Below are 104,248 nucleotides of genomic sequence, written 5' to 3' on the forward strand. Positions count from 1 at the left end.
CGTCAGCCGCTCGCTGGGGCTGGACCTCGCGGCGCCGCTGTTCACCGAGCCGCTGGTGCGGACGGTGGTGATCACCACCGAGGACGCGCCGGCGCGCAGCCGCCGGGCGGTGGCCGAGGTGGCCGACGTGGTGGTGGCAGGGAAGGGCTCGGTGGACCTGCCCGCCGCGGTCGCGGCCCTGGCCGAGCGGGGGTGGACGAGGCTGCTGAGCGAGGGCGGTCCGCGGCTGCTGGGGCAGCTGGCCGCCGCGGACCTGCTGGACGAGCTGTGCCTGTCGGTGGCACCGCTGATCACGGCCGGCGACGCGCCGCGCATCATCCACGATGCGGAAATGCCTGACGTGCAGCGGATGCGACTGGTCTCATTGATCGAGCAGAAAGGATTCCTCTTCACCCGCTACCTGCGTCTTCACCCGCAAGCCGCGTCACCGGCCCCCGTGACCGCCGGACAGTGATCCCGCTCTCCTTCGGGAGCTCCACCCGCGTGGCCCGCAGGGTCGCGGGGCAGCATGCGGAAAGCTTCCCGCCGGGCAGTATGGGATGCGATGCCGGGGCCCGGGGGCCGGTCACTGGAAGGGACTCACGTGTTCAAGACGGTACTGATGATCGAAAAGGCGCTCTCCGACGCCGATGTGGAGCTCGTCACCACGCTCCACAGCGACGAGAAGGTGTCCTTCGTCGTCCTGATGCAGCCGCGCGGCAAACAGGACGAGCTGCTGAGGGCGCTGGACGACGTCGCCCTCGGCCACCTCGACAAGGTGGTGCGCGAGCACGACGAGTCCGAGCACGAGCCGACGGTGGCCGGCGAATCGCTCGCCCACAGCCTGCGTCACCTGCGCCAGGCCGGCGCGGAGGCGATCGGCGAGCTGGTCGAGGAGAAGCCGCTGGACCGGCTGCGCGCGGTGGTCGAGGAGCACCGGGCCGACGAGGTCGTGGTGCTCACCTCGCCGCACTTCGTGGAGGAGTTCTTCCACCGCGACTGGGCCTCCCAGGCCCGGCACAAGGTGGGTGTCCCGGTCCTGCGACTGTTCGCCAGCGACTCCTGACCCGACCCGCCGGTGGTGCAGAATCGTCCTTGCGGCCCGTCCGCGAGGACGATTCGCCCGTTGGTCCGCCGACCGACGTACCCGCTGTACCCGCTCTGCCCCTTGTCTGCCCCCGCCCGTACGGAGCCTTGCCTTGAACGACGCCGCGCACGACCTGCACGCCCCGCACTTCATCGGTATCGGCGGCGCCGGGATGTCCGGCCTGGCGAAGATCCTCGCGGTGCGCGGCGCCAGCGTCTCCGGCAGCGACTCCAAGGAGTCCGAGACCGTCCTGGCGCTGCGCGCGCTCGGCGCCGTCGTGCACATCGGCCACGCCGCCGAGCACGTGCCGGACGGTGTCAGCAGCGTGGTCGTGTCCAGCGCCATCCGCGCGGACAACCCGGAGCTGGCCACCGCCCGCGAGCGGGGCGTCCCGGTGGTCCACCGCTCCGACGCGCTGGCCGCGCTGATGGGCGGCCGCCGGGCGCTGGCCGTGGCCGGCACGCACGGCAAGACCACCACCACCAGCATGCTCGCCGTCGCCCTCGGCGAGCTGGGCCTCGACCCCTCGTACGCGATCGGCGGCGACCTCGACGCGCCCGGCTCCAACGCCCACCACGGCACCGGCGAGATCTTCGTCGCGGAGGCCGACGAGAGCGACCGCAGCTTCCACAAGTACGCGCCCGAGGTGGCGATCGTGCTCAACGTCGAGCTCGACCACCACGCGAACTACGCCTCGATCGAGGAGATCTACGAGTCCTTCGAGACCTTCGTCGGCCGGATCGCCCCCGGCGGCACCCTGGTGGTCTCCGCCGACCACGACGGCGCCCGCGAGCTGACCTCCCGGGTGGCCGGCCGCGAGGGCCTGAACGTCGTCACCGTCGGCGCGGCCGAGGACGCCGACGTCCGCGTGCTGTCGGTGGTCGCGCACGGCATGACCAGCGAGGTCACCGTCCGGCTGGACGGCGCCGAGCTGACCTTCACCGTCTCGGTGCCCGGCCGGCACTACGCCCACAACGCGGTCGCGGCGCTGGCCGCCGGCGTCGCCCTGGGCGTGCCGGCCGCCGACCTCGCCAAGGCGCTCGGCGCCTACACCGGCGTGCGGCGGCGGCTCCAGCTCAAGGGCGAGGCGGCCGGCGTCCAGGTGATCGACTCCTACGCCCACCACCCCACCGAGATGACCGCCGACCTGGAGGCGATCCGGGAGGGCCTGGACGGCGCCGGGCGGGTGCTCGTGGTCTTCCAGCCGCACCTGTTCAGCCGCACCCAGCAGCTCGCCGAGGAGATGGGCCGGGCGCTCGCCCTGGCCGACGCCTCGGTGGTGCTGGACATCTACCCCGCCCGCGAGGACCCGATCCCCGGCGTCACCAGCGAGCTGATCATCGACGCGGCGAAGCGGGCCGGCGCCGAGGTCACCGCCGAGCACGCGTTCGACGCCGCCCCCGCCCTGCTGGCGGGCCTGACCCGCCCGGGCGACCTGCTGCTCACCATGGGCGCCGGTGACGTCACCAACCTCGGGCCGGAAATCCTCCGGCACCTCGCGAGCGTTGGCACCGACGTCCGAGACCTGCCGACCGGGAGTCTGCGATGAGCTACGAGATCGAGAAGAGCGACGCCGAGTGGCGCGCCGAGCTGAGCCCCGACGAGTACCACGTGCTCCGCGAAGCCGGCACCGAGCGCCCGTTCACGGGTGAGTACACCGACACCAAGACCGTCGGGGTCTACAGCTGCCGCGCCTGCGGGTCGGAGCTGTTCAGCTCGGAGACCAAGTTCGACAGCCACTGCGGCTGGCCGTCCTACTACGCCCCGCTCGCCGGGGACCGGGTGCAGTACATCGAGGACACCACGCTCGGCATGCGCCGGGTGGAGGTCCGCTGCGCGCGCTGCGGCGGGCACCTGGGCCACGTCTTCGAGGGCGAGGGCTACGGCACGCCGACCGACCAGCGCTACTGCATCAACAGCATCTCGCTGACGCTGCGCCCGGCCGACGGCAGCTGAGCACGGCACGGCACGCGGGCCCGGGAGCCGGTTCGGCGCCCCGGGCCCGCGGCTATCCGCCGACCGGCTGGAAGCGCACCGGGAGGTGGAGCAGGGCGCGGTGGAACGGGCCCGGGCGCCAGAGGAGGTCCTCGGCGCCGGTGCTCAGTTCGAGGTCGCTCAGCCGGCTGGTGAGCTGCTCGATCGCGGTGATCGCGATCAGCAGCGCCGGGTCCCGGGCCGGACAGGCGTGCGGACCGGCCGCCCAGGCCAGGTGGGCGGACTCGCCGCTGCGCAGCTCGGTGCCGTCGGTGGGCGGCGCGGCCTGCGAGTTGGCGGCCCCGTAGGAGACCAGCACCAGCGAGCCGGCGGGGATCTCCCGGCCGTGGAAGGTGATGTCGTAGCGCGGGTAGTGGGCGGAGAGGTTGGCCAGCGGCGGGTCGTGCCAGAGCACCTCGTCGATCGCCTGGTAGGCCGTCATGGCGCCGCCGAACAGCGATCCCGCGTACCGGGCGTCGGTGAGCAGCCGCATCAGCGCGTTGCCGATCAGATTGGTGGTCGGCTGGTTCCCGGCGATCATGGTGAGGGTGATCTGCCGGACCACCTCGTCGTTGTCCAGTCCGGCGGGGTGGGTGAGGAACCACGAGGTGAGGTCGTGCCGGGGGCGCTCGCGCCGCTCGGCGACCATGCCGGTGACCACGGAGACGAGGTCGCCGTAGGCGGCGACGGCCTTCTCGGTGGACTCCATCATGCCGGCGATGCCGGCCACCAGCCGGGCGCTGTGCTCCTCGGGGACGCCGAACCAGGTGTTGAACACGGCCACCGGCAGCTGCCGCGCGTACTCGTCGATCAGATCCGCCGAACCGGTGGCCACGAAGGCGTCGATCAGCCGGTGCGCGACCTCGGCGACCCGGCGCTGCAGCAGGTGCGGTTCGAGCAGGGCCAGGCCGTCGGTGATCACCTGGCGGTAGCGGGCGTGCACCTCGCCGTCGCTGAAGAAGGCGGTGGGGCGGTAGCCGAGCACCGGCAGGAGCGGGGAGGTCGGCGGGACGGTCTGCTGCCAGGCCCGGGAGTCCTTGGAGAAGGTGTCGGTGTCGCGCAGCAGGTCCAGCGCGGCCTGGTAGTCGGTGACCAGCAGGGCCTCCACGCCGGGCGAGATCTCCACCGGGGCGACGGCGCCGTAGCGGCGCAGCCGCTCGTAGACGAGTTGCGGGTCGGCGGCGAAGGCAGGGCCGTAGATCGGCACCGGCCGGGTGCCGGGCACGCCGCCGGAGCCGGCGGCCGGGCCGGCGGCCGTGGGGGCCTCGTCGGTGGCGGTCGCTTCGTCGGTGGCGGTCGCTTCGTCGGTGCTGGTCACGGCTGCTCCGGGGCGGCGTCGGGTGTGGCGGGCAGACCGTGCAGCACGTGCTCGGTCAGCGCGATCAGTGCGTCGAGGCTGGAACCGCGCTCACGGGCGTCGCAGAGCACCAGCGGGGTGGCGGCGTGCAGGTCCAGGTGGGCCCGGAGCACCTCGATCGGGTGCGCGGGCGCGCCCGGGAAGCAGTTGACGGCGACCGCGTAGGGCAGCCCCTGCTCCTCGACCATGTCCATGATCTCGAAGGAGTCGGCGAGCCGGCGGGTGTCGGCCAGCACCAGGGCACCGAGGGCGCCGCGGGCGATGTCCTGCCAGAGCGGGAAGAACCGGCGCTGCCCAGGGGTGCCGAACATGTAGAGCACCACCTGCCCGGGCAGCGTCAGGCGACCGAAGTCGACCGCCACCGTGGTGGTGGTCTTGCCCGGCAGACCCTCCGCGTCGTCGACGGGGGCACCGGTCTCGGTCATCGCCTCCTCGGTGTGCAGCGTGGGGATCTCCGACAGGGTGCGGATCAGCGTGGTCTTCCCGACGCCGAACGGGCCGGCGACCACCAGCTTCATCAGCGTCTGGTCCCGGTCGGGCAGGTAGCCCACCCGGTCGGTCCGGCCGGTCGGGCTACCGGAGCGTGCGGAGTCCAACGAGGAGCCTCTCGACGATGGAGCGGTCGGTCTGCTGTGCGCGGGGGATCGGGGCACGGGCCTGTAAGCAGCCCGCCTCGACCAGGTCGGCCGCGAGGAAGACGGTGGCGCTGACCGGCAGGCGCAGGTGGGCGGCGGCCTCCACCACGGTCAGTGCGCCCGGTCGCAGCAGCTCCCAGAGCCGCCGGTGTTCGTCCTCCACGTCCTGCGGCGGCTCCGCACCCGCCGCGTACAGGACGGTGAGCCGTTCGAAGCCCGCCGTGCCGGGCCTGGTCCGGCCGCCGGTGGCCAGGTAGGCGGGGACCATCCGCCTGCGGGGTACGGCGGTCATGACCGGGCGGTGGTGTCCTGCTGCCGGGCCGGGCTCGCCAGCGCGCGGCCCAGGGCGGCGACCTGCACCTGCATCTGGTAGGCCACGTTGCCGAGTTGGGCCTCCGGCGTGGTGAACACCGCGAGTGAGGTGTTCTCCCCGGCCGGGACGACGATGGCGAAGCCCAGCTCGGACTCCACCACCGTCTGCGCCAGCCGGGGCTGCTCGACGTCGGTGAAGGCGGTGGTGAACGCGCGGGCGGCGGCGTGCACGGTGGCGGTCATCGCGGCGACCCGCTCCGCCGAGGCTCGGCCGAGGCCGGCCGAGGCGCCCTCGACGAGGCCGTCACCGGTCGCGATCACCGCGTGCAGGACGCCCGGCAGCTCCAGCAGCGGGGTCAGCACCCACGAGATCTCATCGGTGGCGGTAGGGCTGGGCGTGCTCACTGCTCGGCTCCTTCGGAGGTCTGGGCGGGGTGGCGGCCGGTCCGGTCCGAGCGGTCGGCGGAGCCGGTGTGGTCGGCGGCCTCCGCTCCGGTGGCCTCGGCGCGGGTGGTGCTCGTGGGGGCGGCGCTCGTGGAGGTGTCGCTCGTGGGGGCGGTACCCGTCGTGCCGGTACCCGCCGGGTCGGTGGCGGCTCCGGTGGCGGTCGGGTCCGGGGCCCCGCCGGGCGAGGCGCCGGCGGCGGCCGCCTCCGCGACGGCGGCGCGGCCGGAGCCCGTGCCCTGCTGCAGGGCGTCCCAGCAGGCGGCCGCCCGCTCGGGCGTCCGGGCGGACCGGCCGGTGGCCGCGGACCGCGCCGCGCCGTCCGCGGCATCCGCCGGCGCGGCCGCCCCGCCGGAGGGCCGGGCCGCCTCCGGCACCTGCGGGCCGAGCGGTCGGCGTCGGCGCCGGCTCGGCAGACCGCTGTCGTCGGCGGTCACCCCCCGTACCAGCGGCACGACGTGCATGGCCGGCGCCGGGTGCCGGGTCGGCGTGTCGTGCCCGTCCGGCACGTCGTGCCACTCCGGCACGTCCTGCCCAGTGGGATCATCGGATCCCGCACGCGGGGTCGGCACCGCCTGGACGGTGGGCGCGGGAGCCGGGCCGGCGCCCGCCCGCAGCGGCAGCGGGGTGAGCACCGAGAGCGGCTGCTCCTCGTCCACGACCGTCAGCAAGGCGGCCGGGATCCGCACGATGGTCCGCATGCCGCCGTACGGCGAGGGCTCGATGTGACAGGAGAACCCGTACTGCCGGGCGAGCTTGCCGACCACCGCGAAGCCGGTCTTCGGCGGGTTGCCGAGCTCCGTGAGCAGCACGTCCGAGGGACCGGCCAGCAGCCGGCGGGCCCGGCGCAGCTGGTCCTCCTCCATCCCGATGCCGCTGTCGTCGATGATCACCAGGGCGCCGCGGCCGCCCTGCTGGACGGTCACCGGCACATCGGTCTCCGGGTGCGAGTACGACGCGGCGTTGGCGAGCAGCTCGGCGATCGTGATGGCGAGCGGCTCGGCGGCCCGGGCGACCACGGCGAGCCGGTTCTCGCGCAGGTGGTTGGCCACCTTGATCCGGGCGTAGCCGGGCACCCGGGAGAGCGCCCCGACCACCACCTCGGCCAGCGGCGAGTCGGTCCGGGCCAGACCGGGCCAGGCCTCGCAGAGCACCGCGATGGTCTGGATCCGGCGCAGCGCGACCTCGTTGCGGAAGTCGACCTCCAGCAGCCGCGGGTCGTCGTTGTCGTGCTGGAGCTGCTGGACCAGGCTCTGGATCTGGTACAGCAGGGTCTGGATCTTGGAGGTGGCACCGCGCATCGCGGCCCGGGCGGCGGCGTCGACCCGCTCGCGCTCACCGGTGACGGCCGCGACCGAGGCGTCCAGCACGGCCTGGAGGGCGCGCACCGCCTCCGGACCGGCGGCCCGCGCGTCCAGCGGCCCGGTGTCCGGCGCGTTGGGGTGGCTGAGCCGCAGCGCGGCGGCCGCCACCCGCTCCTCGGCCAGGTGGCCGACCTCGGCCAGCAGGGCGGCCGACCGCCCCTGGGCGGCCGAGAGCTGCCGGCCGGCCTCCGCGGTGCGGTCCTCGGCCGCCCGGGCGTGCAGCTCCGCCTCGGCCGCACGGTGGTCGGCGGCCGCGGTGCGCTGCTCGGCCTCGCGGACCCGGCCCTCGGCGGCGAGCGCCCTGGTCTCGACCCGGCGCGCCTCCTCGTCCGCCCGCCGGGCGGCCGTCTGGGCCTCGCGCAGTTGCTGCTCGACCCGGGCCAGCCGGCCCTCGGCGGTGCGGGTGCGCTCCTCGCTGTGGACGGTGGCCGCCTCGGCGGCGGTGGCCCGGGCGAGTGCCCGGGCGCGTCCGCGGGCCAGGACGGCGGCCGCCGCGAGCGCGGCGACCGTGGCCACCGCGAGGGCCAGCAGCGCGATCTGGGTCATCGAAGTCCTCGGAAGTCCTCGCTCGAAGGGGTGGGGAGGTGCCGGTGGCGGAGCCTCGGCGACAGGTGGTCAGGCCGGCGAGGAGGGGAACCGCCGGGGGCGGGAGGACGGCACCCGGCCCGCGTCCTGGGCCAGCTCCCGCGCCACCAGGGCGACCTGGCCCATCGCCTCCAGGACGTTCGGCACCGCGCTGCCGTCCAGGTGCCGGTACTCGGCCGCGACGGTGAGCACCAGCCGCTCGGGCAGGCCGAGTTCGGGGTGGCGCTGCTCGGCGATGATCCGCCGGGCCGCGTCCAGGGCCGGTATCCCGGCGCGGTGCAGCGCGTGGGCGCGGCCGCGCACGTACCCGAGGTAGCCGATGTGGGCCTCCACGCCGGACCGGTCGAGCACCGGACCGTGGCCGGGGACGAAGAGCTCGGCGCCGGTGGCCAGTGCCTGCTCGCAGGCGCCGATGATGTTCTCCAGCGGTCCGGCCCAGTGCGAGGGATGGTCTCCGGGCTGCTCGGGCGTCGAGCCGAAGATCACGTCGCCGGTGAACACCACCCGCTGGTGCGGCAGGTGGACCAGCAGGTCGCCGCCGGTGTGCGCGGCCGGCAGCCCGGTGATCCGCACGGGGTACTCCCCCACCCGCAGCTCCAGTTCACCGGTGAAGACGGTGTGCGGGTGGACGGGATCGGTCTGCGACCAGTCGAACGGGCCGAAGTGCTCCCGGAGGTAGCCGCCGAGCGGCGAGGCCGGGTCGCTGCCCGCGACCAGCGCGTGCTGCTGCTTCGGCGTCGGCTCCCAGTGGATGTGCTCCAGCGCCTCCCGGGTGGCGATCACCTCGGCGTCGGGCACCACCCCGGCGCCCCAGAGGTGGTCGCCGTTGGCGTGGGTGACGATCACCCGGTCGATGTCCACCCCGTCGGCCAGCCGCTGCCGGCTCTGCGCGAGGAACTCCGCGGCGAGGGAGGGGTCGTAGGGCGTGTCGATCCAGAGCGCCGTCCGCGGTGAGGTGAGCAGCCCGCAGTTGGCCAGGCCCCAGCCGCGCTTCGGCGGAAGCCACACATACAGGTCCTCGGCAATCGCGCTCACGTTCGCGCGGCTGATCGTCATGGGCGCGATTATGCCGATGATGTGATGACAGTGAAGCAAAACACCGGCGATTCAAGCCACTTCCCGCCCCAGACCCTCCCGACCTGTCCCGTTTCGCACCCATGCGGTCTGGACCACTTCGTCTCAAGGGGCAGGACGGGAAGGCCGCCCCGAGCTGCCGGAAAGGCCGGCGGCGCCGCACCCGGAGCGCCGTCCGCTCACACCACCGGCAGCAACCGGCAGACCTCGACGGTCACATCGACGGTGTCCAGACCGATCACCCGGCCCTCGACCGCGACGAATCCTTTCTCCCCCGCGCGGAAGATCGCCGCCAGCGGCGACTTCCGGGTGGCGGCCGCCAGCGCCTCCACGGCCATCGCCGAGCCGAAGGCGAAGACCCCGCAGAGCACGACGCAGGGCGCCTGCCGCGACGTCCGGGTCACGAAGACGAAACCGTGGTCCCGGATCAACTCGTCGGCCGCGTTGTACTGCGCCTCGAAGGTCATTCCGCCCCAGCGGGCCCGGGCCGCGTCCGGGTACTCGATGCAGAAGTCCGGGAATCCCGCGCCGAGCACGGTCGCCGAGTACGGATTGACGCTCGGTCCGCCGATCGAGAAGGTCGGCATCCTCGGGTCCTGCGCCCCGGCGGTGACCAGTTCTATCGTCGCCTTCCGGTTGATCTTCCGCAGCAGATCGGTGAGTTGGGCTATCGCCCGGGCCTCGGCCATCGGCATGAAGAGGACGTTCTTCGGCCCCCGGCTGATCAGCGGGCGGCCGTCCTTCGCGAACGCGAACGCCGCCGCCTCGATGCTGGGGGTGACGATCTGGACCCGGCCGTACGGGGCGAGCAGCACCCGGAGGAAGCCGTACCGCAGGAACAGTCTGGTCCGGGCGAGGGAGCGGGCCGCGAGAAAGCCGATCACGGCCGGAACGAACCCGACCAGGACCTGAAGCAGGATCTCCATAGCATCCCCCACCGAGGAAGACTCGGGCACGAACTGTCTGCCGTGAGGTGATGCCCGCACAGAACGCCGGGGACTCCCGACACGGCGGTCCACCCGGCGCAGCGTGGGGGAAGTGCACCGGATTCACTCTTTCGAGTGACCGAAACCGGCCGCTCCCTCCCGAGCCGTCACCCCTGGGACCGCTTGGTGAACTTCCGCTCGCTCGCGCACCGCTCGTACCCGAGCCACGCGTTGATCGCGAGCATCGGCGCGTTGGTGGCGTCGTTGCTGGTGTAGGCCCACCGGAAGCCGGCCGCCCGGGCCCGGTGCAGCGACTCGGTCTTGGCCAGCTTGCTCAGCCCCCGACCCCGGAAGGCCCGCCGGCAGGCGGTGAACGCCGACCAGTAGCGTTCCGCGCCGTCCGTCTGCACCGCGCTGAACGCGGCCGGCTCGCGGTCGACCACCGCCACCACGGTCAGCTCGCGGTCGAGGTCCGGGCGGGCCCAGTCCCCCGTCAGGAACGCCTCGTAGTCGGCGGCGTCCATCGCGATCTCGCCCGGCTCGTCCAGGGCCGCGTCCGCCTCGATCACGAAGATCGGGTACGGGTCGTCCGCCCAGTCGGTGGCCGGGCGCAGCTCGACCCCGGGCGGCAGTGCCGGGACGGCGGGCAGCGGCCGGGCGAGGTCCCGGCCAGCGAAGTGGGCCGGCCGCCCCTCGGTGAAGCCGCGGGCGACGGCGAAGGCGCGCGACGCCGGCTCCTCGTCCACCCAGCTGTGCAGCTCGACCACGCCGTGCCCGGCCAGGTGCCGCTCGGCCGCCGCCAGCAGGGCGGTGAAGACCCCGCGGCGCCGGAAGGCCGGCAGCACACTGCCGTTGGCGTACCCGATGCCCCGGGTGGCGGTGCCGACGACCACACCGCACCGGACCGAGCCGACCACCTCGCCGTCCAGCTCGGCGACGAAGGTGCGGAAGTGCTCCCCCGTGGCCCGGCGGGCGTTGAGCCAGGTGAAGACCTCGGGGGTGAGGAGCAGGTGCTCGCGGCCCGCCCGGTGGGCGGCCGCGGCGGCCTCGGCGTCGGCGGGGCGGAAGTCACGCACGGTCAGCGTCGTCATGGGCGGGTACCGTAACCGCCCCGCCGACCGGTTCGCCTCCGAATTTCCGCCCCGTCCGGGGGGCCGGTGACAGGGACGGGACCAAAGTCCCTCATCACCGGGTCGACAAGCTCAAATAATGCTCTGAGAAGACCGGATGGGGCTTGGCAGCCGCCCCCACCGGGGACATCCTCAGCAGCACGGCCCGGCCCGACCCTGGCGACGATGCCCGCGTCGGCCGACGGCTTCCCACCCAGCCCTCCGAAGGGGGCGAACCCATGACCTCTCCTGCCGTCCGGCGCAGGACGCCCGCCGCTCCGACCAGGGCCACCGAACGACCGGCGGGTACGGCCGGTCCCGCACCCACCGCGCTCGGCGTCGGCCTGGGCTGGCGCGGCGAGATCGACACCGTCGTGGAGCGCCAGCCCGGCCTGGACTGGGTCGAGGTGGTCGCGGAGAACGTCTGCGCCGACCACCTCCCCGAGTCGCTGCGGATCCTGCGGGCCCGCGGCGTCACGGTGGTCCCGCACGGCGTCTCGCTCGGCCTCGGCGGCGCCGACCGGCCCGACCCGGCACGGCTCGACCGGCTCGCGGAGGCGGCCGGCGCGCTCGGCTCCCCGCTGGTGACCGAGCACCTGGCGTTCGTCCGGGCCGGTGGCCTGGAGGCCGGGCACCTGCTGCCGGTGCCCCGCTCGCGCGACGCCCTCAGGGTGATCGCCGAGAACGTCCGGATCGCGCAGGACCGGCTCCCGGTGCCGCTGGCCCTGGAGAACATCGCCGCCCAGCTGGCCTGGCCGGACGACGAACTGACCGAGGGACAGTTCCTCGCCGAGCTGGTCGAGCGCACCGGTGTCCGGCTCCTGATCGACGTCGCCAACCTGCACACCAACCGGGTCAACCTCGGTCTGGACCCGGCCGCCGAACTGGACCGCCTGCCGCTGGAGGCGCTGGCCTACGTCCACGTCGCCGGTGGCACCATGATCGACGGCGTCTGGCACGACACCCACGCCCACCCCGTCACCGAACCGGTGCTGGAGGTGCTGGCCGAACTCTGCGACCGGGTCGCACCGCCCGGCGTCCTGCTGGAGCGGGACGCCAACTTCCCGCCGCCCGCGGAGCTGGCGGCCGAACTGGACGCCATCCGCCGCGTGCTGGACGGGGGCCGGGCCGGATGACCGGCCCGACCGGCGAGGCCCACGGCCTCACCGCCGCCCGCGCCGCGCTGGCCCGGCGCCAGGAGGAACTGCTGGCCGCCCTGGTGGCCGGCGGGCCCGTCCCGCCCGGCTTCGACCCGGCCCAGGTCCGCGCCCAGTCGGCCGGTCTGGCCGCCAAGCGCCGGGACACCACCGCCAAGGTGGCCCCGGAGCTGCCCCGCCTGCTCGGCCGGCGGTACGGGCCGCTGTTCCTCGCCTACGCGCGGACGCACCCGCAGACCGGCGGCTACCGCGCCGACGCCCGCGCCTTCGCCGCGTGGGCGCTCACCGACGGGCCGGGCACCCGCCCGGACCCCGGGCGGCCCGGCACCGAGCCCGGGCCTGCGCTCGACCTCGCGCTCGACCCCACGCTCGACCCCCAGCAGCGGCAGGCCCTGGAGCGGTGGCTCCACGGCCCCGCGCCCGAGCGCCCGCCGGGGCCGCTCGCCCGCCTGCGCCGGGCCCTGCGGCCCGGTCCGCGGCACTGAACCCGAACCACCCACACCATTCCGGGGGAACCGCCCATGTGGCACAACACCTTCTTCGTCGTACCGGCGTTGCTGCTGGTCGCGGCCGCGTCGTACGCCTCCTACACCAAGGGCCGGGTCCGGCGGGTACCGCAGGTCAAGGGCCTGCCCGGTCGCGGACTGCCGCTGCTGGACACCGCGTTCCTCTCCGGCGGCCCCGGCCGGGTCTTCGACACCGCCCTGGTCCGGATGCACCAGGCCGGCCGCGTCGTCGTCAACCGGGCCGGCCTGGTCACGCTGACCACCCGGAAGGCCTACGACGCCGTCGACGAGGCGATCATCGAGGCGGTCGGGCCGACCGGGCAGCGGGAGCTCGCCCCGCTGCGGCGCGCGGTGATGCGCGCCCCCGCCGTCCAGCAGCTCGGCGACGGGCTCGCCAACCGCGGGCTGCTGCGCAACCCCGCCCTGATGCACCGGGCCAAGGTGGCCCGTCGGCTGCTCTGGCTCGCCCTGCTGAGCGTGGTGGTGACCACCGTGGTCGCCCACGCGGTCGATCACGGGGAGGCGGACCGCCCCGTCCTCTGGCTCCCGTCCCTGCTGGTGGTCCTCGGTCTGGTGTCGCTGCTGGTGACCTGGCCGTTCAAGGGGCGGATCACCCCGGCCGGCCGCCGTCAGCTCGCCCTGATGTCCATCGGCAAGCCGTGGAAGCCCAGTGCCGGCCTGGCACCGCGGGCGGCCGGCGGCGTCCTGCTCGGCGCGGTCGCGCTCAGCGGGCTGGCCGCCTCCGGGCTGGACGACGCGGAGCTCCAGGAGGCGATGCTCGCCGCGGCGGCGGCCGACCTGGCGACCGCCAAGGCCGCGGCGACGGGCGGTTCCTCGTCCTCCACCTCCACCTACACCTCGTGCTCCTCCGGCTCCTCCGGCACTTCCTGCGGCGGCGTCACCTGGTGCGGCAGCGGCTCCGATTCGGGCTCGGGCTCGTCCGGGTCGAGCTGCGGCGGAAGCAGCTGCGGCTCCTCCTCGTCGAGCTGCGGCGGCGGCTCCAGCAGCTGCGGATCCTCCTCCAGCTGCGGCGGCGGGAGCAGCTGCGGATCCTGAGGCCCACCGCCCTCCCGAGTCACAGTTCGATATCGCGCACCGGAAAGGCGTTCCGCCCGGAGCGGGGGCAGGTCTACAACGGGCCCATGTGGTTGCTCTTCCTGATCCCGGCCTGCGTCAGCGCGGTGCTCTCCTGCATCCGGCTGGTCCGGATGACCGCCACCGCCGACGCGCTCGCCGGACAGGAGGGGCCCCGGCCGCCCGAGGCGGTCGGCATCGGCCTGTACGAGACGGCCTACCTGGCGGGCGGCCCGGACCGGGTGGTCGAACTGGCCCTGGTCCTGATGGCCTCCCGGGGCCGGCTGCACCTCGCCCACACCGGCTGGACCACCGTCGTCGACCCCAGGGGCCGCAGCCGACTGGAGCGGGCGGTGGTCGCCGCCGTCGGGCCCAGGGGCCAGTGCCGGACGGACGACCTGCGCCGGGTGATGTCCGTCCACCCGACCGTGCTGGAGATCGGCGGCCGCCTCGCACTGGCCGGTCTGGCCACCCCGGCGCCGGTGCAGCGGCAGACCGTCCTGGTGATCCGCCAGGTCCGGCAGGCGATGCTGCTCACGCTGGTGCTGCTGGCGGCCGCGCTGGCGGTCGGCGGCTTCTCCGGCGGCGACGCGCTGGCACCGCTGGCCTGGTTCTCCCTGCCGCTGGTGCTGACCGCGGGCACGCTGCTGATGGCCCGGGTCGACGTCTACCCCTACACCCGCTGGGCCTCCCCGGTCGGCCAGGAGGTGCTGCGCGAGGTCCGGCCGCCGCGCCAGCACGGCCTCACCGACGACGACGAGCGCGAGCTGCTCACCGCCGTCGCGATGATCGGCTCCGCCGCGCTGCCGGACGCCCGCCTCCGCGCGGCCCTGCGCCCGCACCGGAGCTGACCCGCCGACGGCCGAGGGGCCGGCCGCTCCCCTCGACGGGAACGGCCGGCCCCTCGGGCGGAGGCGTCAGACCAGGCCGTTGAGCAGCTCGCTGACCGGCTTGCGGCGACCCGTGTAGAAGGGGACCTCCTCGCGGACGTGCAGCCGGGCCCGGGAGGGGCGCAGGTCGCGCATCAGGTCGACGATCCGGTGCAGCTCGTCCGCCTCGAAGGCGAGCAGCCACTCGTAGTCGCCGAGCGCGAACGAGGCGACCGTGTTGGCCCGCACGTCCGGGTAGCCGCGCGCCATCTGGCCGTGCTCGGCGAGCATCGCGCGCCGCTCGGCATCCGGCAGCAGGTACCACTCGTAGGAGCGGACGAAGGGGTAGACGCAGACGTAGTCGCGCGCGCGCTCGTCGGCCAGGAAGGCCGGGATGTGCGACTTGTTGAACTCGGCCGGGCGGTGCAGCGCCATGTTGGACCAGACCGGCTCCAGCACCCGGCCGAGGCCGGTGCGGCGGAAGCGGTTGTACGCCTCCTGGAGGTCGTCGGAGTCCGCCGCGTGCCACCAGACCAGGATGTCGGCGTCCGCCCGCAGACCGGAGACGTCGTAGGTGCCGCGCACGGTGACGTCCTTCGCGGCGAGCTGCGCGAACAGCTCGTCGACCTCGGCGGCCAGCGCCGTGCGGTCCTCGGGCAGCTCACCCTTGAGCTTGAACACCGACCACATGGTGTAGCGGATGACCTGGTTCAGGTCGCGCGCCTTCTTCTTCTCGGGCTGCTGCTCCGGCTGCTGCTCAACGGTCTCAGTCATGCGCCCATTGTCCTCTCCGTGACGTTCTCCCCGGTCGCCGGGGTCAACAGTTCGTCGAGCGCGGCGACGGCCGCCCGCGCGCTCCCGACGCAGGCCGGGATGCCCACGCCGTCGTAGGCCGCGCCGCAGACGGCCAGCCCGCCCACCCGGCCGACCGCGGCCCGGATCCGGGCCACCCGGTCGAGGTGGCCGACGGGGTACTGCGGCAGGCCGGCCCGCCAGCGGGTCACCGCGGTGTCGTACGGGCGGGCGGTCAGACCGATCGCCTCGCCCAGGTCGGCCAGCGACCGCGCCACCAGCTCCTCGTCCGACAGCTCCAGCGGCTGCTCCTCGCGCAGCCGGCCGAGCGAGGTGCGCAGCACGAAGCTGTCGGGGGCCGAACGCGCCAGCCAGCCCCACTTGTTGGAGGAGAAGGTGGACGCCTTGATCCGGCGGCCGTCCACCGGCGGCACCAGGAAACCGCTGCCGGCCGGCGGCGTGGGCAGCTCGGTCCGCCGAAACGCCAGGGTGACCAGTGCCATCCCCGCGTACTCGACCGCGTCCAGCTCGACGGCCGCCCCCGGCGCGTCCGCGCGCAGCAGCCGGGCGGCGGCGGGCGCGGGCACCGCGAGCACCACGGCGTCCGCCTCCAGCGCCCCGCCGCCGGCGGTCACCACCCGCCAGCCCCCCGGGGTCCGGTGCAGCCCCTCCACCGCGGTACGGGTGCGCAGCTCGGCACCGGCCCGGGCGCAGGCCGCGGCGACCGCCTCGGGCAGCGTGCCGAGACCGCCGCGCAGGCCCTGGAAGACGGGGGTGCCGACGGTGCGCGGCCGGTTGGCGAGCTCGTGCACGCCCTCGACCAGCGAGCCCCCGCCGCGCGCGATCTCCAGTAGCTGGGGCACGGCGGCGCGCAGCGAGATCTCGTCGGCGTGCCCGGCGTAGACGCCGCCGAGCAGCGGTTCGACCAGCCGGTCGACCACCTCGCGCCCGAGCCGGTCCGCGACGTACCGCCCGATCGCGACATCGTCCCCGACCTCGGTGGCGCCCTCGTGCCGGGCCCGCTCCAGGCCCTCGGCGCTGAGCACCCCGGAGGCGGCGAGCGCCACCAGGTCACCGGGGACGCCCATCACCTGGCCGCCGGGCAGCGGCCGCAGCGCGCCCCTGGTCCAGATCGCGGCCTTGGCGGTGGTGGGCGGCTCCAGCTCGCCGCCCAGCCCGACCGCCCGCGCCAGCTCGACCGCCTCCGGCCGCCGCGCCAGCATCGACTCGGCCCCGAGGTCCACCCGGACCCCGCCGACCTCTCCCCCGTACAGCTTCCCGCCGAGCCGGTCGGAGGCCTCCAGCAGCGTCACCCGCGCCCGCGCGGCCCCGCCGGCCGCCCCGCTGAGAAAAGCGGCCGCGGCCAGCCCCGCGATACCGCCACCGATCACGACGACCTGTGCTTGCGACATGCCCCGCAGTCTCGCAGGTCCTTACATCAATGCCTCAATCCGCCCGCTTCCGGACAGGCACGAGACCGTCGAGGTCGAGATCGACGGCGAACGGCACCGGCCGCCGCAACCGCCCCCGGAAGATTCCCGCCGGCGCGTAGGAGGAGGTACTGGCTTCGAGCTCGAAGACGTGCACCACCGGCAGGCCGTTCTCCTCCTCGACCACCCAGTAGTGGGGGATCCCGGCCTCGGCGTACTTGCGGACCTTGACCACGCGGTCCCGATGGGCCGACTCGGGCGAGACGACCTCGACGACGAGCGACACCTGCTCCGGGGCGAACCAGGTGCGGTCAGGGTCGAACTCCGCGCTGACGGCCAGCAGATCCGGCTCCGGACGGTTGCGTCGGTCCAGCTTGACCGTCATTTCGCGCTCCACGATGACCCCGTCCGGCACGAGCGCCTCCAGCGCTCCGGTCAGGACGGTGACGACCCGGCTGTGCCAGGAGCGCTGCGGCCGCGTCCTGAAGACCAGTGTTCCGTCGATCAGCTCGGTGTGGCGCGGCGCCCAGGACAGGTGGTCGAGGTCCTCGGCGAACCACCCCTCCGCGCGGGGCGCGTCCGTCCGGTCCGGCAGCTCACCCATGGGGCCACGCTAGCGGCGGAGGCGGCCCGCGGCCCTCCGCTCACCCGAACGAGCGACTGCGGGCCGGGCCCTTGACCGGCGTACGGCCGAGTCGTGATCGAGCTGCGACCTCCGGGGCGGGTCCGATCGCGGGCGGCGGCCGTCGAATGGTCCGGGCGCCGGAGGACGCGGCGCCGCAACCGTGGACTGGGAGGGGTCGGTCGTGGGACGAGGACGGCGCGGAGCGGGGGCACTGGCGGCGGTGGCCGTGGTGGCGGTGCTGGCCGGTGGGTGCGGCGCGGACGGTGGCGGGGCGAGGGAGAGGTCGGCCGCGGCCCCGGCGGGCGATGCGGCGGGCCCGGGCGTGGCCGCGTCGGCGGCGCCGAAGGCCGCGCCCGCTCCGGGCGCCGCCGCCGGGGCGTCGGCCGCGGTGCCGGTGGTGGACACCCGGCAGATCGCGTACAGCGCGCAGCTGTCGGTACGGGTGGCCAGGGCGGACGCCGCGCTGGCGCGGGCGCGCGAGCTGGCGCTGGCCGCCGGCGGGTACGTGGCGAGCGAGACGGTGACCGGTAGCGGCGGGCAGCCCGCCGACGGCGTGGCCGGACCGCAGAGCGGTCAGCTGACGCTGAAGGTGCCGTCGGCGGCGTTCCAGCAGACCCTGGACCAGCTGGCCGGGCTGGGCGAGGTGCTGTCCCGCCGCAGCCAGGCGGACGACCTGACCCAGCAGGTCGCCGACGTCGGCAGCCGGGTGCAGACCCAGCAGGCGAGCGTCGACCGGGTCCGGGCGCTGATGGCGCAGGCGAAGACGCTGGCCGAGATCACCAGCCTGGAGGGCGAGTTGAGCCGCCGCGAGGCGGATCTGGAGTCGCTGCAGAAGCAGCTGAAGGAGCTGTCGGCGAAGACGTCGCTCTCCACGGTCACGCTGGACGTGCGGCAGAGGACGGAGACCAGGGCACCGGACGGGGAGGCCGCCCCGGCGAAGAAGGACGGCTTCTGGCACTCGGTCGGCTCGGGCCTCGGCAGCGGCTGGGACGTCCTGGTCGCGATCGTGCGCGCACTGGCGGTCGCGGTCGCGGCGGCGGCGCCGTTCCTGCTGGTGCTCGTGCCGGTGGTGGCGGTGCTCCGGCTGGTCCGGCGGCGCCGGACGCCCGCGCTGCCGCCGAAGCCCACCGAGCCGCCGCGGCGCGGGGAAAGCGGGGAGAGCGGGCACGGCGGGCAGAGCGGGGAGGCCGCGAACGAGGAGGAGGCGCAGCGGCGGGAGGCCTGAGCACGACGGTGGCGGGCCCCCGACACCCGGGGACCCGCCACGCGGTCGGTCAGCGCGCGCTGGCCTCGTGCACGAAGGCGACCAGCCGGCTGAGCGCGTCCGGGTCCATGCTGGGCAGCACGCCGTGGCCGAGGTTGAAGATGTGGCCGCTGGTACCGAGCGCCTGGGCGGCGTGCAGCACCTCGCGGGCCTTGGTCTCGACCGCCTTGGTGGGCGCGAAGAGGACGGCCGGGTCCAGGTTGCCCTGGAGCCCCTTGCCGGGGCCGACCCGCTCGGCGGCGACGTTCAGCGGCACCCGCCAGTCCACGCCGACGATGTCCGCGCCGGCCTGGCCCATCAGACCGAGCAGCTCACCGGTGCCGACGCCGAAGTGGATCCGCGGCACGCCGTACCCGGCGACCGCGTCGAAGACCTTGGTGCTGGACGGCATCACCGAGCGGCGGTAGTCGTCGGGGGCGAGCGCGCCCACCCAGGAGTCGAAGAGCTGCACGGCGGAGGCGCCGGCCTCGATCTGCACCTTCAGGAAGGCGGAGGTGATGTCGGCCAGCCGGTCGAGCAGGGCGGCCCACAGCTCGGGCTGCCCGTACATCATGGCCTTGGTGTTCTCGTGGTTCTTGGACGGCCCGCCCTCGATCAGGTAGCTGGCGAGGGTGTAGGGCGCGCCGGCGAAGCCGATCAGCGGGGTGCCGCCGAGCTCGTCGACGAGCAGGCCGACCGCCTCGGTGATGTAGGGGACGTCGTCCGGCTCCAGCGGGCGCAGCCGCTTGAGGTCCTCGGCGGTGCGGATCGGGTCGGCGATCACCGGGCCGATGCCGGGCTTGATGTCGACGTCGATGCCGACGGCCTTGAGCGGCACCACGATGTCGCTGAAGAAGATCGCCGCGTCGACCTTGTGCCGGCGGACCGGCTGCAGGGTGATCTCCTTGACCAGCTCGGGCCGCATGCAGGAGTCCAGCATCGGGATGCCCTCGCGGACCTTCAGGTACTCGGGCAGCGAGCGGCCGGCCTGGCGCATGAACCACACCGGGGTGTGGGGCACCGGCTCGTGCCGGCAGGCCCGCAGGAACGCGGAGTCGTGCGCGGCGCCGCGTCGCACGGAGGGCTGCTGACCGGTGGGGGTGCCTGCCTGAGTGACTGCCGTGGTGTCTGCCGTTGTCTCGCTCACGGTTCAAATCTTCGCACGCGCCCCGGACCCGGCTCCCCGCCCGGGCTCGTCGGTTCCTCCAAGATCTGGTCGGTTTGCCGTCCCGGCACGCCGCGCGGGCAGAAGTTGCGGCGATTACCCCGGCCTTCGACCTAGTCTTCGGGGCATGGCAGCGGTCGGCGGGCACCCCGCACAGGGTGGCGGAACAGGTGGCGGAACGGGTCGGGAGGCGGCGCCGAGCGAGTTCCGGGCCGCGGTCGAGGCTCTGACGGCGGCGCGGCTGCGCCCCGAGCTCGAACTCTCCCCCGCCCCGGCGCCGCGCCGGCTCGCCCCCCACGCGTTCGCCCTGACCGCCTCGGTGGAGGTGGACGGCGACGAGCTGGCCGACGGCCGGCTGGTGCTGCTGTACGACCCGGCCGGGCAGGAGGCCTGGAACGGGGACTTCCGCGTGGTGACCATGACCCGGGCCGAGCTGGAGCCGGAGATGGCCGGCGATCCGATGCTCTCCGAGGTCGGCTGGGCCTGGCTGATGGACGCGCTGCAGGCGCACGGCGCCGGGTACGCGGAGCCGTCCGGGACGGTGACCAGGTGCGCCTCGCAGTACTTCGGCGCCCTGGCGGACCGCGAGTCGTCCACCGAGATCGAGATCCGGGCCTCCTGGACGCCGGCCGACGGCCGCTTCGAGCGGCACCTGGCCGCCTGGGGGGACCTGCTCTGCATCAGCGCCGGTCTGCCCCCGGTCGCGCCCGCGCCGCAGCCGGCCGTCGACGTGCCGTCACTCGGTGGGGTGGTCCCGATGCCCGCCCGCCGGCGCCCGCGCTCGCACTGACGGGTGGTCCGCGGCCACCGGCGGCGGTACCGGACCCAGCGCCACCCCCAGGGCTGACGGAGTGTGGCTTCGGACCCGCTCTGCGGCAATTTGTCCGGCCTGACGTGATGCCTGACGTGACCGATTCATGCCGACTCTGATCGATTTTGTACGAATTCCAGGCATGTCGTATCAGTCACCTGCGCGATTTGTCCGTATTGTTACTCACTAGATCGTGATCTTTCGCTAAAGCCGGGCACGGTAGCTGCCGAAGCAGACTGTGACCCTTTCCAAACGCGGAACACTCCGACCGCCCCATCGGGGTTCCGTCCGCCACTCCCCGCAGGAGGCCTGGTGTCGGTCCTTCTTGAGCACCCCGCAAACGTGGTCGCCTACCGGCCGACCAAGCCCACCGCCATGGTGGTCATCGCTGACCCCCGTGTCCGAAACACCGTCACCCGCCACCTCTGGGCGCTCGGCGTCCGAGACGTGATCGAGGTGTCCTCGATCGCCGAGGCCCGCCCCCGGGTCTCCACCCCACGCGACATCTGCGTCGCCGACGTCCACCTCCCGGACGGCTCCGGGCTGACCATCCTGGCCGAGACCCGCGCCGCGGGCTGGCCCAACGGCCTCGCGCTCTCCGCCGCCGACGACATCGGCGCGGTCCGCAGTGCGCTGGCCGGCGGCGTCAAGGGCTACGTGGTCACCGGTACCCGCACCAACGTGGCCATGCCGGGTCGCCCCGGCCTGCCGCTCGGCGCGGGTGGTCTGGCCGGCCGGATGCGCCGCCCCGGCATGCCGGGGATGCCCGGTGCCGCCGGTGCGCCGGGCGCCCCCGGAGCTCCCGGTGCGCCGGGCGCGCCGGGTACCCAGCAGTCCGCCTACCGCGAGCTCTCCGGCCGTGAGGTCGAGGTGCTGCGGCTGGTCGCCGAGGGCCAGTCCAACAAGGCCATCGGCGTCGCGATGGGCCTGTCCGCGCTCACCGTGAAGAGCCACCTGGCCCGGATCGCCCGCAAGCTGGGCACCGGTGACCGGGCCGGGATGGTCGCCGTCGCGCTGCGCACCGGCATCATCCACTGAGCGATCGGTGGGCCGCTGCGGCGGTCCTGGAGGAACGTTTCCTCCAGGACCGCCGCAGCGGCGTCCGGACGGCCCCGCGGCGGCGTCACCGCGACCCCCCGCCGCCGCTCCGGACCGCCCCCGGTCCCGGACCTCGGGAGCGGGGACGGCGCAGGCCGCCCGGTGGCATAGTCACGAACCCGGTCTGACCAGTCCGACAACACTCCTGGCCCCGAGGTCCGTCGTACCCTTGGTGAGTGACCGACGCCGTAGCAGCCACCCAAGAAGAAGCAGCCCCGGTCCCGCTCCTCGAACCGAAGGAGGGGATCCCGCCAGTCGTGGCGGACGAGGAGGCGCTGGCCGCCACCGTCGCCGCCTTCGCAGCGGGCACCGGACCGGTCGCCGTGGACGCCGAGCGAGCCTCCGGCTACCGCTACGGCCAACGGGCGTACCTCATCCAGCTGCGCCGCGCGGGCGCCGGCACCGCACTGATCGACCCGATCGCCTGCCCCGACCTCAGCGGGCTCGGCGCCGCCCTCGCGGACACCGAATGGGTGGTGCACGCCGCCACCCAGGACCTGCCCTGCCTGGCCGAGGTCGGGATGCGGCCGCAGCGGCTCTTCGACACCGAGCTGGCCGGACGGATCGCCGGCTTCGCCCGGGTCGGCCTCGGACCGATGACCGAGAGCGTGCTCGGGCTGAGCCTGGCCAAGGAGCACTCCGCCGTCGACTGGTCCACCCGCCCGCTGCCGGAGCCGTGGCTGCGCTACGCCGCTCTGGACGTCGAGGTGCTGGTCGAGCTGCGGGACGCACTCGAACAGGAGCTGGACGCCCAGGGCAAGCTCGGCTGGGCGCTGGAGGAGTTCGCGGCGATCGCCGCCGCACCCCGCCCGGCCCCGCGCACCGACCCCTGGCGCCGCACCTCGCAGCTGCACAAGGTCCGCCGGCGCCGCCAGCTCGCCGTGGTGCGCGAGCTCTGGCTGACCCGGGACCGGCTGGCGCAGGAGCGCGACGTCTCGCCCGGCCGGGTGCTCTCGGACGCCGCGATCGTCAACGCCGCGCTGGCCATGCCGCTGAACATCGCCGCCCTGCAGGCCGTCCAGGGCTTCGGGCCCCGGGTCCACCGCCGCCAGCTGGAGCAGTGGCTGGCCGCCGTCCAGCGGGGCCGGGAGGTCCCGGAGAACCAGCTGCCGCCGGCCGCCGCCCCGCACGACGGCCCGCCGCCGCCGCGCGCCTGGGCCGAGAAGGACCCGGTCGCGGCCGCCCGGCTGTCCGGGGCCCGGGCCGCGGTGAGCGAGCTGGCCGAGGCGCGCAACCTGCCGGCCGAGAACCTGATCACGCCGGACCTCGTCCGCCGGGTCTCCTGGGAGCCGCCGGCCGACCCGAGCGCGGTCGGCGTGGCCGCCGCGCTGCGCCGGCTGGGCGCCCGGCAGTGGCAGGTCGACCTGGTGGCACCGGTCGTGGCCGCGGCCTTCGTCAAGGCCGCGGAGGTCGAGCCGGAGTAGCCCGCGGGCCGGACCGGAGACCGTGGCAGCGGCGGAACGCTGCCGCGGCGGAGGGGATGCCGTCGTGCGACGGCATCCCCTCCGTCGTGTCCGGGCGGCCGCCCGCGCGCCCCGGCGCCACCGCTGCCGGGCTCCGCCGGGAGGACGTGTCGGGGGACACACGGGGTGAACCGGCCGTCGGGCCTGGGCAGGTTGGTTACCGGCGGGTAGCATGACGGTGAAGCAGCGCCGCTCACGTGCCCCCGTGCGACGGACGGCGGCAGCCTGCCCACCTCAACCTGTTGGTCCCTGGGAGGAGAGCCCCCGTGCCTCGTACCGCGAGGGACGTCGTCTTCGTCGATGGCGTCCGCACCCCGTTCGGCAAGGCCGGCCCGAAGGGCATCTACCACGAGACGCGCGCCGACGACCTCGTCGTCAAGTGCATCCGGGAGCTCGTGCGCCGTAACCCGAACCTGCCCGTCGAGCGGATCGACGAGGTCGCCATCGCGGCCACCACGCAGATCGGCGACCAGGGTCTGACCATCGGCCGCACCGCGGCCCTGCTGTCCGGCCTGCCGAAGTCCGTTCCCGGTTACGCCATCGACCGCATGTGTGCGGGCGCGCTGACCGCCGTGACCACGACCGCCGGCGGCATCGCCTTCGGCGCGTACGACGTGGTCGTGGCCGGCGGCGTCGAGCACATGGGCCGTCACCCGATGGGCGAGGGCGTCGACCCGAACCCGCGCTTCGTGTCCGAGAAGCTCGTCGACGAGTCCGCCCTGTTCATGGGGATGACCGCGGAGAACCTGCACGACCGGTTCCCGCACATCACCAAGGAGCGCTGCGACGCCTACGCCGTGCGCTCGCAGGAGAAGGCCGCCAAGGCGTACGCCAACGGCGACATCCAGCCCGACCTGGTGCCGATCTCGGTCCGCAACTCCAACCCCGAGGTCGGCGAGACCGGCTGGGGCCTGTCGACCACGGACGAGCCGATGCGCCCGGGCACGACGATGGAGTCGCTGGCGGGTCTGAAGACCCCGTTCCGCCCGCACGGCAACATCACCGCGGGCAACTCGGCCGGTCTGAACGACGGCGCCACCGCGTCGCTGCTGGCCGCCGAGGACGTCGCCGAGGAGCTCGGCCTGCCGGTCAAGATGCGCCTGGTCTCGTTCGCCTTCGCGGGCGTCGAGCCCGAGGTGATGGGCATCGGCCCGGTGCCGGCCACCGAGAAGGCGCTGGCCAAGGCCGGTCTGACCATCGACGACATCCAGGCCTTCGAGGTCAACGAGGCCTTCGCCGTCCAGGTGCTGGCCTTCCTGGACCACTACGGCATCGCGGACGACGACGAGCGGGTCAACCCGTTCGGCGGTGCGATCGCCTTCGGCCACCCGCTGGCCTCCTCGGGCGTGCGCCTGATGAACCAGCTGGCCCGCCGCTTCGAGCAGCGCCCGGACGTCCGTTACGGCCTCACCACGATGTGCATCGGCTTCGGCATGGGCGGCACCATCATCTGGGAGAACCCGCACTTCGAGGGTGGTAAGTGACCATGAGCACCACGACTGAGCTGCTGCAGCAGGGCGCCGAGCTGTTCCCCGGCGAGGTCGTCACGACCGCGCACGTCCGCCACCTGGACCTGCCGCTGCAGGCCGGCCGGCTGGCCCTGATCACCCTGGACAACGGCTTCGACCACACCAAGCCGACCACCTTCGGCCCGGGCTCGCTGCTGAAGCTGTCCACCGCGCTGGACCAGGTCGAGGCCGAGGCCGCCGCGGGCACGATCGTCGGTGTCGCGATCACCGGCAAGCCGTTCATCTTCGCGGTCGGCGCCGACCTCAAGGGCGTCGAGATCCTCAAGGAGCACGCGGACGCGCTGGCCATCGGCAAGGGCGGCCACGAGGTCTTCAAGCGGATCGCCGCGCTGCCCGTCCCCTCCTTCGCCTTCTACAACGGCGCGGCGATGGGCGGCGGCGTCGAGGTCGGCCTGCACGCCACCTACCGCACCGTCAGCGCGGGCGTCCCGGCGTTCTCGCTGCCGGAGGTCTTCCTGGGCCTCGTCCCCGGCTGGGGCGGCTGCACCATCCTGCCGAACCTGATCGGCCCCTCGAAGGCGATCAAGGTCATCATCGAGAACTCGATGAGCCAGAACAAGCAGCTCAAGGGCAAGGACGTGTTCGAGCTGGGGATCGCCGACGCGATCTTCGAGCCGGCCGACTTCCTGGAGCAGTCGCTGCTCTGGGCCGCCAAGGTGCTCACCGGCGACGTCGTGGTCGAGCGCGAGGCGATCGACCGCGGCAAGGCCTGGGACGACGCCGTCGCCTGGGGCCGGCTGGTCGCCGACTCCAAGGTGCACGGCGCGGCCCCGGCCGCCTACAAGGCGCTGGACATCATCCAGCAGGTCAAGGACGCCGACCTGCAGGCCGGCTTCGACGCCGAGGACGCGGCGCTGGCCGACCTCATCATGAGCGGCGAGCTGCGCAGCGGCATCTACGCCTTCAACCTGGTGCAGCGCCGGGCGAAGCGTCCGTTCGGTGCGCCGGACAAGTCGCTGGCCCGCCCGGTCACCAAGGTCGGCGTCGTGGGCGCCGGTCTGATGGCCTCGCAGCTGGCGCTGCTGTTCGCCCGCCGGATGGAGGTGCCGGTGGTCCTCACCGACATCGACCAGGAGCGCATCGACAAGGGCGTCGGCTACGTCCACGCCGAGATCGACAAGCTGCTCGGCAAGGGCCGGATCGGCCAGGACAAGGCCAACCGGCTCAAGGGCCTGGTCACCGGCTCGCTCGACAAGGCCGCCGGCTTCGCCGACGCGGACTTCGTGATCGAGGCCGTGTTCGAGGAGATGGGCGTCAAGCAGAACGTCTTCGCGGACCTGGAGAACGTGGTCTCGCCGACCTGCGTGCTGGCGACCAACACCTCCTCCCTCTCGGTCACCGAGATGGCCTCGAAGCTGAAGCACCCCGAGCGGGTCGTCGGCTTCCACTTCTTCAACCCCGTCGCGATCCTGCCGCTGCTGGAGATCGTCCGCGGCGAGCAGACCGACGACGCCGCGCTCGCCACCGCCTTCGGCGTCTCGAAGAAGCTGAAGAAGACCTCGGTGCTGGTCAAGGACGCCCCGGCGTTCGTGGTGAACCGGATCCTGACCCGCTTCATGGGCGAGATCCAGGACATCATCGACGAGGGCACCCCGATCGCCACGGTCGAGAAGGGCGTCGAGCCGCTCGGCCTGCCGATGTCCCCGATCGTGCTGCTGGAGCTGGTCGGCCCGGCCATCGCGCTGCACGTCTCGGAGACGCTGCGCGGCGCCTTCCCGGAGCGGTTCACCGTCTCCGAGAACCTCGGCCGGGTGGTCAAGGCCGGCAAGCGCGGCTTCTACACCTGGGTCGACGGCAAGCAGGTGCTCGACCCCGAGGTGCTGGAGCTGCTCACCTTCGGCGACACCTTGCTGACCGAGGAGCAGGTGCTGAACCGCGCTCTGGAGGCCGTCGCGCAGGAGATCGGCCTGATGCTGGAGGAGGGTGTCGTCGCCGAGGCGCAGGACATCGACCTCTGCATGATCACCGGCGCCGGCTGGCCCTTCCACCTGGGCGGGATCACCCCGTACCTGGACCGTGAGGGCGTCTCGGAGCGGGTGAACGGCAAGCGGTTCCTCGCCCCCGGCGTGGCCTCGGTGCCCGCCTGAGGCGTAGGCCCCGTACGACGCGGGAGCCCCGGTGACCTCAGGGTCACCGGGGCTCCTGCGCGTCGTGGCGGGGGGTGGGCGCTCTCGGCGGGGCCGGGGGCCCGGGTGACAGGGGCCCGAGGGCCCTGTCACGCGCCGGGCGCGGTCAGCGCTTGAGGCGGTAGACCACGGTGTCGGCGAAGACGCCGACCATCTCGTAGTGGGTGTCCAGCAGGTTCTCGATCTTCGGGATCATGCCGGGCTGGTAGGGCGCCAGGCCGGAGTCGTCCACGACGATCTCGGGCAGGCCCTTGGCGATCTCCCGGTCGAAGGTCTGCCAGGCGTTGCTGACGCTGAACTGCTCGCCGACGTTGGCGTTGCCGTCCTTGCCGCCGCTGAAGTTGGTCAGGAAGCCCGCGGTCAGGTAGCGGGTGGCCGGCTTGCGGTCGGCCAGCCAGTACAGCTCCGGGTGCATGCCCCAGACCAGCACGGTGTCCTGCGGCTTGCTCTGCGCGGCGACCGCGGTGGCCACCTCGGTGGTCCGGGTGAGCCGCTCCCCCGGCCAGGCCAGCGCGAGGCCCCAGAACACCGTCGCGGCGGCCGTGGTGTACACCAGGACCGGTTTCCAGCGGATCGCCGAGGTGGCGACCGCGCCGGTGCCCAGCAGCACCAGCGGGGGCATCAGCTGCAGGTAGTAGTGGCCGAAGAAGTGGAACCCGACGCTGACCGCGACCACCGAGGAGAGCAGCCAGACCCAGAGGTCGGTGGTGGAGCCGTGCTCCTCCCCGGCGACCGGCAGCGGGCGGTGGCGGTGCTTCAGCCAGAGCCGGCGGCCGACCGGCAGCAGGAAGCCCAGGCCGGCGCCGACCAGGATCGCCGAGTTGCCCAGCGCGCGGCCGGCCATCTGCAGCCAGGCGCCGCCCACCGAGGCGTAGTCCCCGCTGCCGGTGACCACCCAGAACAGGAAGCCCTTGGGTTTGGTGAGGATCACCGCGACCAGCGCTATCGGCAGGGTGAAGCCGAATCCGATCTTGAACAGGGCGGGCGGCCAGCGGACCCCGCGCCGGCGGGCGTCCTGGAACAGCATCCAGAGCACCGGCAGCAGGACGGCGCCGCCGGTCTGCTTGGTCAGCGAGCAGAGTGCCACCGCGATGCCGGCGGCCAGCCAGCGGCGGCGCTCGGCGTACCGGAAGGCGGCCACCATGGCGGGCAGCATGAAGACCTCGAAGGTCGCCGCCTGGGTGTCCTCCGGGGAGAGCCCGATGGAGACCAGCAGGTAGAGCAGACCCGCCCCGGCGCCCGCCCGGTTGCCCCAGCGGCCGCGGGCGATCGAGGCCAGCAGGATCGCGGTGACCAGGTGGGCGACCACCGCCAGGGTGCGCAGCGGCCAGAGCGAGGCGGAGCCGAAGACGGCGAAGCAGGCCTGGTAGAGCCAGGGCAGCAGCGGCGGCTTGCGGTCGACCACGGTGTCGTAGAGGACGCCGCCGTCCGCCAGCATCCGGGCCTGGGTGGCCAGGAACCCCTCGTCGGGGCTCCAGACCGGCCGGACGAAGGAGGGGATGTGGGTGGCGAGCGCGACCAGGGCCAGCACCGGCACCAGCCTCGTCCAGTAACCCTGGCGGACGCGGTCGGGCAGGCGCTCGGCAAGCCCGACGAGGCGGGGGCGGGTGGGGGTCGGCACGGATGACAACCTACCGGGCGGGATCGGCGCGGGCAGCGCCGGTCCCGCCTTTCGGTGCGATTATCAGCCTGTCTTGCGACGAACTGTTGCCCAGTTGTGGCAAACGGCCGCGGACCGGGCGGCTCAGGCCCGGACGGCCGCCACGTCCAGCCGGGAGACCAGGGCCGTCACCTTGCGGGCGATGTCCGGGGCGGTGAGACCGATCTCGGCGAGGATCTCGGGCCGCGAGGCGTGGTCCAGGAACTCCTGCGGGATGCCGAAGTCGCGCACCGGGACGTCCACCTCGGCGTCGCGCAGCGCCTGCGCCACGGCGGCGCCCACACCGCCGACGCGGCCGTTGTCCTCGATCGTGACGACCACGCGGTGCTCGGCGGCCAGGCCCGGCAGGGCGCGGTCCACCGGCTTGACCCAGCGCGGGTCCACCACGGTGGCGGTGACGCCCTCGGCCGCCAGCAGGTCGGCGACCTCCAGGCTCGTCGCGGCCATCGCGCCGACCGAGACGATCAGCACGTCGGCGCGGCGCTCCTCGGCCGGGGCCTCGGGGGCGCGCAGCACGTCCATGCCGCCGATCCGGCCGACCGCGGGGACGGCCGGGCCGACCGTGCCCTTGGAGTAGCGGACCACGGTCGGGGCGTCCTCCACCTCCACGGCCTCGCGCAGCTGGGCGCGCAGCTGGTCGGCGTCGCGCGGGGCGGCGAGCCGCAGACCGGGGACGACCTGGAGGATCGACATGTCCCACATGCCGTTGTGGGAGGCGCCGTCGGTGCCGGTGACACCGGCCCGGTCCAGCACGAAGGTGACGCCCAGCCGGTGCAGCGCCACATCCATCAGGACCTGGTCGAAGGCCCGGTTGAGGAAGGTCGCGTAGACCGCGAACACCGGGTGCAGGCCGTTGGTGGCCATGCCGGCCGCGCTGGTCACGGCGTGCTGCTCGGCGATGCCGACGTCGAAGATCCGGTCCGGGAAGGCCTTGGCGAACGGGGCCAGGCCGACCGGGTGGAGCATCGCGGCGGTGATGCCGACGATGTCCTCGCGCTCGCGGCCGAGCGCGACCATCTCCTCGCCGAAGACGGACGTCCAGTCCTTGCCGGCGCTCTTGATCGGCAGGCCGGTCTCCGGGTGGATCACGCCGACCGCGTGGAAGCGGTCCTCCTCGTTGTTCTCGGCGGCGTGGTAGCCACGGCCCTTCTCGGTGAGGCAGTGCACGATCACCGGGCCGCCGAAGCCGCGCGCCTTGGTGAGCGCGGACTCCAGGGCGGTGAGGTCGTGGCCGTCGATCGGGCCGATGTACTTGAGGCCGAGGTCCTCGAACATGCCCTGCGGGGCGATGAAGTCCTTGAGGCCCTTCTTGGCGCCGTGCAGCGTCTCGAAGAGCTGCTGGCCGACCACCGGGGTGCGCTGCAGGGCGTCCTTGCCCCAGGAGAGGAAGCGCTCGTAGCCCTGGGTGGTGCGCAGCGTGGCCAGGTGGTTCGCCATCCCGCCGATGGTCGGGGAGTAGGACCGCTCGTTGTCGTTGACGACGATGACCAGCGGGCGGTCCTTGGAGTCGGCGATGTTGTTGAGCGCCTCCCAGGCCATGCCGCCGGTGAGGGCGCCGTCGCCGATCACGGCGACGACCGGGTCCTTCTTCCCCTGGAGCTGGTTGGCCTTGGCCAGGCCGTCGGCGTAGGAGAGCACGGTCGAGGCGTGCGAGTTCTCGATGACGTCGTGCTCGGACTCGGCGCGGGAGGGGTAGCCGGAGAGGCCGTCCTTCATCCGCAGCCGGGAGAAGTCCTGGCGGCCGGTGAGCAGCTTGTGGACGTAGCTCTGGTGGCCGGTGTCGAAGAGGATGCGGTCGCGCGGCGAGTCGAAGACCCGGTGCAGCGCGACGGTCAGCTCCACGACGCCGAGGTTGGGCCCGAGGTGGCCGCCCGTCTTGGAGACCTCCGTCACCAGGAAGGTCCGGATCTCCTGGGCCAGCGCGGCCAGCTGTCCGGGCGTGAGCCGGTCGAGATCGCGCGGTCCCCGAATGCGGGTCAGCAGGGCCACCCGTTCCTCCTCGTTCAAAGTCGCGGACCGCGGGCGGTCCGACGGGCCTCGCTGCCCGTGTGCCGTCGCGCCGATCGGTCTCGGCGGTGCGCCGACCGGTCGAGTCTAATGTCCGCCTACCGGACACCGAGCGGGGTGCCCGGTGCCGGCGGCCCGTACTCGCCGTTCACGGCGCGCCGCGGCCACGGAGGGTCCGGGGGCGGGCACGGACGGTCGAAGGGCGGCAGACCCGGTCGGCGCCGGACACGGACGGTCGGACCGCCGCGGACCGGCCGGCACTCACGGCCGGGCGACGGACGCCTGTACGGACCGCCCGATCGGGCTGGAGTCGTCCATCTCGCTCATCACCAGGGCGAGCGCGCCGAGCACCTCGGCGCGGCCGCCCAGGGTGCCCGGGACGACCGAGAGCTGGCGGGCCGCGCTGGGGATGGCATAACGGGCCACCGAGTCGCGGATCGGGCCGAGCACCAGCTCACCGGCGTCGGCGAGGTCCCCGCCGAGGATCACCCGGCGCGGGTTGAGCAGGTTGCAGAGGGTGGCGACACCGGTGCCGATCTGCCGGCCGGCGTCGGCGATCACCCGGCGGCAGCCGAGGTCGCCCTGGTGGGCCAGCTCGACCACCCGGGGCACGCTCAGGTCCTGGCCGAGCGTGGAGGAGAGCAGGCCGAGCAGGTAGCGGGAGCCGACGAAGGTCTCCAGGCAGCCGCGGTTGCCGCAGCGGCAGACCGGGCCGGCCTCGTCCAGCGTGATGTGCCCTATCTCACCGGCGGTGCCGCCCGGGCCGCGGTAGATCTGCCCGTTGACCACCAGTCCCGCGCCGACGCCGCTGGCCACCTTGATGTAGGCGAGGTCGCTCAGACCGCGGCCGGCGCCCCAGACGAGTTCGCCGAGCGCGCCCAGGTTGGCGTCGTTGTCCACGTGCACCGGCATGCCGAGCCGCTCGGCCAGCTCCCGGCCGGGGGCGATGCCCGTCCAGCCGGGCAGGATCGCGGTGGAGCCCAGCGCGCCGGTCTCCACGTCGATCGGGCCGGGGACGCCGAGGCCGACGCCGATCACCTTGTCCGGGCGGAAGCCGGCCTCCTGGAGCAGCCGGTCCACCAGCGCCTCGGCGCGGTCGAAGCCCTGGGCCGCGGAGACGTCGACGTCGATCGGCTCGCTCTCCTCGGCGAGCACCCGGTGCGCGAGGTTGCCGACGGCGACCCGGAGGTGGGTGTGGCCGAAATCGATCCCCACCACGATGCCGGCGTCGCCGCTGAGCGAGACGCTGCGGGCGCGGCGGCCGCCGGAGGAGGTGTCGGCGACCACGACGGTGCCGCTCTCCTTGAGCTCCCGGACGATGTTGGACACGGTCGCCGCCGAGAGGCCGGTGGCGCGGGCGATCTCGGCCTGGGTCAGCGAGCCGGCCATCCGTACCGCGCGCAGCACCCGCTCCAGGTTGGCCCGGTGCAGTGAGGACTGCGAACCCGGTGTGTCCGTCGCCATGATCCACCCTTCCAAGGGCGAGGGAACCCCTCCGCCGGGCGATCCCTTCAACTCCTGAAGCCTAGGGCCTGACGGCGTCGGGTGGCGCGGCTACCGCGGGGGCGGGGTGGGGAAGGGGTGGGGGAGGGGCGGGGAAGGTGGTCCCGGTGGACTGCTTCGGGGGCCTCGCACGGCGCCGGTCGGTGTGCCACCGGGCGCCGGGCGGTGTACCGCCGGGGGGCCGGGCGCCGGGGACGGGGCCCCAGCTCAGAGCCGCGACGCGCGGCCTGCCGGGCTCCTGCGACCGGCCGAAAACCGCCCACCCGTACCATGGTGCCCATTCTCACCCGTCCCACCGGCCACGGACGTGACCGGCCGGGGGACGCTTCCAGACATGACGGGGCATCAGATGGCAGGGGATCACCCTACGCCGGGGGCAGGCGACACACCCGGTACCGGGCCGCAGGACAATCGGGGCGTCTCGCTCGGCCGCACGCCGGGAGGCGTGGACCCGGCCGCCGTGGCGAACCAGATGACACAGCTCGACGGGGCTCCGGTCCCCGGGCAGGGCGGACCGGCCGCGCCGGGCACCGCACCCGGGCAGCCGCCGGCCCCGGGCAGCGAGTACGCCTACGCGCCCACCGCCGCCGCCTTCCCCGCCCAGGGCGCCCCGCCGCCGCCCGGCGCCGCACCGGCCGGCCCGTACAACCCGGCCCAGCCCCCGTTCCCGGCCCCCAACGCCGGCCAGCAGTACGGCTACACCGCCCCGCCGCCGGCCGACGGCGGAGCCGGCTACGGCTACCCGCAGCAGCAGCCCGGGTACGCCTTCCCCGGCGCGCCGGTGCCGGCGCCGCCCAAGCGGCGCAACCCGGTGATGGTCTGGGGCGGCATCATCGGCGGTGTGCTGGCGATCGCCATCGTCGCCGGTCTGGTCGTGCTGTTCACCGAGAACAAGAAGGACCCGGACACCCCGTCGGCGGACGGCGGCACCAGCAGCACGGGCGGCACCACCGACAGCTCGACCACCGACCCCTCCGCGGGCACCGGCGGCGGCAGCGGCGGCAAGGCGGGCTCCTACAGCCTCGCCTGGACCGCCGCCAAGCCGGCCAACGCGGCCAGCGGCTCGCAGCTGCTCGGCATCTGGGGCGCCGACAAGGCCGTGGTGCGCGCCGACAGCTACGGCATCCGCGCACTCAACTCGGCCGACGGCAAGGAGCTGTGGACGCTCGCGCCGCCGGCCGGCAGCAAGGAGTTCTGCGCCGTCTCGTACGGGGTGAACGCGAAGCACATCGCCGCCGTCGCGCTCAACACCGGTGACAGCGACTGCTCCACCGTCGGCGCGGTCGACATCAGCACCGGCAAGCTGCTCTGGTCGGCCAAGGTCAGCACCGAGCGGATGTCCTCGCCCACCCTGACCGTCACCGAGAAGGTCATCGGCATCGGCGGCAACGTGGCCGGCGCGGTGAACATCGCCGACGGCTCGCCGGTCTGGCAGTTCCAGCCCCGTGACAAGGACTGCAACGTCTACGGCAAGGTCGCCGGCACCCAGATCGCGGTGAGCGACCGCTGCTACGGCTCCAACGCCAACCCCAAGTCGCAGCTAGTGCTGGTCGACACCGACACCGGCAAGACCACCAGCCCCGCGCCGGTCCCGTTCACCGGCAGCATCGAGCGCATCGACAAGGTCGTCTCGGACCAGCCGCTGGTGCTGCTGGTGACCAGCGGTCCGAACGGCGACTACATCCTGCCGTTCGACAAGAGCAACAAGCCGATGACCCCGATGTCGGTCAAGGAGCCCGGGGCGGACAGCCTGCGGCTCTCCGGCCAGGCGGACGCGTTCACCCAGAACGTCGTCAGCGGCACCACGCTGTACGTCCAGACCAACCCGAGCAAGCCCGCCGTCAACGCCTACGACCTGACGACCGGCAAGCGGCTCTGGTCGTCCACCGGCGGCACCAACGACGGCATCCGGCTGGTCTCCGGCACCGACAAGGACGGCAAGGTCCGGGCCGTGCTGGACATGGGCTACGGCAAGGGCGCCAAGATCGTCACGCTCGCGCCGGCCGACGGCGCGGTGACCGAACTCGGCACCATCGCCAGCCAGAAGAACTCCGACTTCATCGGCTCCAGCACCACCGAGTACGTGCTGCAGTCGGACGGTTCGCTGTTCGGTTTCGCCCGCAGCGCGGGCTCGGACGCGCCCGTGGTCAAGTACGCGAAGAAGTGACGCCGGGGGCGTAGTGCCCCGGTGCCCGACCCGGTCGAGGGCGGGGCGGAACAGGCCAACCCGCCTGTTCCGCCCCGCCCTCGAACATTTCCCCGGGCGCCGCGCGCCGGGCATGGGAGGATGCGAAGCATCAGCCTGACGAAGGAGTCCTGCGAGTGCCCGGCACCAACCTCACCCGTGAGGAGGCCCGTACCCGGGCCGACCTCCTGCACGTGGACGCGTACGACATCGAGCTCGACCTGAGCTCGGCCCGGGAGGGAGGCACCTTCCGGTCCACCACCGTGGTCCGGTTCAGCGCCAACACCCCCGGCGCGTCCTCCTTCATCGACCTCGTGGCGCCGAGCGTCGAGGAGATCACCCTCAACGGCGAGCGGCTCGACAACGCCAACTTCTCCGACAGCCGGATCACGCTGCCGAACCTGGCCGCCGAGAACGAGCTGCGGATCGTCGCCGACTGCGCCTACACCAACACCGGTGAGGGCCTGCACCGGTTCGTCGACCCGGTCGACGACGAGACCTACCTGTACACCCAGTTCGAGGTGCCGGACGCCCGCCGCGTCTTCGCCACCTTCGAGCAGCCCGACCTCAAGGCCACGTTCGCCTTCACGGTGACCGCGCCCACCGGCTGGGTCGTGGTCTCCAACTCGCCCACCCCGACCCCGGTCGGCGAGGGCGACAGCCAGGTCTGGACGTTCGAGCCCACCGGCCGGATCTCCTCCTACATCACGGCACTGGTCGCCGGCCCGTACGTCGGGGTCTTCGACAGCTACGAGAACGGCGACCAGAAGGTCCCGCTGGGTGTGTACTGCCGCCCGTCGCTGCGTGAGTTCCTGGACGCCGAGGCGATCTTCGAGGTCACCAAGCAGGGCTTCGACTACTTCCAGGAGAAGTTCGACTTCCCCTACCCGTTCGCCAAGTACGACCAGCTGTTCGTCCCGGAGTTCAACGCCGGCGCGATGGAGAACGCGGGCGCCGTCACCCTGCGGGACCAGTACGTGTTCCGCTCCAAGGTGACCGACGCCGCGTACGAGGCGCGGGCCGCGACCATCCTGCACGAGCTCGCCCACATGTGGTTCGGCGACCTCGTCACCATGGAGTGGTGGAACGACCTCTGGCTGAACGAGTCGTTCGCGACCTTCGCCGAGGCCGTCTGCCAGGCCGAGGCCCCCGGTTCGAAGTGGCCGCACTCCTGGACCACCTTCGCCAACCAGATGAAGACCTGGGCGTACCGGCAGGACCAGCTGCCGTCCACCCACCCGATCATGGCCGACATCAACGACCTGGAGGACGTCCAGGTCAACTTCGACGGCATCACCTACGCCAAGGGCGCCTCGGTCCTCAAGCAGCTGGTGGCGTACGTCGGCCAGGACGCCTTCTTCCAGGGCGTGCAGGCCTACTTCAAGCGGCACGCCTGGGGCAACACCCGCCTGGCCGACCTGCTCGGCGCACTGGAGGAGGCCAGCGGGCGCGACCTCAAGGCCTGGTCCAAGGCGTGGCTGGAGACGGCCGGCATCAACGTGCTGCGCCCGGCCCTCACCCTCAACACCGACGGCGAGATCGAGTCCTTCGCCGTGCTGCAGGAGGCCCCCGCGCTGCCGGCCGGCGCCAAGGGCGAGGCCGTCCTGCGCCCGCACCGGATCGCCATCGGCCTCTACGAGCTGGCCGACGGCGCGCTGGTGCGCACCGACCGGATCGAGCTGGACGTCGACGGTCCGCGCACCGAGGTCCCCGAGCTGGTCGGCCGGCACCGCCCGGCCGTCATCCTGCTCAACGACGACGACCTCTCCTACGCCAAGGTCCGCCTGGACGAGGACTCGCTGGCCGTCGTCACCGAGCACCTCGGCGGCTTCACCGACTCGCTGCCGCGCGCCCTGTGCTGGGCCTCCGCCTGGGACATGACCCGCGACGGCGAGATGGCCGCCCGCGACTACCTGGAGCTGGCCGTCTCCGGCCTCCGCCGGGAGTCCGACATCGGCGTCGTCCAGTCGGTGCACCGCCAGGTCAAGCTCGCCCTCGACGCCTACACCGACCCGGCGTGGAGCGAGCAGGGTCTCGCCCGCTGGGCCGAGGCCGCCGAGGAGCAGCTGCGCGCCGCCCAGCCCGGCAGCGACCACCAGCTGGCCTGGGCCCGCGCGCTGGCCGCCGTCGCCCGCAGCGAGGGGCAGCTGGACCTGCTCGCCGCGCTGCTGGACGGCTCGGTCGAGATCAAGGGCCTGGCCGTGGACACCGAGCTGCGCTGGACGCTGCTCGGCCGGCTGGCCGCCACCGGCCGCGCCGACGAGGCCGCCATCGCGGCCGAGCTGGCCCGCGACAACACCGCGGCCGGCCAGGAGCACGCCGCCAGCTGCCGGGCCGCCGTGCCGACCACCGAGGCCAAGGCCGCGGCCTGGGCCTCGGTGATGGAGTCGGACAAGCTCACCAACTACGTCCAGGACGCGGTGATCGCCGGCTTCCAGCAGGCCGACCAGCGCGAGCTGCTGGCGCCCTACGGCGCGAAGTACTTCGCGGCGCTCAAGGGCATCTGGGAGAGCCGCAGCCACGAGATCGCGATGCTGATCATCGTGGGGCTGTACCCGTCGCTGCAGGTCGAGCAGGCCACGCTGGACGCCACCGACGCCTGGCTGAGCACGGCCGAGCCGGCGCCGGCGCTGCGTCGCCGGGTGATCGAGCAGCGCGCCGGGGTCGAGCGCGCCATCAAGGCGCAGGCCGCCGACCGGGCGGCGGGCGCCCGGGCGCTGGGGCACTGAGCCGGTCGGGGTCCCGGGGCCGAGCCCCGGGACCCCACTGACGCCCGAGGGGGCGCCGGACGATGTCCGGCGCCCCCTCGGGCGTTGTACCAGGCTCGGGTGGAAGCCCTCGGTTACTTCTTCTTGTCCTTGCTGCCGTACGGCAGCCCGGCGAGGCCGGCGATGACCACGAAGGCCACGATCGGCAGCAGCACGTACAGGCCGAGGGTCTGGGCGACGCTCAGGCCGCTACCCGGGTCGTCGCCGTCGTCCCGGGAGAGGGCCATGGCGGGCGACGACAGCAGCATCATCAGCGTGACCGTTGCGGTGACCGCGCCGGCTCGCAAAGCGTTCCTCTTGTCCACGCTGCTCAACTTACCCGCCGCTTACGTCGCCGCGCTCGGCGGGGTCGGCCTTTCGGGCCTGCCCGCCGGCGGCCCGCAGAACGCCGGTCAAGGCCTGTGCGGCCGGGGCGGCGGCCAGCTCGTCCAGCGTCACCGGGCGGCCGGAGCCGTCCGCGACCGGCAGCCGCCAATTGGGGTACTGGTCCCAGGTGCCGGGCAGGTTCTGCGGGCGCGGGTCCCCCACCAGGTCGGGCAGCCAGAGGCCGACCAGCTCGGCCGGGGTGGCCCGCAGGAAGCGGTACAGCGCCGCCGCCGAGAGCTCCTCGCCCTCGGCCAGCAGGCCCAGCCGGGTCAGCTCGGCCCGCCACTCGGCCAGCTCGGCCGCCGCCTGCGCCTGCTCCTCGTCGAGCGACCTGGCGAGCAGGCCGAGCCGGTGGCGCAGCTCCACGTGCTCGCCGGTCAGCCGGGCGGCGGTGCTCGGGAGGTCGTGGGTGGTCAGGGTGGCCAGGCTGCCCGGCCGCCAGCGCTCCGGGGGCAGGATCTCGCCCTCGGCCTGCCAGTCCCGCTCGAACCAGAGCACCGAGGTGCCCAGGACGCCGCGCGCCGCCAGCTCCTCGCGGACGCCCGGCTCCACGGTGCCGAGGTCCTCGCCGATCACCGCCGTGCCGGCCCGGTACGCCTCCAGGGCCAGCACGCCCAGCATCGCCTCGGCGTCGTAGTGGACGTAGGCGCCCTCGGTCGGCGGGTGGCCGGCCGGCACCCACCAGAGCCGGAACAGGCCCATCACGTGGTCGATCCGGATCGCCCCCGCGTGCCGGGCCGCCGAGCGCAGCAGCTCCGCGTACGGGGCGTAGCCGGAGGCGGCCAGGGCGTCCGGGCGCCAGGGCGGCAGGCCCCAGTCCTGGCCGTGGGCGTTGAAGGCGTCCGGCGGGGCGCCGACCGAGATGCCGCCGCCCAGCGCGTACTGGAGCGCCCAGGCGTCGGCGCCGTCGGGGTGGACGCCGACGGCGAGGTCGTGGATCAGTCCGACGGCCATGCCGGCGGTGCGCGCGGCCTGCTGGGCCGCGGCGAGCTGCCGGTCGACCTGCCAGGCGAGCCAGCGGTGGAACTCGACGCGGTCCGCGAGCTCCTCGGCGGCGAGGACGACGTGCGGGCTGTCCGGATGGCGCAGCCCCTTCGGCCAGGCGTGCCAGTCGGCGCCGTGCACCTCGGCGAGGGCGTTCCAGAGCGCGTACCGCTCCAGCCACTCGCCCTCCCGCCGCCGGAAGGCCTCGTAGGCGGCCCGGGCGCCCGCGCCGCGCTCCACCTCGTGCAGCAGCTCCAGGGCGCGGCGCTTCAGCGCCCAGACGGCGTCCCGGTCGATCAGGCCGTCGTGGCCCAGCACCTCGGCACGCAGCCGGGCGGCGCGCCGGCCCAGCTCCTCGGCCTCGGCCCGCTGCTCGCCCGTCAGGTACGCGTACTCGGGCACCGCCTCGACCCGCAGGTGGACGGGGTCGGCGAAGCGGCGCGAGGAGGGCCGGTAGGGGGACGGGTCGGAGGGGGTGCCCGGCAGCCCCGCGTGCAGCGGGTTGATCTGCACGAAGCCCGCGCCGAGGCTCCCGGCCCACTGGGTGAGTTCGGCGAGGTCGGCGAGGTCGCCCATGCCCCAGGAGCGGTCGGAGAGCACGGAGTAGAGCTGCGCGAGGAAGCCCCAGCCGCGGCCGGGGAGTTGCGGCAGCCGCTCCGGGGCGACGATCAGGTGGGCGTCCTGGCGCGTGCCGTCGGTCACCGCGCTGAGCCGGTGCCGCCCGAGCGGCAGGTCGGCGGGCAGCCAGTGGGAGTGCCCGCGCGGCAGCTCCCAGACGCCGCCGTCCTCCAGCTCGACGCTGAGCCGGGCGTCCGCCGGCGCGTCCAGCGCCGTCCGCCGCCCGGCCCGCACCACCACGCAGGGCGGCAGCGACCGCGCCCGCTGCCCGGCCCGGTGGCGCTCCAGTGCCGCCCGGGCCGCCTCCGGCGTGCCCGCCTCCACGCCCAGCGCGGCCAGCACCGCCACCAGTGTCCGCGCCGACGGCTGGAGAGCCGTGTCCACCCCGTACGCCTGCGCCAGCGCGACCAGCTCGGCGGGAGGCGGCGGCGCGTCCTGCGCGGGCACCTCCAGGCCGTCGGCTCCGTCACGGTCGAGATAAGCGGCCACTCGCGGCTCCTGCGATGTCTCGGCAACGCCCGGTCAGAACAGCCACAGTCCTACCCGCGTGACACCCCGGTCACCCGGTGCGACACACGGGCCGGGCCGGGGACGCCCGCCGACGGTGCGTCATCCGGGCCCGCGCGGCGGGCTCGGACAGCCGGCGGGGGCGCCCGCGATCGCGCGCGGGCCGGGGTTCCGCGAAGGAGGGTGATGAAAGTACAAAAAGGACAAACTTGGCATACCCGTCGGTGACGTTGACACCGGCATGGCCAACTGGTGGGCTTTGGCGCGTTGTGGTCGATGCCTGGCGAGGAGGCTCCTGTGCAAGCCCGAGTGTCCGTCGCCGCGGGGCGGCGGTTGAGGCAGCAGCTGGAGCAGAGTCCGGCGCTGCGGGACGTGTTGCAGCACCCGGCGGCGCTCGCGGCGCGGCGGGCGACGGCGCGGACGTGCCGTCAGCTGGCGCCCCGGACGGCGGACCGGCTGATCGCGGATCTCAAGGGCACGGAGCCGCTGCTGGCGTCGGTGCGGGCCGAGCGGGCCCGGGCCTGGACGCCGAGCCGGCGGCGGACGCTGCAGGTGGCGGCGACGCTCTCGGCCGCGGCCGTGGTCGGCGGGCTGCTGGTGAGCGGCCCGGCCGCGTACGCCTACAGCCCCGGGCCGGACGTGGTGAGCACCGCGGCGCAGACGCCGCTGGGCAGTGTGAGCAACCCTCAGGTCTTCCCGCGGCCGCAGGAGCAGAGCGTGGCCGGCAGGCCGGTCACGGTGCCCGCCGCGGTGACGCTGGTGACCTCGGCGAAGGCGGACCACGGCGCGGTGGACACCGTGCGCGAGGTGCTGGGCGTGGCCGGGGCCACCACGGTGACGCCGCAGGCGGAGGCCGGGACGCCGGCCGCCGGATCGCTGGTGGTCTACGTCGGCGGACCGGCCGAGGAGGCCGGCGGCGAGGTCGACCGGGCGCTGCGCGAACTGACCGCGGCGGCCGGCGGCAAGGACGGCGGTGCGCCCTCCACGGCGGGGATGCCGGCCGGCGGGTACGTGCTCTCGGCCGGCCAGCTGCCGGCCCCGGGCGGCGGGACGTACGGCGTGGTGGTGCTGGCCGGGGCCGACCAGGCGGGCACCTTCTACGCGGCGCAGAGCATGCGCCAGCTGCTGGCCGCCGTACCGCCCGGACAGGGGCAGGCGCCGGGCGCGGCCGGCCTCGGGCTGCCCGGGATCACACTGCGCGACTGGCCGTCCGGCGCACCGGTGCGCGGTACCGCGGAGGCGTTCTACGGCACCCCGTGGAGCCAGCAGCAGCGCCTCGACCAACTGGACTTCCTGGGCCGCTCCAAGCAGAACTTCTACCTCTACGCCCCCGGTGACGACCCGTACCGGCTCTCCCGCTGGCGCGACGCCTACCCGGCGGCCCGGGCCGAGGACCTCAAGGCGCTGACCGCCCGAGCCGGCGCGAACCACGTGACGGCCGGCTACGCGATCGACCCGGGGCAGTCGTTCTGCTACAGCTCGGCCAAGGACGCGGACGCGCTGGTCGCCAAGCTGGACGGGCTGCGGGCGCTCGGCTTCACCGCCTTCCAGCTGCAGTTCCTGGACGTCTCCTACGACGAGTGGCACTGCGGCGACGACCGCTCCAAGTACGGCACCGGTCCGGCCGCCGCCGCCAAGGCGCAGGCCGAGCTGGCGGCCAAGGTGCAGGACCGGCTGATCGCGAAGCACCCGGGGCTGGCGCCGCTGTCCGTGGTGCCGACCGAGTACCACCAGCAGGGCTCCACGCCGTACCGCAAGGCGCTGGCGGCGGCGCTGCCGGCGGGCGTGCAGGTGGCCTGGAGCGGTGTCGGGGTGATCCCGGAGAAGATCACGGGCGCTCAGGCCGCCGAGACCGCCGAGCTGTACGGGCGCCCGCTGGTCACCATGGACAACTACCCGGTGAACGACGCCAACCCGGACCGGCTCTTCCTCGGCGCCTACACCGGCCGGGACGCCGAGGTCGCCACCCGGTCGGCCGTCATGCTGACCGGTGCGATGGAGCAGCCGGTGGCCTCGCGGATCGCCCTGGCGACCGCCGGGGACTTCGCCTGGAACCCGGGCGGGTACAAGCCGGAGGACTCCTGGCAGGCCGCGCTGCGCTCGCTGGCGGGCCCGGCCGGCGCCACCGCCGCCCCGGCCGGGGCGGTCCTGGCCTCCGTCACCGCGCTGGCCGGCAACAGCTCCTCCTCGCCGCTGTCCAAGGATGAGTCCGGCTACCTCAACCCGCTGCTGGAGCGGTTCTGGGCGACCGCCGAGCCGAACGCCGGCGCGGCGCCCGACCTCGCCCGGCTGATAGAGGCGGCGGCCCCGTTGCGGGAGTCCTTCGCCGCGATGGCGGGCGCCCAGCAGACCCTGAGCGCCACCCCGGCCACCGCCCCGCTGGCCGCCGAGGCCGGCCCCTGGCTGGCCCCGCTGCGCGACTACGGCCTGGCCGGCCAGGCGGCGCTGGACATGCTGCTGGCCCAGCGCGGCGGCGACGGCGCGGCGGCCTGGCGGGCCCGGGTGGAGCTCAACAAGCTGCGCGAGCAGCTCGCCCAGAGCCCGGCGACGGTCGGGGCGGGCGTGCTCGGCCCGTTCCTGGAGCGCGCCGTGCGGGCCGCCGACAACTGGGCCGGCGTGGTCGGCGGCGGGGCCGCCCCGACCACCACCCTGGGCACCGCGCACGACCACCTGCCGGCGCTGATGACCGACGGCGTGGCCGACACCTTCTACTGGAGCTCGGCGCCGCCGCAGCCCGGCGACTCGGTGGGCCTCGACCTCGGCGGCGGCCGCCCGGTCGGCAGCGTCACCGTGCTGATGGGCTCCTGGGGCAGCGGCCCGGACGGCCAGAACGCGCTGGACGACTACATCCACGACGGGGTGCTGGAGTACTCCACCGGCGAGGGCGGCTGGAAGCAGCTCGCCCAGGTGAGGAACCAGAAGAGCGTCACCGCCCAGCTGCCCGGCGGGGCGGTCGTGCGCGGGGTGCGGCTGCGGGCCACCGCCGCCCAGAAGACCGCCGTCGCGGTCCGCGAGTTCACCGTGACCGCGCCGGACGAGGCCCCGGCCAGCGTCACCGGCGGCCCGGCCGCGCTGCCCGGCGCCTCGGCCGGCGCCGTGCTGGACGGCAACCCGGACACCGCCTACCGGGCGGCCACCGCGCCGACCGCCGCCGACGAGCCGCTCACCGTCGAGCTGGGCGCGGCCCGGCCGCTGGACCGGCTGACCGTCCTCACCGACCCGACCGTGCGGGCCTCGGCCACCGTCTCGGTGCGGCGCGCCGACGGCAGCTGGGCGGAGATCGGCACCGTGCAGCCCGGCTACAACGAGCTGCCGGCCGGCGGCCAGAGCGCGGACGCCTTCCGGCTGGCCTGGAAGCCCGGCGGGGAGCCGCCGGTCGTCAACCAGGTGATCCCCTGGTACGCGGACGCCCCGGCCGCCCGGCTGAGCCTGGCCGACGCCGCGCTGGACGTGGTGACCGGCGCGGCCGCGCCGGTGCAGGCCCGCGCGATGATCGAGGCGGGCCGGCCGGAGGGCGCGGTCGGCGAGCTGCGCACCGAGGTGCCGGCCGTGGCCAAGGGCCTGACCGTGGCGCCGGCCTCCGGGGTGAGCGTGCCGCGCGGCGGCCGGGTGGGCGTGCCGCTGCTGATCAGCGCCGCGCCGGGGACGCCGTCCGGCACCTACCAGGTGCCGGTGCAGTTCGTGACCGGCTCGACCACCGTGCGGCAGGTGCTGCAGGTGCACGTGGTGCCGCCGACCGGCGGCCCGGACCTCGCCGGTACCGCGAAGGCCGCCTCCTCGGCCGACGAGACCTCGGCCTTCCCCGCCTCGGCGGTGGCCGACGGCGACCCGAAGAGCCGCTGGTCCTCCCCCGCCAAGGACGACGCCTGGGTCCAGCTGGAGCTGCCGAAGGCCGCCCACCTGGGCTCGGCGGTGCTGCACTGGCAGGCCGCGTACGCCTCGTCGTACAAGATCCAGGCCTCGGCGGACGGCGTCTCCTGGACGACGGTGGCGACGGTCGACGACGGCAAGGGCGGCAACGAGACGGTGCGGTTCGACGCGCCGGACGCGAAGTTCCTGCGGGTCCAGGGCGTCGCCCGGGCGACCAAGTACGGCTACTCGCTCTGGGGCGTGGAGCTGTACGCCGTCACCGACCCGGCGACGGCCGGGCAGCCGGCCACGACACCGGGCACCCCGGCGGTACCGGCCACGCCCGCGGTGCCGGCCGCCCCGCCCGCGACCACCGCACCGGTGACGCCGTCCGGATCGCCCTCGCAGAAGCCGTAGCGGATCCCGCCGTGCCGGGCCGGGCGGGCCCGGAGGTCGCGCCCGCCGTGACGGGCCCTCGAACGGCGGGCCGCCGCGCTCCCCGATACGGGGTGCGCGGCGGCCCATGAGGCGTACCGGAGATATGACGGGCAAGCCCTTGGTGGAGCGGGGTCAGGCGGAGAGCGGTTCGGCCTGCTCACCGCGGCGGACGGGGGCGGAGTGGGCGCCGTGCGCCCGGGTCAGCGGCAGCGCGTGCGCGGCCTCGGTATGGTCGTGGTGCTCGTACTCGGCCCACTGCGGGGCGTGCAGCTGGTCGCCTCCGCCGTACGGCTCCAGGTAGGGCCGCCAGCGCGGATCCTTGATCCCGGTGCCGATGATGCGCCAGGCCAGGCCGCTGGGCGGGGCGGGCGGGCGCTTCATCCGCCAGCCGAGTTCGGTGAGGTGGCGGTCGGCCTTGGTGTGGTTGCAGCGGCGGCAGGCTGCCACCACGTTGTCCCACCGGTGCTGGCCGCCCCGGCTGCGCGGGATGACGTGGTCGACGCTGGTGGCGGCGGCCCCGCAGTAGACGCAGCGGCCGTGGTCACGGGCGAACAGCGCCCGGCGGGTGAGCGGGACCGGCCCGCAGAACGGGACCCGGACGAAGCGGGTCAGACGGACGACGGACGGCGCCGGAAGGGCGCTGGTGGCGCTGTGCAGAGTGACTCCCGAGTCCTCCAGGCTGACCGCCTTGTGGTTGAGGACCAGGATGAGTGCGCGGCGCATCGATACGACGCCGAGCGGCTCGTAGGACGCGTTGAGGACCAGGACATGCGGCACGGATGCCTCCTTGGACGCCTGCGGCGCGTGGCTCGCGCCGGGACGAGCGGTTCGACCGCGCAACGGGTGCGTGATCTCCCCCAGTGTCGCCTTACGCCTTTGTACGGCGCCACCACTCCTGTGTAACGGAGCGGATGTGAACTCCGGGTGTGGGTTCTGTCATACCCGATATGCCCGGGCGAAGGACGGGTTGCACCCGGGTGCCCTCGCGGAGGCCCCTTCGCCCGCTCGGAGCAGCGGGCCACCCGGGTGCCGCCCGGACGGCGCGCGGGCCGTCCCGGCACCGTTCAGGGGCCGCGCGGGGGGTCGCCCGGGGGCCCGACCGGGGGCGTGCCGGGGCGTTGACGGGGCGTCCGGGCCGTGGTCACGCGCCCCGGAGCGGCTCCCGCCGGGCGGGTCGGCGGCCGCCCGGCGTGTCCGGGGCGCGGCCGGACGGCGGATAGGCTAAGGCGGACGGTCCGCAGGCCCCGGGTGTGCTTCCGCGTCGGCGGGCTGTGCCACGCCCCCTGCAGGAAGGTCCCCGCACGTGTTCAGGTCCGGTGCCGCCGGTCTCCTCGCCGACGCGTCCACGACGCTCTCGTCCACGCCGCCGAGCCCGTCCCCGAGCCCCACGGCCCCGCAGCTGCCGCAGTTCGACCTCAGGATCCCGACCAGCGCGCAGGAGGTCAGCGACACCACCAAGCAGGCGGCCGGCTGGTTCGACTCGCACTGGCAGGACTGGCTGGCCGGCGGGGTGCGGATCGTCTTCATCGTCGTCCTGGCGCTGGTGCTGCGGGCCGTGGTGCGCAAGCTGATCACCCAGTTGATAGCGCGGATGATCAAGCCGAACGAGGCCGACGAGGAGCCCGGCCGGCTCGGCGGGCTGCTGGCCAACACCGGGGTGGTCAACCCCGAGCGCCGGCAGCAGCGCTCCGAGGCGATCGGCTCGGTGCTGCGCAGCGTCGCGTCGTTCAGCATCCTGGGCACGGCCGCGCTGATGGTCCTCTCGGCGCTCGGGGTGAACCTGGCGCCGCTGCTGGCGAGTGCCGGTGTGGCCGGTGTGGCGATCGGTTTCGGCGCCCGCAACCTGGTCACGGACTTCCTCTCCGGGGTCTTCATGATCATGGAGGACCAGTACGGCGTCGGCGACGAGATCGACACCGGGGTGGCCACCGGCACGGTGCTGGAGGTCGGCCTGCGGGTCACCAAGCTGCGCGGCGCGGGCGGCGAGATCTGGTACATCCGCAACGGCGAGGTGAAGCGGATCGCCAACATGAGCCAGGGCTGGTCGACCGCCTCGGTGGACGTCCAGGTCGGCTACAAGGAGGACCTGGCCCGGGTCGAGGCGCTGATCCAGGAGACCGCGGAGACGCTGGCCAAGGAGGCGCCGTTCGACGAGCTGGTCTGGGCGCCGGTCTCGATCCTGGGCGTGGAGTCCGTCGCGGTGGACTCGGTGGTGCTGCGGGTCGAGGCGCGCACCGCCCCGGGCAAGGCGCTGTCGGTCGCCCGGGCGCTGCGGCACCGGCTGAAGACCGCGTTCGACCAGGCCGGGATCAAGGTCAAGGAGGAGCCGCCGGCCGCCGCCGGCGTCGCCGCGGCCACCGGGGCGGCGGCCTCCGGGGTGGTGCTGACGGCCGCCTCGGTGACACCGTCCGCCGACACCGCCCCGCCGTCCGCGCTGGCCGACCCGGCCTCGCCGCGCTACCTCGCGACGGCGCCGATACCGGCTCCGGTGAAGCCCGCCGACGACGCCTCCAAGGCGCCCTGACGGCCCGGGCGCCCGGACGCCGACGGGCCCCGCCGCCCGGCCCGGGCGCCCCGCGCACCCGGGCGCCCACGACGCCGGAGCGCGGCGCGAACCGGAGCAAAGCCCCGCCTCCCGGACATCGGGGGGCGGGGCTTCGCGCTGCCCGGTAACGCTTCGGCATCCACCGCCGGAAGGACCATTGACACCCTCCTGACGAGGACCGTACGGTCCTGTCCAAGCGACTGGAAAGTTTCCTAACAGTTCGCTTCGAGCCCACCCGGTGATCACCGTGACGTGTCAGGAGAGGAGGATCCGCGTCGTGAGCAGACCATCCGCCAAGGCCCCCCTCGCCGGCACCCCCAGCCTCCTGCGCGCCATCAACGACCGCGCGGCCCTCGAACTGCTACTGGAGAACGGCCCGCTCTCGCGGACCCAGATCGGCACCCTGACCGGGCTCTCCAAGCCCACCGCCTCCCAGCTGCTGGCCCGCCTGGAGGCGGCCGGGCTCGTCCTGCCGGTGGGCACCACCGCCGGCGGGCCGGGCCCCAACGCTCAGCTCTACCAGGTGAACCCGGCCGCCGGTCACGTCGCCGGCCTGGACGTCACCAACAGCCACGCCCGGATCGCGGTCGCCGACATCACCGGCGTCACGCTGGCCGAGCACGTCGTCCCGACCAAGGGCTGGACCGCCGCCGAGACGGTCACCCGGGTCGCCGCGGCCGTCGCCGGGACGGTCCGGGCCGCCGGGCTCGCCGAGGGCGCCCTGCGCACGGTGGCGATCGGCGTCGGCGGCGCGCCCGACCCCGTCACCGGCAAGCTCCGCTACGCCTCCCACCTGCCCGGCTGGCACTCCCCGCGACTGGTGCAGGACCTCTCCGAGGCGATCGGCGCACCGGTGTCGATCGAGAACGACGTGAACCTCGCCGCCGTCGCCGAGCAGGCCTCCGGCGCGGCGCGCGGGTTCGAGGACTTCGTCCTGCTCTGGGCCGGCGAGGGCATCGGCGCGGCGATCGTGATCGCCGGCCGGCTGCACCGCGGCTTCACCGGGGGCGCCGGGGAGGTCGGCTACATGCCCGTCCCCGGCTCGCCGGTGGTGCGGGACGTCCGCCGCCGCAACTCCGGCGGGTTCCAGGAACTGGCCGGCGCACCCGCCGTCCGGGCCCTGGCCCGGGAGTACGGGCTCGGCGCGCCCAGCGCGGAGGAGTCGCTCGCCAAGGCCCTGGCGACCCCGGGGGCCGGCGACGAGTTCCTCGCCGCGCTGGCCGGCCGGCTCGCCGTCGGACTGGCCGCGATCGTCGCCGTCGTGGACCCCGAGCTCGTGGTGGTCTCCGGCGGCGTGCCGAACGCGGGCGGCGAGCGGCTGCGCGCCCTCGTCGAGGAGGAGCTGGCCCGGATCTCGATCGCCCGGCCGGAGGTCCGCAGCAGCGCCCTGCCCGGCTCACCCGTCCTGCTCGGCGCACTGCAACGCGCCCTGGCAGCCGCTCGCGAGGCGGTCTTCTCCACGCACTGAAGGCCGCCCCACCGCGGCCCCCGCCGCACCGCCCACCGCCGGTTCCCACCGCACCGAAGCCCTGCACCAAAGCCCCTGCACACCTCTCCCCAACCCCCTTACGCGGGACCAGAGGCAATGACGCCTGCCCGCGCGCCCCCAGGAGGATCTCGAAGTGCACTCCACCACCTCTCGCAGAAGCCGCCGGACGATCGCCGCCGTGACCGGCAGCGCCGTACTGGCCCTGCTCGCCACCGCCTGCACCGGGTCCAGCGACGGCGGCGGCAGCGACGACTCCGCCTCCGGCAAGGACGTCACCATCAGCTTCTGGCACGGCTGGAGCCAGGACTCCGAGGTGAAGGCGATCAACGACAACATCGCCGCCTTCGAGAAGGCCCACCCGAACATCCACGTCAAGACGACCGGCAACATCGCCGACGACAAGGTCAACCAGGCGCTGCGGGCCGGCGGCGACGCGGCCCCAGACGTGGTCTCCTCCTTCACCACCAACAACGTCGGCATGTTCTGCTCGACCAAGGCCTTCGCCGACCTCAAGCCCTTCCTCGCCAAGGACAACATCGACGCGGCCAAGACCTTCCCGGCCGCGATGCTCAACTACACGCAGTACCAGGGCAACCAGTGTTCGCTGCCGCTGCTCGGCGACGCCTTCGGCCTGTACTACAACAAGGCCGCCTTCGCCGCCGCCGGCATCACCGCCGCTCCGAAGACCTTCAGCGAGTTCGCCGCCGCCGCGGCCGCGCTGACCGTCCCCGAGGGCGACGGCTACAAGCAGCTCGGCTTCATGCCGCTCTACCACGGCTACGAGTCGACCACCGAGCACTTCCTCGGCCAGTGGGGCCCCAGCTACTTCGACGGCTCCGGCAAGTCGAACCTCGCCACCGACCCCAAGATCGCCTCGATGCTGACCTGGCAGAAGGGCCTGGTCGACAAGCTCGGCGGCTACGACAAGCTGGACAAGTTCCGCGCCACCTTCGGCGAGGAGTTCAGCGCCAAGAACCCCTTCCACACCGGCCAGGTCGCGATGGCCATCGACGGTGAGTGGCGGACCGCCTCGCTCGCCGAGAACAAGCCCGACTTCGAGTGGGCCACCGCGCCGTTCCCGGTGCCGGACGACCAGCTCGACACCTACGGCCGCGGCTACCAGACCGGCACCATCGTCGGCATCGCCAGCACCAGCAAGAAGCAGGCCGCCGCCTGGGAGCTGGTCAAGTTCCTGACCACCGACACCGACGCGGTGGTCAGCTTCGCCAACGCGATCCACAACGTGCCGAGCACCTTCGACGCGCTCAACTCGCCGAAGCTGATCAGCGACGCGAACTTCAAGACCTTCCTGGACATCGCCAAGAACCAGCACTCCGGCACCACGCCGGCGAGCGTCAACGGCGGCGCGTACATCGTGTCGCTGCAGAACCTCGGCTACGCCTACGAGTCCGGTCAGCAGAAGGACCTCCCGGCCGGCCTGACGGCCACCGCCAAGGAGATCGACGCCGCCATCGCCCAGGCCAAGTAGCCAGCGGCCCACGGAGCTCCCATGTCACTCGCGTTCGGCACCCGCAAGGGCCCCGGATCGACCGACCCGGCGGCGCCCTCCACGCAGCACCTGCTGCGCCGGAAGCGCCGCCGGGAGGCGGCCCGCACCCTCGCCTTCCTCTCCCCCTGGCTGATCGGCTTCGGCGTCTTCTTCCTGTACCCGCTGATCTCGACGGTCTACTTCTCCTTCACCAAGTACAACGGCTTCGGCTCGCCGGCCTTCACCGGCCTGCAGAACTGGGACTACGTCTTCAACGACCTCCCGGCGTTCTGGCAGGGCCTGCGCAACACCGTCTGGCTGGTCTTCATCATGGTCGGCCTGCGGGTGGCCTTCGGCCTCGGCATCGGCCTGCTGATCACCAAGGTCAAGACCGGCGCCGGCTTCTTCCGCACCGCGTTCTACCTGCCGTACCTGGCACCGCCGGTGGCCGCGACCGTCGCCTTCGCCTTCCTGCTCAACCCCGGCACCGGCCCGGTCAACCACTTCCTCGGCGAGATCGGACTGCCGCAGCCCGGCTGGTTCTCCGACCCGTCCTGGTCCAAGCCCTCGCTCACCATGCTCGCCATGTGGGGGATCGGCGACCTGATGGTCATCTTCATGGCGTCCCTGCTGGACGTCCCGAAGGAGCAGTACGAGGCCGCCGAACTGGACGGCGCCGGCCCGCTCCAGCGGTTCCGGTTCGTCACCCTGCCGAACATCTCGCCGATCATCATGTTCGCGGTGGTCACCGGCGTCATCCAGACCATGCAGTACTACACGCAGGCGATCGTCGCCGGGAAGGTCGCCGGCGGAAACGCGGGCAACTCCGGGCAGCAGTTCGAACCCGGCTACCCGCAGGGCTCCACCTGGACCCTGCCGCAGATGGTCTACAACCTCGGCTTCCAGCGCTTCAACTACGGCGCGGCGTGCGTCGTCGCCCTGGTGCTGTTCGCCATCTCGATGGCGGTCACCTCGGTCCTGCTCCGCCGCAAGTCCGGCTTCATGTCGAACGACGACTAGGGCCCAGTGAGGACACGATCATGACTCTCAGCTCCACCCTCACGGCGCAGGCCCCCGCGAAGGGGCCCGCCCGGCGCGGCGCCCCCACCGCCGCCGCCCGCGCCGCCCGCCGCCGAGCGCTGCTCAACTGGGTGGCCGTGCACTCGCTCGCCATCGCCGCCACGCTGTTCTTCCTGCTGCCGTTCGTCTTCGCCTTCCTCACCTCCGTCATGACGGACAACCAGGCGCTCACCACGGACTACTGGCCGACCTCCTGGGAGTGGGGCAACTACGCCAAGGTCTGGAACACGCCCGGCTTCCTCACCTGGTGGCGCAACACCCTGCTGTACGCCGGCCTCGGCACCGCGCTGACCATCGTCTCCAGCCTGCCGGTGGCCTACGCGCTCGCCAAGTTCCGCTTCCGGGGCCGCAATCTGGCGCTGATGGCCGTCATCTCGATGATGATGCTGCCGCCGCAGGTCACCATCATCCCGATGTACCTGTTCTGGGCGAAGGAGCTCGGGCTGAGCGGCTCGCTCTGGCCGCTGATCATCCCGATGGCCTTCGGGGACGCCTTCTCCATCTTCCTGCTGCGGCAGTTCCTGATGACCATCCCCAAGGAGTACATCGAGGCGGCCCGGATCGACGGCTGCGGCGACCTGCGCACCCTGCTCAAGGTCGTGCTGCCGATGGCCAAGCCTGCCATCGCCGCCGTCGCCCTGTTCCAGTTCTTCTACTGCTGGAACGACTACTTCGGCCCGCAGATCTACGCCAGCAACAAGCCCGGCGCCTGGACCCTCTCCTACGGCCTGGAGTCGTTCAAGGGCGCCCACCACACCAACTGGAACCTCACCATGGCCGCCACCCTGCTGGTGATGGCGCCGGTGATCGTCCTCTTCTTCTTCGCACAGAAGGCCTTCATCGAAGGCGTGACACTGACAGGGGTCAAGGGCTGATGTCCGCACTGAAGTTGGCCATCGTGGGTGGCGGTTCGACGTACACCCCCGAACTCATCGACGGTTTCGCCCGGCTGCGCGACACCCTGCCGATCGCCGAACTCGTCCTGATCGACCCGGCCGCCGACCGGCTGGAGCTGATCGGCGGGCTGGCCCGGCGGATCTTCGCCAAGCAGGGGCACGGCGCCGTGGTCACCACGACGACCGACGTCGAGGCGGGCGTCGCCGACGCCGACGCGGTGCTGCTGCAGCTGCGGGTCGGCGGACAGGCGGCCCGCAACCAGGACGAGACCTGGCCGCTGGAGTGCGGCTGCGTCGGCCAGGAGACCACCGGGGCGGGCGGCCTGGCCAAGGCCCTGCGCACGGTGCCGGTGGTGCTGGACATCGCCGAGAAGGTCCGCCGGACCAACCCCGACGCGTGGATCATCGACTTCACCAACCCGGTCGGCATCGTGACCCGGGCGCTGCAGCGCGCCGGACACAAGGCCGTCGGCCTGTGCAACGTCGCGATCGGCTTCCAGCGGCGGTTCGCCGGGCACCTCGGCGTCGACCCCGAGCTGATCCGCCTCGACCACGTCGGCCTCAACCACCTCACCTGGGAGCGCGGCGTCACCCTGCTCGACGCCCCGGGCGCGACCACCGGGCGCGAGGTGCTGCCGGAGCTGCTCACCGGCTTCGGCAAGGAGATCGCGGACGACATCCGGCTGCCGCGGCGCGTCGTCGAGCGCCTCGGCGTGGTGCCCTCCTACTACCTGCGGTACTTCTACCAGCACGACCTGGTCGTGGAGGAGCTGAAGGTCAAGGGCTCCCGGGCCGCCGAGGTCGCCGAGATCGAGCGGCAGCTGCTGGAGATGTACGCCGACCCGGCCCTGGACACCAAGCCGGAGCTGCTCGGGCAGCGCGGCGGCGCGTTCTACTCCGAGGCCGCCGTCCAGCTGATCGCCGCCCTGCTGGGCACCGGCGGCGGGACGTCCGTGCAGGTGGTGAACGCCCGCAACGACGGCGTGCTGCCGTTCCTGCCCGACGACGCCGTGATCGAGGTGCCCGCCGAGGTGGACGCCGCCGGCGTGCGCCCGCTGCCGCAGCGCCCGGTCGAGCCGCTGTACGCCGGCCTCATCGCCGCGGTGACCTCGTACGAGCGGCTCGCCCTCGACGCCGCCCTGCACGGCGGCCGCGACCGGGTCTTCGACGCCCTGCTCGCCCACCCGCTGGTCGGCCAGATCGAACTCGCCGACCAGCTGACGGACCGGCTGCTCGCCCACAACCGCGAGCACCTCGCCTGGGCCTGACGTGCCCGTTCCGTCCGGCCCGCGCCCCCGGCCGCCGTCGCCGCCGACCGCGGCGACGGCCCGCCGGGCCGCGAGGAGACCGACCACCCCCGGCCGGGGACAACGGCCGGGCCACGTACGAGCCGCGGGGACCTCATGACCCACCAGCCCGAACCACTACTGCCCGGCGTTCTCGCCATCGACGCGGGCAACTCCAAGACCGACGTCGCCCTGATCGGCGCCGACGGCACCGTGCTCGGCGCCGCCCGGGGCGGCGGCTTCGCACCGCAGAAGATCGGTGGCGCGGCGGCCGTCGCCGGCCTCGCGCCGCTGGTCGAGGAGGCGGCCACCGCTGCCGGGCTGACCTTCCGCAGCGGTGTGCTGACCACCCACGTCAGCGCCTGCCTCGCCAACGCCGACCTCCCGGTGGAGGAGGCCGCCCTGCGCACCGCCCTGGAATCGCACCCCTGGGGCCTCAGCAACACCGTCGTCAACGACACCTTCGGCCTGCTGCGGGCCGGCACCGACGGCCCGCGCGGCGTGGCCGTCGTCTGCGGGGCCGGCATCAACTGCGTCGGCCTGCTGCCCGACGGCCGCACCGCCCGGTTCCCCGCCCTCGGCGAGCTGACCGGCGACTGGGGCGGCGGCAGCGGCCTCGCCGTCAGCAGCATGTGGCACGCCGTCCGCGCCGAGGACGGCCGCGGCGGCCCGACCGGGCTCGCCCGCGCCATCGCTGAGCACTTCGGCCTGCCGGACACCGGCGCCGTCGCCGAGGCGATCCACCTCGGGCACCTGCCCTTCGGGCGGCTGCACGAGATCGTCCGGGTGCTGTTCGCGGTGGCGGAGACCGGCGACCCGGTCGCCCTGGAGCTGATCGACCGGCAGGCCGACGAGATCACCCGGCTCGCCGTCGTCGCACTGCGCCGCCTGGACCTGCTGGACGAGCCCACCCCGCTGGTGCTCGGCGGCGGGGTGCTCTCCTCCCGGCAGCCGCTGCTGCTCGACAACCTGACGGCGCGTCTGGCCGCGGCGGCGCCGCTGGCCGAGCCGCGGGTCGTCGTGGCGCCGCCGGTGCTGGGCGCCGCGCTGCTCGGCCTCGACCACCTCGCGGCCGGGCCGGCGGCCCAGGCCCGGGTGCGCGAGGCGTACGACCCGGCCCACCCGGTCGCCGCCTGACCCATCGCAGGCCCCCGAGACTCCGCCCCCGACAGGTCCGCACACCCGTCGGGGGCGGTCCCCGTGCGGCGGACGCCGGGGGCGGCGGCGGCGCGGGTGGCGGGCCTTCCCCCGGCGACCGCGGCCGCGCAGCCGTGTTGTCACCGCGGCCTTTCTGCCACCGTGACCGCGGCCGCACGAGAAGTCGGACCGGCCGACTTCTCGCGCCGTACGGCCTTGACCTCAACCGCACTTCATGGTGTGGGATGGGCATCGACGGCGGCGCACGCCGCCGGGGATCGTGGCCGGTCGAACGACGCGGTCGATGCCCCGTCCGTAGGGTGACGACCGGCCTCGGGCCAGTGGGCCGCCTCCGCACCCGATCGTGCCGGAGGCGGCCCCGGGCCCCGTCCGACCGGGTCGGCTCGCCCGATCCGGTCGACAGGGCGGCCGCCGATGGCGCAGAGTCGCGGCATGCCCCGACTTCCGCTGCCGTCCCTCCCGGCCCACTACCGGAGCCGGGCCGCCACCCCGGCCGACGCACCGGCGATCCACCGGCTGGTCGCCGCCCGCGAACGCGAGTTGCCCGGCGGCGCCGGCGGCGGGGCCGAGAACGCGGTCGACGGCGTGGCCGCCGACCTGGCCCTGCCCGGTCTGGACCCGGCCCGCGACACGCTGCTGGTGCTGGACGCGGCGGGCACCGTGGTCGCCCGGGCCTGGGTGCACGGCGGCCGGCGGAGCAAGGTGGACGTCCACCCGGCGCACCGGGGCCAGGGGTTGGGCGGCGCGCTGCTCGACTGGGTCGAGGCGCGGGCCCGGGAGCTGGGCAGCGAGCGGCTCTCGCAGACCGTCCGGGACGGCGACCGCGCCACCGACGCGCTGCTGCGTTCGCGCGGGTACGGGCCGTTCGTCACGCAGTGGCTGCTGGAGATCGCGCTGCCCGCCGGGCCGGCGGCGCCCGTACCACCGGCCGGGATCACCGTCCGGCCGTTCCGCGCCGGCGACGAGCGGGCCGCGTACCGGCTCACCGAGGACGCGTTCGACGAGTGGCAGGTGCGGCGCAAGCCCTACGAGGAGTGGGCGCGGCACACCGTCGAGCGGGACACCTTCGCGCCCGCGCTCTCGCCGGTCGCGTTCGCGGCCGGGGAGATGGTCGGCGCGGTGCTGTCGCTGGACCTGCCGGACACCGGCGAGGGCTACATCGAGCGGGTCGCGGTCCGGCGGGACCACCGCGGCCGGGGCGTCGCCCGGGCGCTGTTGCGGGAGGCGTTCACCGCGTTCCACCGGCGCGGCCGGCGGGCCTGCACGCTGTGGACGCACTCGGAGACCGGCGCGCTCGCGCTGTACCAGCGGGTGGGGATGACCGTCCGGCTCGGCTCGACGGTGTACGGCAAGCCGCTCCACCCGGGCGGGGCCGGCGGGCCGGCCCGATCGGGCGCGTGAGCCTGCCGTTCGGACCCGCCGGGAAGCTACCGTTCGGGTGGCTCCGGGCCGGGGTCGTCGATGGCCGTCGCCTACCTGGCCTCCCCGGAGGCCGGCTACGTCACCGGCCAGGTCATCGGGGTCAACGGCGGCGCCGTCCTAGGGCATTGAGGGCCGGTCGGCCGGGCGGCACGCCGCGCCGCCCGGAAACCGGCCGGCCGACCTGCGCTCCGGCGATGGTTCGGGCCGGATCCACCCCCAGATTGCTGGGATACCGGGCACCCCGCCCCGGACGCGAGGATGCGGCTACCGGGATCTGTGGCATGCACCAGACACAGCTCCTACCGCATCCCGACCGACCGGAGGAGCACCCCCATGGCCTCGCGCAACCGACGCGCCGCCCTCACCTCAGGATTCGCCGCACTCTTCGCCGTGACCGGCCTCGGCCTCGGCGCCGCACCCGCCCACGCCGACCCCGTGAACCCCGTCTGCAACCCGAATCAGGACTACCTCTGGCAGGACATCGTCTCGGCCCGGGTCGAACCGACCGTCACCGACTTCCTCGCGGTCGCCATCGCCCCCGGGACCACCGGCCAGTACACCAAGACGCTGTCCGAGGTCGACTCCGTGAGCACCACGGTCAACAGCAGCGTGGAGGTGACCGCCGACTTCAAGGCGCTGTTCGTCAAGGTCAGCGCCAAGGTCGGCTTCTCGGTGTCCAGTACCAAGTCGAGCACCCGGACCACCACCGTCACCGACACCGTGAACTTCAACAGCCCCGGCTACTACGGCCTCTACCGCGGCACCCGCAAGGTGACCGGCGAGTGGGTCCAGTTCGTCTGCGCGCGCTCCGGCCCGGCCACCGGGTACTGGATCAGGACCAATCCCGGCAGCAACGGCACCTTCACCACCTTCGACGTCCCGGAGCAGGGCACCGTCTCGTGCGCCTGGCCCGAGCCGGCCGGCACCCTGCGCGCCGCCGCCCGGGCGCGGCTCGTCTGCTGACCCCCGCCACCGTCTCCCGAATCCTCAGCCGCGAAAGCGAGTCCATGATGCCCGTTCCGCACCGACCCCGCCGCGGGGTCCGCCGCCGGCCGGCCGCGCTCGGCACCGCCGCAGCCGCCGTCGCCCTGCTGTTCACCGCCGTCCCGGCCGCCGTGGCGGCCCCGGCCTCGGTCACGACCACCTGGGGCGACTTCAACTGCGACGGGGGGCTCTACCGCATCAAGCCCTCCTCCGACCTGGCGCTGACTGTCGCGCTGTCCTCCCGGAACCACGGTTCGGTCATCCAGTACAAGTGGACCGGCGAGTCCAACCAGAAGTGGATCTACTGCCACCGCCCCGAGTCCAACGGCACCGAGACGGTGGTGTTCCAGGACAGTTGGCGGCACTGGTGCCTCGCCGTCGACCGCGACTACCTGAGCACCGGGGTCTGGATCATCGACACCGGCTGCTTCAGCGACCGCATCCCCACCGAGCAGCAGTTCGTGAAGACGAAGGTGCCCGGCACCAACCTGTTCGCACTCCAGGGGCAGCACTCCGGCCTGTGGGTCGCGCCCTCCGGCACCTACGGCGAGAACGGCAACCAGATCACCCAGGGCAACCAGCCGGAGCTGTACTCGCTCATTCCCGCCTGACCGCGCACCGGCGCCCGGGCACGCGGCCGGCCGGGTCCCGGTGGGCGGCCGGTCGCGGGCCCGGGCGTGCCCGGGGCGGGCCCGGGGGTCAGCGGCGACCGGCCGCCAGCAGGGCGGGGAGGGTGGCGAACTTGACCCGGGGGCGGCCGGCGGCCTCACCGAGGGCGCGTTCGGCGCGGTCGATGGCCCGCAGCTGCTTCAGCCCGACGGCGTCCGGCCGCCGGCTGCGGACCAGCCGGGCCAACTCCCGTCGGGTGCCGGACGAATCGGGCAGCGCACCGGCCGCGGCATCGTCCAGCAGGGCGTCCACGGTCTCCTGCGCGCAGGCCCGGTTGGCCCCGATCCCGCCGGACGGCCCGCGCTTGGCCCAGCCCACGACGTAGGTGCCGGGCAGCGGCCGGCCGGTCTCCGGGTCGATCACGCGGCCGCCCCGGTGCGGCACGGCCGCGGCGGCGGCGTCGAAGGGCAGACCGGGCACGGGGACGCCCCGGTAGCCGATGGACCGCACCACCAGCCCGGCCCGGAGGGTGCCGTGCTCGCCGGTGGGTTCGGCACGCGGACCGTCGGGGCCGGCCACGAGCGCCGTCCCGCCGAGCCGGACGCCCTCGACGCGGCCCGTGCCCAGGAGTTCGGTGGGCGCGGCGAAGAAGCGCAGCACGATCCGGCGGCCGGGGCGCGGCGGCTCGCCGCCGTCGACGTGCTCCAGCGGCAGCCCGGCGAGCAGCGCGGCCTTGGAGCCCTCCGGCGCGGCGGCGATCGCGGCGCGGACCTCGGGGTGGTCCTCGACGACGAGTTCGACGCCGGGCAGGTGCTGGAGCGCGAGGAACTCGGACCGCGTCCAGGCCGCCTGCTCGGGCCCCCGGCGGGCGAGCAGCACCACCTCCCGCACCCGGCTGTCCCGCAGGGCGGCGAGGGCGTGGTCGGCGATGTCGGTCGCGGCGAGGCGGTCCGGGTCGAGCAGCAGGATCCGGGCGACGTCCACGGCGACGTTGCCGTTGCCGACGACCACCGCCCGCTCGGCGGAGAGGTCGACGGCCTCGGCCGGGACGGTCGGGTCGGCGTTGTACCAGCCGACGAAGGTGGTGGCGGGCAGGCTGCCGGGGAGGTCCTCGCCGGGCAGGCCGAGCCGGCGGTCGGTGGCGGCGCCGACCGCGTACACGACCGCGTGGTGGTGGGCGGCCAGTTCGGCGTGGCTGAGGTCCTTGCCGATCTCGACGTTGAGGTGGACCCGCAGCCGGGGGTGGTGGAACACGCTCGCGAAGCTCTCGGCGATCCGCTTGGTCGACTGGTGGTCGGGGGCGACGCCGTGCCGCAGCAGGCCGCCGGCGACCGGCAGCCGGTCGATCATGGTGATCTCCGCGCCGGTGGTGCGCAGCAGCGACTGGGCGGTGTAGCTCGCGGACGGGCCGGTGCCGACGATCGCTATCCGCAGCGGCCCGAGGTCGTCCGGCAGGCTCCGGGGGAAGGTCGGCGCTCCCCAGCTGTGGTCGGCCGGGTGGTCCCGGTAGTAGTCGCGGTTGAGCTCCCCGAAGACGGTGTCGGGGCCGGCGAGCCGGTCGACGGGGTAGACGGCGTCGACCGGGCAGGCGTCCGCGCAGGCGCCGCAGTCGATGCAGGCGACCGGGTCGATGAAGAGCATGTCGGTACGGCCGAACTCCGGCTCGTCCGGGGTGGGGTGGATGCAGTTGACCGGGCAGACGGACACGCACGAGGCGTCGTTGCAGCAGGTCTGGGTGATCGCGTAGGCCATGGCCGGGTGGGGTCCTCGCTGCGTGGGGGAGGCGGTCGGGTCACGCCGGGTCGGGTCGGGCGCAGGCGCCGAGCCGGTCGGCGCGGGCGTCGGCCGGCTCTCGGGGTCGGGACGGATCGGGGTCGGGGCGGGGTCGGGACGGGGCGGCGTCGCGGTCGCGTCGGCGAGCGCCGGCTCGGCTCGGCTCGGCTCGGGTCGGGTCGGGTCAGAGCATGTCGACGCGGCGGTAGACCGCGGCCGCGGAGCTGTTGAGCAGCCCGGCCTCGCCGAGGAAGGCCATCAGGTGGCTGGAGCTGGTGCGCATCATCGCCTTGCGGTGCTGGTTGGCCCGCACCTCGGCCAGCGCCCGTTCGGTGTCCAGCCCGGCGGCCCGGTACACGCCCGGGTGGACCATGCTGCTGACGATGACGTAGGCCGCCACCGCGATGCCGGTCCCGGCGGCCCGCCGACGGGCGCGGCCGGCGCCGCGCAGCCGCTCGCGGATCTCCTGGCGGGCGAACTTCATGTGCCGCGATTCCTCGACGACATGGATCCGGGACGTCCCGCGGACGATGTCCAGGACGTTCTCGCCGCGCATCCAGTCGCGCTGCATGACGTCGAGCACCTCTTCGGCCACCAGGATCCCGCCGTAGGCGAGTTCACCCTTGGCGGTGGCCTTGAAGAGGCGGCCGGCCTGGGCGATCACCGCGGCGGGCCGGTACTGCGGGACGCCCATCTTCTCGCAGGCGCGCGCGAACATGATCGAGTGCCGGCACTCGTCGGCTATCTCGGTGAGGGCGAAGCGGAACTCCGCGCTGGCCGGGTTCTTCAGGTACTGGTCGCGCAGCACCATCTGCTGCAGGATCATCTCGAACCAGATGCCGGTGGTCATGATCGAGCAGACCTCGTGCCGGGTGAGGGTGACCCGCTGCCGCTCGGTCATCTCGTCCCACAGCCGGGTGCCGTAGAGCGTGCTCCACTCGGGGTTGAGCCCGTAGCCGTCCTCGGGGAGCGGCGCGTCCCAGTCGATCTCGGTCGCCGGGTCGTAGGAGAGGGTCGCGGCCGAGTCGAGCAGTCGCTTCGAGACGTCGTCGTCGGCCGAGGTGTGAGCGTGGATCCCTGCTGCCGTGCCGGGGTGAGCCATGGCTGCCTCCAGGTGCGTGCCCTGCGCGGGGTTCCCGCCCGCCCCGCTTATTAGACGGAGAGTACAATAAGAGGCCGGGCGCGAGAAGCCCTCGCGCACCGGCCTCCGGCGGAACCCGGGCCGCGCGTCAGCATGGCGGCCCGTCAGGCGTCGCATCCCCTCAGGCGTTGCGGGCCGTCAGGCGTGGCGCGCCGTCAGGCGGTGCTGGCCGTCAGGCGTTGCGGTCCCTCAGGCATCGCGGCCCGTCAGCTGCCGGGGTTTGTTTCACGCGTTCGGGCTGAGCGCCAGCCGGAGTGCCCCGGCGGCCTCCGCCGTGGCCTCGCGGAACCGCCGGCCTATTCCCAGGTAGTTGATGTAGCCGTGGATCAGGTCGGGCTGGCGGCTGAGCGCGACCACCACGCCCGCCTCGCGCAGCCGCTCGGCGTACGCCTCCCCCTCGTCGCGCAGCGGGTCGAAGCCCGCGGTGGCGATGTACGCGGGCGGCAGGCCGGTCAGGTCGGGGGTGAGCAGCGGGGAGAGCCGGGGGTCCGAGCGGTCCACGCCCTCGGGTGCGTAGTGGTCGGCGAACCAGTCCATGTGCGCGCTGGTGAGGAGGAACCCGTCGGCGAACAGCTCCCGGGACGGCCGGCGCCGGGAGGCGTCGACGGCCGGGTAGAAGAGCAGCTGGAACGCGGGCGCGGGCCCGCCGCGCCGGACCGCCAGCTGGGCGGTGACGGCCGCCAGGTTGCCGCCGGCGCTGTCGCCGCCGACCGCGATCCGGTCCGGGTCCACACCGAGGTCGGCCGCCTCGGCGTGGGCGTGGTCGAAGGCGGCCAGCGCGTCGTCCACGGCGGCCGGGAAGACGTGCTCCGGGGCCAGCCGGTACTCGACCGAGAGCACCCGGACACCCGCGTGCCGGGCGAGGAAGCGCGCGGTGTTGTCGTGGCTGGTCCGGGTGCCGAGCACCCAGCCGCCGCCGTGGAAGAAGACCAGCAGCCCGGACGGGGCGGCCAGGCCGTCCGGCGTGTACAGGGTGGCCGGCAGTTCGCCGTACTCGACCGGGATCCGGATCTCGCGGGTGGCCACCGGCTCGATCACCGGGCCGCTCACCAGATGGCGGCCGTGGTCCAGCCCGGCCCGCGACGCGGCCACTCCGGCGGGCCTGACCAGGTGGTTCCCGGAGATCCGCTGGAGGCTCAGCAGCAGTTGGGCGTCGAGGGCCAGCCGCTGGCCGTCCCGTCGGACGGGCGCGCCGGCGATCAGCCGGCGCAGCGGCCGCGGCAGCGCGTAGGCCGCGCGGACGGCGGCGGCCTGGGCACGGACCTGGACCGGGATCGTGGCCGGTGCCGGTGCCCGGGTCGGGATCGTCATGGTGCCTCCTGCGTGGTCGGGGCCCGGGCCGGCCGCTCGCGGCGGACCGGCACGGCGGCTCGGGATCGAGGCGGCTCAGCGTAGTGTTACTCGCCGGTTCGGCCCAGCGTGCCCCTTCGTGTGTCCGGTCGTGACGGCCCGGGCCTCGCGGCGAGGTCCGCGCGGCGGATGCCGGGCGCCCGGCGGTCCTCGACCGGACGGGCGCGGGCCGGGCCCCGGCCCGGCGCACCGAGCACACGCCGAGCCCGTGGGACACCCCGGCAACGCCTGACGGGACACCCCGGCCCGGGCCCCGCACAGGCCCCGGCCCGGCCGCCGCCGGTAGCCCGCCGTGACTGGCGGCGACGCGCGCCGGAGGGATGATGGAGAAGCCCCGGGCCAGGCAGCGGGGGGTACGGACCGGCGCGCTCGCGGCCGGAGGAGAGGAGCGACCGGATGAGCACGGTGGACCTCCTCCCCCTCGGCCCCCGGTCACCGGTGGGCCGCGCCCGGCACCCGGTCCCCCCGGCGGACGCCGGCTCTGCCGCCGCCCCTGCCCGGCGGGCGGTGACCCGGCGGCCCGGCGACGGCGGGGCAGCACATCACCCGGATGGGGGCCTGCGGCGGCACGCGGCCCGACGGCCGGAGGGAGGGTGACCATCGGACGGGACGGACGAACCGCAGACGGCCGAGACCGCACGACACATCCGAGGTGCGCACCATGGACAGCCGACGACCCCCCTTCGTCGACAGCGCGGCCGGCGCCCTGCTGGACGCGGACGGCAGGATCGTCCGCTGGACCCGGGAGGCCGAGCAGCTGCTGTCCCTGTCCGCCTCCGAGGTCTGCGGCCGCCCGGTCCGTGAGCTGCTGGCCGACCCGGCCACCTGGACCGCCCTGCTGGCCGAACGCCGGGCCGAGCGCGCGGCGGCAGCGGAGCGGGCGGCGGCAGCTGAACGGGCGGCCTCCGCCGAGCCGGCGGCGCCGCAGTCCCCGGAGCAGTCCTCCGACACCTGGTCCGGCACCGCGCTGGTGCGCTCCGGCCGGGGCGAGGAGCTGGGGATCGTCTTCCAGGTGCTCCCGCTGGAGGACAGCGACGGCCGGAAGCCGTCCGGCGCGGCCCGGTACTTCCTGCTCGGCGCCCCCGCCGAACTCGTCACCCAGTGGCGGCAGGACCAGGCGTTCACCCGGGAGCTGTTCCTCCAGGACCGGGTGGGCCTCGCCGTGTTCGACACCCAGCTGCGACTGGTCAGGACCAACACCCACCTGCTCCCCTACTCCGGCCTCCCGCCGGACCTGACCGGACGGCGCCTCGGGGACTTCCTGGAGCCCGAGGGCGCCGAGGCGGTCGAAAAGCAACTGCACGAGGTGCTGCGGACGGGCCGGCCGCTGGTGATCTCCGGGGAGCTGGTGCGGACGATCGAGGAGCCGGGCGGCGGGGCGGCGATGGCGATCTCGGCCTTCCGGCTGCAGGCCGCCGACGGTCAGGTGATCGGGGTGACGGCGCTGTTCACCGACGTCACCGCGCTCCACCGCTCCGGCGAGCGGCTCGCCGTGCTGCACCGCGCGACGGCGGCGGTCGGCGGATCGCTCTCGGTCACCGGCACCGCAGGGGACCTCGCCGCCGTCCTGGCGCCCGGGCTGGCCGACCTGGCCGTGGTCGAGATCGCCGAGGCGGTGTTCACCGGCGAGGAGCCGGCGCCCGGCCGGGACGGCCGGCTGCTGCTCCGCCGGACCGCCGTCACCGGGGACGCGGACCTGCTGGAGGACGCGGGGCTGGACCGGGTGGCGGAGACGACGGCGGTGGAGTTCGACACCGAGGGCTCACCGGTCGCCCCCGCCGGCCCTCCAACCCTGACCACCGCGGACGCCTCCCCGAGCACGGCCGGCACGATGACCGCGCCGCTGCGCGCCCGGGGCAGCCTCCTCGGCCGGGTGACCGTCCACCGCGCCGCCGGCCGCCTCGCCTACGAACCGGCCGATCTGGACCTGCTGCGCGAGATCGCCGCCCGCACCGCCCTCGCGCTGGACAACGCCCGCCGCTACACCCGCGAGCACCGCGCCGCCGTCAGCCTCCAGCGCAGCCTGCTGCCGCCCGCGCACTTCGAGACCGCCGCCGTGACCACCGCCAGCGTCTACCTGCCCACGGACACCGCCAGCGGCGTCGGCGGCGACTGGTTCGACGTGATCCCGCTCTCCTCGGCCCGGGTCGCGCTGGTCGCCGGGGACGTGGTCGGCCACGGGCTGGAGGCCAGCGCCACCATGGGCCGGCTGCGCACCGCCGTCCGGACCCTCGCCGACCTCGACCTGGAACCCGACGAGCTGCTGGTCCATCTCGACGACCTGGTCTGCCAGTTGCTGATCGAGGGCGAGAGGCCGGAGGAGGACGGCGAGTGGCCCGCCGGTCAGCGGACCGGCCCGTTCGGCGCCACCTGCGTCTACGCCGTCTACGACCCGGTCTCGCGGCGGTGCGCGATGGCCTCCGCCGGACACCCGCCGCCCGCCGTCGCGGCGCCGGACGGCACCGTCGAGTACGTGCCGGTGCGCCCGGGGCCGCCGCTGGGCGTCAGCGGTCTGCCGTTCGAGGTGGCGGAGGTCGAGCTGGCGCCGGGCAGCGTACTGGCGCTCTACACCGACGGGCTGATCGTGGGGTACGGGGGCGACCTCGACGAGGGGCTGGCCGAGCTGCGCAGCCGGATGTCCCGCCCCGGCGCCGCCGCCGCACCGCTGCGGGAGCTCGGCCGCGCCATCGTCGACGGTCAGCCGGCGCACCGGCTGGCCGACGACGTCACCCTGCTGCTCGCCCGCACCCGGGCGGTGCCGACCGACGCCACCGCCACCTGGTCGGTGGAGGCCGACCCGGCGGCCGTCGCCCGGGTCCGCGGGAGTGCGACGGCGCGGCTGCGCGACTGGGGCCTGGAGGAGCTGGTCTTCACCACCGAGCTGGTGCTGAGCGAGCTGGTCACCAACGCCATCCGCTACGCCGGCGGCCCGGTCGAGGTGCGGCTGATCCTGGCGGAGCGGCTGACCTGCGAGGTCTCCGACCCCAGCGCCACCCAGCCGCGGATGCGCCGGGCCCGGCTCACCGACGAGGGCGGCCGGGGCCTGTACCTGGTCGCCCAGCTCACCAGCCGCTGGGGCAGCCGCTACACCCGCAACGGCAAGACCATCTGGGCCGAGCAGGAGCTGCCGTAGCCACCCCGGCCCGGGCCCGGGCCCGCCCGGGACGGCGAAGGGCCGGTCGACCCGACGGAGTGTCGGGCCGACCGGCCCTCGTGCGGCCGCCCGGAAGTGGACCGGGGGATCAGGCCGAGAAGTAGCCGATCAGATCGGCGACCACGTCGGTCGAGCCCCACTGGTTGGCGAACGACACCCGGCCGTCCACCACCGGGACCATCACCAGGGCCGACACCACCGTGCCCGGCCGGTAGTTGACGTTCGAGGCGTCCGGCCGGTCGATCCCGTGCGGATAGACCGTCAGGAAGCTGGTCTCGGTGGGCCAGACCGTCGTGACGTTCAACAGCACCGAGGTGACGCCGGTCGCGGGCACGCCCTCGACGCCGGCCACCTTCAGGCTGACCCGCCCTCGCCGTCCCGGGTGTCCAGCAGCCGCACCAGCCGGGCCGCCCGAGACGCGGGTCACATCCGTGCGTGTCACAACCCGGCCGCCCAGTCCGTCTCAAGGGGTGCAGGGACGGACGACAACGGAGGAGCACCCCATGGACGCGCGACTGAGCCTGTTCGCCACCCCGGCCGCCGGGAAGGCCTTCAAGCACCTGATGGCGCTGGGCAGGACGCTCAAGGACGGACCGCTGCCGGCGGCGACGCAGGAGCTGGTGGCGCTGCGGGTGAGCCAGATCAACGGCTGCGCGGTCTGCATCGACATGCACGGCAAGGAGGCCGCGGCCGCCGGCGAGACCGCGGCGCGGCTCAACCTGGTGGCGGCGTGGCGGGAGGCGACGGTCTTCACCGAGGCCGAACGGGCCGCGCTGGAGCTGGCGGAGCAGGGGACGCGGGTCGCGGACGCGGCCGGCGGGGTCGACGACGAGGTGTGGGCGCGGGCCGCCGCGCACTTCGACGAGGAGCAGTTGACCGCCCTGACGATGCTGGTCTCGCTCATGAACATGGTGAACCGGCTCAACGTCATCACCCGGCAGCCCGCCGGCGACTACGAGGTCGGTCAGTTCCACTGAGTACGCGACGGGCGGGGGCGACGGGCCCCCGCCCGCGGATGATTCGGACGATCAGGAGAGGGGATCCGGCGTGAGCAAGGTCGAGGAGTTCGAGGAGCTGCGGTCGCTGCTGTTCTCGATCGCCTACCGCATCCTGGGCAGCGTGAGCGAGGCCGAGGACGCGGTGCAGGAGACATGGCTGCGCTACGACGGCTCGGCGACCCGGCCCACGTCGGTCAGGGCCTTCCTGTCGGCGACGGTGACGCGGATCTCGATCGACGTCCTGCGCTCGGCCCGGGTGCGGCGGGAGGCGTACGTGGGCGCGTGGTTCCCCGAGCCGCTGCTGGACGACCCCTACCAGGACCCGGCGCGGTCGGCGGAGCTGGCCGACTCGGTCTCGATGGCGGCGCTGCTGCTGCTGGAGCGGCTCAGTCCGCTGGAGCGGGCGGCGTTCGTGCTGCGGGAGGTGTTCGGCTTCGGGTACGACGAGGTGGCGGCGACGGTCGGCCGGTCCGAGGCCGCCTGCCGGCAGCTGGTGGTGCGGGCCCGCCGGCACATGGAGGCCGGACGGCCGCGCTTCGAGGCGGTCCGCACGGAGCAGGAGGAGCTGTCGGCGCGGTTCTTCGAGGCCCTGCGCGAGGGTGATGTGGCCGGTCTGCAGGAGCTGCTGGCCGCCGACGTGACGATGGTCGGCGACGGCGGCGGCAAGACCCCGCAGCTGGCCAGGGCCATCGCCGGCGCCGGGAACGTGGCCCGGCTGCTGGCCGCCTTCTTCCCCCGGCTGGCGCTGGTCGACGTGACCTGCGAGCCGCACGAGGTCAACCGCCAGCCGGGCGCGATCCTCCGCGACCGGGACGGCAGGGTGCTGCAGGCGCTGTCGCTCGACGTGCTCGACGGCCGGATCCAGGCCATCCGCCTGGTCCTCAACCCCGACAAGCTCGGCCACCTCGGCCCGGTCGCCGACGCCTGGGCCGTCCACGACGAGGTCCGGAAGGCCCGCCGCCCGAGGCGGTGACCCCGGGACAACGAGAAGGCCGGTCGGCCCGACGTGAGTCGGGCCGACCGGCCTTCTGCTGGTCTGACGACCAAGTGTGCGCGAGGGGGGAGTTGAACCCCCACGCCCTTTCGGGCACTGGAACCTGAATCCAGCGCGTCTGCCTATTCCGCCACCCGCGCATCTGGGTGATGAGGTAAATCGTAGCCCATCCGCGCGGGTGCTCCGAACCAGGTCAGCGGGGCCGCCGGGATCAGCCTGCGAGGCGCTCCACGATCCAGTCCAGCAGCACGGGCGACCCGTTGCTGTGCACGGTGTTGTCGTCGTCGAAGGCGACCTCGTCCAGGTGGCCCCGGTCGAGGTCCGCGTCGGTGATGGAGAGGTTCACGTCGACGTTCCACTGCACCGGGTCGAAGTCCAGCGCCGCCGCGCTGACGGACGGGACGAAGGCGCCGCTGCGGAAGTCCTCGGAGATCTTCGCCTTCAGCGCGTCCGCGACCTTGCCGAAGGAGTCCAGGGTGCCGCCGGGCGCCCCGTCCAGCGCCGGGACCTCGGTGGTGATGCTGCGGCGCATCGCCAGGCCGAGGTGCATGCCGCCGATCGGCTGCTCCTCGCCCCGCTCCGGCTGGAAGCGGGCCGTGGCGCTGGCGATCAGGGCCTGCCAGTCGAAGGCGACCTCGCCCGCCGGCAGCGGGCGGCCGACGCCGTCGCGGCGGCCGTTGGAGACACCCAGCTTGCGCGGGATCGACGGGAACTCGTCGAAGCGCTTGAGGTCCGCCAGGAACTCCGCGCGCAGCGGGCTGGAGGTGGCGACCGGCCCGGAGTACTTGGAGTTCTCCACCCAGGCCCAGAGCAGCTGCTGGGCGGCGGGGCTGCGGATCAGGTCGGCCTGCTTGGCGCCGTCCGGGCCCGCCGGGGTGTAGTCCTCGAAGAAGTAGGCCATCTGCTGGAGCACCAGCGGGATCCACGCGCCGTTGTGGGGCGAGTCGAAGGAGAGGTACGTCTCCGTCTGGTGGTCCATCTTCTGCGTCTCCAGCTTGGCGAGCGCGAAGCGGGTGACGATCCCGCCCATGCTCACCCCGCCGACGGTCAGCCGCTCGTCGCCCACCCGCTCCTGGATCACCCTGAAGATCGCCTCGATCGCGACCTCGGCGTTGGCCTGGATGTGGGTGTGCCGCTCCTCGAAGCCGAGCAGGACGATGTCGAAGCCCCGGGCGAGCAGCTGGTCGAAGAGCCCCTGCTTGTCGTCGTAGGGCTGGTTGAAGTACGCGAACAGCTCGGGGAGCTTGCTCGGGCCGTAGCTGAAGCCGTCCGCGAAGAGGAAGGGCTTGCGCAGGCCGAGCTTCGGGTTGGCGTAGTAGACGGCCGCCTTGCCCTTCGCCGCCTGCCCCTTGTACTCGGCGCCGGTCAGCTCCCAGACCACGTCGGCCTGGCGCCCGCCGGGAGCCGAGCGCTCCAGCGCGGAGGCGAACCACACGTCGGTCGTCAGCGAGGCGGCGAGCTCCGCCACCTCCGCCTGACTGGGCTCCGCCTGGCCCCCTTTGAGGGTCAGGGCTACGTCGATCCTGGGTTCCTGTGTCATGACTACCGCCTCGGTCCAGTCGAACGGGGGATCACGTGCGCACAGTCGGTGACCGTAATGGTTTGATCACGCACCGCACCAGCGGAACACGCAGAGTGATCGAGATTGTTCGGCCGCAGTTGGCGGACGACCGGAGTTGGCCGACCGGTCAGACGGGGAAGTCGCCGGCCCGGACGGCGGCGAGGAAGGAGTCCCAGGCGGAGGCGGGGAAGAGGAGCGCGGGCCCGTCGGGGTCCTTCGAGTCACGCACCGGCACGAGGCCGGGGAACCCGGGGGCCACTTCGATGCAGTCGCCGCCGTTGCCGCCGCTGTAGCTGCTCTTGCGCCAGGCGGCTGCGCTCAGTTCGTTCCTGGTCATCCCTGAACCCCTCCAGCGCATCAGCGATCAGCGCGACCGAGTCGTCCGCCGAGAGTACGTCTCCGCGGAGACGATCATAGCTTCGCTGATGCCCCGACACGACGGCTGCGATATCGCAAGGATGCCCGCGATCAAGGCTTTCCGAGTAGACCCAGTGCTGGCCGTCGGGCATCTCCAACAGCACCATCGACTTGTCGATGATCGTGCGGCGCCGCGCAAACGGTGCGACTTGGATGAGCACATTCGGGAGCTGCGCAACCTTCAGAAGGTGTTCCATCTGGCACATCATCACCTTGGGCCCGCCGAAGACCGTCCGAATGGCGCTCTCATCCAAAATTGCCACCAGCAGCGGCCCATCAGGGTCAAGGAAGCGCTTTTGTCGACCCAATCGGGCGGCCGTCCGCTCCTCGATCAACTCAGGGTTCCCGGCGGCATCGCTTGCCTCGAACACGGCCCGCGCATACTGGCGACACTGAAGCAGCCCGTGCACTACGGAGTGTTGGAAGACCCTTACGGCAACCGCCTCCGACTCCATGTCCGCATGGTTCTGGAACCAGTCCGGGTGCTCGATCTCCGCGTTCCAGTCCACCCGGTCCCAGAGCCGCTTCAGCAAGCCACCGGTGCTCATCAACTGGTCGGCTTCCACCACCGACTCAGGAGGCATCCGGCGCTTGCCGCTCTCATATCGGGTGATGTTCGTCCGATTGCAGTGCAGGAGCTTGCCGAGCTCCTCCTGGGTGTAGCCGCCCAACTCACGGTAGAACCGCAGCTCTTCGCCGAACATCACGGCGGAGCTGGCCGTCGGCCCCTGCTTCGCCCTCCGGTGTGACATGCCGTCCCCCCTCACGTGCCGCATGTGACCGGTACTCCGGATTGGTCGTCACCGTACCTCCGTCCCCTCGATGATTGATGCCGGAACGCAATCTTCTGCTTGCACCGCGTGACCACGCGCCGTCCCGCGAGCCGCTTCCACTCCCCCGTCGCCCCAGGAGGTAGCCACGCCATGTCCAAGAACTGCGTAGACCGCCGGCTGTCCGGCCCCCCGCACCGTCGGCCGCGTGAATTCGCGGCGCGATTGGACTCCCGGCCCGCGTGCACTCCCCTGGCCCGGCTGATGCTGCGGGCCTATCTGGCCGGGATGCCGCAGGGCGAACGCTACTCGGACGTCGGCGAGTTGCTGCTCGGCGAACTCTTCGCCAACGCCGTCCAGCACAGTGACGCGCCGCCGGACCGCATGATCGAGGTCCGGTTCGCGCTGATCACCGACCGGCTCCGGATCGAGGTGCACGACGCGGGCACCGGCCGCCCGACCGCCCGGCTCTCCGCCACCGACGACGAGCACGGGCGGGGCCTCTTCCTCGTCAACGAGCTCGCGGACCGGTGGGGTTGTCGCCCGCGTGCGGGCGGGGTGGGCAAGTTCGTCTGGGCCCTGGTCGCCCCCGGGCCCGAGTACACCGGTCCCGCCTTCGGTCGTGCTCCCGGCGTCATCGCCGTCTGACGGCAGCGCCGCCCCGGCGCATTCACCGTGCGCCCCGCAACGATTTCCCCCCAACGTGGGGTTTGGCTCAACCCATCGGCCCGTGCGTACCGATGCCCCATGCGGCGCAAGTCCCGGGCGGGGTGGCGGCGCTGAGGGCTGCCACCCCGTTCGCCGCTCCTCCCCCGGTCGACGACCACCGCTGCCCGTTACTTCGCGGCGTCGAGGGTGGCGCGCCAGAGCGGGCTGTCGACGTAGTGGTTGTCGTACTGCTCGGAGGAGTCCTTGATCTCCTGCGGGCTCGCCTCGCCGCGCATCACCCGGCCGAGCAGGCGCAGGTAGTCGAAGCGGGGCATGCCCGGGGTGAAGACGAAGAGCACGTCGGCCTCGGAGCCGGGCGCCGCCGCGAAGGCGTGCGGGGTGTGCGGCGGCACGAGCAGCAGGTCGCCGGCGCCGAGGACCTTGATCTCGTTCCCGACCAGCACCTGCAGCGAGCCGTCGATCACGAAGAACAGCTCCGAGGCCCGGGTGTGGAAGTGGGCCGGGGCGCCGACCGCGCCCTTGGCGAAGGTCGAGCGGTAGCTGGTGATCGAGCTGCCGTCGGTGCCGCAGTCGGCCAGCAGGGTCATCACGCTGCTCGGGTCACTGGTGGTCTCGGCCTCGGCCGCGCGGGTCAGCACGGGCTTGAGGTCGGCGGCGGCCGGGATGAGGTTCGCAGCGGCGGTGTTCACAGTCGTTCTCCGTGTTTCGGGTGGTGGGCCCCGGTCTCTCGCCGTGGCCTTGTGTCTACGACTCTACGGAGTCGAGAGACCCGTGCCAGGGTGCATTTCCAACCCACTTCCATGGGTCAATTCTCGGACGGCGCCGGACGTGATCCAGCGTCATCCGAGGCCCCCGCACCAGCCGTTCAGACATCCCGGCGCCGCACGACGACCACCGCGAGCACGACGGCGACCAGCGGCCAGAGCAGGTACACGGCCCACGAGCCGGGGACGGTCGCGGTGTACGCGAGGGAGTCGGGATCCGCCGGCCAGTTCTGGACCAGGCGCCGCCAGGCGGTGGACGGCATCAGGTGGTTGACGTCCGCCGACCAGCGCGTCCCCTCCGAGAACATCGGGGGCAGCAGCACCAGCGTGAAGACCCCGGTGACCACCGTGGTGGCGGTGTGTCGGATCAGCACCCCGAGACCCAGCCCGACCAGGGCGCAGATCGGGGCCACCAGGGTGCACGCCACCAGGGCCCGGGCCAGCCCGGGGTGGGTGGCCGGGGCTCCCCCGCTCAGCACGGCCTGGGAGGCCAGGAAGGAGCCGACGGAGGTCACCGCGCCGACCGCGGTCCACAGCGCGGCGGTGACGGCCGCCTTGGCCAGGACCACCTGGCCGCGGGCGGGGACGGCCACCGTGGTGGTGCGGATCAGCCCGCTGCTGTACTCGCTCACCACGGTGATGGCGCCCATCGTGGCGGCGACCAGCATCAGCGTCCAGTACCCGGCCGCCGGAAAGGCGTTGAAGGGGAGGAACTCGCGGGGCGCGCCCGGGACCGCGTCGCCGTCGTGCGCCGCCATCGTCGCCGCGACGGCGGAGCCGATGACGAACACCGTGGTGACCGCGATCGCCCACGGGGTGGAGCGCAGCGACCGCGTCTTGATCCACTCGGAGGCGAGCAGATCGCCGAAGCGCACGGGAGAGGCAGCCGCCGGGACGACTGAGGGAGCGACTGCGGGGGCTGCCGCCGGGGCGGCCGTGGACGTGCTCATCGGGGCTCTCCTGCCAGGTATTCGACGCTGTCGGCGGTGAGTTCCATGAAGGCCTCCTCCAAGGAGGCGTTCCGGGTGGTCAGTTCGTCCAGCGGGATCCGGTGCTCCAGGGCGAGCGCGCCGATCCGGTCCGCCGGCAGTCCGGTCACGGTGAGCCTCCCGGTACCGGCCGGGTCCGCCGGTGCGACCGAGCCGCCCGCGGCGGCCAGCACCGCCGCCAGTTCGGCGGCCTGCCGGGTGCCCACCACGACGCCCCGGCCGGTGCTGCGGGCCGCGAACTCCCCGACCGGCTCGGCGGCGAGGAGCCGGCCCCGGCCGATCACCACGAGGTCGTCGGCGGTGTGCTCCATCTCCGACATCAGGTGGCTCGACAGCAGCACCGTGCGCCCCTCGGCGGCCAGGCGCCGGAACAGCCGGCGCATCCAGAGCACGCCCTCCGGGTCCATGCCGTTGACCGGTTCGTCGAAGACCAGCACGGGCGGGTCGCCGAGCAGGGCGGTAGCGATCCCGAGCCGCTGCTTCATGCCCAGCGAGAACCCGCCGATCCGGCGGTCCGCCGCCTCGGCCAGTCCCACCTCCCGCAGCACCTCGTCGACCCGGCGCAGCGGGATGCCGTTGCTGCGGGCCAGGGCGGACAGCTGGGCCGCGGCGCTGCGTCCGCCGTGAACCTGGTTGGCGTCGAGGAGCGCGCCGACGTGCCGCAGGCCGCGCGGGTGGGTGCGGAAGGGGAGCCCGCCGACGGTGGCGGTGCCGGCCGTCGGGGCGTCCAGGCCGAGGATCATCCGCAGGGTGGTGGTCTTGCCCGCTCCGTTGGGGCCGAGGAATCCGGTGACCCGGCCCGGCCGCACGGTGAAGGTGAGACGGTCGACGGCGGTCCTGCCGCCGTAGTGCTTGGTGAGTTCCTTGACTTCGATCACGAGGACGACTCTGCCCGGGCGGCCCTCGTCCGGGCATCGGGCCCGGGGCGACACCTCGGCCGGCGGGATCCGCCCACGGGCGTACGCCCCCGGGCCGATGCCGCGTGGCCGGCCGCTGGCTAACCTCGCCGCATGAACGTCGGAACGATCACCCCGCGCACCGCCACGCCCCCGCCCCCGCCCCGGCAGCGAGGCGCCGTACCGGTGACCGGCACGCGGGTCGCGGCCTGGGTGGGCGGCTCCGTCTACGTCCTCGCGACGGCCCTGCTGGCGGGGGCCACGCCGCGGGCTCCGCACGCGCTGCACGCCGTCGGGTCGCTGCTGGCCGTGAGCCTGCTCGTCGGTGTGCTGCGGAGGATGCCGCTGCTGGCGCTGACGATGGCTCTGCTCGGCTCCGCCCTCGTGGTGGTGGGCACGGGGAACTCCGGCGGTCCGCACCTGGCGCTGACCTACCAGAGCCAGTTCCTGCCCTTCCTGGCGGTGGACGTCCTCCTGGGCTTCGTCGTCGCCACCGGTGCGCGCCGGGCCCGGATCGGCGCCGTGACCGTGTCCACCCTCGTCCAACTGCTGCTGGTCGGCGGCTTCGCCCACGGGGACAACCTGACCGCCAACGCCGTGATCGCCGTCCTGGCGACGGCCGCGGCCTGCACCGTCGGCCTGCTGGTCCGCGAGCGCCGCGAGCACGCGGTGGCGCTGCGCTCGCAGGAGGTGGCCGAGGCGGTGACCGCCGAACGGCTCCGGATCGCGCGGGAGTTGCACGACATGGTCGCGCACAGCATCGGCATCATCGCCATCCAGGCCGGGGTCGGGAGCCGGGTGATCGAGACCCAGCCCGCGGAGGCCCGGGAGGCGCTGCGCGCCATCGAGGCCACCAGCCGCGAGACGCTGGCGGGTCTGCGCCGCACGCTGGTGGCGCTGCGACAGAGCGACCCGGGGCCGGCGGAGTCGAAGCGGACGCCGCTCGCGCCCTCGCCGGGTCTGGCGGACATCGACGGGCTGGTCGCGGCGACGGCCGACGCGGGGGTGCGGGTCGACCTGCGCCACCGGGGGGAGCGGCGTCCGCTGCCGGCCGAGATCGAGCTGTCCGCCTACCGTATCGTCCAGGAGGCGCTGACCAACGTGGTCCGCCACGCGGGCACCGGGCACTGCCGGGTGACCATCGATCACGGGGACGGGGAGCTGTCGGTGGAGATCGTCGACGACGGGCGCGGCGCCACCACGAGCGGGCCGGACCACGGCTTCGGGCTGGTGGGCATGCGGGAGCGGGTCGCCCTGCTGCACGGCCGGCTGAGCGCCGGGCCACGCCCCGGGGGCGGCTTCCGGGTGGCCGCCCGGCTGCCGCTGCCCGCCGGAGTCACGGCGGTGGCCCGATGAGCGTCCGCGTCCTGCTCGTCGACGACCAGCCGCTGGTGCGGTCCGGACTGCGCGTGATCATGGCCGACCACCCCGACCTGCTGGTGGTCGGCGAGGCCGCCGACGGCGCCGAGGCCGTCCGGCTGGTCGGCGAGCTGGGCCCCGACGTCGTGGTGATGGACATCCGGATGCCCGGCATGGACGGGATCGAGGCCACCCGACTGATCACGGCCGGACCGGCGACGGCCCGCGTCCTCGTGCTGACCACCTTCGACGAGGACGACCACGTCTACGACGCGCTGCGGGCCGGGGCGAGCGGCTTCGTGGTCAAGGACATGGCGCTGGACGACATCCTCGCGGCGGTCCGGGTGGTCGCCGACGGCGACGCGCTGATCGCGCCGGGCGTGACGCGCCGGCTGATCGCGGACTTCGTCGGGCGCCCGGGGGCCGCCCGCCCCGGGGCCGCCCCGGAGGGCCCGCCCCCGACGGTCGAGGGCATCACCGAGCGGGAGCGGGAGGTGCTGACCCTGGTCGGACGCGGCCGGTCGAACGCCGAGATCGCCGAGGACCTCTTCATCACGGTGGCCACCGCCAAGTCGCACGTGTCGCGGCTGCTCGCCAAGCTGGGCGCCCGGGACCGGGTCCAGCTCGTGATCACCGCCTACGAGGCCGGGCTGGTCACGCCGTCCCGGTGACCGCCCGACCCGGCCCCGGCGGACCGGCCCGCCGTGGTGTACTGGGTCAAGTCGGCCCGTGCAGCACACACTTGGGGGAGCCGTGTTCCACCGCGACGACCGGCGCCCGCCCGGCATCCGGACGCCCGACCGGGAGACCGCCGAGGAGTTCGGCGAGCCGGTCGCCGTGCTCCGCGACGCCCCGGCCGGGTGGTTCACCCTGCTGGGACGGCAGAGCTCGGACGGGTTCCTCCACTGCCTCGACGTCGGCTACCACCGCGGCACCGACCTGATGGCGACCGTCCAGACCTCCCGGCCGCTGCCGGAGAGCCACCGGGTCCGGCCGTTCAGCACGCCCGAGTCCGAGCTCTGGGTCTTCCTCGCCAACTCCGGGCGGATCGACCACGGGACGTTCCCGGAGGACCTCGGGCCCGTCCGCCACGAGGTCGCCCTCCGCCTGGACGGGGTCGCCACCCGGGTGGCGGGGTACCGGTCCCACGGCTGCACCAGCGCCTCGCTGCCGTGCGGCGCCGGGCACCTCGTCGTGACCGCGCCGGACGCCCACTGGGAGGCCGTCGCCGACCTCGTCCTGCGCCGGGCGGGCGACTTCTAGGGGCGCCCTGGGCCCCTGCCCCTGCGCCGGCTCGGCACCTGAGCCGCTCAGCGGTCGAGGGCGATGGCGTGCTTGGCCCGCTCGACCGACTCCTCGGCCGGCGGGCCGCCGGGGTTCTCGGTGGCCAGCGCCTGGTTGAGGGCCACGAAGGGGCGCATCCGCTCCTCGTAGCGGGTGAAGGCCGCGCAGTGGCCCCCGCCCGCCGCCCTGGCCCGCCCGAGCTCGTCGGCGAGCACATGGGCGCCGACCAGCGCCAGGCTGGTGCCCTGGCCGGAGAGCAGCGAGGCGCAGTACCCGGCGTCGCCGACCAGGGCGGTCCGGCCGACGGACCAGCGGTCGAGGTGCACCTGGGCCATCACGTCGGCGTAGAAGTCGGGCGCCCGCTCCAGCGCGGCCAGCAGCCGGGGCGTCTCCCAGCGCAGCGCGCCCATCCGCTCGGCGACCTGCCGCCTGGCCAGCGCCATGTCACGCACGGCCGGTTCGTCGCTCCCGTAGCCGAAGGTGATCCGCAGCTCGCGGTTGCCGCGCACCGGGTAGATGCCGTAGCCGGCGTGGCCGTCGCGCTGCCAGACCTGCCAGTCCTCCAGGCCGAGGAAGTTGTCCGCGCCGAAGATGGCGACGTGGGAGCCGAGGTGGCGCAGGAACCGCTCCTCGGGGCCGAAGGCCAGCCTGCGGACCCCGGAGTGCAGGCCGTCCGCGCCAACCACCAGGTCGAAGGTGCGGGGCGCGCCGTGCGCGAAGGTGACGTGCACGCCGTGCTCGTCCTCCCGGAGCCCGGTGATGCTGTCGCCGCCCACGAACTCGACGCCTTCGGAGGCGTGTTCCTGCAGCAGGGCGACGAGGTCCTCGCGCAGCAGCTCGACGTCGTCGCTGTCGAGCCGGCCGCTGCTGTAGGTGGCCTCGGTGGAGCGGTGCACCTCGTTGCCGTCGGCGTCGAGGACGGACATGCCGCGCATCCGGGTCCGGGCGGCCCGGATCGGCCCGGTCAGACCCATCCGGTCGACGACGTCGAGTGCGACGCCCCGGATGTCGACGGCCTGGCCGCCACGGCGCGGGGCGGCGGCGAGCTCCACCACCGTCGGGGCGAAGCCGTTGCGGCGCAGCCAGTGGGCGAGGGTGAGGCCGGCGAGGCCGCCACCGGAGACGAGGACGGTCTGCATGAGGAACTCCCCCTGTTCGCGGCCGGTTACCCGGACGCCTGTGTCTGTACGCTGTAAGCGAGCTGCTCGTGCGCAGCTCGCGCTCTGAATGTACGACGTAAATTCAGAGGCGCGCAAGGAGCTGACCAGCAGGTTTGGGCGTATCTGTGCTAGTACAGCAGGCCTTTCGGCGGGCATCTCGGCCGGTCGGCTCTGAGCTAGTACAGGGCGGACGGCCGCGAAAAGATCTTCCGAGGAGTCGACAGCATGGCCACGGACCCGGACCCGCCCTACCGGCGCATCGCCGCCGACCTCCGACGGCGGATCGCCACCGGCGCGCTCGCCCCGGGCGAGCGGGTGCCCTCGAACCGCCGGCTCGCCCAGGAGTGGGGCGTCGCCCTCGCCACCGCCACCAAGGCGCTGACCGTGCTGCGGCTGGAGGGGCTGGTGGAGGCCCGGGCCCGGGTCGGCACCGTGGTGGCCGGCGGCCCGACCGGACCTGACGCGGCGGTCGCGGCAGGCCCGGCGGTCGCACCGGCCGCAGCTGCCGTCGCGCCCGTGCCCGCGCCTCCCGCCGCAGCCGCCACCCCCGCGCCGGACCGCACGCCCGCCGGGGACGGCGAGCTGAGCCGGGAGCGGATCGTCCGGGCCGCGCTGGAGCTGGCCGACGCCGAAGGGCTCGGCTCGCTCTCGATGCGCGCCGTCGCCGGGCGGCTCGGGGTGTCCGCGATGTCGCCATACCGCTACGTCACCAGCAAGGAGGAGCTGGTCATGCTGGCCGCCGACGCGGCCTTCGGCGAGGCCCGCTACCCGGCCGACCCGCCCGCCGGCTGGCGGCCCCGCCTGGAGCTGGGCGCCCGCACCCTCTGGACCCTGTTCCGCCGCCACCCCTGGCTCGCGCAGCTCAGCCCGGTCACCCGGCCGCTGCTGCTGCCCAACCTGCTGGTGCACGCCGAATGGGCGCTCGCCGCGCTCGACGGCCACGACCTCTCCGCGCCGGCCATGCTCGACATCCACGTGCTGCTGTACAGCTACATCGAGGGCATCGCCGTCAACCTGGAGCGCGAGGACCAGGCCCGGGCCGCCACCGGCGTCACCGAGGACCAGTGGATGGACCGCCAGCTCCCCGTCATCGGCGCGCTCGCCGACTCCGGCCGCTTCCCGGTGTTCGGCCGGCTGATGGCCGACCTCCCGAACGGCTACGACCTGGACCTGGACACCCTGTTCGAGTTCGGCCTGGCCAACCTGCTGGACGGACTGGCCTCCCGCGTCGGCCCGGCGGCGCCCGCCGGCCCCTGATCCCCCTCGCGCCCCCGGAAGGCCCGGCGGTACTCGCGGGGGGCGACCCCGACCCGGGCGACGAAGACGGGCCGCAGCGAGACCGCCGCACCGAAGCCGCAGCGGACCGCGACGGCGTCCACCGGCAGGTCCGTCTCCTCCAGCAACCGCTGGGCCAGGAGCACGCGTTGCTCCAGCAGCCAGCGCAGCGGCGTGGTGCCCGTCGCGCCGACGAAGCGGCGGGCGAACGAGCGCTCCGACATCAGCGCCAGCCCGGCCATCCCGCGGACCGTCCACGGGGTGTCGAGGGCGGCCAGGACCTCGGCGCGGACCCGGGCCAGGACGTCGTCACCGCCGGCGTCCTCGGGGACCGGCGACGGGATGAACTGCGCCTGCCCACCAGCCCGGAAGGGCGCGGTGACCATCGCCCGGGCGATCGTGGCGGCGGCCTGCTGGCCGTGCGCGGCGCGCACCAGGTGCAGACACAGGTCGATGCCGGCCGCCACCCCGGCGGAGGTCCAGAGCCCGCCCTCACCGGTGAAGAGCACCTCCGGGCGGACGTCCACCGCCGGGAAGCGCCGGGCCAGTTCGCCGGCGAGCGCCCAGTGGGTGGTGGCGGTCCGGCCGTCCAGCAGCCCGGCCTCGGCGAGGACGAAGGCGCCCGCGCAGAGCGAGGCGACGGTGACGCTGCCCTCGTGGGCGGCGCGCAGGGCGGCCAGCACGGCCGGGTCGCGCGGCTCGTTCAGCCGCTCCATCCCCGGGACGACGACCAGATCGCACTCCCGCAGCGTCTCCAGGCCGAAGTCCGGCACCCGCTCCAGCCCGCCGCCGAGCCGCACCCGGGCGCCCTGCGGCCCGCAGACCCGCAGGTCGAAGGCGGGCAGCCCGGGCCGGGTCAGCCGGTTCGACCACACCTCGCCGATCACCGCGTAGTCGAACGCCCGCACGCCCTCGAAGATCAGGCAACCCACAGTCCGCATGGCAGAAATCTAGCGACGAAGGGCGCCCGGGCGCGGTGGCAGGAATCGATCGATGGGTGGCGCCGGCGCCCCTCACCCGGGCTGCCCGGGCGCCGACACGATGGACGCATGACGAACACCGACGCATTCGACGCCCCGCTCACCATCGACTCCGACTCCGTACTCGTCGTCATCGACGTCCAGAAGGGCTTCGACGACCAGGCGTTCTGGGGCGACCGGGACAACCCGGAGGCCGAGCAGCGGATCGGCGAACTGATCGGCGCCTGGCAGGAGACCGGGCGCCCGGTCGTGGTGGTGCAGCACGCCTCGCAGACCGGGCCGCTCGCGCCGGGCACCCCGGGGTACGAGCTGAAGGACGTGGTGGCGGACGTCAAGGCGGACCTGCACGTCACCAAGCCGGTGAACAGCGCCTTCTACGGCACCCCGGACCTGCACGCCTGGCTCCGGCAGCGGGGCGCCCGCCAGGTCGTCATCGTCGGGATCATGACGAACGTGTGCAACGAGACCACGGCGCGGATGGCGGGCAACCTCGGGTACGACACGATCTTCCCGACCGACGCCATGCACACCTTCGACATGGCCGGGCCGGACGGCGTGACCGTGCCGGCCGCCGAACTCGCCCGGGCCACCGCGACGGTGCTGCACACGATGCGCTTCGCCAAGGTGGTCACCACCGCCGCCGTCCTGGCGGCGGCGGTCAGCTGATCAGCGCCTCATAGGCCGTCCCCTCCACAGCGTCGAGCAGGACGAAACCCCTCCCCGGGCCGGTGGCCACCGCGTGGAGCCGGGCCAACGCCTCGGCCTCGGTGGGGAGTTCGATCCCCAGGGCGGCGGCCGCCGCCGCCCGCTCGGCGAGCAGGCCGGGCTCGTCCGCCAGGTACTCCCCGGCCGCCTCGGCGCTCTCCTCGGCGGTGAAGCCCGGGCAGTCCCGCCACCACGGGACGGCCAGCAGCAGCCGGACCAGCTCCGGCAGGCCGACCGCCACCAGCGCGGCGCCGCCCTCGGAGTCCGCGTAGAGGACGGGCCGCTCCTCGCCGCCGGTGCCGCAGAAGAAGAAGGTGCCGCCCGCGCCGTCCCCCGCGATCGGCTCCAGCAGCTCGCCGGAGGCCAGCACGACCGCCTCCCCGTGCTCGGTGCGGTCGAGGTCGAAGTCCCCCGGCCAGAGCAGGAACTCCGCGGCGACGGCGGTGTCCCGGACGGCGGCGAGCAGCGAGTTCGTCATGCCGGTCACTCTAGGCACCGGCACCGACAGGACCCGGCGGCGGCCGCCCCCGCGCACCGGGGTGCGGGGGCGGCCGCCGGGGGCTCAGCCCTTCTTGGAGAGGAAGTCGTACGCCCCCGCGGCGACGTCGTCCAGGTACGGGCCGGCCTGGTACATCGGGTCGCCGGTGTGCTTCCCGACCGAGACGTTGCTGACCAGCGCCGGCTTGCCGTCCTTGGCCGCCAGCCAGCCGCCCCCGCTGGAGCCGCCGGTCATGGTGCAGCCGATGACCAGCATCGGCGGGCGGGACGGCTCGTAGGACAGCCGGCCCGGCTTGCCGCTCTCGCAGCGGTCCAGCTCCATGCCGTCGAACGGCGGGGCGGCCGGGTAGCCGTACTCGGTGACGCTCAGCTGGTCGCGCGGCGCGTTGAACCAGACCGGCACCGCACCGCCGACGGTCTCCTCCAGCGACTTCGCGCCGTCCGCGGGCTTCACCCGGATGACCGCGAAGTCGTAGTGGGTGGCCGCGTCACCGGTCTTGCCGCCCTCGGCCTTCCACTGCGGGGACGTCACCGCCTGGGTCGCGCCCCAGATGCCGAACGGCGCGTACTGGGACTCGTCCGCCTGCTTGCCACCGCTCATCGCGGCATTGCTGTTGAAGGCCGGGATGAAGGAGATGTTGCTGTAGAACGAACCGCCCTTGCCCTGGTGGACGCAGTGGCCCGCCGTCCAGACCAGGTTGCTCTTGCCGGGGTGGGCCGGGTCGGCCACCACGGTCGCCGAGCACTGCGAACGGCCCAGACCGCCGCCGGCCGCGCCGGCGCCCGGCTCGTCCGCGAACAGCTTCCCGTGCACGGCGAGCTTGGTGTACGGGTGCTGCAGGGGCTGGGCGTTGACGGTCTTCGGCAGCGGGTCGTTGCCGTTGTCGGCGGGCTGCGCGGGCGGCTGCCCGGGCTGGGCCGGCGGCTGCGCGGGCTGGGAAGGCTGGGCCGGGGCCTGGGAGGGCTGCTGCGCCGGCTGCTTGGGCGGCGCCGGGGCCTGCGAGGCCGGCTGCTGGGTGTTGGACGGCTTCGGCGCCGCCGGGGTGGTCGCGGCGGCCGGCGTGGTCGGGTGCCCCGGCTGGGTGGGCTGGCCGGCCGGCGGCTTGCTGCCCGCCGCCGGGGTGCTCGGTCCCGGGGCCGACGGCTGGGCGGGCGCCTGGGTGCCCGCGGGCTGCGGCGCCGGCGGCTCGATCGGCTCGTTCGGCTTGGCCTGGAGCAGCTTCTCCAGGGTCCAGAACCCCTTGGTGGCGGCCGGGAGGGCGTAGTCCTTCGCCCACTTCTCCCAGTCCTCGAACTTCCACTTCTTCAGGTCGTCGAGGTTGGCGGGGAGGCCGAGGGCCGGCGCGCCCGCCGCGGCGGCGGTGTCCGCCGAGCTGTTGTCCGGCCCGCACGCCGAGGTGCCGAGCAGGGTGAGTGCGAGGACCGACGCCCCGAGGACGGCCCGGGCGGAACGGGTGGATCTGACTGACGATGACATGAACTTCCGAATCCCCCATGTGTGAAAGCGCGCGGCGCCGTCGAGACGGCGCCGCGGTGCGCCGGGGAGTATTCCACTGGCCGTCAGGTGCGGGCCAACCCGCCCCCGGCGTCGCGCCGCGGGCGGGTGCCCGGCAACGGGGTCCGGGGGCGGGGCCGGGTCCGGGCAGGGCCCTACCGGCCGACCGAGCCGTCCAGTTGCTCGCGGATGATGTCGGCGTGGCCGGCGTGCCGACCGGTCTCCTCGATCATGTGGACCAGCAGCCAGCGCATCGACGGCGCTTCGGCGCCGGGGCGCAGCGACCGGACCCCGGGGCGGTCGAGCCGGTCGGAGGCGGCGGCGATCACCTCGTTGGCGCGGGCGATCGCGGCCCGGTAGGCGGCGACCGACCCGGCCACCGTCTCGTCGCCGGGCGAGGCGGCCTCGTCGTCCCACGGTTCGTCGCCCTCGCCCCGGTAGGCCCAGAGGAACCAGTTGAGCTCGACGGCGGTGAGGTGCCGGACCAGCCAGAGCAGGCTGGTGCCGGAGGCGACGCCGGGGCGCCGGGCGTCCTCGTCGGTGAGGCCGTCGGTCTTGCCGATGACGGCCTCGCGCAGGTAGTCCAGGAAGGTCAGCAGGGTGGTCGGTTCGTCGGCGTCGAGGCCCGGCGGGCGGACGTCACGGTGCTCGTTCGCGGCGGTGTTGTCGGTCACGCCCACCAGGCTAACGAGCCGTCCCGTCACCAGCCCTGGTGGTGGACCCAGTCCCCGAGGTGGCGGGCGCAGTCGTCGACGGACTCCCGCCAGGAGTGCACGGCGCCCTCGCCGGCCTCGTCGCTGACGTGCTTCACCAGCCGCACGGAGAGCCCGGCCCGGTGGGCGACGGTGGCGACGGCGTAGCCCTCCATGTCGACGAGGTCCGCGTGCTCGGCGAGCCGGTCACGGGCGGCCGCGCCGGAGACGAACTGGTCGCCGGTGGCCAGCACCGGGCCGTCCCCCTTGCCGACCATCAGCGGAGCGCCGTAGGTACGGCCGGTCAGCTCCAGCAGCGCGGGGCTGTCGAGGTCGTGCTGGATCACCTGGACGACCGTGTGGGTACCCGCCCAGCCGGAGCGCAGCGCGCCCGCGGTGCCGAGGTTGACCACCTCGGAGGGGTGCTCGCCACGGGCGAGGACGGTCGCCAGCGCGGCGGTCGCGTTGACCTTGCCGATGCCCGTCAGCAGGACCGGGAGCCGGTCGCCCAGGTACGCGGCCTCCTCCCGGACGGCGACGACGAGCAGCGGACGGTCGGCGGAGATCGTTCCCAGAAGTCGCATGCCGCCATGGTACGGACGGCCCTTCCGGAGACCGGGGCGGCACAACCGGACCCCTCCCCTCCGACTGTCCGGGGAACCGCATAGGGTGCATCCCGCGTCGACCCGATCACCGACCCGCCCCGCGCACCGGGGCGACGGACCCCGGCGAGCCCTGGCGGCCGCCGGCAGGGCTCCACCCCGTGGTCGGCCGCACTCGTACCAGTGATCGCAGCAGTGCCCGCGGAGCGGGGGCCCGGGACCGGGCCCCCGCGATGCTCAAGATCGGCGCAAGTCGGGTGTGGCCGCGGGGAGCGACGGCCATACTGCTGGCAACGGCCGGGCCCCGGATGACGGAGCCGGCCACAGGGGAGGGTGAGGCCGGTGGCGACACCAGTACGTACGGAGCGGCCCCGCACGGTGGCGCCGGCGCGGCCCGGCGGCACGGCCGCGGCCCGGGAGACCGGCCCGCTCGGCCGGCTGCGCCGCGCCACCCGGACGGCACCGGGCCGGCTGCGGCTGGCCGGAGCGCTGCTGGCGGTGCTCACCGTGGCCTTCGGCGCGCTCACCGCCTGGCAGGTCAACTCCCGCGCACAGGCGGCGGAACGGGTGGTCTCGTACAGCCAGCCGCTGAGCCAGGCGGCCGCCGACATCCACCGCTCGCTGGCCGACGCGGACACCACGGCGGCCACCGGCTTCCTGCTGGCCGGCGCCGAGCCGAAGGCCGTCCGGGACCGCTACGAACAGGACCTCGCGACGGCGTCCCGGCTGATCGCCGAGGCGGCGGCGCGCACCACCACCTCCTCCCCCGCCCAGGGCTGGCTCGCCACGCTCAACCAGCAGGTCCCGGTGTACGCCGGCCTGGTGGAGACGGCGCGGGCCGACAACCGCCAGGGCTTCCCGCTCGGCGGCGCCTACCTGCGCCACGCCTCGGACCAGATGCGCACCGTGCTGCTGCCCGCCGCGGCCCAGCTCAGCGCCGCCGAGAACCAGGCGCTGGCGGACGACTACGCCGAGGCGCAGTCCATCCCCTGGGCCGCGTACGGGCTGGGCGTGGTGACGCTCACCGCGCTGGTCTGGGTGCAGACGACGCTGTACCGGCGGACCAACCGGGTCTTCAACATCGGGCTGCTCGGCTCGACCGCCGCCGTGCTGGCCGCGGTGCTCTGGCTGACGGTGGCCGGGACGGGCGCCGACGCCACGCTGCGCAAGAGCCAGATCGACGGCGCCGACCCGCTGAAGGCCCTCAACGCCGCCCGGGTCGACGTGCTGACCGCCCGGCTGGCGGAGAACCTCCACCTGGTGGCCCGCGGCTCCAGCACCCAGTACGCGGACCTCTGGACGAAGACCACCGAGCACCTCTTCAGCTCCGACACCGGCCGCCCCGGGACGGCCGGCACCCTGGCCGAGGCCCGGCGGCTGGCGCCCGAGGACGCCGGCGCGGCCATCCTCGACGCCATGCGGCAGTACGACCAGTGGCGCGAGCGGCACCAGGCGGCGAGCAACCTGGAGAACGTCGAGGCGGACTACCAGGGCGCGCTGGACGCCACGGTGACCGTCAAGGAGGCGGACGTGCCGAAGACCTCCGACGCCGCGTTCAACGCCACCGACCAGCGGCTGGCGCAGGCCGCCGCGACCGAGCTCCAGGAGTTCAAGCGGGCCGCCGAGGGCACCGACGGGGACTTGCGCACCGCCGCCGCGGCGGTCGCGGTGCTGGCCCTGGTGGCCGCCGCCGCGGCCCTGCGCGGCCTCGGCCGACGACTGGCCGAGTACCGGTAGAAGGGGGACGGACACGATGGGCAGGACAACGGTACGGGCCGGATCGGCCACCGCGGTGGCGCTGCTCGCCTGCTGCGCGACGGTGCTCGGCGCGGGCGGCCCACAGGGCGCGGTGCTGTCGGCGGGCGCCGCCGCGCCGGCCACGGCGCCCCGGCAGGAGCAGGCCGGCAACGACTGCGACGTCTACCAGAGCGTGCCGCCGAGCAGCGAGGACGGCCCGGCGGTGAAGGCCGTCAAGGCCAAGCGCAGCCTGGTGATCGGCGTCGACCAGAACAGCTTCCGCTGGGGCTCCCGCAACCCCAACACGGGCCAGATCGAGGGCTTCGACATCGACCTCGCCCGGGCGATCGGCGCCGCGATCATGGGCGATCCGGACAAGGTGACCCTCAAGGCCGTCCCGACCGCCGAGCGGGTCAAGTTCGTCCAGGAGGGCCGGGTCGACCTGATCGTCCGGACCATGACCATCACCTGCGACCGGCTCCAGCAGATCGCCTTCTCCAAGCCGTACTTCAACACCAGCCAGCGCGTGGTGGTGCCCAAGGCGTCAGCGGCGAGGACGATCGACGAGGCGGTGGACGGCAAGACCGTCTGCGCGGCGACCAGTTCCTCCGCCGAGGACGAGCTGAAGTCCCGTCCGAAGGTCGCGAAGATCGTCTCGGTGGAGAACCACCTGGACTGCCTGGTGCTGATGCAGCTCGGCAAGGTCGACGCGACCATGACCGACGACGGCCTCGCGGCCAGCCAGGCCGCCCAGGACCAGACCGTCCGGCTGGTCGACGGCGAGGTCCGGCCGGCCGTGATGGGCGTCGCGATGCTCAAGAACAGCACCGACCTGACCGCCCGGGTGAACCAGGTGCTCGCCGACTACCACGCGAGCGGCGCGTGGCGGGCGGCGTACGACCGCTGGCTCAAGCCGTACATGCTGAACGACGCCGAGCACTACTGGCCGGCGCAGCGTTGACCGGCCCGGCGCGACCCCGGCACCCCCTGAGGAACCGATGACGGCCCGATGACGGCCCGTCGGCGCCCGCCCCCGGTCCGGCCCCGCGGCCACAGGCTAGGGTCGGGGCGGATCGGTCCGGGGCAGCGAGAACGATCCAGGACAGAGAAGGAGAGAGGGCGTTGGCAGCTTCCGCTGGCCCGGTACTGAGCCGGGAGGAGGTCGACCGTGCGCTGGCACGCCTCGGCGCGGACCGCGACGCGGTCGAGTCGGCGCTGCTCTCGCTCCAGGACCACGCGGGCCTGCGGCTGCTGGACGGCGCCGCGCTGACCGGGCGGACGCAGGAGCGCTGGTCCGTCGCCGGGCAGGGCCTGCCGCTGCTCTGGTCGCTGTTCGACCGCTACTCGGAGGCCCTGGCCTCGGCCCGCGCGGTGCGCGCCCGCCGGTCGAGACCGGGCGCGGCCGAACTCGCCGAGCTGAGCGAACTGCTCACCGGCGAGGCGGTCACCGTGCCCGGCGGTGCGGTGCCGGACGGCCCGCAGCTGCTCGGCGCACCCGCCAAGCTGGTCGAGCGGGTCAGCCTGAACGACCTGATGACCAGGATGAACTCCTGGTACGCCACCGTGCTGGAGGTGGTGAGCGCCGCCGACGCCGTCTGGTCGGCGCTGCCCGCCCGGATCGACCTGCTGCTGGCCGAACTGCGCCGGGTGCAGACGCTGGCGGCCTCGCTCGGCGTGCACACCGGCAACCACCCGCTCGGCGACGACCTGGCCGGGCTCGAAGCCGATCTGACGGAGCTGCGCACCGAGGTGCGCGGCGACCCGCTGGCGCTCTGGCGCCCGGCCCGGGTACCGGCCCAGCGCGGCACCCGCCCGGACGGCACCGCGCTCGCCACCCCGTCCGGCGTGGTGGACACCGAGCGCTTCGACCGGGCCGGCCGGGCGCTGGACGGCGTCCGGGTCGAGCTGGAGGACCTGCTGCGGCTGCGCGACGACGCGGAGGAACGGCTCCAGGGCGTCGGCGACCTGCTGCAACGGGCCGACGCCACGCTGGCGCAGGCCCGCCGGGCGCGCGGCGAGGTGCTGGCGAAGATAGCCGCCACCGAGGTGCCGGCCGTGCCGGGACCGGCCTCGGCACTGCGCGAACAGATCGTGCTGGCCCTGGAGTTGCGCCAGAGCGGCCAGTGGCACCGGCTGGCGCCGCTGCTGGACGCACTGGAGGACGCGGCCGCCAAGGAGCTGGGCCGGGCCCGGCAGTCGCTGACCGAGGTGACCCAGCCGCTGGCCGTCCGCTCCGAGCTGCGGGGGCGCCTGGACGCGTACAAGGCGATGGCGGCCCGGCTGCGGGTGGCCGAGGACCCGGTCGTGATCGAGCGCTACGAGAAGGCCCGCTGGCTGCTCTGGAGCGCGCCCTGCGACCTGCGGGCGGCGGCCGGCGCGGTGGCCCGCTTCCAGCAGTCGCTGCGACCGGCGCAGGCCGAGCCGCCCGGCGCCGGGCCGGTCGACGGACAGACACAGCAACACGGACTGGGGGGCTGAGGTTCATGGCGCAGGCGTGCGTACGGCCGGAGTGCACCGGCGACGGGACGATCGACGGGGACGGCTACTGCGACGAGTGCGGGCTCGCCCCGGCGGGCGCGGGCTCCCCGGCGGGCTCCCCCTCGACGGGCTCCGCCGCCCCGGTGGGCGCGGCCGCGGCGGGCCCGGGCTCGCCCTGCCCCCGGGAGTGCGCCGGCACCATCGACGACGACGGGTACTGCGACGAGTGCGGCCTGACCGCCCCCGGCGGTGACACCGGACTGACCCAGCCGTACGTGCCGTCCGCGCGGGTCGACCCCGACTCGGCGCGCTCCTCCCGGACCGGCTCGTCCCGCTCGCTGTCCGGCCGCTCCCGCTCGCACCGCTCCACCCGGACCGGCAGCGGCCGTTCGGTCTCGGTGCGCAGCAGCCGGGGCAGCGTCAGCGCGGGCACCCGCCACCGGCTCGGCGCCGGCCTGGTGACGGTGCCGACCGTGCCGGCGGCCGATCCGACGGCGGCGGTGCTGGCCGACCCGGAGGTGCCGGAGCGCAAGCGGTTCTGCTCCAAGTGCGAGACCCCGGTGGGCCGGGAGAAGAACGGCCGGCCGGGGCGCCCCGACGGCTTCTGCACCAAGTGCGGCACGCCGTACTCGTTCACGCCCAAGCTCCGCCGGGGGGACCTGGTCGGCGGGCAGTACGAGGTGGTCGGCTGCCTGGCGCACGGCGGGCTCGGCTGGATCTACCTCGCCATCGACCGGCGGGTCAACGACAAGTGGGTGGTCCTCAAGGGCCTGCTGGACACCGGGGACGAGGACGCGCTCGCGGTGGCCGTGGCCGAGCGGCGCTTCCTCGCCGAGGTGGACCACCCCAACATCGTCCGCATCATCAACTTCGCCGAGCACCCGGACCTGCGCACCGGCTCCACCGACGGCTACATCGTGATGGAGTACGTCGGCGGCAAGTCGCTCAAGGACATCGCCAACGAGCGCCGGGCGCCGGACGGACGGCGGCTGCCGCTGCCGGTGGAACAGGGCATCGCGTACGCCCTGGAGGCGCTGCCGGCGCTCGGGTACCTGCACAGCCGGGGCCTGGTCTACTGCGACTTCAAGATCGACAACGTGATCCAGAGCGGCGACGCGCTCAAGATCATCGACATGGGCGCCGTCCGCCGCCTCGACGACGACGGCCCGATCTACGGCACCATCGGCTACCAGGCCCCGGAGATCGCCACCGACGGCCCCTCCCCCGCCTCCGACCTCTACACGGTGGCCCGCACGCTGGCCGTGCTCACCTTCGACTTCCAGGGCTACAGCACCACCTACCGGGAGAGCCTGCCCGGGCCGGAGTCGGTGCCGGCCTTCGCCGAGTACGAGTCCTACTACCGCTTCCTGGTCCGCGCCACCGACCCGGACCCGGCCCGCCGCTTCGGCTCCGCCGAGGAGATGGCCGACCAGCTCACCGGCGTGCTCCGCGAGGTGCTGGCGCTCCAGGACCAGCGGCCCCGCCCCGCCCTCTCCACCCTCTTCGGCCCGGAACTGCGGGTGGTCGACACCGAGCTGGTGCTCCCCGCGGTGCGCCGCGGCGAGCTGCGGGTGGCCGCGCTGGACCCGGCCGCCGCCGCCCTGGCGCTGCCCGTCCCCCGGGTCGACCCGAACGACCCGAACGCGGGCTTCCTGGCCGCCCTGCTGGCCGCCGACCCGGCGGAGGCACTCGCCGCGCTGGCCGGCGCCCCCGCCGTCTCCACCGAGCGCCGGCTGCGCGAACTGCGCGCCCACCTGGAACTGCGCAGCCGCGCCGACGCCGACCGGATGCTCGCCGCCCTGGAGAAGGACCACCCGGACGACTGGCGGGTGGTCTGGTACCGCGGCCTCGTCGCCCTGGTCGACTCCGTCAGCGGCTCCTCCGGTCCCGGGTCCCCCGGCGAACCCGACGAGGCGAGGCTGCGGGCCGCCGCCGAGGCCTTCGACGCCGTCTACGACGCCTTCCCCGGCGAGTCCGCCCCGAAGCTCGCCCTCGCCATCTGCGCCGAACTGCTCGGCGACGGCGGCGACGCGGCCGAGTTCTACCGCCTGGTGTGGACGACCGACCAGGCCTACCTCAGCGCCGCCTTCGGCCTGGCCCGGGTCCGCCTCGCCGACGGGGACCGCCCCGGCGCCGTCCGGGCGCTGGAGTCGGTACCGGCCACCTCCAGCCAGTTCACCGCCGCCCGGATCGCCGCCGTCCGGGCCCGGCTGCGCGAACGGCCCGCCACCGACCCGCTCGGCGCCGACCTCGGCGCCTGCTCCGAGCAGTTGACCGCCCTGCGGCTCGACGACCGGACCCGCGAGGAGCTCTCCGTCGAGGTGCTCGACAGCGCGCTCGGCTGGGTGTCCGCCGGCTCGCCCGGCGGCGCCGGGCAGGCGGGCGGAACGGCCGGGGCGAGCGGGGCGGACGGGACCGGTGGGACCGCGACGACCGGCGAGGTCACCGTCCTCGGACGGCCGGCCGCCGACCGGGAACTGCGGCTCGCACTGGAACAGTCCTACCGGGTACTCGCCCGGTTGGCCGACCGGGCCGAGATCAGGATCGAGATGGTGGAGCGGGCCAACCGCGCCCGCCCCAGAACGTGGGTGTAGCAATGCCGCAGCAGACCGTGTGCCAGAGCTGTTCCGAGCCGCTGGACCAGGAGGACGCGTACTGCGGCTCCTGCGGGGCGAGCCGGAACGGCCGTCCGGCTCCGGGCGCGATGCCCGCGAGCTGGTCCGCCGCCCAGGGCGCCGGCGGGGCGGACCACGCGCCGACCGTGCCGGTGCCGGTGGTGCCCGCCGCCGCGCCCGGAGCGGCGGTGCCCGCCCAGGGCGGCCCCGGCTGCGTGCACTGCGGCCTGCCGCAGGTCACCTCCGACGGCTACTGCGAGGCCTGCGGGGGCGCCCAGCCGCGCCCGCGCGACCACATGGAGAAGGCCCTCGGGGGCGTCGCCGGGGTCAGCGACCGCGGTCTGCGCCACCACCGCAACGAGGACTCCTTCACCGTCGCCGCCACCTCGCTGCCCGGTGGCGAGCCGGTCGTGGTGGCCGTGGTCTGCGACGGGGTCTCCTCCTCCGACCGGCCCGACCAGGCCTCCGAGACCGCCGTCGACGCGGCGTCGGAATCCCTGCTGACCGCGCTGGAGGCCGGCCGCGACCCCGAGGCCGCGATGCGCGACGCGATCGCCGACGCGGCCGCCGCCGTCGCCGCGCTCGCCGAGGACGGCGGCGCGCCCGCCCGGCCCGACGTCAACGCACCGGCCTGCACCTACGTCAGCGCCATAGCCTCCGGCGGCCGGGTCACCATCGGCTGGGTCGGCGACACCCGGGCGTACTGGATCCCGGACGACCGGGTCGCCGCCGAGCCGTTCCGGCTCACCCAGGACGACTCCTGGGCCGCCCGGATGGTCGAGGCCGGGCTGATGGGCGAGGCCGAGGCCTACGCGGACCCGCGCGCCCACGCCATCACCGGCTGGCTCGGCGCGGACGCCGAGGAGGTCGTCCCGCACACCCTGGACTTCACCCCGCACGTCCCCGGCGTGCTGCTGATCTGCACCGACGGCCTCTGGAACTACGCCGAAGCCGCCACCGACCTCGCGTTCTACGTGCGCCAGGACGCCCGGACCGAGCCGCTCGCCGCCGCCCGCACGCTGGTGAAGTTCGCGGTCGCGGCCGGCGGGCACGACAACATCACCGTCGCCGTGCTGCCGATCGACCCGCCGACCGGTCTGGCCGGTGCGGCGTGGCCGGACGCCGAGGACGAGCGCACCGCCACCGCCCTGGACCTGCCGGTGCTCCGCCCGGCCGCCGCCCCCGCCGGCGGACCGGCGGACGACGAGGAGGACCACGACCCGACGCTGCCGGACCTGCCGGTGATCGGCTCGCCCGCCGCGCCCCTGCCGCCGGCCCCGCCGGCTCCCCCCGCGCGGCCCGGCGTCCCGCCGCGCCCGCCGCAGCCGCCGCTGGGCTGACGCCCTGCCGCGGCCCACCCCACCGACCGTTCGCACCATCCGACCACCCGACGGGAGCCACCGGCCCATGGCAACACTGGCTAAGCCGAACCTGCCCAGGTTCGACGTGGAGATCTTCCAGAACGCGTTCCTCGCCGACGGCGCCCGCGAGGTGAACGCCATCGTCACCGTCACCGCGACCGGCGGCGGCACCTCCGGCGGCCGGCCGCTCGGGGTGACCGACAGCGGGCCGCTGGACGCGGGAGCGCACTCCGCCGCCGTGGTGATCATGGTGGACTGCTCCGGCTCGATGGACTACCCGGCCAGCAAGATGCGCGGCGCCCGGGAGGCCACCGCCGCCGCCATCGACACCGTCCGCGACGGCGTCGCCTTCGCCGTGGTGGCCGGCACCCACGAGGCCCGGGAGATCTTCCCCGGCGACGGCGGCCTCGCGACCGCCTCGCCGGCCACCCGGGCCCAGGCCAAGGAGGCGCTGCGCCGGCTCAGCGCGGCCGGCGGCACCGCCATGAGCACCTGGCTCGCCAAGGCCGACGCGCTCTTCCTGACCCGCCGTGACATCGCCATCCGGCACGCCATCCTGCTCACCGACGGCAAGAACGAGCACGAGTCGGCGGCCGACCTGGAGCGCGTGATCGAGCGCGTCACCGGCCACTTCACCGCCGACTGCCGCGGCGTCGGCACCGACTGGCGGGTGGACGAACTGCGCCGGATCTCCTCCGCCCTGCTCGGCACCGTCGACATCGTCGCCGAACCGTCCGGCCTCGCCGAGGACTTCCGCTCCATGATGGAAGGCGCCATGGGCAAGCAGGTCGCCGACGTCGCGCTGCGGATCTGGACGCCGGCCAACGCCGTGGTGACCTTCGTCAAGCAGGTCGCCCCCACCGTGGAGGACCTCACCGGCCGCCGCACCGAGGCCGGGCCGCGGGCCGGCGACTACCCGACCGGCTCCTGGGGGGACGAGAGCCGCGACTACCACGTCTGCGTGGAGGTCCCGGCGGCCGCCGTCGGCAACGAGATGCTGGCCGCCCGGATCAGCCTCGTCCTGCCGCCGCAGACCGGGAGCACCCCCGAGGTGCTGTCGCAGGGCCTGGTCAAGGCGGTCTGGACGGACGACCTGGCCTCGTCCACCCGGATCAGCCCGCAGGTCGCCCACTACACCGGGCAGGCCGAGCTGGCCTCCTCGATCCAGGAGGGCCTGGAGGCGCACCGCGCCGGGGACGTCGACCGCGCCACCGCCAAGCTCGGCGCCGCCGTCCGGATCGCCCACGCGACCGGGAACGAGGGCACCTTCAAGCTGCTGCAGAAGGTGGTGGACGTGGTCGACCCGAAGGAGGGTACGGTTCGGTTCCGTAAGAATGTGAGTGAGGCCGACTCGATGACCCTTGAGACCCGGTCGACCAAAACCGTCCGTGTGAAGAAATGACCGTTGAAGTACCGGTGGGGCCGCGGCCCGGCCGGACGCTGCCCCAGCTGGCTGGAAATCGAGGGGGGACCTGATGCCGATCTGCCCGAGGGGGCACGAGTCGCAGGCCGAGGACTGGTGCGACTTCTGCGGCTTTCCGATGACACCGCCACCGCCGATCCCGCCACCGCCCGGCACCCACCCGGGCGCGCCCGGGGCACCGGCGGCGCACGGTGGTCACGGCGGGCACGACGGTTTCGGCGGCCCCGGGGCGCACGGCGGGCAGGGGTACCCCGGCCATGGCGGCGCGCCGTTCGGCGGGCCGGTGCAGCCGCGCCCCGAGCAGCCGGGCCCGGGCGCCGTCCCGCCGGGCGCGCAGGGCTTCCCGGACCTCACCGAAGGCCTGGTGGTCTGCCCGATCTGCCGCAGCCCGCAGACCGGCCGGTTCTGCGAGGAGTGCGGGTACGACTACGACCTCTCCTCGCCCTCGCGGCGCCAGCCCCCGCCGTCCGGCGGGGCCCCGGCGGGCGGGCCCGGACCCGACCCGCTGAACATCCCGCCGGCGTACGGCGGCCCCCAGCCGCCGGCCCAGCAGCCGCAGCCGCAGCCGCAGCCGCCGCACGCCCAGCAGCAGCGGCCCGCCTACGGCTACCCGCAGCTCGGCGGCGAGCCTTACCAGGAGGCGCGGCACCAGGAGCCGGCGTACCAGGAGCAGCCCTACCAGGAGGCCGCGTACCAGGAGCGCCCCTACCAGGAGGCCCCGTACCAGGAGTCCGGCTACCAGGAGCAGCAGCCCTACCAGGAGCGGCCGCGCGAGGACTCCGGTCCGGTCTACGCCCAGCCCGGTCCGAACGGGCGCGGCGCCGAGTTCGGCACCTCGTTCAACCTGGCCCCGCCGGTCCTGCCGCAGCCGCCGCAGGCCCCGCAGCCGCCGCAGCAGGTCCAGCAGCAGGCTCCGCAGCAGCACCCGCACGGTCAGCAGGTCCCGCAGCCGCCCCAGCCCGCCCCGCAGCCGGAGCAGGCCCAGCACCAGGCGCACCAGCCGCCGTACCAGGGCGCGCAGCCCGAGCCGGTCCGGACCAACTGGATCGCCGTGGTCTCGGCCGACCGCGACTACTTCACCGACATGATGGCCCGCAGCGGTCCGGAGGCCGCGGGTCTCTTCTTCCCCCCGTACTGCCCCGAGCGGCGCATCCCGCTGACCGGCCGCGGCCAGCTGCGGATCGGCCGGCGCAGCCAGCACCGCGGCACCGTGCCGGAGATCGACCTCTCCGTCCCGCCGGAGGACCCGGGCGCCTCGCACCAGCACGCGCTGCTCGCCGAACAGTCGGACGGCAGCTGGGTGCTGGTCGACCAGGACTCCACCAACGGCACCACGATGAACGGCGGCGCCGAGTCGCTCACCCCGCACACCGCCGTGCCGCTGAACGACGGCGACCGGATCCACATCGGGGCGTGGACCACCATCACCCTGCACCGCGCCTGACCCCGGGGTCGGGCCCCTGACGCCCGGGCCCGGGCGGGAGTCTGCTCCCGCCCGGGCCCGTCGGCGTCCGCCACCGCGCGCGCAGTGGCCCGTCACCCCGTACACGCACGGTCCGGACCCCTGGTCGGGGGCCCGGCGGCCCGGCAAAATGATCTTCAAATCACGTCCGCCCCGTCTCCCCAGCACCCCCCGTGTACCCCTACGCTCAGGCCACATGACTGCAGCTATATCCGCCGACGGAATCCGTCAGCGGTACGGGGATGTGCAGGCCGTCGACGGGGTGTCCCTCACCGTCGAGGTCGGCGAGTTCTACGGGATCCTGGGCCCGAACGGCGCCGGGAAAACGACGACACTGGAGATTCTGGAGGGAATCCGGAAGCCCGACGAGGGCCGGATCGAACTGCTGGGGATGGCGCCCTGGCCGCGCAACGCGAAACTGCTGCCGCGGATCGGCGTGCAGTTCCAGGCTTCGGCCTTCTTCAACAAACTGACGGCGCGGGAGACGATCCGCACCTTCGCCTCGTTCTACGGCGTCGGCCCCAAGCGGGCCGACGCGATGCTGGAGCGGGTGGGCCTCACCGAGTCGGCCGGGGTGATGACCGACAAGATGTCCGGCGGCCAGGCCCAGCGCCTCTCGATCGCCTGCGCGCTGGCCCACGACCCGGAGCTGGTCTTCCTGGACGAGCCGACCACCGGTCTCGACCCGCAGGCCCGCCGCAACCTCTGGGACCTCCTGCGGGACATCAACGCCGAGGGCCGCACGGTCGTGCTGACCACCCACTACCTGGACGAGGCCGAGGTGCTCTGCGACCGCGTCTCGGTGATGGACCACGGCAAGGTCCTGCGCACCGGCGCCCCGGCCGCGCTGGTCCGCGAGATCGACGACACGGTGCGGATCAGCGTGGAGTCGGGGCTGCTGACCGTCGAGCGGGTGCGTGACCTGCTCGACGCGACCGGCGCCGAGATCGCCTCGGTCGAGGACGACGGCGTCTCGCTCGCGGTCTCGACCCGCCTCCCGGCCCCGGTGCTCGCCGTGCTGGCCGAGCAGAACGCGCTGCGCGGACTCGAAGTCCGCGGCGCCACCCTGGAGGACGTCTTCCTCCAGCTCACCGGACGGGAGTACCGCGCATGAGCGCCGAACGCACGCGGGACGCGGCCGTTCCGGCCCAGCGCACGCCCGAACCCGCCGGCGCGCCCGCCGGGCAGCCGGAGCGCGAGCGGGTGAGCGCGTTCGCCAGCCTCTCGCGGGTGATGGTGGTCGCCTTCCTCCGGGACCGCACCGCCGTCTTCTTCGTGATCCTCTTCCCCCTGATGTTCCTGCTGCTGTTCGGCACCCTCCTCAAGGGCGCGACCAGCCCGCACGCCAAGGTGGCGCAGGTCGGCGCGGTCCAGGTGCTGGACTCGGTGCAGGGCGACGGCCGGGCCGCGCTGGAGAAGGTCCTCACGATCAGCCGCGGCGACGACGAGGCCGCCGCGCTGGAGAAGGTCCGCAAGGGCGACCTGGACGCGATGATCAAAGAGGGCCCGGACGGCACGGTGGTGCTGCGCTTCAGCGCCGCCGACCAGGTCCGCGCCGGCTCCGTCCAGGGCATCGTCAACTCCGTCGTCCAGCAGGCCAACCAGGCCGCCAGCGGCAAGCCCGCCGCCTTCGTCCTGGACTCCGGCCAGGTCGAGGACAACTCGCTGAAGCCGATCCAGTTCCTCACCCCCGGCCTGCTCGGCTGGGCGGTGGCCACCGGCGCGGTGTTCGGTGCCTCGCTGACCCTGGTGTCCTGGCGGAAGAAGCAGGTGCTGCGGCGGCTGCGGCTGGCCCCGGTGAGCGCCGGGTCGATCGTGGCCTCCCGGATCGCCGTCTCGGTGCTGACGGCCCTGGTCCAGACCGCCGTCTTCCTGGTCGTCGCCACCATGCCGTTCTTCGGGCTGAAGCTCACCGGCGACTGGTGGCTGATCATCCCGCTGGTGGTCTGCGCCACGATCGCCTTCATGTCGATCGGCCTGCTGGCCGGGTCGCTGGCGAAGACCGAGGAGGCGGCCAACGGCATCTCGCAGATCATCGTGCTGCCGATGTCGTTCCTGTCCGGCTCGTTCTTCCCGACCGATGACATGCCGACCTGGCTGAAGGCCTTCTCCGAGGCGCTGCCGCTCAAGCACCTGGTCACCGCGGCGCAGTCGGTGCTCTCCCGGGGCGGCGGCGTGATGGACGCGCTGCCGACCATGGGCGGGCTGCTGGCGTTCGCCGCCGTGCTCACCGCGATCGCCTGGCGGTTCTTCCGCTGGGAGGACGCCTGAGCCGAACGCTGACGGCGGCGGGGTCGTACGCCCCCGGTCCTGGTCCCCAGGTCCCGGTGTACGGCCCCGCCGCCGTCTGCGACCATGGTCGGGTGAAAGAGATCCGGCGTGGCACGCTCAGCGAGGAGACCTTCTTCGAACAGGTCGGCGGCGAGCCGACCTTCCGGCGACTGGTGCACCGGTTCTACCAGGGCGTCGCGGGGGACGAGTTGCTGCGGCCGATGTACCCCGAGGAGGACCTCGGCCCGGCCGAGGAGCGCCTCACGCTCTTCCTGATGCAGTACTGGGGCGGTCCGCGCACCTACAGCGAGCAGCGAGGGCACCCGCGGCTGCGGATGCGGCACGTGCCGTTCCGGGTCGACCGCGCGGCGCACGACGCCTGGCTGAAGCACATGCGGGCCGCGGTGGACGAGCTGGCGCTGCCGGCCGACGCCGAGCGGCAGCTGTGGGACTACCTCACCTACGCCGCCGCCTCGATGGTCAACACCGAGGGCTGAACCGGGCCCCATCGGCCGGGCCCCACGCCCTGGCTCCGCGCCCTGGCCCCAAGCATCGGGGCCCCGCGCATCGGGTCTAGCGCATCGGGTCTAGCGCATCGGGCTGAGCCCGAGCCCGGCCCCGGGCGCCGCCGCGGTCCGCACCGCCACCGACCCCGCCGGGGCGCTCAACCGCAGCCAGCCACCGGCGCGGTGCACGGTCAGCGGCGCACCCGGCTTGAGGAACCCGATCACATAGGCCGCGTGCGCGGCGCGCAGCGGCAGCTCGGGCAGGGCGCCCACCGGCCGGGACCAGATCTCGTCGGCCAGCCCGTCCAGCACCGCACGGGTCCGGTGGTGCGCCGGGACGGCCTCGCTGCGCTCACGGAACTCCCGCACCCCGGCCATCAGTTCGGGGTACACCTCGGCCACCGGCGGCTCGCCGACCGGGCGCCAGCCGGAGCGCGGCGGCAACAGGCCGGCCCAGGCCGGACCGGTCACGGGCACGGGCAGCTCCACGGTGTTCCCGGCACTGTCCAGGCCGTCCAGCAACTGCCCCGCCGAGACCGTGCGGTCGGCCGGCCCGACCGGCCCGGCGAGCCGCGCGGTCCGGACCGCCAGCGCGCCGGAGCTCCCCAGCGGCAGCCGGCCGAAGACGGCCAGCACGCCGTCGCCGCCGGCCTGCTTCGCCACCGCCTGCAGGCGCACCGCCGCCGCCCGGTCGAAGCGCAGCAGACGGACCAGGAAGGCGCCCAGGTCGGCGGCCTCCCCGGCGTCGGCGAGGGCGAGGGCGGCGGTGGGGGTCAACGCGCTTCAGCTCGAATCCGTGTATCGGTGATGGGTGGTGGTCCGGGCCGGGGGCTCAGGCCGCCGCGGCGTCCAGGCTGCGTCCGTCCCGGCTGTGCCCGTCCGCGCCGCGGTCGTCGTCCGTGAAGCGGCCCAGGAACTCCCGCTCCACCGGGCTGATCCGGCGCGGGCGGCCCTCGGCCAGGTCGTAGGGGACGACCACGGTGGACGCCCGGACGTACACCGTCTCGGTGCCGTCCTCGGCGGTGTCCTTGATCTCGTACGACACGGTCAGCGAGGCGCCGCCGATCTTGGTGACCCAGGTCTCGATGGTGACCGGCTCGGGCCGGTGCACCAGCGGGCGCTTGTAGTCGATCTCGTGGCGGGCCACCACCGAGCCGCCCGCGAACTCCCCCGCACCGGCCGCGGCGGCCTGGGTGAACATGAAGTCGATCCGGGCCTCCTCCAGGTAGCGCAGGAAGACCACGTTGTTGACGTGCCCGAAGGCGTCCATGTCGGACCAACGCAGCGGACAGGCGTAGATGTGGCGTGCCACGGGTGTTCTCCTCGATGTCCGGTGACCCGCCGGCGGGTGACGGCCGGTGGGCCGCGGCCCGGCAGGCCGCCCCCCGGGGGGCAGTCTGCCGGGCCGTTGTGACAGCTGGGTGTCAGCCTCGGGTCAGCTTCTTGTAGGTGGCCCGGTGCGGACGGGCCGCGTCGGCGCCCAGCCGCTCGATCTTGTTCTTCTCGTACGACTCGAAGTTGCCCTCGAACCAGAACCACTTGCTCTCGCCCTCGTAGGCGAGGATGTGGGTGGCCACCCGGTCCAGGAACCAGCGGTCGTGGGAGATGACCACGGCGCAGCCGGGGAACTCCAGCAGCGCGTTCTCCAGCGAGGAGAGGGTCTCGACGTCCAGGTCGTTGGTGGGCTCGTCGAGGAGCAGCAGGTTGCCGCCCTGCTTGAGGGTGAGCGCCAGGTTCAGGCGGTTGCGCTCACCGCCGGAGAGCACGCCGGCCGGCTTCTGCTGGTCCGGGCCCTTGAAGCCGAACGCCGAGACGTAGGCGCGGGACGGCATCTCGACCTGGCCGACGTTGATCCAGTCCAGGCCGTCGGAGACGACCTCCCAGAGCGTCTTCTTCGGGTCGATGTTGGCGCGACTCTGGTCGACGTAGCTGATCTTGACGGTGTCGCCGACCTTGACGGTGCCGGAGTCCGGGGTCTCCATGTCCTGCAGCATCTTGAACAGGGTCGTCTTGCCGGCGCCGTTGGGGCCGATGATGCCGACGATGCCGTTGCGCGGCAGGGTGAAGCTCAGGTCGTCGATCAGGACCTTCTCGCCGAAGGCCTTGTTGAGGTTCTCGACCTCGATGACGATGCTGCCCAGACGCGGGCCCGGCGGGATCTGGATCTCCTCGAAGTCCAGCTTCCGCATCTTGTCGGCCTCGGCCGCCATCTCCTCGTAGCGGGCCAGACGCGCCTTAGACTTCGCCTGACGGCCCTTGGCGTTGGAGCGGACCCACTCCAGCTCCTCGCGGAGCCGCTTGGCGCGCTTGGCGTCCTTCTGGCCCTCGACCTTGAGGCGCGACTGCTTGCTCTCCAGGTAGGTGGAGTAGTTGCCCTCGTAGCCGATCGCGCGGCCGCGGTCGAGCTCCAGGATCCAGCCGGCCACGTTGTCCAGGAAGTACCGGTCGTGGGTGACGGCGACGACGGTGCCGGCGTACTTGGCCAGGTGCTGCTCCAGCCAGTTCACCGACTCGGCGTCCAGGTGGTTGGTGGGCTCGTCGAGCAGCAGCAGGTCGGGGGCCTCCAGCAGCAGCTTGCAGAGCGCCACGCGGCGCTTCTCGCCACCGGAGAGCTTGGTGACCGGCCAGTCGCCGGGCGGGCAGCCCAGCGCGTCCATGGCCTGCTCCAGCTGGGCTTCGAGGTCCCAGGCGTTGGCGTGGTCCAGGTCCTCCTGGAGCTTGCCCATCTCGTCGAGCAGCGCGTCCGAGTAGTCGGTGGCCATCAGCTCGGCGATCTCGTTGAAGCGGTTGAGCTTCCCCTTGATCTCCTTGACGCCGTCCTCGACGTTCTCCAGAACGGTCTTGGTCTCGTCGAGCGGCGGCTCCTGGAGCAGCATGCCGACGGTGAACCCGGGCGAGAGGAAGGCGTCGCCGTTGGACGGCTGCTCCAGGCCGGCCATCATCTTCAGCACGGTGGACTTACCCGCGCCGTTGGGGCCCACGACGCCGATCTTCGCCCCCGGGAGGAAGCTGAGCGTCACGTCGTCAAGGATGACCTTGTCTCCGTGCGCCTTGCGTACCTTGCGCATCGTGTAGATGTATTCCGCCACGTGAGATCGCTCCGGCGTCGTCGGGAGTAATTCGGCTTGCAGCCTTCCATTGTGCCGCACCCGGCCGAGAGCCCGAACCGCCAGCCTTGCCCCACTGGGGTATCCCGTCCCGGACGCCCGCGCCGGCCCCGGCCACCACCGCCCTGCGCGGCCCCGCCGGACGCACCGCGGCCCGGCTCCCCGCAGCGAGTGCGGGGGGCCGGGCCGGGTGGTGGGCGCCCGCCCTGCCGGAGCAGGTCGGGCGCCCTTCACTGCGTTCAGTACTACTTCAGTACCGGTGCGGCGCTGCCTCAGGCGGCGCTGCGACCGTGGCGACCGCGACGGCGCAGGACGAAGACCGCGGCACCGCCGGCCACGACCAGGCCACCGGCGACGGCGGCGAGGATCGGGGTGGCGTCGTTACCACCGGTGGCGGCCAGGCCGCCCGTGGTGCCGGGAGCCGGGCTGCTGGCGGCCGGGGCCGGGTGCGCCGAGGAGCTGGACGGAGCGGCGGTCGGCGTACCGGTACCGCTCGGGGTCGGCGTGGCCGTGGCCGTGGCGCTGGTGCCGGCCGACGGGGTGGCGGTCGGCGTGGTCACGCTGGTGACCTTGCAGTCCAGGATGCCCTTGAACTCCTTGGTGAAGCCGTTCGGGCCGGTCACCTTGATGTCGTAGGCGGTGTCCTCGTTGACCGGGACCAGCACGCTCTCCATCTTGCCGGGCTGGACGGTGACCGTCTTGCCCGGTGCGACGGTCACGGAGGCCGCCTCGTCGCCGCCGTTGGCGACGTTGACGCGGACGCCGTTGGAGTCGCACTCGACCTGGGCATTGCTGTCCAGCAGCGGGCCCTTGCCGGCCTTCCACGCGGCCTTGGCCGCGTCCACCACGCTGAGCTTGGTGGAGCCGGCCAGGATCATGGTCTGGCTGTGCTTCTCGGGGGTGTAGCCCTTGCTCAGGAAGACCCGGCCGTTGGGCACGACGGTCTCGGCCGAGGCCGTCACCGTGGCCGTGCCGTCCGGGGTGCCGGCCGGCACGTCCAGGAACAGCTGGGTGTCCTTGGCGACCGGGCCGGTCAGGCCGGTGACCGGCTTGCCGTCCTTGTCGACCAGCTTCGCCTTGTCCGCGGCGTCGCCGGAGAGCGCGAGCTTCACCTCGGAGGCGCTGGTGTTGATGGTGAACGGACCGAGCTTGTTGCCCGGCTTGCCCGACACCGAGTCCGGCGTGAGGCTCAGCGAGGGCTTGGGCTCGGCCGCGATGCCCTTGTTGGCGTCGCTGACCAGGTAGTCGCGCAGCTTCTTGGCCTGCGCGTCGACCGGGGTGGCGTTCTTGCCGTCGGAGAACTTCCAGATCGCGGCCTGGGTGCCCGCGGCGGCGTCGTCGGCGGTGAGCTGACCGTCCTTGATGCCGGCCGCGTCGGCCAGCTTCTTGAGGTCGGTGACCTGCGGGTAGGAGTTCTCCAGGATCCAACGGATCTTGGCGGCGTCCTGAGCCTTCTCCTTGCGGCCGAGCGAGCTCGACTTCCAGTCCGACTCCTGGTACTCGACCTTGCTCTCGATGTTGACCGGGTGGTCGATGTCGATGCAGTACGTACGAAGCTCGCCGTTGGCCGTCTTGAGGGTGAACAGACCGCCCTGAACGGAGTGACCGCCCTCGATGGCGATCTCCTCGCTCTGCATGGTCGGCTGGATCACCGCCGTGACGCCCGCACCCGGTGCGTCGGCCGCAGCCGCCGCACCGGCTGCGAGCAGGCTCCCACCCAGCGCTACGCTGGTCGTGAGCATGACAGTGGTTATGCGCGGAAGACTCCGCCCCTGCCTCTGGAACATCTGGGATCCCTCCGGGCCGGGCCATGCCGATGGGCTGCCCGCCTTGCATTGCCGCGCCCCCTGTGGCGCCGCTGCACGTGTGTGAACCAGACGAATCCTATTGAGCCAGGGAGGCGCGCAAACCCCCATGCGAAATCAGGACGATTCCGTATCTGTATCGTTATCAACGCTCCCATCATCCACACAAGCTGACGATCAGCCAGAAACTCCCGATCTTTCACTTAACCGGTCCGGTGTTTGCACATGTGGGCACAACAACCGTCTCGATCAACATATTTGTCGACAGTTGAGACCGCTCGACGGTCAGACCGAAGAAGCCAGGGCGTCACCCTCCGTTCCCCCGCCGTCCATCCCCGCCCCGACCCCGGCGGCCGCCAACAGGGGTGCCACCGGCGGGCCGACGGCCGCCCTCCGGGCCTGCAGTGCGTCCGCGATCCAGCCCGGTACCGCCTCGCCCACGGGCACCTCCCGACCCTCCGCCGGCTCCGCCCGCGAGGCCGCACCCCACGTGAAGACGGCGGTGCCACGACTGAGGTCGTGCCCGACCGACCGGGCGTCGATCTCGACTCTGCTGCGCCGCGCCTCACCGTCCATCCACTCCCGGACCCTCAACCGCCCGCTCACCACCACCGGATCACCCTTCGACAGCGAGCCGATCAGATGACCCGCCAGCGCCCGCCAGGCCGTCACCGTCACCCACTGCGTCTCGCCGTCCACCCAGGCCTCCCGCAGCCGGTCGTACCGGCGCTCCGTCGACGCCAGCCGGAAGTTGGCCACCGCCACCCCGTCCACCGTCCTCGTGCAGCTCACCTCGGTCGCGACATTGCCGATGACCGTCACCTGGGTCTCGTTCACAGAACACGCTCCGTTCTCCCGGATGCACCGTACGGAATCGACCGGCGCGAGTTGAGAGTGCGCTTCCCGGGAAATCCGCACCAGGGGGATCGGAAATCCTGTGGACAACTCGGCCCTGTGGAAAACCGGTGTCACTCACAGGGATGAATTTCGGCCCTTCCGGTCCTACTTTCGGCCCGGCTTCTACGGGGCCATGACAACAAACGCCCCGCGTCCCGCCGCACCCGCGCACCCCCAGGGGTGGCCTGCCCGGCCGTCCGCCCACGTCATCCGACCGAACGAACCCGAATACGGCCCCCCACCCGCGCCGAGACCGGTAGTTTCTCCGTGCCGAATCCATAACGGGTGGGGCGGCAGCCCCGTAACGACTGCACAACGTCCGGCGCCGAAGCGGGCCAGACCGCTGCACGCACGGCCGTCACCTGCGATTATCGGACCGCTCCACCGAAGCCGACACACCCGCGACGGTGTTGTTACACCCGGCCGAGGTTCTGGACACCCTTATCCTGTCCCCGACAGGGCAAGGCCCCGCCAACCCCCACCCCACCCTCAGGCACGGGGCCGGACAGCGGGCGCCCCGCGCGCTCGTCGCCCGATCCCGGCAACGGTCACGCCCATCAGGGCGCCGTCCGTCCCGCCCCCATAGCTCAGCGGATAGAGCACCCGCCTTCTAAGCGGTAGGTCGCAGGTTCGAATCCTGCTGGGGGCACCGCACCGAATTCCCGCAGGCCACGCCCTCGGCGAGGGCTTTGCCCGGCCGGGCCGCCGGATAATCCCGTGTACCGAACGCGCATAGCCCGTGACAATGCGTGTCGTGGCGGGGGCGGAAACGACACGGGGGAAACACCGGTACGAACCGGTCGTACGGCCCGAACGGAAACAACGGGCGAATCAGACAACACCCCCCGGGGCCGCCCCGCCGCTCGCCTCCGGTGCCGCGCCGGGGACGGCAGCCTCGGGCCGTCCCCGGCGCCGCGAAGTCCCGCTCGGCGCCGCAGAGCCCCGCTCAGCGCCGCGAAGTCCCGCCCGGCGCCGCGAAGTCCCGCCCGGCGCCGCAGAGCCCCGCTCAGCGCCGCGAAGTCCCGCTCGGCGCCGCAGAGCCCCGCTCAGCGCCGCGAAGTCCCGCTCGGCTCCGCTCAACCCTGGCCGGCGGCCGCTCCGGGCAGCCCCGCCAGATAGCCGTCCAGCAGCGCCACCTGCCGCTCGGGCGGGAACTCCGCCGGGGCGAACAGCGCCTGTACCACCAGCCCCAGCGCGAAGGCCTGCGCCCCCGCGGCGAGCTGCCCGGCGTCCACGCCGTCCGGCAGCTCCCCCAGCCGCTGCGCGGCGGCCACCGACTCGGTCAGCAGCGCCCGCGCCCGTCCGTAGCGGGCCGCGTGCGCGGCGGCCAGCTCCGGGTCGGCCAGCGCGACGTCCCAGGAGCCGACCCAGATCCGGTTGCCGGCCGTGCCGGCCCCGTCCAGCGGGAGGATGTCGAGCAGCGCCGCCCGCAGCCTGGGCAGTCCGGCGGGCGGCGGCGGGCTGCCGTCCGCCGGGGCGGTCCGGCGCGGCCGCTGCTGGGAACGCCGGTCCAGTACGTCGAGGGCGTGCGCCACGAGCGCCCGCTTGTTGGGGAAGTAGTGCGTCAACAAACCGGTGGAGGCGCCCATTTCGGCGGCCACCGCACGCAGTGTCAGCCCCTCGAAGCCGCGCGAGGAGAGCACCCGCCAGACCGCCTCGGAGACGTCCTCGCGGCGGGCTTCATGGTCTCCCCGGGCTGGTGTCATAGGCGGTATGGTACCTACCAAACGTTTGTTATGTATGCCGGAACGGCCGGGCCGCGCCCTCGCCCCCCACACCCGGCCCCGCCCGAAAGGCCCGCCGATGTTCGCCGTCCCGCTCGCCGACCGTGCCGAACTGCGCCCCCTGGAACCGTGGCAGGCCGCCGAGTTCCTGACCCACATGGACCGCGCCCGCGACCACATGAACCCGTGGATCACCTGGGCCCACCGCTCCACCGACCTGACGTCGGCCCGCGCCACCCTGCAGGGCTACGCCGACCGGCAGGCCGCCGACGCCGGCCGGCTCTACGGCATCTGGCTGGACGGCACGCTGGTCGGCGGCACGATGTTCGTCTCCTTCGACGCCGTCGCCGGGGTCGCCGAGATCGGCGTCTGGACGGAGCCCGCCGGCGAGGGCCGGGGCCTGGTCGGCGCCGCCGTCCGCCACCTGGTCGACTACGCGTTCACCACCCGCGGCCTGCACCGCCTGGAGTGGCACACCAGCCCGACCAACCTCCGCAGCCGCTCGCTCGCGCAGCGGCTGGGCATGCGGCTGGACGGTGTCATGCGGGAGTCGTACCTGGTCAACGGCGTCCACCAGGACTCCGAGATCTGGTCGCTGCTCGCCCACGAGTGGCAGCCGACCGGCTGACGGCGGCGTACGGCGCGGGGCCCGGTGGACGACCGTCGATGCTGTTGGTTAATTCGGGCCCGTGCGTGACGTCGGCTCCCAAGACCCGGTTGTGGTCTTGGGAGCCGATGTTGTCGTGTGGGGAGGGTTCG

Annotated in this window: 85 protein-coding genes, 2 tRNA genes and 1 pseudogene (1 of these 88 running past the window's edge); 47 read left to right on the forward strand and 41 right to left on the reverse strand. The window is 73.9% G+C overall.

Going from position 1 to position 104,248, the window contains the following annotated elements:
• The 4 genes from ACZ4UX_RS19055 to msrB all read left to right on the forward strand — a co-directional run.
• Nucleotides 1-454: the 3' portion of a pyrimidine reductase family protein gene (locus tag ACZ4UX_RS19055; RefSeq protein WP_329489998.1), read on the forward strand. 347 nt of this gene lie to the left of the window's left edge; the window shows 454 of its 801 coding nt (coding positions 348-801); its start codon lies off the left edge, out of view; its stop codon occupies nt 452-454.
• Between the two features lie 129 nt (nt 455-583).
• The gene (locus ACZ4UX_RS19060) at nt 584-1,045 is read left to right on the forward strand and encodes an indole-3-glycerol phosphate synthase (RefSeq protein WP_352288121.1); all 462 of its coding nucleotides are present in this window, start codon (nt 584-586) and stop codon (nt 1,043-1,045) included.
• A 133-nt stretch (nt 1,046-1,178) separates the two neighbouring features.
• On the forward strand, nt 1,179-2,615 hold the full coding sequence (gene murC / locus ACZ4UX_RS19065; RefSeq protein WP_329489996.1) for a UDP-N-acetylmuramate--L-alanine ligase: 1,437 nt from the start codon (nt 1,179-1,181) through the stop codon (nt 2,613-2,615).
• Entirely contained in the window at nt 2,612-3,022 is a 411-nt protein-coding gene (gene msrB / locus ACZ4UX_RS19070; RefSeq protein ID WP_359804438.1) for a peptide-methionine (R)-S-oxide reductase MsrB, read from the forward strand. The genes murC and msrB overlap by 4 nt, the downstream gene beginning before the upstream one ends.
• 52 nt (nt 3,023-3,074) lie before the next feature.
• Here msrB and ACZ4UX_RS19075 read toward each other — a convergent pair whose 3' ends face one another.
• The 8 genes from ACZ4UX_RS19075 to ACZ4UX_RS19110 all read right to left on the reverse strand — a co-directional run bounded on the left by ACZ4UX_RS19075 (nt 3,075) and on the right by ACZ4UX_RS19110 (nt 10,828).
• The gene (locus ACZ4UX_RS19075) at nt 3,075-4,358 is read right to left on the reverse strand and encodes a cytochrome P450 (protein WP_465707481.1); all 1,284 of its coding nucleotides are present in this window, start codon (nt 4,356-4,358) and stop codon (nt 3,075-3,077) included.
• Nucleotides 4,355-4,993, reverse strand: a complete 639-nt coding sequence (locus ACZ4UX_RS19080; RefSeq protein WP_380392916.1) for a GTP-binding protein — start codon at nt 4,991-4,993, stop codon at nt 4,355-4,357. Before ACZ4UX_RS19080 ends, ACZ4UX_RS19075 begins: the two co-directional genes overlap by 4 nt.
• Entirely contained in the window at nt 4,971-5,324 is a 354-nt protein-coding gene (locus ACZ4UX_RS19085; RefSeq protein WP_329489994.1) for a DUF742 domain-containing protein, read from the reverse strand. The genes ACZ4UX_RS19080 and ACZ4UX_RS19085 overlap by 23 nt, the downstream gene beginning before the upstream one ends.
• Entirely contained in the window at nt 5,321-5,749 is a 429-nt protein-coding gene (locus ACZ4UX_RS19090) for a roadblock/LC7 domain-containing protein (RefSeq protein ID WP_329489993.1), read from the reverse strand. The genes ACZ4UX_RS19085 and ACZ4UX_RS19090 overlap by 4 nt, the downstream gene beginning before the upstream one ends.
• Complete coding sequence (locus tag ACZ4UX_RS19095; protein WP_465707482.1) at nt 5,746-7,698, reverse strand: ATP-binding protein; 1,953 nt, start codon at nt 7,696-7,698, stop codon at nt 5,746-5,748. The genes ACZ4UX_RS19090 and ACZ4UX_RS19095 overlap by 4 nt, the downstream gene beginning before the upstream one ends.
• A gap of 69 nt (nt 7,699-7,767) precedes the next feature.
• Nucleotides 7,768-8,793: an MBL fold metallo-hydrolase gene (locus tag ACZ4UX_RS19100; RefSeq protein ID WP_352288109.1), complete on the reverse strand. Its 1,026-nt coding sequence runs from the start codon at nt 8,791-8,793 to the stop codon at nt 7,768-7,770.
• Nucleotides 8,794-8,990: 197 nt separating this feature from the next.
• Nucleotides 8,991-9,737, reverse strand: coding sequence for a hypothetical protein (locus ACZ4UX_RS19105; protein WP_352288106.1), 747 nt, complete (start codon nt 9,735-9,737; stop codon nt 8,991-8,993).
• Nucleotides 9,738-9,904: 167 nt separating this feature from the next.
• Nucleotides 9,905-10,828, reverse strand: a complete 924-nt coding sequence (locus ACZ4UX_RS19110; RefSeq protein ID WP_465707483.1) for a GNAT family N-acetyltransferase — start codon at nt 10,826-10,828, stop codon at nt 9,905-9,907.
• Between the two features lie 257 nt (nt 10,829-11,085).
• Between ACZ4UX_RS19110 and ACZ4UX_RS19115 the strand changes: the two are divergent.
• The 3 genes and pseudogenes from ACZ4UX_RS19115 (at nt 11,086) to ACZ4UX_RS19125 (ending at nt 14,434) form a co-directional block, all read left to right on the forward strand.
• Nucleotides 11,086-12,488: pseudogene (locus tag ACZ4UX_RS19115) on the forward strand (MbnB/TglH/ChrH family RiPP precursor modification enzyme).
• Nucleotides 12,489-12,524: 36 nt separating this feature from the next.
• Entirely contained in the window at nt 12,525-13,565 is a 1,041-nt protein-coding gene (locus tag ACZ4UX_RS19120) for a TIGR04222 domain-containing membrane protein (RefSeq protein ID WP_465707484.1), read from the forward strand.
• 86 nt (nt 13,566-13,651) lie between these two features.
• Entirely contained in the window at nt 13,652-14,434 is a 783-nt protein-coding gene (locus ACZ4UX_RS19125) for a TIGR04222 domain-containing membrane protein (protein WP_465707532.1), read from the forward strand.
• A gap of 66 nt (nt 14,435-14,500) precedes the next feature.
• On the opposite strand, the gene hemQ is transcribed toward ACZ4UX_RS19125, so the two are convergent.
• Genes hemQ through ACZ4UX_RS19140 form a run of 3 tightly spaced genes read right to left on the reverse strand, consistent with a single transcriptional unit; the run spans nt 14,501 to nt 17,278 of the window.
• Nucleotides 14,501-15,226, reverse strand: coding sequence for a hydrogen peroxide-dependent heme synthase (gene hemQ, locus ACZ4UX_RS19130; RefSeq protein ID WP_329489986.1), 726 nt, complete (start codon nt 15,224-15,226; stop codon nt 14,501-14,503).
• A complete protein-coding gene (hemG, locus tag ACZ4UX_RS19135) occupies nt 15,223-16,656 on the reverse strand; it encodes a protoporphyrinogen oxidase (protein ID WP_465707485.1) in 1,434 nt (477 codons plus the stop codon). Before hemG ends, hemQ begins: the two co-directional genes overlap by 4 nt.
• A gap of 34 nt (nt 16,657-16,690) precedes the next feature.
• On the reverse strand, nt 16,691-17,278 hold the full coding sequence (locus tag ACZ4UX_RS19140) for a Uma2 family endonuclease (RefSeq protein WP_465707486.1): 588 nt from the start codon (nt 17,276-17,278) through the stop codon (nt 16,691-16,693).
• A 202-nt stretch (nt 17,279-17,480) separates the two neighbouring features.
• Here ACZ4UX_RS19140 and ACZ4UX_RS19145 point away from each other — a divergent pair, with 202 nt between their 5' ends.
• Nucleotides 17,481-18,524, forward strand: a complete 1,044-nt coding sequence (locus ACZ4UX_RS19145; protein ID WP_465707487.1) for a DUF4349 domain-containing protein — start codon at nt 17,481-17,483, stop codon at nt 18,522-18,524.
• Nucleotides 18,525-18,573: 49 nt separating this feature from the next.
• On the opposite strand, the gene hemE is transcribed toward ACZ4UX_RS19145, so the two are convergent.
• Nucleotides 18,574-19,689, reverse strand: a complete 1,116-nt coding sequence (gene hemE / locus ACZ4UX_RS19150; RefSeq protein WP_380392239.1) for a uroporphyrinogen decarboxylase — start codon at nt 19,687-19,689, stop codon at nt 18,574-18,576.
• 145 nt (nt 19,690-19,834) lie between these two features.
• Here hemE and ACZ4UX_RS19155 point away from each other — a divergent pair, with 145 nt between their 5' ends.
• The 5 genes from ACZ4UX_RS19155 to ACZ4UX_RS19175 all read left to right on the forward strand — a co-directional run bounded on the left by ACZ4UX_RS19155 (nt 19,835) and on the right by ACZ4UX_RS19175 (nt 26,695).
• On the forward strand, nt 19,835-20,497 hold the full coding sequence (locus tag ACZ4UX_RS19155; protein WP_329489983.1) for a DUF3000 domain-containing protein: 663 nt from the start codon (nt 19,835-19,837) through the stop codon (nt 20,495-20,497).
• A 333-nt stretch (nt 20,498-20,830) separates the two neighbouring features.
• On the forward strand, nt 20,831-21,556 hold the full coding sequence (locus tag ACZ4UX_RS19160; RefSeq protein ID WP_329489982.1) for a response regulator transcription factor: 726 nt from the start codon (nt 20,831-20,833) through the stop codon (nt 21,554-21,556).
• A 236-nt stretch (nt 21,557-21,792) separates the two neighbouring features.
• Entirely contained in the window at nt 21,793-23,040 is a 1,248-nt protein-coding gene (locus tag ACZ4UX_RS19165; protein ID WP_352288091.1) for a ribonuclease D, read from the forward strand.
• 305 nt (nt 23,041-23,345) lie between these two features.
• Complete coding sequence (locus tag ACZ4UX_RS19170; RefSeq protein WP_329489980.1) at nt 23,346-24,563, forward strand: thiolase family protein; 1,218 nt, start codon at nt 23,346-23,348, stop codon at nt 24,561-24,563.
• Between the two features lie 2 nt (nt 24,564-24,565).
• Nucleotides 24,566-26,695 carry a 3-hydroxyacyl-CoA dehydrogenase NAD-binding domain-containing protein gene (locus tag ACZ4UX_RS19175; RefSeq protein ID WP_465707488.1) on the forward strand — a complete coding sequence of 710 codons (2,130 nt, stop codon included), beginning with the start codon at nt 24,566-24,568 and terminating at the stop codon, nt 26,693-26,695.
• Nucleotides 26,696-26,840: 145 nt separating this feature from the next.
• On the opposite strand, the gene ACZ4UX_RS19180 is transcribed toward ACZ4UX_RS19175, so the two are convergent.
• The 3 genes from ACZ4UX_RS19180 to ACZ4UX_RS19190 form a co-directional block, all read right to left on the reverse strand.
• Nucleotides 26,841-28,355 carry an ArnT family glycosyltransferase gene (locus ACZ4UX_RS19180; protein WP_352288085.1) on the reverse strand — a complete coding sequence of 505 codons (1,515 nt, stop codon included), beginning with the start codon at nt 28,353-28,355 and terminating at the stop codon, nt 26,841-26,843.
• Nucleotides 28,356-28,478: 123 nt separating this feature from the next.
• A complete protein-coding gene (dxs, locus tag ACZ4UX_RS19185) occupies nt 28,479-30,383 on the reverse strand; it encodes a 1-deoxy-D-xylulose-5-phosphate synthase (RefSeq protein ID WP_465707489.1) in 1,905 nt (634 codons plus the stop codon).
• A gap of 279 nt (nt 30,384-30,662) precedes the next feature.
• Nucleotides 30,663-31,865, reverse strand: coding sequence for an ROK family transcriptional regulator (locus tag ACZ4UX_RS19190; protein ID WP_329489976.1), 1,203 nt, complete (start codon nt 31,863-31,865; stop codon nt 30,663-30,665).
• Between the two features lie 511 nt (nt 31,866-32,376).
• Between ACZ4UX_RS19190 and ACZ4UX_RS19195 the strand changes: the two genes are divergently transcribed.
• Nucleotides 32,377-34,071 (forward strand): outer membrane protein assembly factor BamB family protein, encoded by a 1,695-nt coding sequence (locus ACZ4UX_RS19195; RefSeq protein ID WP_465707490.1) that lies wholly within the window; start codon nt 32,377-32,379, stop codon nt 34,069-34,071.
• Nucleotides 34,072-34,226: 155 nt separating this feature from the next.
• Entirely contained in the window at nt 34,227-36,818 is a 2,592-nt protein-coding gene (gene pepN, locus ACZ4UX_RS19200) for an aminopeptidase N (RefSeq protein WP_465707491.1), read from the forward strand.
• 113 nt (nt 36,819-36,931) lie between these two features.
• On the opposite strand, the gene ACZ4UX_RS19205 is transcribed toward pepN, so the two are convergent.
• A complete protein-coding gene (locus tag ACZ4UX_RS19205) occupies nt 36,932-37,162 on the reverse strand; it encodes a hypothetical protein (RefSeq protein ID WP_380391966.1) in 231 nt (76 codons plus the stop codon).
• Between the two features lie 10 nt (nt 37,163-37,172).
• Entirely contained in the window at nt 37,173-39,272 is a 2,100-nt protein-coding gene (malQ, locus tag ACZ4UX_RS19210; RefSeq protein ID WP_465707533.1) for a 4-alpha-glucanotransferase, read from the reverse strand.
• A 357-nt stretch (nt 39,273-39,629) separates the two neighbouring features.
• Between malQ and ACZ4UX_RS19215 the strand changes: the two genes are divergently transcribed.
• On the forward strand, nt 39,630-43,598 hold the full coding sequence (locus ACZ4UX_RS19215; protein ID WP_465707492.1) for a beta-N-acetylglucosaminidase domain-containing protein: 3,969 nt from the start codon (nt 39,630-39,632) through the stop codon (nt 43,596-43,598).
• A gap of 153 nt (nt 43,599-43,751) precedes the next feature.
• Here the strand turns inward: ACZ4UX_RS19215 and ACZ4UX_RS19220 are convergent, their stop codons facing one another.
• Entirely contained in the window at nt 43,752-44,396 is a 645-nt protein-coding gene (locus ACZ4UX_RS19220) for an HNH endonuclease (protein ID WP_352293908.1), read from the reverse strand.
• Between the two features lie 526 nt (nt 44,397-44,922).
• On the opposite strand from ACZ4UX_RS19220, the gene ACZ4UX_RS19225 reads away from it, so the two are divergent.
• From ACZ4UX_RS19225 to ACZ4UX_RS19270, 10 genes are all read left to right on the forward strand, one after another.
• Nucleotides 44,923-46,143: a mechanosensitive ion channel family protein gene (locus ACZ4UX_RS19225; RefSeq protein ID WP_329489970.1), complete on the forward strand. Its 1,221-nt coding sequence runs from the start codon at nt 44,923-44,925 to the stop codon at nt 46,141-46,143.
• Between the two features lie 298 nt (nt 46,144-46,441).
• Complete coding sequence (locus tag ACZ4UX_RS19230; RefSeq protein ID WP_329489969.1) at nt 46,442-47,632, forward strand: ROK family transcriptional regulator; 1,191 nt, start codon at nt 46,442-46,444, stop codon at nt 47,630-47,632.
• Between the two features lie 199 nt (nt 47,633-47,831).
• The gene (locus tag ACZ4UX_RS19235; protein ID WP_380391974.1) at nt 47,832-49,142 is read left to right on the forward strand and encodes an extracellular solute-binding protein; all 1,311 of its coding nucleotides are present in this window, start codon (nt 47,832-47,834) and stop codon (nt 49,140-49,142) included.
• Nucleotides 49,143-49,163: 21 nt separating this feature from the next.
• Nucleotides 49,164-50,162, forward strand: coding sequence for a carbohydrate ABC transporter permease (locus tag ACZ4UX_RS19240; RefSeq protein ID WP_359809008.1), 999 nt, complete (start codon nt 49,164-49,166; stop codon nt 50,160-50,162).
• A 20-nt stretch (nt 50,163-50,182) separates the two neighbouring features.
• The gene (locus tag ACZ4UX_RS19245; protein WP_329489966.1) at nt 50,183-51,097 is read left to right on the forward strand and encodes a carbohydrate ABC transporter permease; all 915 of its coding nucleotides are present in this window, start codon (nt 50,183-50,185) and stop codon (nt 51,095-51,097) included.
• Between the two features lie 8 nt (nt 51,098-51,105).
• Nucleotides 51,106-52,386, forward strand: a complete 1,281-nt coding sequence (locus ACZ4UX_RS19250) for a 6-phospho-beta-glucosidase (protein ID WP_352293912.1) — start codon at nt 51,106-51,108, stop codon at nt 52,384-52,386.
• A gap of 135 nt (nt 52,387-52,521) precedes the next feature.
• A complete protein-coding gene (locus tag ACZ4UX_RS19255) occupies nt 52,522-53,541 on the forward strand; it encodes an N-acetylglucosamine kinase (protein ID WP_329489965.1) in 1,020 nt (339 codons plus the stop codon).
• A 453-nt stretch (nt 53,542-53,994) separates the two neighbouring features.
• Nucleotides 53,995-54,963, forward strand: coding sequence for a GNAT family N-acetyltransferase (locus ACZ4UX_RS19260; protein WP_465707493.1), 969 nt, complete (start codon nt 53,995-53,997; stop codon nt 54,961-54,963).
• A gap of 354 nt (nt 54,964-55,317) precedes the next feature.
• Nucleotides 55,318-55,947, forward strand: a complete 630-nt coding sequence (locus tag ACZ4UX_RS19265; RefSeq protein ID WP_465707494.1) for a hypothetical protein — start codon at nt 55,318-55,320, stop codon at nt 55,945-55,947.
• Between the two features lie 44 nt (nt 55,948-55,991).
• The gene (locus tag ACZ4UX_RS19270; RefSeq protein ID WP_465707495.1) at nt 55,992-56,579 is read left to right on the forward strand and encodes an RICIN domain-containing protein; all 588 of its coding nucleotides are present in this window, start codon (nt 55,992-55,994) and stop codon (nt 56,577-56,579) included.
• Nucleotides 56,580-56,667: 88 nt separating this feature from the next.
• Here ACZ4UX_RS19270 and ACZ4UX_RS19275 read toward each other — a convergent pair whose 3' ends face one another.
• The 3 genes from ACZ4UX_RS19275 to ACZ4UX_RS19285 all read right to left on the reverse strand — a co-directional run bounded on the left by ACZ4UX_RS19275 (nt 56,668) and on the right by ACZ4UX_RS19285 (nt 60,802).
• Nucleotides 56,668-58,329 (reverse strand): FAD-dependent oxidoreductase, encoded by a 1,662-nt coding sequence (locus ACZ4UX_RS19275; RefSeq protein ID WP_465707496.1) that lies wholly within the window; start codon nt 58,327-58,329, stop codon nt 56,668-56,670.
• Nucleotides 58,330-58,534: 205 nt separating this feature from the next.
• Nucleotides 58,535-59,452 carry an AurF N-oxygenase family protein gene (locus tag ACZ4UX_RS19280; protein ID WP_380385886.1) on the reverse strand — a complete coding sequence of 306 codons (918 nt, stop codon included), beginning with the start codon at nt 59,450-59,452 and terminating at the stop codon, nt 58,535-58,537.
• 264 nt (nt 59,453-59,716) lie between these two features.
• Nucleotides 59,717-60,802: an alpha/beta hydrolase gene (locus ACZ4UX_RS19285; protein WP_465707497.1), complete on the reverse strand. Its 1,086-nt coding sequence runs from the start codon at nt 60,800-60,802 to the stop codon at nt 59,717-59,719.
• Between the two features lie 700 nt (nt 60,803-61,502).
• Here ACZ4UX_RS19285 and ACZ4UX_RS19290 point away from each other — a divergent pair.
• Nucleotides 61,503-63,974: a SpoIIE family protein phosphatase gene (locus tag ACZ4UX_RS19290; RefSeq protein WP_465707498.1), complete on the forward strand. Its 2,472-nt coding sequence runs from the start codon at nt 61,503-61,505 to the stop codon at nt 63,972-63,974.
• 109 nt (nt 63,975-64,083) lie between these two features.
• Here the strand turns inward: ACZ4UX_RS19290 and ACZ4UX_RS19295 are convergent, their stop codons facing one another.
• Nucleotides 64,084-64,347, reverse strand: a complete 264-nt coding sequence (locus tag ACZ4UX_RS19295) for a hypothetical protein (RefSeq protein WP_465707499.1) — start codon at nt 64,345-64,347, stop codon at nt 64,084-64,086.
• Between the two features lie 151 nt (nt 64,348-64,498).
• Here ACZ4UX_RS19295 and ACZ4UX_RS19300 point away from each other — a divergent pair, with 151 nt between their 5' ends.
• Nucleotides 64,499-64,972, forward strand: coding sequence for a carboxymuconolactone decarboxylase family protein (locus ACZ4UX_RS19300; RefSeq protein WP_465707500.1), 474 nt, complete (start codon nt 64,499-64,501; stop codon nt 64,970-64,972).
• A 70-nt stretch (nt 64,973-65,042) separates the two neighbouring features.
• The gene (locus ACZ4UX_RS19305) at nt 65,043-65,966 is read left to right on the forward strand and encodes an RNA polymerase sigma-70 factor (protein ID WP_465707501.1); all 924 of its coding nucleotides are present in this window, start codon (nt 65,043-65,045) and stop codon (nt 65,964-65,966) included.
• Nucleotides 65,967-66,043: 77 nt separating this feature from the next.
• Here the strand turns inward: ACZ4UX_RS19305 and ACZ4UX_RS19310 are convergent.
• The 4 genes from ACZ4UX_RS19310 to ACZ4UX_RS19325 all read right to left on the reverse strand — a co-directional run bounded on the left by ACZ4UX_RS19310 (nt 66,044) and on the right by ACZ4UX_RS19325 (nt 68,669).
• Nucleotides 66,044-66,127, reverse strand: a tRNA-Leu gene (locus ACZ4UX_RS19310).
• 71 nt (nt 66,128-66,198) lie between these two features.
• Entirely contained in the window at nt 66,199-67,527 is a 1,329-nt protein-coding gene (locus ACZ4UX_RS19315; RefSeq protein ID WP_465707502.1) for an alpha/beta hydrolase, read from the reverse strand.
• Between the two features lie 148 nt (nt 67,528-67,675).
• Nucleotides 67,676-67,807: a DUF397 domain-containing protein gene (locus ACZ4UX_RS19320; RefSeq protein WP_380385873.1), complete on the reverse strand. Its 132-nt coding sequence runs from the start codon at nt 67,805-67,807 to the stop codon at nt 67,676-67,678.
• Nucleotides 67,770-68,669, reverse strand: coding sequence for a helix-turn-helix domain-containing protein (locus tag ACZ4UX_RS19325; protein WP_465707503.1), 900 nt, complete (start codon nt 68,667-68,669; stop codon nt 67,770-67,772). The genes ACZ4UX_RS19320 and ACZ4UX_RS19325 overlap by 38 nt, the downstream gene beginning before the upstream one ends.
• A 219-nt stretch (nt 68,670-68,888) precedes the next feature.
• Between ACZ4UX_RS19325 and ACZ4UX_RS19330 the strand changes: the two genes are divergently transcribed.
• Nucleotides 68,889-69,383 (forward strand): ATP-binding protein, encoded by a 495-nt coding sequence (locus tag ACZ4UX_RS19330; RefSeq protein ID WP_465707504.1) that lies wholly within the window; start codon nt 68,889-68,891, stop codon nt 69,381-69,383.
• Nucleotides 69,384-69,571: 188 nt separating this feature from the next.
• Here ACZ4UX_RS19330 and ACZ4UX_RS19335 read toward each other — a convergent pair whose 3' ends face one another.
• The 3 genes from ACZ4UX_RS19335 to ACZ4UX_RS19345 all read right to left on the reverse strand — a co-directional run bounded on the left by ACZ4UX_RS19335 (nt 69,572) and on the right by ACZ4UX_RS19345 (nt 72,035).
• Complete coding sequence (locus ACZ4UX_RS19335; protein WP_465707505.1) at nt 69,572-70,093, reverse strand: cupin domain-containing protein; 522 nt, start codon at nt 70,091-70,093, stop codon at nt 69,572-69,574.
• A gap of 176 nt (nt 70,094-70,269) precedes the next feature.
• Entirely contained in the window at nt 70,270-71,118 is an 849-nt protein-coding gene (locus ACZ4UX_RS19340; protein WP_465707506.1) for an ABC transporter permease, read from the reverse strand.
• Nucleotides 71,115-72,035, reverse strand: a complete 921-nt coding sequence (locus ACZ4UX_RS19345) for an ABC transporter ATP-binding protein (RefSeq protein ID WP_465707507.1) — start codon at nt 72,033-72,035, stop codon at nt 71,115-71,117. Before ACZ4UX_RS19345 ends, ACZ4UX_RS19340 begins: the two co-directional genes overlap by 4 nt.
• 132 nt (nt 72,036-72,167) lie before the next feature.
• Here ACZ4UX_RS19345 and ACZ4UX_RS19350 point away from each other — a divergent pair, with 132 nt between their 5' ends.
• From ACZ4UX_RS19350 to ACZ4UX_RS19360, 3 genes are read left to right on the forward strand one after another with little or no spacing between them, the layout of a single operon-like run.
• Nucleotides 72,168-73,409, forward strand: a complete 1,242-nt coding sequence (locus ACZ4UX_RS19350) for a sensor histidine kinase (protein ID WP_465707508.1) — start codon at nt 72,168-72,170, stop codon at nt 73,407-73,409.
• The gene (locus tag ACZ4UX_RS19355) at nt 73,406-74,083 is read left to right on the forward strand and encodes a response regulator transcription factor (RefSeq protein WP_329489946.1); all 678 of its coding nucleotides are present in this window, start codon (nt 73,406-73,408) and stop codon (nt 74,081-74,083) included. The genes ACZ4UX_RS19350 and ACZ4UX_RS19355 overlap by 4 nt, the downstream gene beginning before the upstream one ends.
• Before the next feature lie 58 nt (nt 74,084-74,141).
• Nucleotides 74,142-74,675, forward strand: coding sequence for a hypothetical protein (locus tag ACZ4UX_RS19360; RefSeq protein WP_465707509.1), 534 nt, complete (start codon nt 74,142-74,144; stop codon nt 74,673-74,675).
• A gap of 47 nt (nt 74,676-74,722) precedes the next feature.
• On the opposite strand, the gene ACZ4UX_RS19365 is transcribed toward ACZ4UX_RS19360, so the two are convergent.
• On the reverse strand, nt 74,723-75,835 hold the full coding sequence (locus ACZ4UX_RS19365) for an FAD-dependent monooxygenase (protein WP_465707510.1): 1,113 nt from the start codon (nt 75,833-75,835) through the stop codon (nt 74,723-74,725).
• Nucleotides 75,836-76,081: 246 nt separating this feature from the next.
• Between ACZ4UX_RS19365 and ACZ4UX_RS19370 the strand changes: the two genes are divergently transcribed.
• On the forward strand, nt 76,082-77,113 hold the full coding sequence (locus ACZ4UX_RS19370; RefSeq protein WP_465707511.1) for a TetR/AcrR family transcriptional regulator C-terminal domain-containing protein: 1,032 nt from the start codon (nt 76,082-76,084) through the stop codon (nt 77,111-77,113).
• Here the strand turns inward: ACZ4UX_RS19370 and ACZ4UX_RS19375 are convergent.
• Nucleotides 77,014-78,072 carry a GlxA family transcriptional regulator gene (locus ACZ4UX_RS19375; protein WP_465707512.1) on the reverse strand — a complete coding sequence of 353 codons (1,059 nt, stop codon included), beginning with the start codon at nt 78,070-78,072 and terminating at the stop codon, nt 77,014-77,016. The genes ACZ4UX_RS19370 and ACZ4UX_RS19375 overlap by 100 nt on opposite strands.
• A gap of 108 nt (nt 78,073-78,180) precedes the next feature.
• Here ACZ4UX_RS19375 and ACZ4UX_RS19380 point away from each other — a divergent pair, with 108 nt between their 5' ends.
• Nucleotides 78,181-78,777: a cysteine hydrolase family protein gene (locus ACZ4UX_RS19380; RefSeq protein ID WP_465707513.1), complete on the forward strand. Its 597-nt coding sequence runs from the start codon at nt 78,181-78,183 to the stop codon at nt 78,775-78,777.
• On the opposite strand, the gene ACZ4UX_RS19385 is transcribed toward ACZ4UX_RS19380, so the two are convergent.
• The 4 genes from ACZ4UX_RS19385 to ACZ4UX_RS19400 form a co-directional block, all read right to left on the reverse strand.
• Nucleotides 78,770-79,294: a hypothetical protein gene (locus ACZ4UX_RS19385; RefSeq protein WP_465707514.1), complete on the reverse strand. Its 525-nt coding sequence runs from the start codon at nt 79,292-79,294 to the stop codon at nt 78,770-78,772. The genes ACZ4UX_RS19380 and ACZ4UX_RS19385 overlap by 8 nt on opposite strands.
• Nucleotides 79,295-79,378: 84 nt before the next feature.
• The gene (locus tag ACZ4UX_RS19390) at nt 79,379-80,791 is read right to left on the reverse strand and encodes a trypsin-like serine peptidase (RefSeq protein ID WP_465707515.1); all 1,413 of its coding nucleotides are present in this window, start codon (nt 80,789-80,791) and stop codon (nt 79,379-79,381) included.
• 173 nt (nt 80,792-80,964) lie between these two features.
• Nucleotides 80,965-81,483 (reverse strand): DinB family protein, encoded by a 519-nt coding sequence (locus ACZ4UX_RS19395; protein WP_465602439.1) that lies wholly within the window; start codon nt 81,481-81,483, stop codon nt 80,965-80,967.
• Between the two features lie 26 nt (nt 81,484-81,509).
• On the reverse strand, nt 81,510-82,085 hold the full coding sequence (locus ACZ4UX_RS19400; protein WP_329489938.1) for a nucleosidase: 576 nt from the start codon (nt 82,083-82,085) through the stop codon (nt 81,510-81,512).
• A 360-nt stretch (nt 82,086-82,445) separates the two neighbouring features.
• Between ACZ4UX_RS19400 and ACZ4UX_RS19405 the strand changes: the two genes are divergently transcribed.
• From ACZ4UX_RS19405 to ACZ4UX_RS19450, 10 genes are all read left to right on the forward strand, one after another.
• A complete protein-coding gene (locus tag ACZ4UX_RS19405; protein ID WP_465707516.1) occupies nt 82,446-83,840 on the forward strand; it encodes a hypothetical protein in 1,395 nt (464 codons plus the stop codon).
• A 16-nt stretch (nt 83,841-83,856) separates the two neighbouring features.
• Nucleotides 83,857-84,801, forward strand: a complete 945-nt coding sequence (locus ACZ4UX_RS19410; protein WP_465707517.1) for a glutamate ABC transporter substrate-binding protein — start codon at nt 83,857-83,859, stop codon at nt 84,799-84,801.
• A gap of 161 nt (nt 84,802-84,962) precedes the next feature.
• The gene (locus ACZ4UX_RS19415; RefSeq protein ID WP_465707518.1) at nt 84,963-86,318 is read left to right on the forward strand and encodes a hypothetical protein; all 1,356 of its coding nucleotides are present in this window, start codon (nt 84,963-84,965) and stop codon (nt 86,316-86,318) included.
• Between the two features lie 5 nt (nt 86,319-86,323).
• The gene (locus ACZ4UX_RS19420; RefSeq protein ID WP_465707519.1) at nt 86,324-88,912 is read left to right on the forward strand and encodes a serine/threonine-protein kinase; all 2,589 of its coding nucleotides are present in this window, start codon (nt 86,324-86,326) and stop codon (nt 88,910-88,912) included.
• 2 nt (nt 88,913-88,914) lie between these two features.
• Nucleotides 88,915-90,273 carry a PP2C family protein-serine/threonine phosphatase gene (locus ACZ4UX_RS19425; RefSeq protein ID WP_396489870.1) on the forward strand — a complete coding sequence of 453 codons (1,359 nt, stop codon included), beginning with the start codon at nt 88,915-88,917 and terminating at the stop codon, nt 90,271-90,273.
• A gap of 67 nt (nt 90,274-90,340) precedes the next feature.
• A complete protein-coding gene (locus ACZ4UX_RS19430) occupies nt 90,341-91,696 on the forward strand; it encodes a vWA domain-containing protein (protein WP_352293844.1) in 1,356 nt (451 codons plus the stop codon).
• A 73-nt stretch (nt 91,697-91,769) separates the two neighbouring features.
• Nucleotides 91,770-93,161, forward strand: coding sequence for an FHA domain-containing protein (locus ACZ4UX_RS19435; RefSeq protein ID WP_465707520.1), 1,392 nt, complete (start codon nt 91,770-91,772; stop codon nt 93,159-93,161).
• A 214-nt stretch (nt 93,162-93,375) separates the two neighbouring features.
• Nucleotides 93,376-94,293: an ABC transporter ATP-binding protein gene (locus ACZ4UX_RS19440; RefSeq protein WP_329489930.1), complete on the forward strand. Its 918-nt coding sequence runs from the start codon at nt 93,376-93,378 to the stop codon at nt 94,291-94,293.
• Nucleotides 94,290-95,450 (forward strand): ABC transporter permease, encoded by a 1,161-nt coding sequence (locus tag ACZ4UX_RS19445; protein ID WP_465707521.1) that lies wholly within the window; start codon nt 94,290-94,292, stop codon nt 95,448-95,450. Before ACZ4UX_RS19440 ends, ACZ4UX_RS19445 begins: the two co-directional genes overlap by 4 nt.
• A gap of 92 nt (nt 95,451-95,542) precedes the next feature.
• Complete coding sequence (locus ACZ4UX_RS19450; RefSeq protein ID WP_329489928.1) at nt 95,543-95,947, forward strand: globin; 405 nt, start codon at nt 95,543-95,545, stop codon at nt 95,945-95,947.
• Between the two features lie 90 nt (nt 95,948-96,037).
• Here ACZ4UX_RS19450 and ACZ4UX_RS19455 read toward each other — a convergent pair whose 3' ends face one another.
• The 5 genes from ACZ4UX_RS19455 to ACZ4UX_RS19475 all read right to left on the reverse strand — a co-directional run bounded on the left by ACZ4UX_RS19455 (nt 96,038) and on the right by ACZ4UX_RS19475 (nt 101,705).
• Nucleotides 96,038-96,733: a DUF8185 domain-containing protein gene (locus tag ACZ4UX_RS19455; protein ID WP_380385818.1), complete on the reverse strand. Its 696-nt coding sequence runs from the start codon at nt 96,731-96,733 to the stop codon at nt 96,038-96,040.
• A 55-nt stretch (nt 96,734-96,788) separates the two neighbouring features.
• On the reverse strand, nt 96,789-97,268 hold the full coding sequence (locus ACZ4UX_RS19460; protein WP_329489926.1) for an acyl-CoA thioesterase: 480 nt from the start codon (nt 97,266-97,268) through the stop codon (nt 96,789-96,791).
• Nucleotides 97,269-97,380: 112 nt separating this feature from the next.
• Nucleotides 97,381-99,045: an energy-dependent translational throttle protein EttA gene (gene ettA / locus ACZ4UX_RS19465; protein ID WP_380385815.1), complete on the reverse strand. Its 1,665-nt coding sequence runs from the start codon at nt 99,043-99,045 to the stop codon at nt 97,381-97,383.
• Between the two features lie 290 nt (nt 99,046-99,335).
• Nucleotides 99,336-100,805: a Cys-Gln thioester bond-forming surface protein gene (locus tag ACZ4UX_RS19470; RefSeq protein WP_380385813.1), complete on the reverse strand. Its 1,470-nt coding sequence runs from the start codon at nt 100,803-100,805 to the stop codon at nt 99,336-99,338.
• 348 nt (nt 100,806-101,153) lie between these two features.
• The gene (locus tag ACZ4UX_RS19475; RefSeq protein WP_465707522.1) at nt 101,154-101,705 is read right to left on the reverse strand and encodes a single-stranded DNA-binding protein; all 552 of its coding nucleotides are present in this window, start codon (nt 101,703-101,705) and stop codon (nt 101,154-101,156) included.
• Between the two features lie 636 nt (nt 101,706-102,341).
• On the opposite strand from ACZ4UX_RS19475, the gene ACZ4UX_RS19480 reads away from it, so the two are divergent.
• Nucleotides 102,342-102,414 (forward strand) — tRNA-Arg (locus ACZ4UX_RS19480).
• Between the two features lie 427 nt (nt 102,415-102,841).
• On the opposite strand, the gene ACZ4UX_RS19485 is transcribed toward ACZ4UX_RS19480, so the two are convergent.
• A complete protein-coding gene (locus ACZ4UX_RS19485) occupies nt 102,842-103,471 on the reverse strand; it encodes a TetR/AcrR family transcriptional regulator (protein ID WP_465707523.1) in 630 nt (209 codons plus the stop codon).
• Between the two features lie 97 nt (nt 103,472-103,568).
• Here ACZ4UX_RS19485 and ACZ4UX_RS19490 point away from each other — a divergent pair, with 97 nt between their 5' ends.
• Nucleotides 103,569-104,117 (forward strand): GNAT family N-acetyltransferase, encoded by a 549-nt coding sequence (locus tag ACZ4UX_RS19490; protein WP_465707524.1) that lies wholly within the window; start codon nt 103,569-103,571, stop codon nt 104,115-104,117.
• The last annotated feature ends 131 nt before the right edge of the window (nt 104,118-104,248 follow it).

It is taken from the genome of Kitasatospora sp. NPDC028961, assembly GCF_055564815.1.

Excerpts from the sequence above, each read along its gene's own strand:
- msrB (WP_359804438.1), top strand. The coding sequence starts at position 2,612 with ATGAGCTACGAGATCGAGAAGAGCGACGCCGAGTGGCGCGCCGAGCTG.
- ACZ4UX_RS19085 (WP_329489994.1), bottom strand. The coding sequence starts at position 5,324 with ATGACCGCCGTACCCCGCAGGCGGATGGTCCCCGCCTACCTGGCCACC.
- ACZ4UX_RS19095 (WP_465707482.1), bottom strand. The coding sequence starts at position 7,698 with ATGACCCAGATCGCGCTGCTGGCCCTCGCGGTGGCCACGGTCGCCGCG.
- ACZ4UX_RS19100 (WP_352288109.1), bottom strand. The coding sequence starts at position 8,793 with ATGACGATCAGCCGCGCGAACGTGAGCGCGATTGCCGAGGACCTGTAT.
- ACZ4UX_RS19105 (WP_352288106.1), bottom strand. The coding sequence starts at position 9,737 with ATGGAGATCCTGCTTCAGGTCCTGGTCGGGTTCGTTCCGGCCGTGATC.
- ACZ4UX_RS19110 (WP_465707483.1), bottom strand. The coding sequence starts at position 10,828 with ATGACGACGCTGACCGTGCGTGACTTCCGCCCCGCCGACGCCGAGGCC.
- ACZ4UX_RS19120 (WP_465707484.1), top strand. The coding sequence starts at position 12,525 with ATGTGGCACAACACCTTCTTCGTCGTACCGGCGTTGCTGCTGGTCGCG.
- ACZ4UX_RS19125 (WP_465707532.1), top strand. The coding sequence starts at position 13,652 with ATGTGGTTGCTCTTCCTGATCCCGGCCTGCGTCAGCGCGGTGCTCTCC.
- hemQ (WP_329489986.1), bottom strand. The coding sequence starts at position 15,226 with ATGACTGAGACCGTTGAGCAGCAGCCGGAGCAGCAGCCCGAGAAGAAG.
- hemG (WP_465707485.1), bottom strand. The coding sequence starts at position 16,656 with ATGTCGCAAGCACAGGTCGTCGTGATCGGTGGCGGTATCGCGGGGCTG.
- ACZ4UX_RS19140 (WP_465707486.1), bottom strand. The coding sequence starts at position 17,278 with ATGGGTGAGCTGCCGGACCGGACGGACGCGCCCCGCGCGGAGGGGTGG.
- ACZ4UX_RS19155 (WP_329489983.1), top strand. The coding sequence starts at position 19,835 with ATGGCAGCGGTCGGCGGGCACCCCGCACAGGGTGGCGGAACAGGTGGC.
- ACZ4UX_RS19175 (WP_465707488.1), top strand. The coding sequence starts at position 24,566 with ATGAGCACCACGACTGAGCTGCTGCAGCAGGGCGCCGAGCTGTTCCCC.
- ACZ4UX_RS19190 (WP_329489976.1), bottom strand. The coding sequence starts at position 31,865 with ATGGCGACGGACACACCGGGTTCGCAGTCCTCACTGCACCGGGCCAAC.
- ACZ4UX_RS19195 (WP_465707490.1), top strand. The coding sequence starts at position 32,377 with ATGACACAGCTCGACGGGGCTCCGGTCCCCGGGCAGGGCGGACCGGCC.
- ACZ4UX_RS19240 (WP_359809008.1), top strand. The coding sequence starts at position 49,164 with ATGTCACTCGCGTTCGGCACCCGCAAGGGCCCCGGATCGACCGACCCG.
- ACZ4UX_RS19245 (WP_329489966.1), top strand. The coding sequence starts at position 50,183 with ATGACTCTCAGCTCCACCCTCACGGCGCAGGCCCCCGCGAAGGGGCCC.
- ACZ4UX_RS19255 (WP_329489965.1), top strand. The coding sequence starts at position 52,522 with ATGACCCACCAGCCCGAACCACTACTGCCCGGCGTTCTCGCCATCGAC.
- ACZ4UX_RS19260 (WP_465707493.1), top strand. The coding sequence starts at position 53,995 with ATGCCCCGACTTCCGCTGCCGTCCCTCCCGGCCCACTACCGGAGCCGG.
- ACZ4UX_RS19265 (WP_465707494.1), top strand. The coding sequence starts at position 55,318 with ATGGCCTCGCGCAACCGACGCGCCGCCCTCACCTCAGGATTCGCCGCA.
- ACZ4UX_RS19270 (WP_465707495.1), top strand. The coding sequence starts at position 55,992 with ATGATGCCCGTTCCGCACCGACCCCGCCGCGGGGTCCGCCGCCGGCCG.
- ACZ4UX_RS19275 (WP_465707496.1), bottom strand. The coding sequence starts at position 58,329 with ATGGCCTACGCGATCACCCAGACCTGCTGCAACGACGCCTCGTGCGTG.
- ACZ4UX_RS19280 (WP_380385886.1), bottom strand. The coding sequence starts at position 59,452 with ATGGCTCACCCCGGCACGGCAGCAGGGATCCACGCTCACACCTCGGCC.
- ACZ4UX_RS19285 (WP_465707497.1), bottom strand. The coding sequence starts at position 60,802 with ATGACGATCCCGACCCGGGCACCGGCACCGGCCACGATCCCGGTCCAG.
- ACZ4UX_RS19290 (WP_465707498.1), top strand. The coding sequence starts at position 61,503 with ATGGACAGCCGACGACCCCCCTTCGTCGACAGCGCGGCCGGCGCCCTG.
- ACZ4UX_RS19300 (WP_465707500.1), top strand. The coding sequence starts at position 64,499 with ATGGACGCGCGACTGAGCCTGTTCGCCACCCCGGCCGCCGGGAAGGCC.
- ACZ4UX_RS19315 (WP_465707502.1), bottom strand. The coding sequence starts at position 67,527 with ATGACACAGGAACCCAGGATCGACGTAGCCCTGACCCTCAAAGGGGGC.
- ACZ4UX_RS19325 (WP_465707503.1), bottom strand. The coding sequence starts at position 68,669 with ATGTTCGGCGAAGAGCTGCGGTTCTACCGTGAGTTGGGCGGCTACACC.
- ACZ4UX_RS19330 (WP_465707504.1), top strand. The coding sequence starts at position 68,889 with ATGTCCAAGAACTGCGTAGACCGCCGGCTGTCCGGCCCCCCGCACCGT.
- ACZ4UX_RS19340 (WP_465707506.1), bottom strand. The coding sequence starts at position 71,118 with ATGAGCACGTCCACGGCCGCCCCGGCGGCAGCCCCCGCAGTCGCTCCC.
- ACZ4UX_RS19350 (WP_465707508.1), top strand. The coding sequence starts at position 72,168 with ATGAACGTCGGAACGATCACCCCGCGCACCGCCACGCCCCCGCCCCCG.
- ACZ4UX_RS19355 (WP_329489946.1), top strand. The coding sequence starts at position 73,406 with ATGAGCGTCCGCGTCCTGCTCGTCGACGACCAGCCGCTGGTGCGGTCC.
- ACZ4UX_RS19365 (WP_465707510.1), bottom strand. The coding sequence starts at position 75,835 with ATGCAGACCGTCCTCGTCTCCGGTGGCGGCCTCGCCGGCCTCACCCTC.
- ACZ4UX_RS19370 (WP_465707511.1), top strand. The coding sequence starts at position 76,082 with ATGGCCACGGACCCGGACCCGCCCTACCGGCGCATCGCCGCCGACCTC.
- ACZ4UX_RS19375 (WP_465707512.1), bottom strand. The coding sequence starts at position 78,072 with ATGCGGACTGTGGGTTGCCTGATCTTCGAGGGCGTGCGGGCGTTCGAC.
- ACZ4UX_RS19380 (WP_465707513.1), top strand. The coding sequence starts at position 78,181 with ATGACGAACACCGACGCATTCGACGCCCCGCTCACCATCGACTCCGAC.
- ACZ4UX_RS19385 (WP_465707514.1), bottom strand. The coding sequence starts at position 79,294 with ATGACGAACTCGCTGCTCGCCGCCGTCCGGGACACCGCCGTCGCCGCG.
- ACZ4UX_RS19390 (WP_465707515.1), bottom strand. The coding sequence starts at position 80,791 with ATGTCATCGTCAGTCAGATCCACCCGTTCCGCCCGGGCCGTCCTCGGG.
- ACZ4UX_RS19400 (WP_329489938.1), bottom strand. The coding sequence starts at position 82,085 with ATGCGACTTCTGGGAACGATCTCCGCCGACCGTCCGCTGCTCGTCGTC.
- ACZ4UX_RS19410 (WP_465707517.1), top strand. The coding sequence starts at position 83,857 with ATGGGCAGGACAACGGTACGGGCCGGATCGGCCACCGCGGTGGCGCTG.
- ACZ4UX_RS19420 (WP_465707519.1), top strand. The coding sequence starts at position 86,324 with ATGGCGCAGGCGTGCGTACGGCCGGAGTGCACCGGCGACGGGACGATC.
- ACZ4UX_RS19425 (WP_396489870.1), top strand. The coding sequence starts at position 88,915 with ATGCCGCAGCAGACCGTGTGCCAGAGCTGTTCCGAGCCGCTGGACCAG.
- ACZ4UX_RS19430 (WP_352293844.1), top strand. The coding sequence starts at position 90,341 with ATGGCAACACTGGCTAAGCCGAACCTGCCCAGGTTCGACGTGGAGATC.
- ACZ4UX_RS19435 (WP_465707520.1), top strand. The coding sequence starts at position 91,770 with ATGCCGATCTGCCCGAGGGGGCACGAGTCGCAGGCCGAGGACTGGTGC.
- ACZ4UX_RS19440 (WP_329489930.1), top strand. The coding sequence starts at position 93,376 with ATGACTGCAGCTATATCCGCCGACGGAATCCGTCAGCGGTACGGGGAT.
- ACZ4UX_RS19445 (WP_465707521.1), top strand. The coding sequence starts at position 94,290 with ATGAGCGCCGAACGCACGCGGGACGCGGCCGTTCCGGCCCAGCGCACG.
- ACZ4UX_RS19470 (WP_380385813.1), bottom strand. The coding sequence starts at position 100,805 with ATGCTCACGACCAGCGTAGCGCTGGGTGGGAGCCTGCTCGCAGCCGGT.
- ACZ4UX_RS19485 (WP_465707523.1), bottom strand. The coding sequence starts at position 103,471 with ATGACACCAGCCCGGGGAGACCATGAAGCCCGCCGCGAGGACGTCTCC.
- ACZ4UX_RS19490 (WP_465707524.1), top strand. The coding sequence starts at position 103,569 with ATGTTCGCCGTCCCGCTCGCCGACCGTGCCGAACTGCGCCCCCTGGAA.